The sequence below is a fragment of the Flagellimonas sp. genome (assembly GCF_965222555.1).
Taxonomy (GTDB): Bacteria; Bacteroidota; Bacteroidia; order Flavobacteriales; family Flavobacteriaceae; genus Flagellimonas.
The window spans coordinates 1-115,343 of record NZ_CBDCUG010000001.1; the positions used below are offsets into that span (position 1 = coordinate 1).

A 115,343-nucleotide genomic window follows, 5' to 3' on the forward strand; every position below is an offset into this window, starting at 1 on the left:
CAGTCCGTTATAAAACTTCCGAAGCCTTTGGAATCGCCGCCCTGAACAGAAAGATACTCAACGATGGGAAACCCGTTTATCCTGAAAATTACTAGGTATATTAGGAATACGATTGCTAAACGCATAAAACTCTATTTGGTCAAGCCATCCATTATTTTAGTAGTTAATCGAAAATATTGGATATAATCCAAGGATGAGATAATTCAATTTTAACTTTGTGTATCTATTATCACCATATACTATTCAAAGGTGATAGTGAACATGTGTTGTTAAAATTGTTACGTTGGTTTCACTTTTTGTTTTTATTGTCTGTTTATTTTCATTTGGTAAAGATTTAAACCGACTTCCAGATTCGTTATTGATAAAAGAAGATTTCGTAGATGTCGGAGAATCAATTGCTCTGGAATCGATAAATGAATCTATCTTAATCGATTCCCCATACTTGAACTCTCAGAACAAGGCTGACATTGATCAAGGTGTTGATTTTTGGAAGGAGCAGTTCGACTCTGCTTGGGACAACCCCAGTATTGGAAAAAATGCTTTTGGTATGGCCAAAGCCATGTTCTATGCTGAATCTGGCGGAAACAGCCAAGAATATTACTATCTGGCCTGGCAATTGGATGGGGTCATCCAGATATGGCAGGCCACGGGCGACAACGAATATCTTGAAGATGCACTGACCATCATAGAGACTTGTATTGGAAAAGCCAAGGATGTGCGTGGAGGAAAATATAAGGGATGGGGGGTAACAAACCTTAAAAACAATAGCTATGCAAGAAATGGTGTCCCCCTCTACGAATCTTACCTTTTCAGGTATGTTGCCACACTGTTGAGGGTAATGTACCAATCCCCAAACCTCAGGGCCACCGAAAGATACCAAGAAAGGTACGAGGCCATTCTTGAGTTCACCAAAAAACATATTTGGGAAAAATGGTACACAAAGTCCAGTAACCAAAGTGATATTTACCGTGTAAACGCCCACATGACCTCACATTGGGCTAGGATTGCAATGGAACTCCATATCATCACCGGGGAGAACATATACAAAGAGGTCTTTGACAACATATCCTTTGCCGGCCTGCCCATTTATCCGGGAGCAAGCCTCAGGAACAAGTTGAAGAGCAACCCCAATTTCCCAACAGCATATACCTGGTCTTCCAAATGGGAAGGCTCAAGGGTGCAGGACACCTCACATGGGGCCGACATTGTGAGCTTCTGGACCACCGCCTACGAAAATGGGATGTACTGGAACGCCGAGGACATTGAAGCACTGCTCAATACCCTGAACAAAGTGGTATGGACAGAGGACAGCCCCTTGAAGTTCACTGCCAATGTGGACGGCTCGGGAGGCTCCAACGAATGGGATGCAGGTTTCCACAATTTTATTACCCTTGGAAGGTTCAGTGAGGAGGTACAGAACAGGATAGAGCTCCACTACAGCACAAAAACAGTCCGTTATAAAACTTCCGAAGCCTTTGGAATCGCCGCCCCTGAACAGAAAGATACTCAACGATGGGAAACCCGTTTATCCTGAAAATTACTAGGTGTCAAATCATATTGCAATTGCATTAAGTATTTAGGTCGATCTTGGGCAATAGAACGCTAATTGCTATGGTTTAATCGATTTTACGAATAGTTTCTACTTAATAATAGCAATCTTTGCCACAACTATACCATTAAGGAGTGTCAATTTCAAATTTATTCGCAAAAATAAAAGTATTTTCTAGGACAGACTATCTAAAAAATATAGTAGGCCAAGCCGGGGTTGTATTTATAGCCCAATTGATTCCTTTGATTTTTAGCCCACTGATATCCCGTGTATACAATGAACAAGCGCTTGCTGAGATTACCGGTATGGTTTCACTGTGTAGTCTTTTTTTGGTGTTCAGTAATTTTAAGCTAGGGCAGGCAATTGTTTTGGAAAAGGAAGATTACAAGGCAAGACAATTGGTCATTTTGATTCTATTTGTGAATCTTTTTACCATCTTACTTTCAACACTGATACTTTTTTCGTTTAAAGATTTTTTTGTAGAGAGTTTTAAAATAGACAACGTTGTATTTTACATTCCTATATATATATTGTCCTACTCACTTTTCAGTACGTTGGACGCATGGTTTACCCGACAAAAGAAATTTAAGAACCGGGCTTATGCCAAAATAGTAGAGTCTATATCATACCTTGCTTTTGCGTTCTCCGTATACTTTTTGGCAGGATCTAATGATTTTGGGCTTGCCCTTGGAAAAATCCTTGGTATTGTCTTAGGTGTTCTTTTTTGATTAGGCTGTCAAAATATAAATTTCCAAAGTTCACTTTTACAGATTTACGAAACTTACTTAATAAATATAGGGAGTTTCCATTGCACAGCATGCCCTCAAATTTTATAAATGTCATTAGTCTACAAATTCTAGTGATTTTCCTAGGTCTCTTTTATTCTAAATCTGAAGTAGGTTTTTTTGGTCTCGCAAATATGGTCATTCTCGCTCCAATCTCCTTTGTGGGACAAGCAGTGAGCAGCATATACTTTCAAAAGATAACCGAAGACGTTAACAAAGATAATTTTCGCCTTGCCTACAATACCTTTTTAAAAACATTTTTCCTTTTGCTTTCTATAGCAATTCCCGGATTTGTTGTTCTTTGGTTTTTTAGCGAATCACTTATTCCTTTTATTTTTGGAGAAAACTGGGTGCTAACTGGGAAAATTGCAAAAGAACTTTCTTTGGTTTTTTTGGTGCAAATTGTGGTAAGTCCTATCAGCGGTCCAACATTAATACCTTTAGGGAAAATAAAATTAAATGCGGTATGGCAATATTCCAGATTCCTTTTCATGGCATTGTCACTATGGATGATGGCAGCGGTTTTTAAACTTGATTTTTTGGATTTTATTAGGGGATATAGCTTTTGTGTGGTTATTTCGTATACAATTTACCTAATTGTGATTCATACAATTATAAAATCAAAAAGTGGAGAATAGCATGGAAAATTCGGCTAGCAAGAATTATCAAACCTATATCTTGTTCTTTTTATGGACAATAGGTTTAATATCCATCATTATTAGACTGTTTCATAAGATAGAGCTAACCCCTATTGTCTTAGCTATTGCTCTATTGGATATCGTATTAAACCTTGGAAAGAAAAATGGAGCTTTCAATATTCTCTCCTATAGGGTGATAATGTTGGTTTTTATGTTTTATGCCTGGTTGTTTTTTTCAAACATCTACTCCCCCTCCGCTAGCTATAAATTGGATAAAACCCTTGCTTTTGTCGCCAACTTGGTTTACTTCCTTTATCCATTTTTTATTAAAAGAATAAACTTCAATTTGCTTATACGTCTTTATTGCGTCGTTGTTCTGCCATTGTCCGCATATTTTGTTTATATGAACTCCATAGTATGGAAGGTTAGCTCTGCTAGCACCGAACTTTTTATGAACATAAGAGGGTCCTATTTAGTGTTTGGTATACAACTGGGTATTTTATTTCTTTTGCTATTGTATTTTAAAAAACATATAATCTTTAAAATAACTACCCTTGGCCTATTAGTTGCAAGTAGTGCCCGGGGACCTTTATTATTTACAATCCTTGTTTCAGTTGCCTACTTGTTTTCACAGAAGAAGTTCAGTGATTTCCAACCTAAGAACTTAGTACGCTTTGTATTTGTTCTCATTGCAACATCAGGAGTTTATTTTATGAAACAAGACGCCTTTAATTCATTACTGAACAATACTTTTTCCAGGTTTGGCTCATTGGTGGGAGGAGCAGATGGGTCCGCACTGGAACGGGTACGCAGATTGGATTTTGCCTTTACACAGCCATTCGAGAAACTTTCAACATTTATGTTTGGAAATGGAATTGGGAGCTTTGGAATTCTTTTTGAAAAAATTGATAGAAGATCTTACCCCCACAACATTTTGTTGGAGTGCTTTTTTGAATTGGGAATTATTGGTTTAATATTGTTTCTAATTTTGTTCATCTCAATATTCAGAAAAATATCATTCAAAGAAAATGTTTTGGGAATGTTGTTCATTTTTGCATTTTTAAATGCAATGAAATCTTCAAACATTACTGATTTATGGATTTTATTTGGAATTATGGGGTGCATTGTCTCTCTTAAATCAAAATTGGTCAATAAGATGTTGAATCAAAAAGACGGACAAAAACCAATTGAAGTACTAAACACATGAAATGTCTCCATATATCCAATGACTTTTCTTTGACAAAGGTCCATACCAATTTATACTCCCATCTTGATGAATTGGGTCTAGAACAAATTGTATTCAACCCGGTTAGAGGCAATACCCCTGTTGGAAACAATGCAATAGATTTTAAAACGAGGGAATCCAAAATTGTATACTCCAAACAACTAAAAAAGTATCATCGCATACTATTCAGAAATAAAATCAACTTTTTATTTCGGGGTTTGGAATCAAAATGCGACCTAAACACCGTTGAAGTGACGCATGCAACAACCCTATTTAGTGATGGCGCATTGGCTTACAAGGTTCACCAAAAATATGGGATTCCTTATGTTGTTGCCATTAGAGGTACTGATGTGTCGCTCTTTTTAAAATACAGACCCGATCTGATGTTCTTAATGAGGGATATATTGACAAATGCCGACAAGATCATCTTTTTAAGTGAAGCTCTTAAAAAACAATTTTTTAACAATAAGTACGTTAAATTGCTACAGCTTGACCTGAATGATAAAATCTCGGTAATGTTCAATGGAATTGATGATTTCTGGATATCCAATATCAATAAGGTAAGGTCGTTAACTCCCCATAAGGTCCTATATATTGGTAGGTTTGACAACAACAAAAATGTGGAGAGCCTCATTGAGGGGATTGTAAGCCTTAGAAGTGATTTTAAGAATTTGGAGCTGGATTTAGTTGGAAAAGGCGGTGGAAATGAAAGCAAGGTATTGGAATTATGTGAGGAGCATAAGGACTTTATAAAATACCATGGCCCTATTTATGACAAAAAAGAATTACAGAAAGTGTACCTATCCAATCACATTTTTGCAATGCCTTCCCATAGCGAGACCTTTGGATTGGTATATATAGAAGCTTTATCTCAAGGACTTCCCATAGTTTGCTCCAAAAATCAGGGCATTGATGGTTCTTTCAGTGAAAAAATTGGGGCATATGTAGATTCAAAATCAATTGATTCCATTTCAGATGGTATTAGACAAACCATTAAGGAATATGATTCCTTCGAGGTAGAAAAATTAGATTTCTCTGTCTTCAAATGGACAAGAATTGCAACTGCATATTCGGAGATCTATAAATCAATTGTGCACAAATGAAAGAAATCTACTTCTTACTAAAGTTTATTCTTAGTTATCCAAAGAATAAATTAAAAATGAATTCTATTCATTACAGCACACGTATAAGCCATAACTCTCTTATATCAAAATCTAAAATTGGAAAGGGGAACTATATTGCCTGTAACACGGTTATCATCAACACATCGATAGGAAATTATTGCTCCATTGCTCCAGGTGTTCAAATTGGAGGTATGCAGCACTCTTATTGGTGGTTAAGTACTTCTCCAAGATTGAGCAAGCACTGTATATCCAACAAAGTAACCAAAATTGGAAATGATGTATGGATTGCAGCTGGTTGTATTATTAAACAAGGAGTAACCATTGGTGATGGTGCCGTAATTGGTGCAATGTCCTTTGTGAATAAAGATGTACCAGAAAATTCCATCTATTTTGGAAGCCCTGCAAAATTTCATAAAAAAAGATTGGACGACTCCCTTTTTGCAACCATAAAGAAGTCTAATTATTGGAACCTAAATCCAGCCGAAGCTAAAAAAGCATTAACCAAAATTGAAGATGAAAATACTCTACCTCCATCAATACTTTAAAACGCCCCATACACCTGGTGGAACCAGATCATATTGGAACAGCTTGGAACTTATGAAAAATGGACATGAGATTACCGTGATCAGATATAGTCCATTTATTGATAAAAGCATGGAGCAAGAAGTAGTCGATGGGATAAAAATAATCACGTTAAGAGTTCAATATTCCCAGTCAATGGGGGTTTGGCAAAGGTTAAACTCCTTTGTCAACTTCATGTTCAGATCTACCATTGTGGCTCTAAAACAAAAAGAGGTAGATTTTGTTATTGCTACCTCAACACCTTTGACCATTGGTTTTCCAGCACTTGTTCTTAAAAAATTTCGGAAAATTCCATATTTGTTCGAAGTTAGAGATCTATGGCCAGAAGTACCCATTCAGATGGGAGGGTTAAAAAACAAAATGGTCATCAAAATTGCCTTATGGTTTGAAAAGACCATTTATAAAAATGCATCCCATATAATTGCGCTGTCTCCAGGAATGGAAGAAGGTGTGATAAAGACAGGGATTGATGCATCCAAGGTCGATATGATACCAAATATGTCCAAAATTGATAAATTTTGGCCCAGGGAGCCCAATATGGACCTTGTTCATCAACTAAACTTAAAACCCAATAGTTTCAAGATCATTTATTTTGGGGCTTTGGGGCAGGCCAATGCCATTGAATTTATCTTGGATACTGCATTTTTATTAAAAGAGCATGAAGATGTAGAATTCATATTCATTGGGAATGGATCTAAACAATCTTTGATTGAGGAAAGAATTAAAAGTCAAGAGCTCAGTAACGTCCATTTCTTAGGGATATTCAACATGGAAAAAACTTCTGAACTTGTCAATATCTGCGATGTTTCCTTGGTTACTTTTAGCAATATTCCAATTTTGGCCACCAATTCTCCAAATAAATTATTTGACTCCCTCTCCGCAGGGAAACCGTTAATCGTGAATTCAAATGGTTGGACCAAGGATCTAGTGGAAGACCATAAATGTGGTATCTATGTTGAGCCAGATCAACCTGAAGATTTTAAGGAAAAAGTGTTGGAACTCAAAGAGTCGCCGGAACTTCTCAAAGAAATGGGAGTTAATTCCAGAAAACTTGCCATGGAAAAATATGATAAATCCATATTGTGTAAGCAATTTGCAGATGTCGTGGAATCGTTGGACATAACTCCATAAACTAGCAATTTTAATCAAGTTGATTTATGTACAAATCTATTAAACGCTTCTTTGATTTTTTGGCTGCTTTATTTGGATTATTGCTTATTTCACCGGTTTTCATTCTGGTAACAATTCTTTTGTTCATGGCCAATAATGGCCACCCTTTTTACTTTCAGAAACGACCGGGTAAAAATGGAAAAATATTTACCATTGTGAAGTTTAAGTCCATGAACGATAAAAAAGATGCCAATGGCAATTTGCTTCCTGATGAAAAGCGAATTACAAAGGTGGGTGCATTTGTAAGAAAAACATCATTGGATGAACTGCCGCAACTGTTCAACGTCTTAAAAGGCGACATGAGTCTAATTGGCCCGAGACCTTTAATGGTGGGATATCTGGAATTGTACAACGATTTTCAGAAAAAAAGACACTTGGTCAAACCAGGTGTTACAGGTTGGGCCCAGGTCAATGGCCGAAATGCAATTAGTTGGGATCAAAAATTTGAATACGACGTTTATTATGTGGAAAATCAAAGTTTTGGCCTAGACATCAAAATCCTTCTAATGACCATTAAAAAAGTATTTATATCAGAAGGGATTTCCGCTGATGGTAGTGCAACCATGCCCCTGTTTACAGGAAATGCTAATCCAAATGAAAAAGCATGAAACTTAGTATAGTCATCCCTGCATACAACGCCGAAAAATATATTGAAACTTGTCTGGAAAGTTGTGTAACCCAAGACATGGATGCAACCGATTATCAAATCTTAGTTGTTAACGACGGTTCAACGGACAGTACAGAAAACATTGTTCTGGACATGGGCAAAAGTCATCCAAACATAAGCATTATACATCAAGAAAATAAAGGAAATGGTGCGGCAAGAAACACCGGGGTCGAACATGCCATCGGAAACTATATTCTTTTCTTGGATGCTGATGATTATGTGGCTTACAATACCTTTGGAACACTTATGCAAATGTTGGAGGAACATGATTTGGACCTTCTTGGGTTCTCTTCCAAAAACGTAACGGATTCCAGTGAGACAAAATCCCAGCATAGCGCTGATGAGGTTCAAATGGATGCCGTGGTGAACGGAATTGATTTTATTGGAACATATAATTACAAAGCCGAGGTCTGGTGGTACTTTGCAAAAAGAGAATTTTATAACAGCTCAGGCACTTTTTTCTATGATAGAAAGTTCGTGCAGGATTCCTACCTTACCCCTACCCTGTTCAGTAAAGCCAAAAAATCCGCATTCGTCAACTACGACATTCATAGGTACAGAAAATCTCCAAACTCAATCACGAGGAATAAATCGGTCAATCATCTCAATCAACATTTTCAAGACTTATCCTTTTCCGTTAAAAAACTATTTGAGCTTAGAAAAAAACTTATTGCAGCTGGTATTACAAACATGGACGCACTTGGGCGTTTGCATGTCAAACAGCAACGTTATGTTTTTATAATTATTGTCCGTTTTATAAAATCGAACATTGATGCCGATCAATTAAGACAAATGCTCAAAAGTTTTGAATCATTGGAAGCATACCCAATGGACAAATTCATGTCCATTTCAGATTACCGGAGCCCCGCCTACCAATTGCTAACATTTATTTTCAATCGGAGCTATCTGTTGTATCCCGCCATTAAACTGTTTAGAATCATTAGAAGATAAAAAAGTTATACCATAAAAATCTGTAGATAATGGAGTTATGCAGAATTTTTATGGCAAAGCACTCAATAGTGCGTAAAGAAATTTCCTTGGTTGCCACTTACCGCACAAATTGTTCATTTTAGTGATTTTTAGCAACATATAGATGTTAAGGATTTTTAAAAGCCAAGTATGCAGTTTTCCCGATATCGGGAAAATCTGTAATTGGTAGAGGTTTTTATCCTTAAAATATTCTATGCACTAATTTCACATTCAAATACAGATTCCAAAGTCAAACTAGTACAGTAAAAGTTTGGTTTTAAGTACAACCAAAAAGAATTTACCCCCAACAAATTGTAGATTATGAAACGTATAGAGTCTAATAGTCAGAAAGATTGGGTAAAAAATGCAATTGCTCTCAAATATCCATTGGTAAACAAGATAGTGTTTTACATAATGGTACTCTCCACTACATTGATCGGCTTTTTTAAAGGAGTATTGCCAGAGTCAAGCGGTAAAGATGCCCAATGGTATCCTGCCAAGCTGCTTTCGGAAAACATCGATTTTTATAACTTTTATTTGTTGAATTTTGAGGATTGGTTCATGAGAAGTGTACCAAATTATTATTTTCAGCTCTACTACTTATTGCAACCAGCTGGATCTATGCCCTGGGAAACATTTAAACTGGTTTGGTTTTTTACCAATGTTGCAATGCTACTGTTATTTCTGTTCTTGATCAAGAAGGATTTTGAATTGGGGTATAGGGAAATGAACATTGTTTTTCTCCCATTCTTTATTGGTTTTCCCTTAATAAATTTATTTACCAACGGACAATCAACATTACTGATATTACTTCTAATCTATTTGGTGTGGAAATACAGGGACAATAGAGTGCTACTCCCTATTCTTTTGTCTTTTTTAACCATAAAATACTCTTTTGCAATTCCCATATTGTTTGGCTTCTTGCTCATGGGGTATTATAGATCAGTTATTTGGAGTGGACTTATTACATTGATATTTCCATTAATTTATTCTTTACAGTTTGGTTTGGATTTTATCTCAACGGTATTTCTGCCGTTTAACGTTTCAACCAGTGTCACAGCCAATCCCATTGGGTCAGGACCTGCTGATTTGATGAGTTTGTACGGACAACTCTCGGATGCTCCATTGATTGGTGTTAATATACTTACTATTACTTTGGCCATTTTTGTAGCTTTTTTTGCGTTTGTCTGCATAAAATATCAACTTGATAAGAAAACGGTTTTTCTGGGTTCCATTTTATTTTCCCTATTCGGTTTTTTTCATTTTGGACACGACTACATTATATTTCTTCTATTGATACCATTCGCAATCAAAATGAGGCATTTTAAACTTTTTTATGTATACGCCCTTGTTTTTTGCTTTATGCCCAGAATCATAAGATTATTGGACATGATTCTACAAACCAATATAGGAGTTAAGGAATTTATGAGATCCGAGCTTTATGTGATTTTTAATGTTATCGTTTTGATCAGTTGCTTTGTTCATTTGATCAGAACGGACGTCAAATTCAAAAAAACAAGCATGGCTGCATTAACCAAAACTGGCAAATGCAATCCGCAAAGCGGATAAAAGTGACTATCAACCTCAATGCCCCTTAATTCGGGTAACGAAATCTAAAAAACCAATGAACACCAAATTTAATTTTATCTACTGCCTGGCTGGAAAGGGTAAAAGATTTACCGCCCAACAAATAACCTTGCCAAAATATCTTCTGCAATTGGAGGATGGACAAACCATTCTGGAAAAGAGTATTTTAGAGTTTAACTTTTCCGCCGCAGTTGACCTTCACCTGGTAATCAATGAAGAGCATCAGGGTTTTGTGGGCCAAATTGAGGCCATTCTCTCCAAATTTGAAAACAATTTTAGCATAGTGGTCACCCCTGACACCCAAGGACAGGCAGAAACTGGTTTCATTGGATGCACCCACATCCATAACCAAGATCCAATTTTCTTCTTCAACGGGGATACCATTTTAAGAGGCAGGGATGTTGCAACCATGTCCACAGAAATGACCAGTGGATTTGCCGGTGCCATCGACATTTTTTTAGAGAGCAGAAACCATTTTAGTTTTGTGTTAATGAACGACGAGGGTTTGGTAGAAAAAATTGCAGAAAAAGATCCCATTTCCAATTATGCCACCACAGGTCTTTATGGATTTGGCAATAAAGAAGTGTATGCAAAATATTACCATGACATTAGAACCACCAACGAAATGTACATAAGCGACATCTATAAACTAATGCTTGAAAACAACGAAAAAATAAAAGGGTATGTGTACAAGAATGAAATGGATACCATCATTCTAGGAACACCAGAAGAATATTTTTCAAACAAACATAAAATATGATGCGTTATTTCAGAAAAATATTCACCTTAATATTAGGAATCGTATTTATTGTATTGGTTGTTGATTTTTTGGATATCAAGAGCTTGGATATTCGAGAAGTGACCACGTATTATTTCGATTGGAAAATCATCTTTTGCATTGGTTTTTATTGTATTTCCCATTGCATCCGTTCTTTACGACTATATATAATTTCTGGAGATGTAAACGCTAGTTTAAAAAGTATTTTTTTAGAGCAGTTCAAAACTAACGGGGTAAACCTTATAATGCCCTTTAAGCTTGGCGAAGCATACAGGTTTGTACGGTTTAAGGAAGTTTTTAAATCTGGGTTTACCTCTATCAATACCATCATAATAGAAAGGTTCTTCGATTTTTTCACGCTTGCCTTCTTGTTTTCAATGGGGTTGTTCATCTTCCCAGAGGAAGTACCGGAAATTCAAAACACTTTGGTAACGGTAATGCTTGTTTTGTTGGTATTGTTGGTAACGGTACTTGCTTTGGAGGACACTGTTTTGATCATTCACAAGCGCCTGTTGTACCGCTTCAAAAACTCCTTTAGCTTTACATTGCTAAAATTCTCGCATGAGTTTTTGGTGAACCTAAGGGAGGCCAAAAAGGTCCTAAAATCCAAGTCATTATCCATTCTTTCGTTTACCATTCTGATTTGGAGTTTTGAACTTTTAAGTTTACTGATGTTTTTTGAAGCTTTGGATTTTAGAATAGATCTTTTGGTCCTACTCACGGTTTTCATTGCGTTCTCTTCCTTGCTTCCCAATGGACCTCTTGGTTTTGGTGGTGTACAGTTGTCATTCTACACTATATTTTTATTGTATGGACAATTTGATAATTATCTGGTAGCTTCAACAGCATATACCATTTACATTTTTGGCTCAGGACTATTAATTTCAATTGTTCTTTTTGCTATCAATTTTTTTAAAAAAAGTAAATGAGAGAAAATAAACTTATCATAGATTTAGACAATACGATCACAATTGATGATAAAAGCAGGGATTATCCTGATAAACCAGTAAATAATCTTGTAAAGGACACCATCAGCAAGTCAACAGACAAATTTGATGTAACCATATTTACCGCAAGGAATATGAAGTCCCTAAAAGGTGATCTTAAAAGAATACATGAACATACCCGGCCAATAGCTTTGAAATGGTTGGAAGAAAACAATGTTCATTTTGACGATGTCATTTTTGGTAAACCGTATTGCGGAGAAGAAGGTCATTATGTTGATGATAAGAACATTTCCATTGAGGAATTTGTATTCAAGTTTTCAGGGCCGTTCAAAAATGTCTCTATTGACATCGTTGTTCCATTTTATAATGAAGAGGGAAATATTTTAAAGGTATATGAAGACTTAAAAAAGTTGGAACGAATTTTCCATGTCCGCAAATTCCTTTTTGTCAATAATGGATCAAAGGATGGGTCGGCTGCACTGTTTGAAAAATTGGCCCATGTTGAGAAGAAAATTGAACTGGTCGATGTAAAAGTAAACCAAGGCTATGGTTATGGCATAAAACAAGCTTTCCAAAAAAGTACGGCAGATTTTATTTTATTGAATCATTCCGATAGGCAATTTGATGCTTACTCCTATTTTTTAACCCATATGGAGTCATTGCACAAATTGCAAGAACCGGCCACGATTTTTTCCCTAAGAAAGAACAGACCATTTTCGGACGCCCTGTTTACTTCCCTCTTACAAATGACTTTGAGTGTTTTGTCTCTTAAACGCATTAGGGAGTTTAATGGCCAGCCAAAATTGATAGAGCGAAAATTAATTGGAGATGTTAACAAACTTCCAAATGATTTTACGCTAGACTTTATGATTTACAAAATTGTTAAACCAAAGCATTTTTACCCTGTTATTGAAAAACCAAGGGACAAAGGGGTTTCCAGTTGGGGCAAAAATATATTCGGAAAACTTAAGGTGTTTTTCACCTACATCTCAACCTGTTTAAAATGACCGAGTTATATTATTTTGATAGTCTTATTGAGTCCGATAAAATAAGGGAGTATACCGTTAGCACAAAATACTCCGAAATACGTATTGGAAACAAAACCGTTAAAGAGCGAATACAAAATTTATTTCGTCATCAAGAGCTCAAAATGATAGATAACCCGCCATCTGTTAACCCGGATACGGCTTCCAATATTGTTTTGGTTTTCAGCTCCAGCGTTTTTGCCAAGGATTTGTCATTTTTGTCAAAGTTCTTGAAGTTTTCCAGCTATTCCATGATTAACACCTTTTGGGGCCATAAAAACTGCTTTATATACAAGGGAAGCAAGGAACGCTTTGTCTCGTACTTAATGGACGGTAGGGAAAAGGACATTTATTTTGTGAAGTTTCCTGATTTCATCCTTGATCTTACCTCGCTACCGGAGCTTAAGGCACTGTTGAGCAATAGTCATGACTCTCGCCATTTCAATGATATTAAAAGTGTAGGTGATTTATATCTAAAAAAATCCACGAATTCAGCAAAGCTAAAGACCGAGTACGAATTTCTTAAGCATGTGCCCAGACACTTACAAAAGTATTTTGTAGAAGTATTTGAGTTTAAACAGGAACCCGACTATGCAGAATATTCAATGGTATCCTATGACTATAAGGATGTTGCAAATCAATATTTAACAAATAGTCTTACCCAAGAGTCCTTTCAATTATTATTGACTTTGATACAACATTATTTTGAGGACGCCAAAAGGAAAGTAGATGCTGAATACTCTAAAGATTCTTTCAATAGTCTCCTGCAAAAAAATGCGGAACGTCTGGAACAAATAAAAAAACTGGACTACTACGATGAATTGAACTCATTTATTGAAAATCATAAAGGAATTTCCATAACAGACCATCATACTAGAATAGAGCAAAAACTAAAAAATAAGGAAAAAACCTATAAGAAAGAAGATTATATATTTTCCCACGGAGATTTGTGCTTTTCCAACATTCTGTTTTCACCTCAAAACAAGGAGATCAAATTAATTGATCCCAAGGGCTATGAAAATAAGGGAATGAGATCTCCATATTATGATATGGCCAAGTTGTCCCATTCCATCTATGGCAAGTATGACTTAATCATCAATAATATGGTGGAAATATCTTTTAATAATAAAATGAAGGCCTCCCTGGATTTTTCAAAATTTGATTACCTAAAGGATTTTAACCATCATTTTGATAAACTTGTTTCCAAAATGAAACTGGATATGGAATTGGTCAGGTTAACAGAGTCTTCCCTTTTCTTGAGTATGATTCCATTCCATTTTGAAAACAAAAGAAAAGCATTCAGGTTGTGCATGAGATCGGTGGAGATCTTTGAGGAAATACATCCTAAAGAGGTAACTAAAACACAATAAAACCATGATAAAGACCATAGCTGAACATTTGATCCATTTACTTGTTGTATTGCCCATAATTATTTGGGCACTGAAAAAAAGAAGCGTAAACAACATCAAAGTGCTTATTGCTTTTTCAGTTTTCTTTCTCATCAATGGTATCTTAGTACATTTACCCTTGGAATTTGAAAATCTGAACATTTTTACGAGTCAATGGAACTGGGCAGGTAAAGCATTTGGGATCATCGGCTCTATTATTTTTGTCCTCTTCTACAAAAAGTTTAGTTTAAAAGACTACTATCTAACCACCAAACAGGATAAGGGATTTCTAAAAACCGGTATACTTGTAGTAGTGGTTGTTTTAATTTTTCAGTCTGCTCTTGGCTTCTTTACTGGGAGCTCAAAGCCTTGGGATCTTGAAACCATTCTCTATCAATTGACCATGCCAGGTATTGAAGAAGAAATTGCCTACCGTGGTATTATGCTAGGCCTATTGGTGCAAGTTCTAAAACCTCAACGTTGGTCATTTATCCATCCAGCCATTGTGGTTACAGCACTTCTCTTTGGAATGGCCCACGGTCTGGTATTAAACGAGTCGTTTAGGCTTAGTTTTAGAATGTTCCCATTTTTCAATACCATGTTACTAGGTTTGGTGTGGGGTTGGATTACGATGAAGAGCGGTAGTATTATCTTGGCATTAATTTCCCATAACCTAGGAAATGTTGTGCAAAACCTTATTCGAATGAGGTGAGCAAAACATCTTTCGTGGACATGTGCCCTTAACTATATGGTTACATATTGTTTGAGTCGAACTGACACAAATTTTCCGGGGTTACACTCCAGTATTGCTACCAAGTCTTTGTTTCAGGTGGTCAGATAAGCGGTGCGTCAGAGCAATCAATGTAAGTGTGGGGTTAACTGCCCCAGAGGTTGGGAAACAGCTCGAACCCGCAACAAATAGGTTAGAAATTCCGTGCACTTTACAATTGGAATCTACCACTCCTTTTTGGGGGTTTTCATGCATTCTTGTGGTTCCCATATGATGAAAGCCACCATTCACAATTTCAGGAAAGGAAGTGTCACTATCATCCCTAAGAAACTCATTAAGTCTTACCCTTCCCAATCCTGCAGCGCCCATTTGTTGGCCCACAACCTCAATGGTTTTTCTTATCGAGTATTTATCCAGAGATGTCAACTGCCAATGTAAATGTGGTTTTGGAACACCTAGTTCATCAACTTCATTGCTGAGGGTAACGCGCGAGTTTGGATTTGGAGATTGTTCTAAATTACAGTCCAAACTAAAAGCTGTAGGTTCCCATATTTTGGTCTTTAGCCTAACCAGTTTACTAAAAAATGATCTGTTATCAGCATTTTCCATGGCTTTTCTGGGATCCTCTTCTTGCCATGTCTCCATCAAAGGTTTTAGCTGTTTGCTCAAATTAAGCGGTGCCAAGGAAACCGTGGCATTCAAAACACCATTTTTCCTCTGTGCATCCTCTGTCAGCGCCATTTCAGCCTTGGTCTTACCCCAAGAATATAAATCTGTTTTAAAGGTGTTAAAAAGCCTCAATTCTCCAGCTTTGGTCTCAACATGCTCCATAAAATAACGTCCAAGATTATCATGGTCATTACCCAATCCTTTTTTGGATTGTTTGTTTGATACAAGTAACAGTCTAGTATTTTGTATAGCACCACAAGCCATTACAAAGTACTTGGCCTTAACCTTGTATCTTTTGCCGGTATGATTGGTAATATCTATTTGGTTTACCGTCGAAACCTCTTCATTGGCCTTAATATTTATGACACTTGCATATGTATAAAGATGAATATTCTGAGCATTTACTATTGTGTCCTTGTAGACACCTCCGAAACGGGAAGGGTTAATCTGCCAAATTTTAGTCCTTATTGTATTTTCATCAAGTGGAAAGGCTATTAGATTGGGTCTATCATCTTTCCAATACGAATAATCATAATTAAACGGTCCAAGTTGTAACGTTTTTTGGGCACGTTCATAAAAAGGAACCAAATCTTTCCTTGTAATCGGCCAACCGCTATATGGCACATAATCTCGGGTGTAAAAATCTAGCGTATCCATAGGGGAACACATACCAGTCCAATGGCCCGTTGTACCACCAAAATAACGTAACCGAGTAGATTGAAGGGGAAAGTACTTCTGCCCAGATAACTCCCCTGAGTTTAGTTTTTGCAATTCTGGCTCAAATTCAAAACCTCCACTTTCCAACAGTATGGTTTTATAAGGAGTCCCTTTAAGGTCCAAAGCCATGCTTATACCTGCCGCCCCTGCCCCAATAATGCAGATATCGCCTTCAATGGTTGTATTGTTGTCTAAAGTTCTGGTATCAATATGCATACAGCCCTTTATGAGTTTTTAATCGCGAACAGCGCACTCTGGCGGGCCTCAGTTTCAGAAAGAATCCAGCCATCTACGATTATGGTTTCATTTGTTTTAAAATCGTCACGGACAACATCCCTTAATTTATCAAAACTAGTTTCGCTGTCTATGCCCGATTTGGACAATAATTTTAGCAGCTCTTCTTCATCTGCTTCATTTGTCCGCTCACCAGTATATTCCTTTCCAATAGTTTTGATAGCTGTCGAGTCCATAATAATGGCCAACTCCTGTGGCGTAAAAAGCGTATCTCCTAAAATCCTATGCCCAAACTTTGATAAATATAGGTAACAGGAAGTTGCAACTACAATTCCTGCTCCCGTTATCGTCAAAAATTTTCTTCTATTCATCGATTACTGCTGGTTATTGTCAGGCAGCTACACTTCCAAGACTGACGACTTGACTTCATACTCCATTTATGCCAGCATAACATTTTATTTTGAGCTAAGATAAAGATTTTACCGTCTGAGGGTTCTCATACAATTTTTTTCTTATGGTATAGAACCCCATTAGTATTGTAATTATCCACATCACAATACTAATATTGGAATCAACTATAAACTTTTCCGAATAATAACCTACTTCGTAGGTGTAATCCCAATAATAAATCCGTTTCCCAACCTGGTAAATTGCTAAAACCGCTACAAGACCTAAAAGCATGTTCTTTGCTTTTCTTCCTTTTGGAAAGTATGATTTAAAGTGGGATAAGACCGGGCCTATCAAGAAGATTCCGTAACAGGTAATGTTCAGCGCGAACTCTATATTTAGCAAAAGTGTATTTCCCATATGGAAAAAGCAAAGTATCACTAAATAAATTCTCCATGCCCTTTTGCTTCCTAAAAGAAAAACAAAGCTTATCAACTCAATTGTAGGGGCCAAATGATCGGCAATCTCAAAGACAATATAGGGTGTTTTAAACACGCTTTTCGCTAGTAAAAGACTTCTGTCATATGTAAAAAAGCCTTTGTAAAACCAATCCAGAAACCCAATTTCGTTAGCATTAAAATCAACCCATCTGAGGAATTTTGGCAACCCTGCGGTAAAAAAACCAAAGGCTATGTAAATACTTAAGAGTGCCAAGGCCCATTTTTGAACGTTGGGATTTATCTTTTTGTCTTTAAGAAAAGCTGATTTGGTACCAATATTGGTAAAGACACATGTAATCAATACAATAAGGAATAAATGTATCTCGTGGTCAATTTTACCAAAACTGAACTCAAAACTATAGCCAATATAGTTTATTATAAAAAGTAACAAGAAAGAAACCCTAGTTCTAATACCAAGAGTGACCATGATAAACAGCAGAATGTTCAAGGAGTCTAAAAGCACATAAAAGCTTTTATCCCAAAAACCATCCCATAAATAGGCTGCCGTAAACATATGAGGTTGAAAAAAGCCTTGTGGGGCATCACCAAACCAAATCCATTCTGGTAGATAATGGGCCAACATGAATATGCCGATAAAAATTCTGAAGTAGGCAAGCGACTGAGTGTCAACTGCACTATTTCTTTTTATTCTTTCGAAAATATTCCCTAAGAAATTATCTATATAACTCAAAGTACCGCTCATCTTTAACTGTTTTAGAAATCACTTCTCTTGTTTCTTTATCAATTTTTATTTCCGTAAACTTGACCAAAAATGTGGAATCAACACAGTTTTGCTCTGAAAGTCCTTTCCTTACCCAATTTCTGGTTTGTTCCATATCCTCTTCATCCGCATATGGAGTATAAGGATTTTGGATAGTATCATTATCAGCGTCATATGGCAAAGCACCCAAATAGTCCGGAGTGATAAAATAAATCATATGATGGATGTAGATCTTCTTTAAAAAAGAGCGCTTGTTCAATTTAACGAATTGGTTTGTTTCCTTGCTCTTTCCGTATAAATCCATACTGTTCAAAGAAATTTCCTTCCCAATATGCTTTTTTCCGGCACCACCGGGAAAAATGGCAGCTGGAAAGACTTCATAATCCGCTCCCATTGTTTTGATGACCACAAAGGGCACCAATAGAAAAAAGGCAACAATAAGAAAGGTCCAAATGTTCTTATATTTTGAAATCATTGTAACAAATCTTTTATTTGTATCTTAGGTTTAGTAATGTTGTTTAAATTGAGTAGGTGGAAAGCAAACAATTTCCACTTCTTTGATTGAATCCATATTATCCTTAGTTTCTCCTAAAATATCACCAAATAAGGCTTGTATTTTTTAAACCAAGAATGTTAAAAGTCTTTAACAAACTTATTGCATTTATCATCATTTGTTAAAAGATTATCAGCAAAATCGATGAAGTTATAATATAACCCGTTAAAAAGAGTTATGGCAAAGAGCAATTCGTAAAAAACAAAATTATTGTATCCGTATAACGCTAATATGATTCACTATTTTCTATATTTAGTGCGCAAACACACTGTCAACATATCCATTATCTAAACAAAATGAATATCTTAATAACATCTGCGGGGAGAAGGGTATCCCTTATAAGATCATTCCAAAAAGAACTGGAAAAAATATACCCAGATGCCAAGGTCGTAGCTGCTGATTCCGATCCGGTGCTTTCCGCTGCTTGTCAAATTGCAGACCATCATTTTAAGGTGCCAAGACTTGACCAGCCCGACTATATTGGCACACTAATAGAACTATGTCATAAGTGGAACATTAAATTATTAATCCCAACAATTGACACAGAACTGCTGCTGTTGGCTGAAAACATAAACCTATTTGAAAAAGCTGGAATACAGGTGGTAATCTCTTCATACGATTTTGTGCAAAAATGCAGGAACAAGAGAACCATACATAAATTCTTTGAAAGCCACAATGTTGGCATTGCCAAAGAATATCCAAAGGACAACTTTGAGTTACCCATATATATAAAACCCATAGATGGAAGTAGAGGGGTAGACAATCATATTGTAAAAAATGAGGAAAGTCTAAGGGACTACTACTTTACCAATGAGAAATTAATGTTTCTAGAGTATTTGGACCATACCTTATATGAGGAATTTACATGTGATCTATATTATGATAGGCAACATTCCTTGAAATGCGCTGTACCCAGAAAAAGACTGGAAGTGAGGGATGGAGAGGTGTATAAGGCGCTAACAAGGAACAATGAACTGGTGTCTTACATAAAAGAACGATTTGGATATATTGAAGGCGCCCGAGGGTGTCTTACCGCCCAATTCTTCAAACACAAAAATGAGGACAAAATATATGGAATAGAAATAAACCCAAGATTTGGTGGTGGGTATCCATTGACCTATTTATCCGGGGCCAATTATTCCAAATGGATCTTGGACGAATATCTCCTTGATAAAAAAATTGAAGATAAGTTCAATAGTTGGGAAGATAACTTATTGATGATTCGTTACGATGACGAAATTTTGGTCCATGGATATCAATGTTAATGACAAGACTGTCATCGTCTTTGACTTGGACGACACACTTTACAACGAATTTGATTTTCTAAAATCTGCCTATACCCATATTGCCAAGCAACTTGAGCCCTCAGATTGGAAGTCCCTTTTGGTTTTGATGCTTTCTCTATATAGATCAAAAAAGAATGTTTTTGATGTTTTGGCTGAGCGTTATAACCAGTCAAAAGATTCACTTATTGAGATCTATCGAAATCATACTCCGGACATTAGGCTGTTTCCGGGGGCTTTGGGGATATTAACAGCAATTAAAAATCGTAAGGGCAAAATTGGGATTCTGACGGATGGAAGGGTAAAAACACAGTTGGCAAAAATTAATGCGCTTGGTATATCAGACTTGGTCGATAAAATCGTTATATCTGAAGCTATTGGTTCCGAAAAACCAGATACTCGAAATTTTAAAATTTTTGAGAAGGATTTGCAAGCGGAGACATATTGTTATATAGGTGATAATTTGAAAAAAGACTTTGTGGCCCCCAACCTACTTGGCTGGAACACTATAGGCCTAGTTGATAATGGCCTAAATATTCATTATGGTGCCCATCAGTATTTTGACCAACAATATTTGCCAAAACAGTTTATTTTATCAATTGATGAAATAGTCGTGAGCTAATGGAATTTTTAAAGAGTTGATTTTCAATATAAAAAATGTAAAGCGATTTTTTTAACGTATGATTGAAATTATTAGAGATAAAGAACAATGGGATTCCTTAGTGGGTTCAATTGAACATTCAGATTTTTATCACACTTATAATTATCACGAGTTATCCAGAAAGGATAATGAACGTCCTGTACTTATTAAATATACAGAGCAAGATACAATAATTGCCATTCCACTCTTATCAAGAAGGGTTTTTGAGACTGACTACTATGATTTAACCTCCGTTTATGGCTATCCTGGCCCCATAGGCTCAAACATTTCAAAAACTTTCGACAATACAAAGTTTAAAAAAGAATTAGGTGCCTTTCTTCATTCCAAAAAAGTAGTTTCAGTCTTTTCAAGATTAAACCCATTCATAAATCAGCAAGAGGCAATTCTCAAAAATGTTGGATTTATTGCCGACCATGGAAAAGTGGTTAATATTGACCTTACCCAAAAATTGGAAATTCAACGACAGCAATACAACAAACGTCTAAAAACATACATTAACAAATCCAGACGACTTTGTACACTCTCCAATGCAACAACACAAGAGGAAATCCAGCTGTTCATTGAAATGTATTATGAGAACATGCATAGAGTAAATGCTAAAAGGGACTATTTCTTTGATAAAGCATATTTTGACAATCTTTTGGGGAGCAATGATTTTGAGGCTGAGATATTACTCACTTCTTTCAATGAAAATAAAGAAGTAATAGCGGGTGCCCTATTTGTCAAAAAAAACAACATTGTGCAGTACCATTTGTCCGGAGCTAGGGAAAAATACTTGTTTCTGAATCCTGTTAAATTGATGATAGATGAAATGAGGATCAAAGCTACCAAAGAAGGGTTTACCTATTTTAATTTGGGAGGCGGAGTAAATACCAAAGAGGATTCTCTGTTTCATTTTAAATCTAACTTTTCAAAAGATTTTAAAACCTTCAAGTTATGGAAATACATAATAGATGAAGAAGCATATTGCGATCTTGTTAGAAAAACTGGAAAGGATTGCCGAATAGAAGATAATGCATTAAAAGTGGACTTTTTCCCATATTACAGGCACAATATTTAAAAACGGAGTTAACACCAGGTTTCATGAACAACAACCCGTTTTCCTCAAATACTTTTATTTCCGTATGGTCAAAGCATTTTAGTGCCAATAAACCATTAACAAGTTTTGACTTTATAACGGATCTTTTTTTTGTCAAGCATCCTTTTTTACCAGTTTACACGAATGTTGGCAAGACTCATACAAAAGGCATAGATTACCATCTATCTTCTCAAAACACCAAGGATTACAAAAAAAAAGTTTGCCTCATCTATGATGCGCCAACTTATTTTAACATCGAAATCAAGACGGATTCAACTACACTAAAGGTTCACAGAATCAAGCAATATCCAGGATTTTTAATATCCTTAAACGATTTCAACGGTTTTGATGATTATTTTACCACTACCTTTCGTAAAAGCAGTAGATACAAGCTTAAGAAATATAAAAGGAAACTAGAGCTGTGCTTTGACATTCAGTACAAAATGCTGTTTGGAGACATTTCAAAGGAAGAGTATGATTCTGTTTTTGGGTATTTTAAGGAGCTGCTGGAAAAAAGATTTGCCTACAAAAAGGTGACCAATAACAATCTGGACAACAAAGAATGGAGTTTTTATTTGGATGTTGCCTATCCCATGATTTTGGAAAAGAAAGCATCTCTTTTCGTAATTTATGCAAATAGTGTGCCTATTGGGGTAACACTAAATTACTTTTCGGATTCTATCCTTTTTGATGCCATCACTGTTTTTGATATGGATTATTCAAAATTTCATTTAGGCTCTGTTACCATTATGAAACTTATTGAATGGTGTTTTGAAAATAATATCGAGACTTTTGATTTTTCCAAGGGTTATTTTGATTATAAAAAACGTTGGGCCACTAAAACATACCCGTTCGAATATCATATCTATTACGATTCGGAGTCCATGATATCCAAAACAATAGCTTATGGAATCAAAAGTTTTTATACCTTAAAACAGTCGCTAAGAGATAGAAATATAAACGAAAAATTACACAAACTAACATTTTGGTGTCGAAACCTCATAAACCCGGATGATTCTCGTATTACCTATGAATTCAAGTCGGTTAAGGATGAGGTTTCCATGGAAAGTGCCGATAGGATAAATATTGACTTGCCAGAAAATCAATTTTTAAAACCCATGGTTTTTGACTTTCTTTATGTAGAAAATGAGTCTTTTTCCCAACTTAAATTGTACCGTCTAGAAAATAAAACAAAATCCTACCTGTTAGAAGGAGGTACGGCAAAAGCGGTACTCAATGTTTTAAATAAAGCTACGTAGAAGAATAGATTACTGATATAGACAATCAGACTGTTCATTAAAATGATATTGGGCACAGATTTAAAATTGTCAACGATAAAACATGAAATCGAGTAACTTTATCATACAATTTTTTGAAAAAGACTATGTTCCTCCAGTATACTCTACTGTACAATTCCAAGGAGATAAGCATATATTGTTTTATGAAAACTCCCAAAATATCCCTACCCATACATTGTACTCGACCCGTTTGATTCCTGAATATTTAACACTATTCCAGAATGAAAAATTCGGTTGCAAAAAAATAAAACAAACCAACAAAGGCTATGCACTGTTTTTATCAGATTTTGAGGATGCAGAAGCTTATATGTTGCAAAAATCAAAAAGTAATGCAAAAAGCGTACTTAAACGCTTCAAGCGTCTTTGCCTGTGCTTTGACATTTCATTCAAAACCTATGATGAATCCATAACAAAGGTTGAGTATGATTTTTTGATGGAACATTTCTTAACATTGCTTGTTAGAAGATTTGAACAGCGAAAAGACCAAAACAAAAAAATAGAGAATTGGGATTATCTACATAAAATAGCGTATCCTTTGATACAGCAAAAAAGAGCATCTCTAAGCGTAATTTACAATAAGGATATCCCAATCCAGATACAACTAAGATATCATTATGGAAAAGTACTTTTTTCGGCCGTTCCCGCTTACGATATTGATTATCATAAGTTTGGACTTGGGAACATTGCCGTATACAAGGAGATAGAATGGTGTATTAAAAATGGTTATAAAGTGTTGGATACAGGTTATGGAGATCTTGACTATAAAATACGATGGAGCAACAAAATATACACTTTTGAAAGGCATGTAGTTTACAAAAAAACATTGCCTTCCCTTTGTATTGGACTCGTCTACTATTATATTTTTGGCTTAAAGGAAACATTGAAAAAAACAAAGGAACAAGTGGTTAAACAGAAGTGGTACGCAAAGGAAAAGCCTCCAAAATCTACAGATGAAGATTCCTTTGTTGGTTTGGAAATGATGGAATTGACGGAGCATGGAATTCCCGATTCAAAAGCTTTAATCGATATTAACCAAGAGCCGTACCGTTTTCTAAAAAGACCAGTATATGATTTTCAATACTTAAATGCTGAACCAGCTGAGAATATTAAAGTTTATAAGTTGATGGACAATCCTGTGCATTATCTAATTGTTGGTAGTAAGAAAAAACAAGTATTACAAAAGAAACTTTAATGAGCTTTAATAGTTAATTTATTGATAATCAATAATATAAAAGTGTATTCTTAATATTTTACCCTAACTTTGAAAAATCACCCTTATACATCCAAAACCTTTCTTGATACTTGGCAATCACATTTTAGGCCTCATCAGAAAACTATAGCGTTAGGGTATTTTAAGGGCCCACTATTTCACAAGAAAAAATATCCTCCAATTTTTGTGAATGCAGGAAGCAATTTTACGCTTCAGAATTACTACCAAATAGATTCCCAGCAAAATGGACAACTTCAAAAAAAAGTGGTAACAATTCTAGATGTTCCAGATTATTTCAACATTCCCCAGATAGAACACCAAAAAATGCCCAAGCAACATATAGTTAGGGAATATGTGGGGTTTTTAATTGATTTAAAAGATGTTGGAAGTTTGGAAAGTTATATGACCCAAAGGTTTAGCTCCAAAAGCAGATCAAAATTTAGGTCCTATCTGAGAAAGCTTGAAAAAACCTTTATCATTACCTATGCTATGTACTTTGGACATATTGAAAAAGAAAACTATGATTTCATCATGGATGCCTTCTTTTCAATTTCAAAAAGAAGCTTCAAAATAAAGAACATTACCAACAAAAAGTTGTTGCCTAAAAATTTTGCATTTATTAAAGATGTGACATACAAGCTCATCTTGGAAAAAAAGGCAAATCTGTTCGTTATCTATGATCGTGGCAATCCCATTGGCATATCCCTAAACTATAATTCAGATAATATTCTGTTTGGAGATTCTACTGTCTATGACCCAGACTATTCCAAATACAACATTGGAATAATCATGCTCATAAAGCAACTAGAGTGGTGCATTGCCAACGATATTGAGATTTATGATTTCTCTAAGGCCTATTTTGATTACAAAGCTAAATGGTGCAATCGATCTTATCATTTCAGGCACCATATTTTTTATGACTCCAAACATTTAAAATCAACCTTGGTGGCTGGGTTATTTGCCCTGTTCCTACGAACAAAACAATACCTACGTGAACACCCCTTCAGAACTTATTTAATACGTAAGGGAATCATTGGCAAAAAACCAATTAAGGAAATGGGGTACTCACAATACTCAGGAGAATTGAATGATTTAATAAAAGGTGAAGTCCCATTGGATTTGGACAAGCATCCACACTTGTTCAAGGCCATTAACGATTTTGTACATTCCTCCGCTGAACATGTTACTGCCATTCAGGTTTTCCCCATTATAAATGAGGCTAACTTATTTTGTATCAAAGGAAATAAAACAGAACGGATAGTATCCGTAGATATTCGCTGAATTGATATTTAGTACCTAAATTTTAAAAACAATCCACTATCGTTTTTGGAAGCTGGTTCCGGTAATCAGTTTTACATCCACTAAAAAGAAAATAAAACTAAATCAAGTACGTTCTTAAAATCATACACCGAGAACAGAACTTAATAAAACCCATGGTCAACCAAAAAAAAATAGTTTGCGCTCCACATATGTCATGGATTGAAACTAATTTCAAATTTGACGACTAAGGCAATCAATCTATTGAAAACCAAAAAAAATGTTATTCAACTCCATTGAATTTCTTTTCTTTCTTCCTTTGGTGTTTTTTTTGTACTGGTTAGTAGCTAAGACCGAGAAATCACAAAACATCCTCATTATTATTGCCAGTTATGTGTTTTATGGTTGGTGGGACTGGAGGTTTCTCCTATTGATTTTAGCGAGTACCACAATGGATTTTATAGTTGGACAACAGATCTATAAAAATTTAGAGGTAAGGAACAAAGCTAAATACTGGTTATGGACAAGCGTGGTATTTAATGTTGGTCTTCTCGGTTTTTTCAAGTACTATAATTTCTTCATTGATTCTTTTATAGATATGTTCTCCATGGTAGGCTATGAAATGGGGAGTTCATGGACCTTGAATATCATTCTTCCAGTTGGTATTTCTTTTTACACCTTTCAGACCATGTCATATTCTTTTGACATCTATTACAAAAAAGCGAAACCCACGACCAATTTAATAGCATTTGTTGCCTTCGTATCCTTTTTCCCACAATTGGTAGCAGGTCCAATAGAAAGAGCTTCAAATTTATTATCCCAAATAAAATCCAAAAGAGTCTTTAACTATGACCAGGCAGCAAGTGGACTCAAACTTATTTTATGGGGGTTTTTTAAAAAACTGGTCATAGCGGATTCCATCGCTCCAATAGTGGACGATATTTTCGCCAATTATGGGGATTATCCGGCTTCAACACTGATTCTCGGAGTATCGCTTTTTAGTTTTCAAGTATACGGTGATTTTAGTGGGTACTCGGATATTGCCATTGGTACCGCAAAACTTTTCGGTATAGAGTTAATGTCCAATTTCAAATTTCCCAATTTCTCAAGAAATGTTGCTGAATATTGGCAACGCTGGCACGTATCCCTTTCCACTTGGTTCAGACATTATCTTTATATCCCTATGGGAGGTTCCAAGGTTAGCAAGCTGAAATCCGTTAGAAATATCTGCGTCATATTTTTGGTAAGTGGATTTTGGCATGGGGCAAATTGGACCTTTATATTTTGGGGAGGCCTTCACGCACTTTTTTATATTCCCGTGTTCTTAATGGGAAGAAACCGAATTTATGCTGGGAACGTTGTGGCAGAGAATTCACTTTTTCCAAGTATAAAGGAAATAGCCCAAATTTTGCTCACTTTTGCTTTGGTGACCTTTTCTAGGATATTTTTTAGGTCACCATCCTTATCGGATGCATTTGAATATATGAACCGTATTTGGAACAATTTTGCCTACGAACCTTATCTGCACCCAAGAGGGTACCGTATGTCAGATTTTTACATACTGCTCGCATTGTTTGTAGTTTATGAGTACCTGATACGCAAAGATGAGAGAAATCCGTTCAAATTTAGTTCCAAAGGTGTACGGTTATTGATATATACCACGTTAATATTGGGTATGCTACTTTTTTATGACGACAATGTGAATAGATCATTTATATACTTTCAGTTTTAATCCTGTTATATGAAAAAATTAATCCTGAAAATAGCATTTTATCTCATTGCCATTATAGCCCTGTTGGAACTAATGGTACGAGCTTTTCATCTCCATACTGACGATCCTCCAAGGTATATTGACAAATTTGGTGTTGAAAAAAGAGTTCCTGGACATAATGGTTATTCCGTCACTGGAAATAGAAACCAAACTTTTTCCGCTTTTAAGATCAATAAGGAAGGGTTTAATAGTTTTCGTGAGTTCTCCCCTACTAAAGATGGCTATGAAATAGCAATAATAGGGGATTCATTCATTGAAGGGTTCCATATTGACTATACTAATTCTATTGGAAAAAAAATAGAGGACAACTTAAAATATGGAGAAGTTTATGAATACGGTTATGCCGGTTACGACCTGGCCAACCAAATGCATCTGATATATTCCAATAAGGAACAATTTGATCTTATTGATGAAATCATAATCTATCTAAACTTCCAAAATGATCTTAAAAGAAATGAGTATGTTCCAAATACTTCCAGAATAGCGCTCTTATCTTCACTTCCTTTTAAAATTCGAGATAACATAAAATTACTATCGTATGCTTCAGGCATCGGGGTCTTAGATCCGATAAAAACATTTTTTGTGAAAAAATTGCCAGAACGGAAAGCAATGACCCAAAATTCAGACGATGGCATTCAAATTGCTGAAAAAATATCGGCCCAAGAAGAAAAAGTTCTATTGGAGAATTTTAAAGACCTAATAACCCTTTATGGGTTTGACAAAACCAAAACCAGCATCTTATTGGATAAAAGAGAGACCGGAGATCGCTTTTTGGCCTATTGCAATCAAAATGATATAAATATCATTGACTTTTCAACTGCTTTCTCCCAATCAAAAAAACCAACAACCTTGATTTACGATTGGCACTGGAACGAACATGGCAGAGACTTGATTGCCAAAGAGATTTCAGATTATATCAAAAAAAGAAAGTAGTAATGGGTTGTTTAGAAAAACCTATTGCTAACCTCTCTCCTATTGAACCTATTCATAAAGTCGAATCTTAGAAAAACTTCAAAAGAACCATCATTAAAAGTGGTATTTCCCAATGTGGTGGTCTCTACATCATACGCCAGACCTACCATTAACTTATCATACAGTTTAAGTCCAAATAAGGCGCTGACCGCAGAATCAAACCTATAAGCAGCTCCAAACGAGAATTTTTCGTTAAATACCAACCCTGCAGAAACATCAGTCTGGATAGGTGCCCCCGAAACCATTTTTACGAGCATTCCGGAGTTCAGTTTTAAATTAGGGTTAATATCGAACCTGTATCCCGAAATTACATAAAAGTTCATTCGCTCGGATGCTATAAAAGAACTGCTTTGCCCAGCGCCATCAAAATGTTCCGTTTCCAAAATGTTTGGTAATGAAACCCCTGCATAGAATCTATCTGTGTAATAATGAGCTCCTATTCCAAAGTTTGGAGAAAACTTGTTATCCACATTGACCAAGTTGGGCTCAACCCCATAATTGATCAACTTGGAAAAGTCTAAATTAAGAAAGTGGCCACCGGCTTTTAGTCCCAAAGCCAATCTACCAAGTTCGGATATCTCTATAGTGTATGAGAATGTACCATCAAAATAGGTTTCCTGACTGGTACCATTTCCAATCTCATCGTTGACCACGGAAAGACCAAGACCGACTCTTCTGGAGATCGGCGAACTAAAACTTAATGTTTGAGTATTTGGAGCTCCGTCCAAACCTATCCATTGCGATCTATGTAACACAGAAATGCTAGGAACGCCTCTTGCCCCAGTAAAGGCAGGGTTGACCACCATTGTATTAAGTGCATATTGAGTGTATTGTGAATCTTGTTGTGCTACAATATCCCATTCCGTTTGGATTAGGAATATGTAAATCAATATAAAAAGTACTTTTTTCATTTTATTCTTTTTTACCCTATATGCTATTTATTGATTGAGATATAGATAACCAGACCTTGAATTAAAATTACTCCCGTCAACGTATTTTATTATATAAAAGTATACGCCTGCTGGTAGATGTTCTGAACCTTTGAATGTTGCCCTACCGGTGGAAAAACCATTAAACACATTTGAGTTGTTGTCATATCCAGTTGTTTCAAAAACAATTACTCCCCATCTGTTGTAAATTTCAACGGTGTTTTGAGGAAATGATTCAATATTGACAATACGGAAGTAATCGTTTATTCCATCTCCGTCTGTAGTAATTATTGAATTGCCTATGCTTATTTCTCCACACTGTGTATTTGCCGGAGGTGTCCCGCCCACTGAACTACATGGGTCAAGCGGATCAGTACCATCAGAGATTTCTTGACCATCCATAATAGTGTCACCATCCGTGTCAGCATTTAAAGGGTCGGTATTATAAGTGATTTCATCAGTTCCGTCAAGGCCGTCCATATCACAATCCAAATCTAATGGTGGTGTTCCACCTATTGAATCACAAGGGTCAAGAGGATCTGTATTATCCGAAACTTCTTGGGCATCACTGATTTGATCACCGTCCGTATCATTATTATAGGGATCGGTACCTAGCAATACCTCTTCTCCGTTAAAAAGGTCATCACCATCGCAATCATCTTCCACCCAAAGGGTATTTTGTATGTCAAAACCTGTATACCCTGGTGACTGAGCAGGATCACATGGGTTATTCTCATCAGATCCGTTATTAATTTCGTCTTCATCGCTAATTCCGTCCCCATCTGTATCTCCATTGGCCAGATAAGGATCCGATCCATTGGTTACCTCATCTCCATTATTTATTGCATCTCCATCACAATTAGCTGATGCCCAAATAGCATTCGCCGCATCATATCCAGTATACCCTGGGGCCTGAACCGGATCACAGGGATCGGTCAAATCTGACCCGTTGTTCACCTCATTATCGTCATCAATTCCATCACCATCGGTATCCCCCGAAACAGCATAAGGATCTGTACCATTAATGGCTTCATCGCCGTTAATAACTCCATCCCCATCACAGTCTGCTGCCATCCAGATGGCATTCGCTTCATCATATCCTGTATATCCCGCAGCTTGTGCCGGATCACAGGGGTCGTTCAAATCTGTTCCATTATTGGTTTCATTATCATCATCAATGCCATCACCATCGGTATCCTCGGAAACAGCATAAGGGTCTGTCCCATTAGAAGCTTCATCGCCATTGTTGACTCCATCGCTATCACAGTCCGCTGCCATCCAAATGGCATTGGTGCCATCATATCCGGTATAACCCGCCACTTGTGCCGGGTCACAAGGATCATTCAAATCTGTTCCATCCACTGTTTCCCTATCATCAGGGATTCCATCCCCATCGGTATCAGAGGCGCTGTATGGATCTGTACCATTGGTGACTTCATCGCCATTGATAATACCATCCCCATCACAATCTGCTGCCATCCAGATGGCATTTGCTCCGTCATATCCTGTATATCCCGCTGCCTGTGCCGGGTCACATGGGTCCAGAGGATCATCGCCATCAGTAACCTCCTGACCGTCATCAACACCGTCACCGTCCGTGTCCGGATCCAAGGGGTCCGTGCCCCGTGTATTTTCATCGTCGTTGGTCAAATTGTCCCCATCATCGTCACAGCCTCCACCGGTAACAAGGGCGTCCGTGCTGCTCACGTCCGTCTGCCCCGCTCCCGCTACCGTGGGAATCCCGTTGGCAGGGTTCACCACATCGCCAAGGCTGTCGTCAACGTCCAAATCAGCTATGGTAAATCCACCGTCTCCCTCAAGGGCATCCGCACATCCGTCACCGTCACTGTCGCTGTCCAAGTGGTCGGGATTTCCATCCGTGTCCAAATCACGATAGGAACAGGTCCATGAAAGGTCGTCGAGCATCAATACCGTGCCCGATGTGCTCACCGCCACACCCGGGTTTGTCCATTCTATCAAGATACTGTCCACAGGATAGCTAAAGTTGAACACCACGTCCCCGTCAGTACTGTTGCCCGCATTGGGCACCAGCTGGAGGCCGTCAAAAGTACCTCCGCCCAGGTCGCTCACATAGGCCGGGTTTGCCACCGTGTAATCCACGCCCGCCGTCAATGCGGTCTGGACTCCGCCTATAAATGCACTGACTATGACGCGGTCCGTATATTCGGGATAAAACGTTCCATCACTGAAATCAATATCCACAAGGGTAAAGGAAAGGTCGGTGACCGCTCCATCAAAGCTAATCCGGTAGCGTACGAAATTACCCCCAAGTTCGTCTATCCTCGAATCGAACCTAAGCCCGGTACGCCCACCTATGGTGGAAGTCCCCTCAATGGCCCGGTAGTTCGGTATACTTGCAAAATCGGTGGCCGTGTTGTCCGCCGTGATTAAGGTACCATCTATGGTAGTGGTGGCCGTTGATGAAAAATCGTCGTCCGGGTCTCCGCCCGCCCAAGTGGGATCACCCCAAATAAGGTCGGAACCTCCAGCAGGACAATTGTATTCATCGGTATCCAAAAGACCATCGTTGTCATCGTCCAAATCTATACTATCGGCAACATTGTCACCGTCACTATCCACGTTGAAAGCGTAGGGATCTGTACCAGTAACTACTTCGGAAGCATTTAAAAACCCATCCCCATCACAATCTGCTGCCATCCAGATGGCATTTGCTCCGTCATATCCTGTATATCCCGCTGCCTGTGCCGGGTCACATGGGTCCAGAGGATCATCGCCATCAGTAACCTCCTGACCGTCATCAACACCGTCACCGTCCGTGTCCGGATCCAAGGGGTCCGTGCCCCGTGTATTTTCATCGTCGTTGGTCAAATTGTCCCCATCATCGTCACAGCCTCCACCGGTAACAAGGGCGTCCGTGCTGCTCACGTCCGTCTGCCCCGCTCCCGCTACCGTGGGAATCCCGTTGGCAGGGTTCACCACATCGCCAAGGCTGTCGTCAACGTCCAAATCAGCTATGGTAAATCCACCGTCTCCCTCAAGGGCATCCGCACATCCGTCACCGTCACTGTCGCTGTCCAAGTGGTCGGGATTTCCATCCGTGTCCAAATCACGATAGGAACAGGTCCATGAAAGGTCGTCGAGCATCAATACCGTGCCCGATGTGCTCACCGCCACACCCGGGTTTGTCCATTCTATCAAGATACTGTCCACAGGATAGCTAAAGTTGAACACCACGTCCCCGTCAGTACTGTTGCCCGCATTGGGCACCAGCTGGAGGCCGTCAAAAGTACCTCCGCCCAGGTCGCTCACATAGGCCGGGTTTGCCACCGTGTAATCCACGCCCGCCGTCAATGCGGTCTGGACTCCGCCTATAAATGCACTGACTATGACGCGGTCCGTATATTCGGGATAAAACGTTCCATCACTGAAATCAATATCCACAAGGGTAAAGGAAAGGTCGGTGACCGCTCCATCAAAGCTAATCCGGTAGCGTACGAAATTACCCCCAAGTTCGTCTATCCTCGAATCGAACCTAAGCCCGGTACGCCCACCTATGGTGGAAGTCCCCTCAATGGCCCGGTAGTTCGGTATACTTGCAAAATCGGTGGCCGTGTTGTCCGCCGTGATTAAGGTACCATCTATGGTAGTGGTGGCCGTTGATGAAAAATCGTCGTCCGGGTCTCCGCCCGCCCAAGTGGGATCACCCCAAATAAGGTCGGAACCTCCAGCAGGACAATTGTATTCATCGGTATCCAAAAGACCATCGTTGTCATTATCAAGATCCACGCCGTTAAGGACAGTATCACCGTCGCAGTCGCCTGTTGGTGACTGGTCAGCGCACTGAGCTTGCAGAGCATTAGAGCTCAAAACCAAGATCATCATTAGAATACCGGAAACAAACTGAGTAGAATAATTTTGTTTTGATAACATCGAAATGTTGTTAGTTTAGTTATAGTACTTTTTCAAAAATTGGAATTTTTGACGTCTTGATGAGAACATCCTTCTTATCCCTAGAATTTCAATATTGAGAATTCTGAACGCCTATTTTCCCTGTGTTCTTCCTCCTTGCAGTATACCCCGTTACTGCAATGGTTAATCAATTTGGATTCCCCCATTGCATCCAATTCAACTCTTTCAGCTGATAATCCATTAGAAATTAAATAATCCGCCGTTCTCCTTGCTCTTCTTTCCGATAACCATTGATTGTATTGATCAGGTCCTCTGGAATCCGCATGGGATTCAATCTTAATCTGAAGGCTTGGATAGTTTTCCATAATTATCATTAATTTATCCAAAAGACCTTTATCTGAACTGGATAAATAAGACGAATTAAGTCTAAAATGGATATTCCCCAAATCATTTATTTCTTGTGCTATCTTGTTTCTTCGAGCCTCTTCCGCAGTTTTTTTCGCTTTCTCCGCCGCTGCTAATTCAGCTGCTTCCTTTTCCCTTTTAAGTCGCTCTGCCATAAGTCTGGCTTCTTCCTCTGCTCTTTGCTGGGCCAAGATAGAATCTTGCTTTCGCTGCTGTTCTTTTTTAAGCTCTTCCAAAAGATTTTTCTTCTCCTCCCCTTTTCTGGACAATCCTTTCTCCACTCCAAAACGATATGCCAACCCTAGCGCATGCTGAATATGATTTGTTGAATTCTCGGTATTCATGGTCCATTTTCCAGTTGAACTTAAATCCAATCCCCAGTGATCTGAAAACCACGTCCTGAAACCGACAATAGCATTATATGTTCCTCTTCCTTGATTGTTGGCATCAGTATACCCAACACCTACACCCACATAAGGGTCAAAAAAACCTGTTTCCCCAAGAATTTGATTTAGGTCATAGCTTACACGCAAATCCAAAGCCAAATAATCTATATCTTCCCGATTTTCGGCATTGTCTATTATTTTGCCTGTCTTGTATTTATTGTATGTGGCAATTGTTTCCAATCCAACTCCATTCTCAAAATAACGTCCAATACTCACCCTGGAAGGATATGGAACCATATTCCATCCATCTTTAATATCAAAAAGATTTCCGAATTCATCTCCCGAATCGTCAACAATGTTAATACCTAATGTAAACAACCAAGATTTCTTGACAACACTGTCTTTTTCGGTTAGTTGTACCTCTTGCTGTGCCGCACCTTGCATGAAGAATAAAAGTGCCATTGCCAAAAGAGTTGCTTTTGAGGCTTTCATAGGGTTTAATTTGAGGTTTCCTCACAAAACTAAATCAATTGCCCAAAAGCCTATATTTTGTACCTTAAATTACCTTAATATTCGATGAGAGGCAAAAGAAGTAAGTTTCATCCTACTATCCAATCTTTTAAAACTTTGCAATTGATCAGGTTATTGGTAGCTTTAGAGATGAAAAAGACGCGATGCAGTATCGGATTTATTTTAGGCTTCGGTCTTATCCCATTCCTATAACCGATAGGTCTTCTTTATCTTCAACCAGTATTATCATCAAATTCTGCATATTTAAAGTTCCTACTTGTCTTCGTTATCGGTAGTTTTGTTAAATATATCAGAACCTAGTAATAGGAATACGTTATCCCTATGTTTTGAAGCTCACTTTTTAATGATTTTGTAGTGTTTAAGTGAATCAATGGTTATAACTGTTAAAAAGTATATTCCTTGGGATAACGACGATATATTTATCCTCACAAAACCGTTCTCATCAGTTTCCGAATTTTGCCCCGTAATCTTTGCCCCATTAATATCAAAAAGACTAAGCTGTACTTTTTCGAAACTATAGGATCCCACATAAATACTTAAATCCCTATCATCTATCGGGTTTGGATAAACATACCCATTTGAGATTAAACCGATTACCTTCTCATAAACACCTTGACAAACCAGATCAGTACTTATTTTTATTCTATTCTCAAGCGCGTCCAAAGACAAGGTAAACTCGCTTTCTGCTGTCTTATAAACCTCACCATTGTGTTCAACAGTATAAAGATCGGAGCCCGAAAGCTCTAAAACAATCTGATTCTCCAATGCTCCCGAATTTAGGTTTACCCCCAAAGGTTCGGCTTCTGGAACATCCAAAGTGTAGCATTGGCTATATGCATCATTGCCCCGTATTGTGATGCACAAGTTGTAAACACCAGGGGGCAGGTTCTCCATAAGTAAACTTTCATTGAACTCCAGATTTCTTACCTCAACATTTTCACTATTGGTTAAAACGGCTATATATTCCAAAATTACTTTTGCACTTACTTCCAAACTACCATTTTCACTATCAACGCAAGATTCACCAATCACCTTGACCATAATGTTATCTGTTTCCAAGGAAATCTCACAGCCTCCTGCATCTACTATGACACCTTCTGGGGTATTTTGGCAAATATCTTCTTCATTGGGTATTCCATCATTATCTATATCACCATCACAGACATCGCCCATACCATCACCATCAAAGTCTTCCTGTCCAGGATTGAATATAGTTGGACAGTTATCATCAGGGTCGGCAATGTTATCATTGTCCTGATCGTTTGGTAAATTAGAATCATAGGGGTCTGTGCCACTATCATGCTCATCTCCATTGTTAATACCATCTGCGTCACAGTCCGCATTAGCCCAAATAGTATTTGTTATATCATAACCATTATAACCAGAAGATTGGACTGGATCACATGGGTCATTTGAATTTGTTCCATTGTTGACCTCATTATCATCATCAATACCATCTCCGTCCATATCATTGGAAATCTGATAGGGATCCGTCCCATTGGTGGCCTCTTCTCCATTGCTCACACCGTCATTGTCACAATCCGCGGAGGCCCAGATAGTATTAGTCGAATCATATCCCGTATAGCCAACACTTTGTACAGGGTCGCATGGAATAGCAGGATTAGTTCCGTTGTTGGTCTCGTTATCATCATCTATTCCATCACCATCGGTATCGTTAGACTTCTGATAGGGTTCCGTGCCATTGATGACCTCATCAGCGTTGGTCACTCCATCTCCATCACAGTCCGCTGCCTGCCATATCACATTTGAAGCATCATAACCGGTATACCCTGCCATCTGCAAAGGTAGGCAGGAATCCAGTGCCTCACCCGGAGTAGCTTCAAGATTGTCAGCTATGCCATCGCCATCAGTATCGCCATAAACACTTATTAATGCAGTATCGGAATAACCACCATCATCTGTTGTAACTGTTATTGTTGCAGTTCCAGATGAAACTGCGGTCACCACTCCATTATTTACAGTAGCAACAGATAAATTATCACTCGTCCATTGCACTGATTGATCAGTCGCATTATTAGGAGATATGGTTGCAAACAATGTTACAGCATCTCCAGTTGTTATGCTTTCGGCATTTGAGGACAAACTTACACCCGTAACTGCAATATTTGATGTCAATGCATCTGGAACGGCCCCTCCATTAACCCAATATGATGCTCTGTTGCTCATAAAATCAGAAAGCAGATCAGTTCCAGCTGCGGATGGATGGATGCCATCAAAGCCAGGTCCACCAATATCAAAATAGGTAGTATAGTTTTGATGGGTAAAATTGTATAAATCTACTATGGGATTGCCATCTACGTTTATCTGCGAGGGTGTGTTCGCCAATATTTTTGGAATCAAAATCCCTTGATTGTATGGTAAACTTCCCAACTCCTGATTATTGGCAATGTCCTCCACAATGGCGTAGGTTCTAAAAGTAATCGGCATGATGATAACGTCCTCTTTTCGAGTTTGACCGATTGCTGTTAACAACGCGTCATAATCGTCACTTATATTTTGGAGCTCTACAGGTGTGGCGGTACTATAAGGTCTTGTAGTACTAACATTGTTACCCCCAATGTGGATCATAAACAATGTATTGGACGTATGGGTGCTCATTGCAGTCTGTACTTCACTTATAATACCATTGATATCATAACCGCTAAAACCGTAGCCATACACATCCACATTAACACCATTTGCTTTCCATTCAGTAGTCCTTGCAGCGTTGGGAGTGTTTAAATTTCTACCGTAGGTTTGCTCCATAATTGAAGCACCAATAATCACAACTTTATCATATTGACCGTAGGAAGAAAGTGAAAAAAAACTTAGAAGTAGAAGTAATACTCTACCGAATAACTGCTTTTTCATATAGCGCAAAAAGTGTTGTAAGTGGTTCGCCAATGGCATCAAAAACCAATTTGGACATTAATTTCACCGTAAGTATCTTTTAAATTTTAGTCTGTTTGCCATTCTTTATATCTTAAAAATTATAATAATACCCAATATTGTTTTTACCTCGGATGTAAATCTCTCTGATCAATATACTAATTCAAAAAAAATTCAGTCCAATTTAAAAATCACAAATTCAGATCTTCTATTTTTTAAATGTCGGTTTTCTGGACAAGGTGTATCGTCATCACATTCGTTGGTCAATTGGGTTTCACCAAAAGCATCGTGTTTTATTCTTTCTTGTGATATACCTTTTGATAAAATATAGTCCACGGTTCTTTCCGCTCTTCTTTCGGACAACCACTGATTGTATTTGTTTGTTCCTCTTGAATCCGTATGAGCATTTACTCCAATGACCAAACCTGGAGTATTTTCCATTAGGTTCACCAATTTATCCAAGATAGCTTTGTCATTTGTTGTAAGATAAGATGAATTTAATTTAAAGTAGACATTGGATAATTGATCTATCTCTTTTTTTATTCTGGTTCTCCTTACCTCCTCAGCATCTTTTTTAGCCTTCTCTGCCGCAGCAAGTCTTGTTGCCTCTTTTTCCCTTTCCAGCCTTTCTGCCAACAAACGGGCCTCTTCATCAGCTTTTTGTTTGGCCACTATGGAATCTTGAACACGCATCTGTTCTTCTTCCAACTCCTTGAGCAGAGCTAATTTTTCCTCTCCTTTCCGAGAAAGTTCTTTTTTCGTATTAAATCGATAGGCCACTCCTACGGCATGTTGAATATGATTCGTTGCGTTTTCAGTGCTCATGGCCCATTTGCCTGTGGTGCTGAAGTCCAATCCCCAGTGGTCAGAAAACCAAGTTCTAAAGCCAACCAAAGCATTATAGGTACCTCTTCCTTGATTGTTGGCATCAGTATATCCCACTCCTGCACCCACATATGGATCAAAAAACCCAGTTTCCCCTAAAATCATGTTTAAATCATAGCTTAAACGAAAATCCAATCCATAGTAATCCACATCTTCTGGTATGGCAACCCCATCAACAATTTTTCCCGCCTTGTACTTATTGTAGCTTGCAACGGCTTCCGCTCCCAGTCCATTTTTAAAATAGCGTCCTATACTTGCGCGAGATGGGTAAGGAACCGTATGCCAATGCCAACCTTCCCCAAAATCAAACAGTCGACCAAATGCATCTCCAGAATCATCTACGAAATTTGTTCCTAATGTAACCAACCAATAGCTAGTGACTACACTGTCTTTTTTGGTCAACTGAACATCCTGTCCAGAAGCACCCAAGGAAACTAATAAGATAAGCGTCAGCACAAGAGATTCTATATTCTTCATATAAATAAGATTTGAGGTCCTTATCCTACAAAGCTAAATCCAATCCATGAAGTATCTCGTTTTGTACTTTGAAGTGCTCTTATTTTCGATAAGCGGTTTAAAAAATAGTTTAGCGCCCAGAATTCTGAAAAATCACTGTTTTAGAAGTATTGGGTATTTTGTAGATATAAAAGGGGTAGGATATCATGGAAGTATTCTGAGAGGCTTCATTGATTTTTGACAACCCTATGGTTATCAAAATCTTACCGTTATCCTCTGTTCTTTTTATTGATAATGGCTTTTTCTCTTTTTGTTCCCCCAGGCAAACCAACAACAACATATTTTTGGTAAAATCTATTTCTGGAACAGGAAGCCCAGGTTTTCGTGTTTTGTTGATTTTTGAATAGAACCTTTTTAAAGATTTAGCATCTTTGATTACACTGGTCTCTTGTTCTGTAATGTTGCTATATGCATCATGGGCGACCAAAAACATATTGTCATCACTTTCACCCAAAAGCAATTCATCATTCTTTTGGGCTTTACATGAAGCAAGACAAGCAAACAATATAAAAACAAGATATTTCACAAATTAATGGGTGTTTTTAAAGCGTGATTTATAGGCTTTTTCATAAACTTCTTCATATATGGGCAAAATATGGACTATATCAAATTTAGAAGCCACTTTAAAGGCATTTTCTTTAAACTCTTCCAAAACAGCATCATCCTTTAGGATATGAAGGGCTTTTGAGGCCATTTCCTCCACATCCCCTACATCTGCCAAAAATCCTGAGATTCCATTCTTGTTCACTTCAGGGATTCCACCTGTATTACTTGAAATAACCGGAGTTCTATTGATCATAGCTTCCAGGGCCGCCAAACCAAAGCTTTCCGACTTTGATGGCAATAAAAACAAATCTGAAAAACAAAGAATTCTGTCAATCTCGTTGCTATTTCCAAGAAATACCACCTTTTCCTTAATTCCCAAATCATCACAAAGCTGTTCCGCGTATTCTTTTTCGGGTCCTTCCCCAACCATAATCAGTTTTGCAGGAACTTCTTCCTGGACCCTGAAAAAGGTATAGATGACATCTGGTATGTTCTTTACTTTTCTGAAGTTACTAACGTGTGTAATGATTTTCTCTTCCTCATTGGCCATCAATGATCGTTGGCAGTCCGTATAATCCAATTTGTATTTTGATGTATCTATAAAATTGGGGATTACTTCAATATCCTTTTCAATATCGAACAACTCCAAGGTTCTTTGTCTTAAAGCTTCGGATACCGAGGTAACAATGTCAGATTTATTGATACTGAAATTTACGGCTGGCTTATAAAATGGGTGCTTGCCCACCAATGTAATATCAGTACCGTGAAGCGTTGTAATCATTGGAATGAAAATACCCTCTTCCTGAAGCATTTTCTTGGCCATATAACCTGCATAGGCGTGCGGAATTGCATAGTGTACATGCAACACTTCAATCCCATAAAATTTTACCGTGTCCACCAATTTACTGGACAATGCCAGTTCATAGGGCTGGTAATGAAAAAGTGGGTATTCCGGTACGTGGACTTCGTGAAAATGGATATTATTACCCAAAAGTTCCAACCTAACGGGTTGTTTATACGTGATAAAATGCACTTCATGGCCTCTTTCTGCCAAGGCAATACCCAATTCTGTGGCCACAACACCACTACCTCCAAAAGTGGGGTAACATACTATAGCTATCTTCATAAGCACAAATCTAAGGCAATATTTTATGCCTAATTTATAATGGAATCATAAATAGCTTGCTGAATTCGGGTTCTCAATCCAGATTTCACTAGTAGTGTATTACTGGCAGAGGGGTAGGTTCTATTTGATAAAAAGACGTAAACGAGTTCTTCCTCAGGGTCTGCCCAAGTATATGTGCCGGTAAAACCGCTATGTCCAAAACTCTTTCTGGAAACGCAGCCACAGGTGGGGCCCTTTTCTTTGAGTTGGGGTTTATCAAAACCTACTCCCCTTCTAACATCTTTATGACAGAAGTAACACGTATTGAATTTTTTGATCGTACGTTCGCTCAAAAAGCGTTTACCTCCATATAGACCTCCTTGCAGGTACATCTGCATTATTTTGGCCACATCATTTGCATTGCTGAACAGTCCTGCATGTCCTCCTACTCCACCTTGCATGGCAGCTCCCATATCGTGCACATAACCCTGGACCGTTTGATGTCTATAATATTTATCTTCTTCAGACGGGACAATCTCCTCTTTGGAAAACCGACTCAAAGGATTGAACGAGGTATGCTGCAATCCCATGGGGATGTATAAGAATTCATTGATCAATTCGTCCAGCTGTTTCCCATAAGTATCCTCAATATATTTTTTGAAAACATAATAGGCCACATCACTGTATCGATAACGATTGGATTTTAAGCTCTGCCTTCCAATCCTATTGTAAATTGAGTCCTTGTATGCGTCTGTCAGGTAAAGATTTTCTGCTACTTTATACGAAAATCCCTCCATAGGAGCATTTCTATAAAATTCTGGGGAAGGCTTTCTGTTTTTCGTCAACGTATCAATGTAAAACGCTATCCATGCCGGTAATCGGCCATAATGGGAAAGGGCTTTGAGAACGGTAACATCTTTAATCTCTGTTGAATCATATTGAGGAATCAATTCTTTGAATGTATTGTTCAGGGCTATTTTGCCTTCTTCCTCCATTTTCATTATCAATGGTAATGTGGACAGGATTTTTGTCAACGAGGCCAAATCATAAATATGCCCATCGCTTACTTTTTCTTCGGATGTATACGTGGGTTTACCAAAGGCCTTATTATACACCACTTTTCCTTTTTTCGCAATCAAAACTTGCGCTCCAGGGTACATCAATGAGTCCAGACCAGCCTCCACCAAACTATCCACTGCCGCCAGTTTGTACGAACTGAGCCCTACCCTCTCCGGAATGCTATACCCCAAACGTTGTAGAGGCTTTAGCTTGATTCCTGTATTCACTGGAAATTCACCATGAGCAGAAACAGGCAGTTTCCCGCTTGTACCAATGGCTCCAAAAATCACCTCTGCAGCTTTTTCTTGGGCTATTGCACTATTTTGATAAGCAACCACCACTCCATCAATGCTATTGAAATTTGCCACGTCCAAAAGTGCATAAGGTTTGGCAAAATGTGCAAGTATGGTATTACTGGTTCTCAATCTAGCAATCTCTTGCAACCAAAAAAGCTCGTTTTTGGAAAATTTGTACGATTTCCAAGGACTCTTATTGCTCTTATGAAATCCAACAATGATCAAATTATAATTTGCCAGTTCTTTTTTATATCCTGCCGCATCTTTGGCCTCAATTTGGGTAACCTTTGCATATTTGGAAAGGCTTTCATAAAACATTTCCCCAGAATCATCACCAAATTTTACGTAGGCAATCCTTTTGTTTTCCAATTTCTTAATTGGCATCAAAGAAAAGTTGTTCTTCGCAACGGTAATTGCTTTTTCAATGGCCTCCTCATACACTACATCATTTTCAACCTCATTTAAATCTTCATATAGATTATCTAACTGAACCGGTGTGAAATTGGACAGACCTACCTTATACTTGGCCATTAAAATTTTCTTGACAGAGTGTGAAAGGCGACTTTCGGTAATGATTCCCATGTTATAAGCCTCCAAAAGTTTTTCTTTGGCCTGTAGCACATTTTCCGGCATTAAAAGCATATCGTTGCCAGCTTTAAATGCCTCCAGTTCAACCTCACCCTCGGGTGCAAACTTAGCTACTGCTTTCATATTTAAAGCATCTGTAAATACCAAGCCCTCAAAACCCATTTCCTCTTTTAATACTCCAGAAATAATCTGTTCTGAAAGAGATGACGGCAATCCCTCTCTGATTTCCATACCCGGGACATCCAAATGAGCCACCATAACGGAACTTAGTCCATTATCAATCAACTTTGTGAACGGAAACAGTTCAACGGAATCCAATCGTTGTTTTGTTGAATTGATTATGGGCAATGCGTGATGGGAATCTGTTGCTGTGTCTCCATGCCCTGGAAAATGTTTCCCACATGAAAGTACACCAGCCTTTTCCATGCCCCTCATAAAAGCGGTCCCATGACGTGCAACATTCACAGGATCTTCTCCAAAGGAGCGATTTCCGATAATTGGGTTCTTGGGATTGTTGTTCACATCAATATCTGGTGCAAAATTGATGTGCACTCCCAACCTTTTAGCATGCTTTCCAATTTGAAAGCCAACTTTTTCAACCGTTGAACTGTCCTTTATTGCACCCAATGTCATATTCCAAGGAAAGGCATATGTGGAATCCAAGCGCATGGACAATCCCCATTCGGCATCCAAAGCAATTAAAAGCGGTGTTTTTGACAGGAATTGATATTCATTGGTCAATTTCGCCTGGCGTATAGGGCCACCAACCAAAAATACAACCCCTCCAATGTGGTGTTCTTTAATCAATTCTTTTACCTTATCCGTGGCTGTTTTACTTTGATTTGAGGCAACACTTACCATGAATAATTGCCCAATACGTTCCTCAAGGGACATTGCATCATACTTGGTGTTGACCCAGTTAAGCTGTCCCAAAGAATCCTTGGCCATCAATGGATTATTTTGACCATTGATCCCTAAAAACCACAGAAAGAAAAGGGAAAAGTAAAAGTTTATCCGCATAAATATCTTGTCTAGGACATGAACTTACAACTATCAAAAATATTGCATTTCGTCGAAGAAACCACTGTTATTAGGATAAATTAAAGATATCTCTTACACAAATCTTGCGTGCCAACTCTCACTAGCCGGGACCTCCCAGTGTTCCAAATACTCCAATTTATTGGTGACAAGGTTGTTAAAAACGATGGTGCTTTTTGAAATTGCTTTGTCCTTCGCCATTTTTTTAAAATCCTTTAAAGACTTGTATGCAACGTACTCTCCTTGTTTAAAAGAAACGTTCATCCTGTCCATAAGCTCTACTCCATACTTTTGTTCCAAGCCTTGAATAAAATGAACCGAAGTATCTATGGAGCATCCAGAGGCACTTGCATTGGACTGATCTAACCCAATTACTATGAATCTTTTGTATTTGATCTCAAAACCGGCACTTAGTTCACTTCCATGTGCAGTCCATTGCTCTAGAAATTGAGAAAGGGCATTGTTCACATCTTCAAGTTCTTCACTTGAAAAACTGCGATTGCATTGATATATCCAGATTCTTGCGGTGTCCGGGAGGGACTCAAAATCGACTAGCATTTTAAATAGAATTTGCAATTAGTTCAGCCACATCCAAAACAGCAATACTTTCCTCTTTCTCATGTGCTTTAATTCCGTCTGTCATCATTGTATTGCAATAGGGACATCCGGTGGCAATAATATTGGGATTGGTCTCCAAGGCATCTTTTGTGCGCAGTACATTGACATCCATATCGCCTTTTTCTGGCTCTTTGAACATTTGTGCGCCTCCGGCACCGCAACAAAGCGCAGTTTTCTTGTGGCGTTTCATTTCCACAATGTCAGCGTTGGTTTTTTTCAAAACATCCCTTGGGGCATCAAAAACCGAATTTGCCCTTGCCAGATAACAAGGATCGTGGAATGTAATTCGCTTTTCTTTGTACACTTGGCCTTCAACGGACAAACGCCCATTATCCATTAACTCTTTAATGTATTGTGTATGGTGAACAACGTCATAATTTCCACCTAAACCAGGGTATTCATTTTTTAACGTATTGAAAGAATGTGGGTCGCAGGTTACTATACGCTTAATTTCATAGCCATTCAACACTTCTATGTTCATCATGGCCTGCATCTGAAACAAAAACTCGTTACCTGCACGTTTTGCCACATCTCCTGTACAACTTTCCTCTGCTCCCAAAACCGCAAAGTCAACATTTGCTTTGTTCAATATTTTCACAAAAGCTCTTGAAATCTTTTTTGCTCTATCATCATAGCTACCAGCAGAACCAACCCAAAACAATATTTCTGGCTGCGTACCCTGAGCCATAAACTCTTCCATGGTTTTTACCCTAAGTTCTTCACTCATAGTACTACTATTATTCGTTTACCCAGTTTAAGCGATCCATTTGATTGTATGGCCATGGAGCACCATTGTTCTCAATATTGGACATCATATTGTTCAATTCTGTGGGGGCCGCCGATTGTTCCATCACCAAAAATCTTCTCATTTCCATGATTATGGACAGAGGGTCTATACTTACCGGACAAGCCTGAACACATGCATTGCAGGTAGTGCAAGCCCATAACTCTTCGCGAGAGATATAATCATCTAAAAGTTGTTTGCCATCTGGAACAAACTCCCCTTTATTGACATCCATGTTTTTTCCCACTTCCTCGAGTCGGTCACGAGTGTCCATCATAATTTTTCTTGGAGAAAGCTTTTTTCCGGTCTGATTGGCTGGGCATTCAGAAGTACATCTTCCACATTCAGTACAGGTATAGGCATTCAACAGTTGTACCCAGTTTAAATCCATCACATCCGAAGCTCCAAACTTTTCCGGCTCTGGCGCATCTTCTGCTGGAGCAGCATAAGGGTCCACTGAAGGGTCCATCATCAATTTTACCTCATTGGTGACAGCCTCCACATTGTTAATCTCTCCCATCGGCTTTAACTTTCCGTAATATGTGTTTGGAAAAGCCAATATGATATGTAAATGCTTAGAATAGTAGAGGTAATTCAAAAATGTCAGTATCCCCAAAATATGTAACCACCAAGCTATACGTTCAACGACTATTAAGTTTGGAATGGACATTCCATCGAACAAAGGCACTAAAAATTGACTTACCGGAAATGCTCCGGCTTTTACATAATGTTCGGCATTCAACTGCTGCAATTGAAAATCGGTTGCATTCATCGTTAAAAACAAAAACATCAGCACCAATTCAATGTACAGGATCATATTGCCATCTTTTTTGGGCCAACCTTCCATTTCAGGCTTTATGAACCGTTGTAGTTTGATGATATTTCTTCGGATCCAAAAAACAACGATTGCAACAATCACCAATAACGCCAATATTTCAAAAGAGCCAATTAGAATATTGTAGAGCGTACCCAGCGGAGCAAATAATCTATGGGTGCCCAATAGACCATCTAAAATAATTTCCAGTACCTCAATATTTATGATGATAAAACCAACATAAACGATGATGTGCATTAAACCAGCTATGGGCCGAACCACCATTTTGGTCTGTCCCAAGGCAATTCTTGCCATGTTTTTCCAGCGTTGCTGTTTATTATCGCTTACATCAACATCTTTTCCCAATTTGATGTTTCTGGATAGTTTCTTCACATTTTTCGTAAAGAATCCTATTCCAATAACAAGGGCTATGGCAAAAAGAATGTTCGGCAGGTATTCCATATATCAATTCTTGTTTTGAGCGGCTGGATCGTCTTCAGGAAGCTCATAGTCCTTCTGTTTCTTCCCAAATACGGAAACATTAACATAACGCTTTGGATTCAATCTAAAGTCCTGTAGCAACAAATCCAACTCTCTTGAAGCATCTGTTAAGTTATCATATAACTTGGAGTCGTTGGTCAGTTTGCCAAGAGAACCTTCCCCTTTTTCGATCTTACCCAAAACCTTGTTCAAACGTTCCACCGTAACCTTAAAATCGGCTACAGTAGCCGCCAAGCCAGCTCCGGCCAACGAGTCAGAAAGTTTAGAAAAATTAGTGGTAATGTTATCTACGTTCTTGAGCGAACTGTCCAACTGTTCTTTATTGTTCTCCAATAAAAGATTCAGCTTGTCGGCACTTGCTTTGAATGTCCCTATTAAACTATTAAGACCTGCTATGCTTTGCCGCAATTCCATTTTGGTGGGATCATCCAAGACATCGTTCACATTCATCAACAAAGAATCAGCGTGTGAAACAGCGCCTTCAACTTTCATCTGAAGTGGTGTTAGTTTCTCTTGGACCAAAGCAGTAAGTCCTGGTTTAATACTTGATTTAAGAGTATCTCCCGACTTCACCATGGGAGAATCATCAAACACTGGGTGAATCTGGATTCCCTTACCTCCTATAATTCCAGTATCATAAATCTCTGCTTCACTATTTTTAGAGAATTCAAAATCTTCACTTACGGAGAATGTCACCAATAATTTTCCTGTTGTATCCTTAAAACGGATGCTGACAACGTTCCCTACTGAAAGGCCATTTATAGAAACTTGTGTGCCAGGTTGAAGACCACCTACATGATCATACACGGCATACAACGTTTTATTATTCTCAAAAAAGGAGGAGGATTTTAGATAACTTAACCCGAAAATAAAGGCCAAAATTCCCGCAAGTACTATAATCCCAGTTTTAATTTCCCTGGATAGCTTCAAAAGGTTCAGTTTACTGTTTAAACAAAATTAGGAATATTTTTGACAAGGTAGCCACTGTTATCAAAGTCTATTTTAACGCTTCTTTTAACGTTATTCTCACCCCGTTCTTGTACGCCACTATATACGATGTGGTATAGCCTTTGGCATCTGCCTTAGTTTTAAGGAGTTTGGCTTGGTCATATGATGTTGCATTGCCATACATATAGCGATACAGATTTTTAATGGGCTCTTTGGACAACATATCCAATCCTCTAAAATTTGAACCTTTAAGGGGAATGTTTTTAGCACTTGCCATGAGCTGCACTTTAAAAATCAATTCACTTTTTGACGGCGCTTTTTCTATTTTCTTAGTTTCGGCAACAGTTTTAGTGGTTGAGTTTGCTTCAGGTTTTATCTCCTTCTTGGTCTCCTGCTGTGCTTTTTTGGTAGTTGTATGCACCGCTCCAGAGCTATCTTCAATAACAATTGGAGTATCGCTAGCATCAAACCCGCTTGCCATATCTGCCTTATATGCTAGAACAGCATCGGCAATGGCTTTTCCCATCTCAGTTTGCCCTTTTTTGGAGTTCAAATAGCTCCCTTCATTTTTATTGGTCAAAAAACCGGTCTCTACCAAAACACTTGGCATAAATGTTTGATGTAGGACAATGAAACCTGCCTGTTTTACCTTTCTGTCTTTCCTTCTCAGTTTTTTGGTGAAATTATCCTGTAGTTTTTTTCCCAGCAGAATACTGTGCTCCAAAAACTCTTCCTGCATTATAGTAAGCCCTATTATGGATTCTGGTGAATTTATATCATATTCCGCGTAACGCTTCTCATAATCATCTTCTAGGTAAATCACCGAATTTTCTTTTTTGGCCACCTCAAAATTTTGTCTGTTGGCATGTAACCCCAGAACAAAAGTCCCTGCGCCGTGTGCATCAGAACTGTGGGAATCGCAATGAACCGATACAAAAAGGTCTGCTTTTGCTTGATTGGCAATTTCACCTCTCACAAAAAGATCAATGAAAGAATCATCTTTTCGGGTATATACAACTTTAATGTCCGGATTTTTTTCCAGTTCAGCTCCAGCCATCAACACAATTCCCAGTGCAATATTTTTTTCAAGGTATCCGTTTCCTAAATTCCCTGGGTCATGGCCACCATGGCCTGCATCCAAAACAACTACAAATTTGTCTTTTGGAGGAATTTCGGTATTATTTTTGGTAAACGAAGTCTGGGGTAGGACAACGAAAAGAACGATAAAAAAAACAAACCCACTTTTATTCATAAGAACCGAGCAATTATAGTATTCCGTAATGGTTAAAAATATTGTAAACCCACATCAACAGAACAAAAAATATATGTAAGTTTGAGCCCAAAAACTGAGCCAAACTAGCACAAAAATAGGATTTATCACGTTGCAATCAAACAAACATCTTCTAGTTTTCCTATTTGCTCTCCTTGCCGGCATGGTAAACCTCATGGCTCAGGAAGATCTTATTAAGCCCCTGCCTATCAAAGTTGTAAGTGACAGCATTACGGCTCCATTGCTTCCTCCGAACATTCTAAATGATTCCATTCCCCTTGATTCTACGCAGGTAGATTCTGTTCAAGGAAAACAACCTTTGCTCTTGGACAAAATAAAATATAAGGCCAAGGATTATGTGAAACTGAGTCAAAAAGATAATAAAATCTATTTGTACGATGAGGCCGAAATCTACTATCAGGATACAGAACTAAAGGCCGGGGTGATTGTAATGGACTATATTAAAAATGAAGTCTATGCTGGAAGAATGAAGGATTCTACCGGCGCATATTCGCAATTACCATATTTTAAGCAAGGGAGTAATGAGGTAAGACCCGATTCCATTCGATTCAATTTTGATACACAAAAAGCCCTTATTTGGAATTCCAGAACCGAACAACAGGCAGGTCTGGGACAACTGGGCAGTGATGCAATGAAAGTGTATGCAGAGGTCACCAAAAAAGAAAATGATTCCGTTTATTTTTTGAGCGAGGGAAAGCTAACAACATCGAAAGATACTGTAGACCCGGATTATTACATACGCATCCGTAAAGCAAAGTTTGTCCCAAAAAAGAAAATTATAGCCGGTTTTAGCAACATCTATATCGTTGATGTCCCCACTCCTATCGCTTTGCCTTTCGCCTATTTTCCATTGACAACTGGTCGTGTAGCCGGATTGATATTTCCCACATTTGGAAACGACCCCCAAAGAGGGTACTTTATACAAAATGGAGGGTATTATCTTCCCATAAGTGATTATGTAGATTTAAGTGTCTTGGGAGATTTTTACACTAATGGGAGTTATGGTTTTAGGGCCCAATCTATTTACACTAAACGATATAAGTTCAGGGGTAATGTAAATTTCAGTTACGAAAACATCATCAGGAGCCAAAAAGGGTTTGATGATTTTAGTAGAACCAGCAGCTATAATATTCGTATTCAGCATACACAAGACCCTAAAGCAAGTCCAAATTCCAGGTTTTCGGCGTCAGTGAACTTGGGTAGTAGCCAGTTTTTCACCAACTCTTTAAATCAGGTCAACCGTTCCAATACCCAAACCAATACTTTTGCTTCTTCCATAAGTTATTCCAAAACGTTTCCGGCGTATCCCTCGGTAAACACAAGTTTGACATTGACGCATTCCCAAAACTCCAGAACACAGGCAATTAACATGTCTTTGCCAACATTCCAGGCCAGTATGGAGCGTATTTTCCCATTTGCAAAAAGAGATGGTATAAAAAAGGGAGCTATTCAAAATGTCAACTTCCAGTACGATGTAAACGCCCAAAATAGTATTACCACTACAGAAGAGGATTTTTTTACAAGTAAAATGTTCGATGAGGCAAGAGTTGGAGCTAGGCATAGAATTCCGATTGGCACCAACTTTAAAGTGGCAAAATACTTGAGTGTAAGCTTAAACGGTAGTTACGAAGATGTTTGGACATTGGAAACTGTAAGCAAACGCTTTGATAATGAACAACAAGCCGTGGTAACCGACACCATAGCAGGTTTTGACCGTTTTAATCGATATAACTTTGGTGCTAGCATAGGAACCGTACTGTACGGAACGTTTAATTTTGGTGAGGATAAAAAAATTCAAGCACTAAGGCATGTAATAAGTCCTTCAATAGGCTATAGTTATGCTCCTTCATTTGAGCAATTTTATGAAACCTATCAAGATGGAGATGGCAACGAAGTGCAATTCACCCCTTTTGAAACCAGTATTTATGGGAGACCTTCCTTAAGTAAGGGCAATTCCATGAGTTTTTCAATTAGGAACACTTTAGAGGCCAAAGTTAGGGACAAGGATTCTACCGCAACAGAACCTAGAAAAGTAAGTATTTTAAGTAACCTCACACTTTCTGCCAGTTATAACTTTGAAGCGGATTCGCTTAAATTAAGTCCAATCAACCTTAGTGGTAGCACGGAAATCATTAAAAATGTGCCCATAAATTTTTCCGCCTCTATGGATCCTTATGCCATTGATAATACTGGTAGAAGAATAAATACATTTAATGTAAATAATGGAGGTGGACTTGTAAGATTGACCTCTGCTAGGGTAAATACCGGATTTTCCATCAATAGTGAAATGTTCAAGAAAGGAGGTGCCAAGGACAAAAAGGATACCAAGTCACAAGATCCGGATTATGGAGCCAATCCTTTTAAACTGGATGGAGCCAGAGATGGAAAACCTCATTTTCAGAATGAAAATGAAGAGTCCGGAGAAGTGGATAATCCACTCTATGCCACCAAAATCCCTTGGGATATGAGACTTACCTACGTTGCTACGTATAACAATAGTAGAAGACAGAAGGAAATCACCAATCACTCATTAATGTTTTCTGGTAATATAAAGCTATCCCCAAAATGGGAGGTTGGCTTTAACTCTGGATATGATCTTAAAAACAAAGGGTTTGCAGATACACGATTCAATTTTAAACGGGATTTGAATAGTTTTAGGCTAAGTTTTGATTGGACGCCATTTGGAAGGTTTGAAAGATGGTATTTCTTTATTGGGATCAAGAGTTCCATTCTTAGTGATCTTAAATGGGAAAACAGAAGTCAACCCTTTAGCCGTAGATGATAGCTTTGACTATCTTGTGACAATCTCTTAATTTTTATACAAGACAATGAAAACAATAATCAATACTCCAAAAGCGCCAGCACCTATAGGTCCATATAATCAAGCAGTACTTGTTAAGGATACTTTATACATTTCAGGTCAAATACCAATTGATCCTGAAACAGGTGAGCTGGTAGAAGGCAATATCAAAAGAGAGACACAACAATCCATGGAAAACTTAAAGGCCATTCTCACAGAAGCTGGAATGACCTTTGAAAATGTCATAAAGACTTCCATTTTCATTAAGGACATGCATCAATTCTCTGAAATAAATGAAGTTTACGCTCGCTATTTTAATGCAGATACTGCGCCAGCAAGAGAAACCGTGGAAGTTGCCAATCTTCCAAAGTTTGTAAACGTAGAAATTTCGATGATAGCTGTTAAATAGTTTCTTTGTGAAACTCAACAAGTCCTTCAATGGGTCGTTGTCTGATAACACCCAATATTAAATCATTGCGTTCCAAAACAGTAGCAAGTTCATCACGCAAAAAGTGAGCAATGCTCCCTACAAAGTTGATGGGAACTTTTGTAGCCAGCTCAAACTGCATGATGTAGTTGTTTACAAATTGCTGCAGTCCCTTATCAATGACACCACGACAATACGGATGTTCCTTGTTTTCAATGATGAATCTAGCAAAAGTTGCTAAATAGGTGTTTGGATTGGGCTGTTTGTAGAGGTTTTCTTTTATGACATCTGCCTCTAAATTATACTCTTTGGCAAACTTTATTCCCAAATCTTGGGGCATTTTATGATAGTAATAATCCCTTATCAATTTTCTTCCGAAGAAGTTACCACTTCCGTCATCCATTAAAATATATCCCAAAGAGGTAACTTTCTGGAACAATTGATGGCCATCATAGTAGCTGCAATTTGATCCCGTGCCCAAGATGCAAACTATACCTTGATGTCCAATCTTGGTAGTTGAATAGATTGCCGCATAGGTATCTTCGCGTACTTCGGTTTTAGCTTTGGGGAAGAAATCCTTGAAAATTTCCTTTAAAAAACTCTTCATCCTATCGGTACCACATCCGGCGCCGTAGAAATACAAATGACTTACAATATCCTTGTTTTTGGAAAGCTCAAAATTGTTCGCCAATCTATCTTCGATTACTTCCCTGGTCAGTACCTCTGGGCTTAACCCTAAAGTTTGGGTCAAGAACAATTGTTCACCTTTATCGTTCAGGGCAATCCAATCAGACTTGGTCGCTCCACTATCCACAATCAATATCATAAGTCAAGGTTTTATATGGAATCCAGGAAAGGCATATGCCTTTCCTGGATTTTCTTATAAGATAATAAATTAAAGACTAGCTACGTGCTCAGCTAAATCAATCAATTTATTGGAATAGCCAGCCTCATTGTCATACCATGAAACCACTTTGAAAAAATTGGAATTCAATTCCATTCCAGCACCTGCATCAAAAATACTTGTCCTAGCATCGCCTACAAAATCTTGTGATACCACAGGCTCTTCGGTATAACCCAAAATCCCAGCTAAATCTCCTTCTGATGCATCCTTGAAAGCTTTCTTGATCTCATCATAAGAAGTTTCTTTTCCCAATCTTACGGTTAAATCAACAACAGAAACATCTGAAGTTGGTACTCTAAAAGCCATCCCTGTAAGTTTTCCCAAAAGCTCTGGGATTACTTTGGTTACCGCTTTTGCAGCACCAGTTGATGCTGGAATAATATTCAATAAAGCACCTCTTCCTCCACGATAGTCTTTTCTTGATGGCCCATCAACGGTCATTTGTGTTGCTGTAGTGGCATGTACTGTGGTCATAAGACCTTCTACAATCCCAAATTCATCATTCAATACTTTTGCCAGCGGCGCCAAACAGTTTGTGGTACAAGATGCATTGGATACAATTGTATCCGAAGCTTTTACCTCGTTATGGTTAACACCCATTACAAACATTGGCGCATCCTTTGAAGGTGCTGAGATAACTACCTTTTTGGCTCCTCCATCAATATGGTACTGTGCAGTTTCCAAAGTAGTGAAGATACCCGTACATTCAGCTACGATATCGGCACCTACTTCATCCCATTTTAAATTTTTAGGATCTCTTTCCGCAGTAATTCTGATAGTTTTGCCGTTTACAACAAGGTTTCCATCCTTTACCTCAACAGTTCCATCGAATCTCCCGTGAACCGAATCGTACTCCAATAAATATGCTAGATGCTCAACATCCAACAAGTCATTGATTGCGACCACATCCACATTTGCTCTTTTTACGGTAGCTCTGAACACCAATCTTCCTATTCTACCGAATCCGTTAATTCCAATTTTCAAATTTGACATCTTTTCTGTATTTGTTTTTTATTATGTAGTCATTATATCCGAAACCTTCACAAGTTCCTCATCTATTTCCGTGTGGGCCTTGATGGCCTCGCTAATTGGCGTAAGTATAAGTTGGTTGTCACGAATCCCAACCATATAGTTAGATTTGCCTTCTAACAAGCTTTCTACGGCCTTTACACCCATTCTACTGGCCAACACCCTATCAAAACATGTTGGGTTTCCACCGCGTTGCATATGCCCCAAAACGGACACACGAACATCATATATGGGCAAATGTTCTTCGACATATTCTTTAAGTTCGAAAACATTCTTGCCTATTTTGTCCCCTTCGGCCACAATAACTATACTGGAAGATTTTCCGGATTTTTTACTTCGCTTAAGCGATTCCAGCAAGCGTTCCAATCCCAAATTTTGTTCTGGAATAAGGATTTCCTCAGCACCTGCCCCAACACCAGCATTCAGCGCAATATGGCCAACGTCCCTTCCCATTACCTCAACAAAGAAAAGGCGGTTATGGGAACTGGCCGTGTCTCGTATTTTGTCGATTGCTTCCACCACAGTATTTATGGCAGTATCAAAACCAATGGTATAGGTAGATCCAAGAATATCGTTATCAATGGTTCCTGGCATTCCCATTACCGGAAAGTTATATTCTTCATTGAAAATCAAAGCACCGGCAAAACTGCCATTTCCACCAATTACCACAAAGGCATCAATACCTTCTTTTAGTAGTTGGTCATACGCTTTTTTTCTTCCTTCAGCTGTTCTGAATTCTTCACACCTAGCCGATTTTAGGATAGTACCACCTTTATTAATTATGTTGTTTACACTTCGGGCATCCAAAGGCTTAAAATCTCCTTCGATCATTCCCTGATATCCTCTATAGACACCTACGCAATCTATCTTCAAGTAGGCACAAGTTCTTACTACAGAGCGAATTCCGGCATTCATTCCTGGGGAATCTCCACCTGAGGTAAGTACCGCTATTTTTTTGATTTCTGACCCCATTTAAAATTTTAAGAGACCAAAACTAGGAAACTTTATTTAATTAATGAATGACATAATACCTAATTTGGTTTTGGTTATTTACGCAAACGTTTTCGTAGTTTTTTTTTTGAGAATTTCTAAAAATACCCCCCTTTAATTTGATAACTTCTTGGTGGTGGTATTCTTGGAACGAAAGCGAATTAGGCTATCATTTCCCATAATTTCAGTGGACTGCTCTTGTTTTGGAGGGTCGACCTTCTTTTCTTTCTTATTGAATATCTTTCGCATCAGCTCCTTGAAGCTATTGAAATCCACCTGATATGAAAGTCCCACACCTTGGGTGTACCCCTGTCGCTCCGCAAATTGTTGTATCTGGTTTTCCCTGTTGAAAATCTTTGCGCTCAATGTTCCTTCTTCATTCAGCAATACCTGAACCTCAACATCTCCGGCAACAACGGTCTCAGAGACTCCTCCTACTGGAACCCCAACCCTACCGTTCACCAAAACCCGGTCGGAAATCTGGGTAGAAACTGTTACACCAATCCTATCCTCTGTTAAAATATCGGCATTGGGGTCTACAAAACCTTGCTCATAGGAAACACCTAAATTGAATTTATCATTATCCCCAGCCAGGATTTGGTTCAAAAGTCCAGAAGCGGTTTGAATCAGGTTACCGGTCACGGCCTGCTGGTTAATTCCCGTTTGCTCGCTTGCAAAAGAACCTTGCGCCAATAGGAAAAAAGCATTGCGTTCTTTTACAGTTGGATCTTGAAGTCTATACTCCAATTCCGCTTGCACAACAGAGCTAGTACCAGGAAAATCGATATCAAAACTAATATTAGGGCTTTCCAGTTCACCTTCCAAACGTACCACCACTTCTGTTGGAATTCTTCCAGTATATCCGGAATTATCCAACAGTGGTGCAGGATTTGCATTAAGTTGGTATACTGCTTCCAGATTAAGTTGAGCCGCTAGAGGATCACGTTCCCAAAGGATTGTTCCTCCAGGACGCACTTGGAACTTTCTGTCAATGACTCCTCCATACTTAAAGTTATACTCCCCAGTCACCGCAACAAATTCCCCATACATATTAAACTTACCATTGGTATTAATCTCAATCAACAAAATACCCTCTCCAGTACCTTTTAAAGAGCTTCCAGTATTTTGATCCACCACAATTTCAACTTCCGCTTCAGGGGTCACCTCGAGGTCAAAAGCCATTTCCAAACCTTGATAATCTTGTAATACCCGTTCCTCCTTAAAAGATTCTTGGCTTCCCTTTTCAATAAAATTGATAAAGGAATAGTCGCCTACGCTGGTAACATCACTCAGTGGTATCTTTAAGGAAGTTCCTCGTGCAGTTGTAGCATCCACGGCAATGGTAAGAGCATCTGTAGAACCATAAATGCTCCCTGTTCCATTAATAAAGCCTGTTCCATAGTACAACGCTTCTTCGTCAAACTCCGTATTCAATATTAAAAAGCGATTGTTGTTGGTATCCACGTCTAAATCCAATGACCAATCATCAAAGGCTGTGTGATTGATGGTTCCATCCAATGTTGCTTTTGTTCCTTCAGCTACGTCCGTAAGACCAATATTTTCAAAATAAAAGGTTTGGTCAAAAAGACGTACCCTTGAATAGGGTGCAAAATCGTAGTCCACATTTAAATAGGGAATACCAATCCCCGCCTCATTAAGACTAAGGGTGCCATTAATCGACGGATTGGAGACATCCCCCGTAATCTTTGCAAACCCATTCACTTTACCCCTAATATTGGATATGACCCCATCTCCCAACGGGCTAAAAGGTTCCAAATCCATGTCAGTCAGGTTTGCTGCCAAATCCAGCTGCCGTTTTTTGTTCTGACTTGTCACCTTTCCATTGATGCTCAGCTTTTCTTTACCATCATCACTCAACCAGGTACTGACTCCAAATTGGGTAAGATCATTATTCCCAAAAATGCCTATCTCCAAATCTCCCATGCGCCGGCTGTTCACATTGAAGTCCTTTATATTTAAACTGGATGTCGGCAAGTATTTTCCGTCTTTTTGCAAAATATTCAGAAAGCCATCCACAGAACCATCCAGTTTTAAACTATCAATAGCTGGGGTAATTTTATTAAGAGATACTATCTTAAATTGAAGATCCAAATCTTTATAAGTTGAATCGGCCAGTTCTCCCCTTAGCCTAATCTGTTCCCTGTCATTATTATCCATTACAACATCTTCTATTTTTATACTATCCAATGTTTTATTGATAATGACCTTGTTTTTACTGTTTCCTTGCTTGTTAAGTACCCACTTGTTCCCTTTAAAATTGATGTCGGATTTTTTTAACCCTATCACCGATTTATTTTCTTCATTAAATGTATGGTAGAAGTTTAGATTGTAGCTATCATCAAATCCTCTTCCACCTTTAAACTCCGTTCTAAAGAACAAGGTGTCCTTAAGCGTAGTATTTATAAGGTTGAAGTCCTTAACGTCATAATAGACGGTAGACATATCTTCTACAGAAACAAAGGTGTTAAAAAGCGGATTCTTGTTATCTATCTTTAGTTCAATATTGTCAAAGCTGTTTCCATAGGCTTCAATACTTGGTGATTTGAATGTTAATTTAAAATCTCCTTCATCTGAAATAATATCTCCTCTTATAAAGGTATTGGGGTCAAAGGTGACCTCGGGGAAGAAGACATCCACAATTTTATTGTAAATCTTAAAATTAAAGCTTAGCTGCTGCCCCTCAGAGATTTCAAAGGGTTTATAGTTCGTATATATGCTTCCTACAGAGTTCTGGACCAATCTTCCGATCTCCCCTACCTTGAACTTTCCCTTCACATAACCTGTAATAATATCGGGTGAGTTTATTTCCACTGTACGCAAAGTATCCTGATCAAAAGATGAAGAAACCGCAAAATCCTCAAAATAGTAGGTCTCGTTTTTATTCTGATAAGTAGTATTGGAAAAGCGTACCTGCCCTACAATATTATCTAGGGTACTACCTTCAATATCCATATTTAAATCACCCTTAAAAATGGACACACTATCATTGATAAAGTTTAACCTTCTTAAATCGGCATGTGCAACCGAAGCAATAAAATTAAAGTTGTTGGCATCATCCCCAAAGTCGGCGAGCCCCTTAAAATCAAACTTGAAATTCTCATCACTGCTCACTACTGAACCATCGAACAGTTTTTCCTTGAAGACACCGGATACCTTTAGATTATTGTATTCATAATCATTAAATTCCAATTTATATATTTCTCCAATGGCTTCGGTGTTTAGATATTCCGCTATGAAACCTTTTCCCTCAACGTTGACATCCAATGTGGCCAACCCCAGTTGGTCATCTTCAACAAAATTCCCTAGGTTGAAGTCCATAAGGGATATAAACCCAATATAAGAGGCATCATCATTGGTCTGAATGTTTGTCATTTGCAAATCGGCATAACTACTCCCAATGGCAGTATTCAGATTGACCTGTACATCCAGTGATGTTTCTGTCACTTCCGCATCTCCCCGTACGGTAAATTGACCTAATTTTTGTAGAGAAGAAGGAATGTTTTTTCCTAAAATACTGGGAAGCAACGATCTTAATTGATAGTAACTCGAGGTTATATTCTCAATATCGGCACGCATGATGAACGGTGCTTCTTGACTGAACATGTTATCAAACTCGAAATCTCCCCTGATTCCAGTATTCTCTGATTGTACAAATAGGTCCTGTACCTTCAATTGGTTCAACACCCCGCTTACATCTCCTGTAAATGAGACCATTTTATCGGTGCCAAACTCATCATAAAGTGCATTAATGTCATTGAGTGACACTTTGGATTCGTCAAAATAGGCCTTGATCTGAACCTTATCCAAAAATTCGGCGAAATCCTTTCGATTGTAATTAAATACCAGATTCCCTTTGATATTGGATTCTTTAGTCTGGATACCCAAGGAATCAAATTGCATTTGCTGTTTGGTATATTTAAATTTTGTGGAAAGTTTTTCAAGTGCAATGCCCTTTTTACTCAGCAACGAAAGATCTTCAATATTTAGGGAAACATCAGGTCCTAAAATTTGAAACTCTTTGGCCAAGACTTCCATGTCCGTAAAATTCAGGGTTTCTTCGGTTTCCAAATTTTCATCGGAAAGTCTGAACCTGCCTTTCAATATCTGGATTTCATCTGACGACATAAAAAAGGGAGGTGTACCTGGTGCCCTTGGCTTTCCATCATCCAACTTGGCAACAAAGACATCCAAATTTGTATCCCGTTCTCCTTCATACGTCTTTAAGTTCATAAACAGGCCGTCCACATCAATGTCACCAAATTCCATTTTGCCATTCATCATATTCCGAATGTTTAAAATGGAGGTCGAAAGTTTTTGAATATAGAACAAAGTATCCTTCTTATAATCCTCAACATAAATACCTTTAATCCCAGTGTTCAAGTTGAAAAGGGACAATCCCAAGCGATCGATATTGATGTTGGTGCCAAACTCTTCGTTGAGGGACTTTGTAGCATATTTGGCCATCTTGGTCTGTACTACAGGTAGGGAAAGTATAAGGGAGCCCAAGACCATGATCAGCAGAATTGCCAATAGTATGCGAAGCAGTATTTTCCTGAGTTTTCTGATAGGGCTTTATGTTTTACCTTTGCTCGACCAATTTTTGTTCCAAAACCAGTGGCATCCAAAAAAAATTACATTCTTGCAATAGAATCTTCTTGTGACGATACCTCTGCAGCCGTTTTATGCAATACAAAAGTATTGAGTAATGTGGTGGCAACACAAGAAATACACAAGCAATATGGAGGTGTTGTCCCAGAATTGGCTTCTAGGGCACATCAACAAAATATTGTTCCGGTAGTACATCAAGCCTTGGCCAAGGCAAATATCGATAAAAAACAACTATCCGCCATAGCCTTTACCAGAGGTCCTGGGCTAATGGGCTCGTTACTTGTGGGTACTTCTTTTGCCAAGTCTTTGGCACTTGGACTTACTATTCCCCTAATTGAGGTAAACCATATGGAAGCCCATATTTTGGCTCATTTTATTGAGGAAGAAGACATGAGGGCGCCTGAATTCCCATTTTTGGCCATGACCATTAGTGGAGGACACACGCAAATTGTTAGGGTGAACAATTATTTTGATATGGAGGTTCTTGGTGAAACCTTGGATGATGCGGTAGGCGAAGCCTTTGATAAAAGTGCCAAACTTATGGGATTGCCCTATCCAGGGGGTCCATTGGTCGACAAATATGCCAAAGAAGGAAACCCAAAAGCCTTTCCTTTTCCAAAACCTAAGGTCGATGGTCTCAACTTCAGTTTTAGCGGACTAAAAACAAGCATTCTATATTTTCTTCAGCGTGAAACCAAAAAGAATTCTGATTTTGTTTCCGAAAATATTAAGGACATCTGTGCTTCGGTGCAGCATACCATATTGGAAATTTTGATGGACAAGCTAAAGCTTGCCGTCAACCAGACCGGGATAAAGCAGATTGCTATTGGCGGTGGGGTTGCAGCCAATTCCGGAATTAGGTCTCGACTAAAAGAAGCTGAGAAAACCATGGGCTGGACAACCTATATCCCCAAATTTTCATACTGCACCGATAACGCCGGTATGATTGGTATTGTTGGCTATCTAAAGTTCTTGGAAGGAAAATTCACCGACCAAAAAGTCGCAGCCAAGGCACGTTACACCATTGGAAGTTGATTTTAAATTTATACCTTTTCAATCTTAATATTTCATTTGGACTAAAATGGCATATAACGAAGAATTGGTGAAAAGAATTCGCAATGCGATAACAATTTTTCCTGAGGATTTTACCGAAAAGAAAATGTTTGGAGGGGTTGCCTTTTTATATCAAGGAAAAATGACCGTTGGGCCAGTTAAAAATGATTTAATGGTTCGGGTGATTGGTTCAAAAATGGATACCTTTCTTCAACAGGAGTTCGTAAGACCAATGGATTTCACCGGAAAACCTATGAAAGAATTCATTTTTGTATCTCCTGAAGGTTTTAAAACCGAAGAGCAATTACAACACTGGATTGAATTAGGTCTTGAACATGCAAAAAGTAAATTGAAATAAATGCAACTCTTCTATAACCCGTCACTCGATAACAGTTTCAAGCAATTCTTCTTTTCTTCAGAGGAAAGCAAACACATAGTCAAGGTCCTGAGAAAAAAAGAAGGAGACGTTCTGCATATTACCAATGGCAAAGGATATCTTTTTGAAGCCGAAATTCTGATAGCCGACCCCAAAAAGTGCAAAGCTCAGATTATCTCTGAAGATAAGACCGTTCCCAAACGCTATAAATTACACTTGGTTGTGGCCCCTACCAAAATGAACGACCGATATGAGTGGTTTTTGGAAAAAGCCACTGAAATTGGTGTTGACGAGATTACACCCATTATTTGTGAACGCTCTGAACGGAAGATTATAAAATTGGAACGTATGGAAAGGGTGATCTTATCAGCCATGAAACAATCCCTACAGACTATGCTGCCTAAATTGAACCCTCCTATCTCCTATAATGACTATTTACAGCAAGAAATAAAAGGGTTGAAATTTATTGCCCACTGCGAAGAAGGTGAAAAAATGGAATTGAAAAGACGTGTTGCAGCCGATAAGGATGTCACCATTTTAATAGGTCCTGAAGGGGATTTCAGCACCTCAGAGATTGCTCTTGCCAAGGAGAATGGATTTGTTTCCGTATCGTTGGGCAATACTCGTTTAAGAACAGAAACCGCCGCCATAGTAGCCTGTTCCACAGTTTCCATTATCAACAATTAAAGCATCACAGAGGCTTTTGTGGCAGCGGTAATATCAAGATTGTCTGCTTCAACCAGTAACATCAAGGTCAGCGCTTCATTTTTTGAAACTATCGTAGGAACAGAGATTGTAGCTTTGCCTTCAGAAGATTGCAATAGTGCGTAATTTTCGGCAATAACAATATTGCTGTTCTTTAATGTACGGTTTCTATTTTCCCCCCGCTTCACCGAAGTCGTTCGTTCATCCAAAACCAAAACTGCCCTGAGCTGTTTTCCCTCTAGACTTCCTTCCGCCTTAAAATCATATGAAATATTGGAACCGGATAGTGAAATGTTTTTAAGCACAATGCTGTTCTCTGCCTTTTTGAGTTTGTAATTTGAGATTCTTGATGCCAGTTTTGAACCATTTGATCCCACAAAATGTTCTTTTCCGTTAACCACCAATTGCGGGGTGTAGTTACTTCTATATTGAAATTTTCGATTGTAATCCCTTTGTTTTTTCGTGAACGTTGATTTGCTGAAAGGGTCTTCCCAACCGATATAATTCCAATAATCCACATGATATGATAAGGCAAATACCTCATTTGGATACTGTTTTTTTGCTTTTTCCAGAAGTACATCCGCAGGAGGGCAACTTGAACACCCTTGTGAAGTAAAAAGCTCCAATACCACCACTGGCTTATATATACCCTCCTCAACTTTCTTTTCCTCAGTTGCCCTATCCTCCTCTCTGGCTGCATAGAGTGCAACCAATGACATTGCAAAAAACGCAAATGAAGGAATTAAGATTTTTTTAAACATGAATACTGTACTTTTGATTTCTTAGTTATTCGCACCTACATGAAACAACTTACCTTTTTAGGCTGTTTTTTAACTTTTTTTGTGATTGGGCACTGTTATGCGCAACAGATTGCTGTTTTAAAATATGGAGGTGGTGGTGATTGGTATTCCAACCCTACCGCACTACCCAATCTAATAGCATTTTGCAATAATAATATCGACACTAAAATCAACGAAAAACCGGAAACGGTGGAAGTGGGCAGTGTATCTATTTTTCAATATCCCTACCTTCATATGACAGGTCATGGAAATGTATATTTTTCCGATGATGAAGCCGAAAATCTAAGAACCTATCTCCTTTCAGGAGGCTTTTTGCATATTGATGACAACTATGGCATGGAACCTTACTTACGAAGGGAGTTGAAAAAAGTCTTTCCAGAAAAACAACTGGAAGAATTGGGTGCGGACCATCCAATTTTCAGTCAGCGATTTTCGTTTCCCGAAGGCCTCCCCAAAATACACGAACATGATGGGAAAAGACCACAGGCACTTGGAATTTTTGATAATGGAAGATTGCTGTTATTGTTTACTTTTGAAAGCGACCTCGGTGATGGGTGGGAAGACCCGTCTGTCCACAACGACCCTGAGGAAGTACGATTAAAAGCATTACAAATGGGCGCTAACATACTGGAGTACGCCTTTAAAAGTTAACCAATGAATTCAAAAATTATAGCCAACGGAATCCTGAGAGCTGTAGCGATAGTTGCCGGAATTGTTCTTTTGGGATATTTTCTATTCAAGATACAATCTGTATTGGCCTACTTGGCCATAGCAGCCGTAATAGCATTATTGGGCAGGCCTATTGTGCTTTTCCTTCGCAGAAAATTGAAGTTTCCCAATACCTTGGCCGTGATTGTGACCATGGCTTTAATGGTTGGTATTTTTTTGGGAATCCTGTCTTTGTTTATTCCCTTGATTTCAGAACAGAGCAAAAACCTCTCGTTATTGGATATTGAAGCCTTAAAAGCAGATGTGAACACATTATACCTGCAAATTTTGGAATACTTTGGAGCTACGACGGATAAGGTTTCTGATTTAATACAGGATTCACACTTGGAAAAAAATGTTTTGGAAGGTCTTGATTTGGGATTCATCCCAAACTTTCTCAACTCATTCGTGAATACGCTCAGTAGTTTTAGCATTGGCCTTTTTTCGGTGCTTTTTATTTCTTTTTTCTTTTTAAAGGACAGCAAGTTATTTCAAAACGGAATGTTGGTCTTTGTTCCAGATAATAAGGAAAGTAATTTGGTTAAATCTGTGGACAAAATCAATGGATTACTTTCCAGATATTTTGCTGGAATCCTGCTCCAACTTTTCATTTTGTTTGTCATTTACACCATTGCATTGTTAATCGTTGGAGTAGAAAATGCCATAGTAATTGCATTCCTCTGCGCCTTGTTCAACATCATTCCATACATTGGTCCCATCATCGGTGGAGCTATCATGATCACCCTTACCATGACCAGCTTTTTGGGAGCCGATTTCAGCACGGTTATTTTACCAAAAGCACTGTATGTTTTGATTGGTTTGACCATTGGTCAACTCATAGACAATTTCTTTTCGCAACCCTTTATTTTTTCAACAAGTGTTAAATCGCACCCGCTGGAAATTTTCTTGGTCATCATTATTGCCGGACTTGTTTTTGGGGTGGTAGGAATGGTGGTTGCCGTACCCGGGTATACGGCTATAAAGGTGATTTTAAAGGAGTTTTTGGCTGAAAATGCCTTCGTGAAAAAGTTAACAAAAAACTTATAGTATCAGTTTGAATAAATTGATATTAAATACTGGTGTACAGAATTTTATACAAAAAAATTGGAGTACTGACATCATGTCAGTTTTATTGAAAAAACCAATTTTTGAGGGTATCTCCCAAAAAGAACTCGCCGAACAACTGGAAGCCAAGAAAAAGTGTAAGGGTAAACTACCTACATGGTTCAATACCGAAGGTATTTATTATCCAAACAAACTCAATATTGAGCAAACCAGTTCGGAACAAACGGCAGCCTACAAATCCAAATTAGTGTCTGGAAAATTGCTTTTGGATGCAACCGGTGGTCTCGGTGTGGACACCTACTATTTTTTCAAAAAAATGGACCAGGTTTTACATTGTGAAATTGACCCAGAACTTAGCCAAATTGCCCAACACAATTTTGAAATTTTAAATCAAAGTAATATTACCTGCATTGGAAGGAATGGAATTGAAACCTTAAAAACCTCCAACCAAAATTATGATTGGGTCTATATTGATCCCTCTCGAAGGAATGATGTAAAAGAAAAAGTTTTTTTACTGAAGGATTGCATTCCAAATCTTCCCGAACATTTACCTTCAATTTTTGAAAAAACAACAAACGTCCTTGTAAAAACCTCTCCTCTTCTGGATATTTCACAAGGAATAAAAGAATTGGATTTTGTCAAAGAAATCCATGTCGTTGCCCTTGAAAATGATGTTAAGGAATTGCTCTTTATATTGGAACATGAATTTGAAGGCGACATAACCATCAAAACAGTGAACTTGGTTCGAGGCAAAGAAGAGGTTTTCAGCTTTTCCCTCAAAAATGAACAATTTACTTCCCCTGGCTTTAGTAGTCCGGAAAAGTATCTTTATGAGCCAAATTCCGCAATTCTGAAATCAGGAGGGTTCAAATCCGTGGCTAATGAATTTGGGTTGAAAAAATTGCATCAGCACTCACATCTGTATACCTCAACCGATCTGGTGGATTTTCCAGGTAGAAGGTTTGAAATTATCAAAACACAGCCCTATTCAAAAAAGGTACTTAAAGATTCTGGTATTGCTAAAGCAAACATTACTATTAGGAATTTCCCGATGACCGTTGCTGAACTTCGTAAAAAACACAAAATAAAGGATGGTGGGGATTGCTATCTCTTTTTCACAAAAAGTTTAAACGACGAGCTCATTGTTATAGAAACAAAAAAGGTGTGAGTGATTTTATAAAAACCATCCACACCTTTTATCTTCATCAAGTTTCTTTTACATGGTCAACCTCATAAAAAGTTCATGCGAACTGTTGTCAACGTTATTGATTGAGTTTTCTAAGGCAGCTTCGTAGGCATAGCCTATATGGAAACCTGAACTTATATCGAACATAAACATTCCACTCAACGCTTCGTCAAGGCGGTACGAAGCACCAAACTTGAACCGTTGTCCAAAATCAAAGATTGATGTAACATCCAAAGATATGGGAGATGCATTCACATAGCGCAACATGCTACTGGCTTGAAGGTTCAAATTCTTGCCCAATTTGAAATCATAGCCTCCCATCAAATATATATGCCTCCTATCTTTGCTCAGGAAGGCACTCCCGTCGCTTTCCTCCAAACGGTCAGGGGTCAGCAATTTTGGAGCTGATAAGGAAACAAAATAATCGTTGTGCCTCAAGTAAGCACCCACACCCACATTAGGGGTAAACCTATTCTCAAAATCCATTAAGGTACCATCCTGACCCATACCATAGGTTATAAGTCCGGTGGTATTGGCACTATACGAATTTCCACTAGCTTTTAAACCTAGATAGAGTGTATAATCCTCGTTTACTTTCAGTCTATACGAAAAGTCAATGCCTACCCAAGTCTGGTTCTCAATAAAAGTTTGATCGTTGAGTATGGATACGCCCAAACCAACATTTGAACCAACAGGCATGGAAAAAAGTGCACTCTGACTTTCTGGAGCTCCTTCTACCCCAGCCCATTGACTGCGTAACCCCAAGGTAAGCTCTGCTCCTTCGCTAGATCCAGCATAAGCGGGGTTTATTAAGTTCATATTGTACCTGTAAAAGGTATAGTGTGGGTCTTGCTGTGCGGAGATGGTCTGCATCCATGAACCCACAACTATTGCTAAAACCAATATTAAATTCTTCATTATGTTATGTTTTTTGTCTAATAGTTAATATAAATCCAACCTTGGATTAATTTTGATCCATCACCGAGGTCAATGACATACATATAGGAACCAGGTGGAAGTTTTTCATTATTGTCTTTGTAAAATCCTTCCCAATTGTTTCTATAGCTTTTTGTGGCAAAGACAACATGTCCCCAACGGTTGAACACTTTTACGGTATTATCGGGATAGTTATCTATTCCAGGAATTACCCAGGCCTCATTCATTCCATCACCATTAGGTGTAAATGCTTGGGCTGGTACAACAAGTGGCTCAGAATTGTTAGGAAAATCATCTTCCGCATCCACTACTCCGTCATTATCATCATCGGTATCCGCATTGTCACCAATTCCATCATTGTCATTATCTGCATTTTCCGTTGGATCTTTTGGAAAAGCGTCATCACTATCCGGCACTCCGTCATCATCGTCATCGGTATCCGCATTGTCTCCTATACCATCCCAATCCGTATCTGTGTCTTCATTGGGATCTAATGGAAAGACATCGTCTATGTCATCGGTACCATCATTGTCATCATCATCGTCCTGTGAATCAGGGATTCCATCATTATCCGTATCCGTATTATCCAATGGATCGTTATCCTCCGTATCAGGTACTCCATCATTATCATCATCCATATCGGTATTGTTGCCTATACCATCCCCATCCGTATCTGTGTCTTCATCGGCATCCTTTGGAAAGGCATCATCTCCGTCATCTGTACCATCATTATCATCATCGGTATCGGCGTTGTCTCCGGTTCCATCATTGTCGGTATCGGTATCCTCAGTAGGATCCAAGGGGAAGGCATCATCACCGTCATCGGCACCGTCATTGTCATCATCGGTATCGGCATTGTCTCCGGTACCATCACCATCGGTATCTGTATCTTCATTGGCATCCTTGGGAAAGGCATCATTACTGTCATCGGCACCGTCGTTGTCATCATCGGTATCGGCATTGTCGCCCGTACCATCACTATCGGTATCGGTATCCTCTGTAGGATCTAAGGGGAAGGCATCGTCACCGTCATCGGTACCATCGTTGTCATCATCGGTATCGGCATTGTCCCCGGTACCGTCATTGTCAGTATCGGTATCCTCCGTAGGATCTAAGGGGAAGGCATCATCACCGTCATCGGTACCGTCGTTGTCATCATCGGTATCGGCATTGTCCCCGGTGCCGTCATTATCGGTGTCGGTATCCTCCGTAGGATCTAAGGGGAAGGCATCATCACCATCATCCGTACCATCATTGTCATCATCGGTATCGGCATTGTCCCCGGTGCCGTCATTGTCAGTATCGGTATCTTCGTTAGAATCTTTCGGAAAGGCATCATCACCATCATCGGTACCATCGTTGTCATCATCCGTGTCCGCATTGTCCCCGGTGCCGTCATTGTCCGTATCGGTATCTTCGTTAGGATCTAAGGGGAAGGCATCGTCACGATCATCGGTCCCATCGTTGTCATCATCGGTATCGGCATTGTCCCCGGTACCATCGTTATCGGTATCGGTGTCCTCCGTAGGATCTAAGGGGAAGGCATCGTCGCCATCGTCGGTCCCATCATTGTCATCATCGGTATCGGCATTGTCCCCGGTCCCATCATTGTCGGTATCGGTATCCTCCGTAGGATCTAAGGGGAAGGCATCATCACCGTCATCGGTACCGTCGTTGTCATCATCGGTATCGGCATTGTCCCCGGTGCCGTCATTATCGGTGTCGGTATCCTCCGTAGGATCTAAGGGGAAGGCATCATCACCATCATCCGTACCATCATTGTCATCATCGGTATCGGCATTGTCTCCGGTGCCATCATTGTCGGTGTCGGTATCCTCCGTAGGATCTAAGGGGAAGGCATCATCACCGTCATCGGTCCCGTCGTTATCGTCATCGGTATCGGCATTGTTGCCCGTTCCGTCACCGTCCGTGTCGGTATCCTCGGTAGGATCCAAGGGAAGGTCATCATCTACGTCCAATGTTCCATCTCCATCATCGTCGTCGTCACATGCATTTCCTTCGCCATCATTATTGGTATCCAATTGATCGGCATTGGCTGTATTCAAACAATTATCAGTATCGTCTTTTACTCCATCATCATCAACATCGGTCTCCTTTGTTTTGGAATCGGTTACTGCAGTTCCCTCATTGTTGTTGGTATCGGTAAGGGTGACGGACAGTGTAATCGTTCCATCTCCCAAACCGCTCAAGTCTATATTTGAAATTTGATCTGTGGCTGAAACAATCGTACCGGTACCTGTAACATTGGTTCCGCCTCCATCACTGCTAAACGTATAATTATAGGTAGCGCCTATTTCAGCACCTGCAAAAGTGAAACTTATTGCATTTTCATTTGAGGTATTAATATCGCTCTGATTTATGGACACTGAATACCCAGAAGGAGGTGTATCATCTACATCCGTTACTTTTACCGTAATAGTTTGATCTGTAGTTCCGCCACTGTCAGTTGCCCTTAGGGTAATTTCATATTCATTATCTCCATTTGCGTCATCTGGGTCTTCAAAATCTGGTGGAGCTTGAAAAGTGAGTTCACCTGTTGAACCATCTATACTAAACAAGTCATTATCTCCTCCAATGGCCAAAGCGTATATGATTCCAACATCATCTGCACCACCATCTCCATCATTGGCGACCGCATCAGTAACCACACCTGTTCCATTCTCGGCAAATTCTATCACTGGTAACATGTGATATTCGTGTACTCTTTCGGTGGCCCCAGTAACAAAGAACTTTGAGCCATCAGTACTAAAGGCCAAGGCATAAGGATTACCTTCTTCAGAATCAGTATCAAAGACCAAACCTGAATAGCTTATGGTGGAAAAGTCATAAGGCGTAGACAAGTTATAAGCCAACAACTCTCCACCTATGGTGATAACGAACAACTGACTGCCATCCGCATTAAAATCAATTTCCATAGGATTGGGGTCTTCAGTAATTCTATAAGAATTATTGGTGTAGATCGCTGTTCCTACATCAAAAGGAGCACTTAAGTTATATTCATATATGTAATCCGTGTTATAGGCGAGTAGATACATTTTACTTCCACTATTGTTAAAAGTAACATCGGAATAAGATGATGCCTCAGATGCACCATAAGCTTGGGAAAAGGTTGCTGTAGATATATCATAAGGGGTAGACAGTGTATATTCGGTAATGTTGTTACCGGAATTAGCACTTGCATAATAGATTTTGGTCCCATCGCTGTTGAAGTTTATCCCTGTGGTCCTACCCGACATTCCGGTCAATGAATCTACATAAGTTGCCGTAGATACATCATAAGGGGTGGACAGTATGTATTCTCCAATCTCACTTGAAAAAATACCGCTCACAAACATTTTTGTTCCATCATCACTAAAGGTTACGCCATAGGTATGATCAAATTCTGAGGATACATCAACCGAATTACCTGAATACACTGCAGATGATACATTGAACGCAGCAGTTGGAGCGGTAAAAATTGGCAAATCGTCTTCCGCAATAATGGATAAGGTAATATTTGCGGTTACTTTTGTACCTGCATCATCCAACTCGTAGGTAACAGTATCACTGCCATTTTCATTTGCATTGGGGGTATATATTACCTCATTGCTTCCGTTTACGGTCGCCGTTCCTTTGGATCCTTGGACCGTAATGGTGATAGTTGGGGTATTATTGGTATCATACACATCATTAAAAAGAACTACAATAGGGTCAGACACGGTATCCTCATCCAATACGGCCAGATCATCACTTGCACTTACCACCAAGGTAATGTCGTAGGGACCAAAAGTCTGGGGTCCAACATTTCCGGCATTGTCCTTTGCTTCGGCATGGATGTACCACCCATTGCCTCCTGAGGAGAAATTCACGGTTTTGGATTGACTATTGCTCCATGAAGTCCAACTGGCATCATCAGTAGCGGGTGGAGTGGCATTCTGGACCATTGCATAACGTTGCACATCAAACCCACTGCCTGAAGCTTCATCCTGAAAGGTAATTACAATATCCGTATCCGTATCTATAGTTCCACTTGCAGGAGTCGCAGCAATAGTGGGCAGAGTATCATCATCAACTATGGTCAAGGTTCTATAAAATGGTTCTGACCATACACCAGTATCAGTTTGAACCCGTTGACTAATAATATAATCTGCGGAAAGCGTATTGTATGCCGAAAAATCGGTCATTGGTGTTGTACTGTTATAAATCTCCGTATCGGTTGGGTTACCGTCCCCATCATAGGTCCGTTGGGTCACAATCCATTCTTCAACCGACAATGTTCTTCCATAAGGATCAACAGAGTTGTCCTCAACGGTAATGGTCATATTACCCGTATAGGTATTTAACTGATCAGGCTGAATGTTGAATTGTGCAATGGGAAGATCACTACTACCTCCTGAGCCAGAAGATTTTTCCACATAAATGGATGATGGTGTACTCCAGGTTCCTTGATGATCCTGAACGGTTAACATAATCAAATACTGACCATCGGCCACGGCATTTTTGTCAAATGCACCCGTAGTCCAATCGTTGGTAGAAACAGCATCCACCGATTTCCATTTCCATTCAGATTGGGCAATACCATTATTGGCCCCTCCATCTTGATCATACGAAGTGTTATTGATGAATCCTGTGTCTGAACTATAAGTAAAGCTGGCCACGGGTCTTCTATGGAAATACAAAGTTGTAGGTGCAGTAGGGAGTTCTTCAAAAGTGAAAGTATATTCCCCTGGTTTTTCATAATATTCCGGCACATCTTCCAGAAACAGATTGTTCCAAGAAACTTGTCCCGTGTTGTTTTCAAAATGTGTGTGGTCGTGCGTAATTTTCCATCTACCACTAGGGTAACTGGCATTTGCAGTATTGGTCTTTAATTGTGATGGATCTACATCAATCTCCACCGACGTTCCTGCAATGAAGTACTCACCTGCGGTTACCGTACCAAATTGGTATTGATCATAAATATATTGCGCCATGGCATCTATCCATGTAGACCAACTACCTGAGTCTCTATTTATAAAAGTCCCCTTACTATTATTTTGGGTAATGAACCTTTCAAATTGAGTTTGATTGGCATTGGTTCCCCATCCAATATAATGGATGTCCTCGTTAATGGTACGCATTAAAATTTCCGATAAATCGGTATCTACATCAAAATCAGCCACCTCAATATCATCAAGATTCACATTGAATCGTAAGGCGCTATTTCGCCATTGGGGTTCTCTGAGCACATCTTTGAATGCTCTTAGTTCTAATTTTTCAATAGTAATGTCCTCAAAATAAGCACCAGATTGTTCATGAACATAGAATCCATAACTGCCTTGAGAGTGACTTGTGTCATCAAAATTAAAAGCCTCAATCCAATCAGTTCCAGCGCTTCCACCGCCACCTTTTCGGGATACTTTGATATTATCTCCGCTCATCTCAATTTTAAAGTCGATGGACTGCCCATTATAGTAGGCGGCAAACATATCTGATCTATTCCCATCCCAACCATAGGTTGCAGAACCGGAATTGCCGCTGTTTGTGTTAAGTGCCAATACGGATACAGATCCGTTATCTACCTTAATTATGGCTTCCGCAGGATAACCATCTCCAGGAGCGTAACCTGATATGTTACCGCAGTAGGTATGGTTATCGATTATGTATGCGTAAAAATTCTGGCTGTCTTCCATACGAAAGATAAACCCAACCTCGGCATGTACATAAGGGTTTTCAGAAAGTCCGAAAGTTGCCGAAATGGAACCATCAGAAATATCTCCTGCAGGGTCATACATGGCAAAACCCCAACCGTAGGAGGTGTTCCTGCCTACAAAATCGGCTATAATTCGATTGGTGCCCGAGTCAAAACTAAAATAGTCCCCAACATAGGATGGATGGTTGGGAGGCTCTGTGCCGTTAAAGTTCATTTTTCCCCAACTATTAAAGATATCACTTGCATCAGCCTGATCGGATGAAATGGAACTACGTTGAAAAGCTTCAACACGTAGTTTGCCCAAAGGAATGCCTTTGGTGTTCATGGATTGCTCCAAATCGGTTTCAAAAGTGGATAGGTCAACATTGGCAGAGCCCACTGTGACCATCACGTCGACATTCGGACCCTGTTTTACAGTCATGTCAACAGTTTGGGCCTGCATGGTTCCAAATAGGAACAATAGCGCAAAAAACGAAAATACGCTTGTAAAGGTTAGTCTCATGGTTGATTATTCTATTTAAGTATCGGTTTGTTGATGGGTTGATTTATGGTGGTGTGGTCAAATTCCAAGTCCATGCTAAATATGGAGCTACAGTTAGTTGGAACACCAACATTGAAATAAGATCGGTCGCCTATTTTCTTTATAAGTTCCAATCCTTCAGGATTAGACCCTAGATTGCAATCATATATTAAAAGTTGGATGTTGGTTCCTTGGTAAAGACCTTCCAGCATAGAGAGTTCGGATTCCTGGTCTATCTTGGTCGAGTCATATAATATCCCTCCAAATTCGAATGCATTGTGATTTGTATTCACGAACAAGTGAATGGCCTGTGCTGAGGGGTTTTGTTCTAGATATTCCCTAACTGTTTTCCAAGGATTATCGATGCTATTGGTCTCAACAACAGAAATACCTTGGGGTAAATTGTCAAGGACTTGTTGTTTTTGGGAATACTCGGAATCCATGACCAGGATGTCATTGGATTGCGCAAAAACCCCAGTAATTAAAAAAGGAAAAAGGAAAAAAAAGACTGGTAAGGTCTTCCTGTAAAATGGATTTCTCATTTGATTTGTTTATTTAGGTTATATTTCAAATTTTGATTTTAATGATGTTAAGTTTAGGCATAGAAGGGTCACATCACCTATGTGTGATTATTCACAGAGTTGCCCCAGATTCCTAGTGGAGTTTAAGGGACGCTAGTAAAAGCATGAAAAAATTTGTGGATAAGGTCTAGTAGCTTTCTTTCATAAAATTGGATTTGTTTTTCGATTAATAGGAATTAGTTTTTTCTTACAATTCAAATTATTAATTTGTAACCTTTTTCCTACTTTTAATCAGAAAAACGGAAGAGCCTCAGTGTTATTTCATGAAATCGTCAAGTAAATTGACAAATGTCAATTTTATATCATTTTTTTAAGAAATAATAGGGAGGTGTGATGTAAAAAATCAAGGGTGTTTGATATGTAAGTATAAAAAGTAAGGTGGTTTAATTAAACTCCTTCTTTCATTAACCTTGAAAGGGTTTCTGGCCTCATCGCCAAAAAAGAGGCCAAATGTTTTCTGGGTATTCTATCCACAAGCTGTGGTTTGTTGTTTTCTATGAAATAGTTCAATCGTCTCTTGGCATTTGGTATTCTGGCTAGATAGACCCGGTGCTCCGCCAAAATGTAATATTCTTCCAGAAGCATTCTGTTTATTTGACGAATCTCTGGAAAGTTGTTGAGGCAGTACTTATAATCTTCGTACTCCAGATAATCACAGTGGGTATCCTCCAAGCTTTGTATGTACTCCTTACTCTTCTCATTTCTGAAAAAGCCGGTTATGGAAGTGAAAACCTCATTCTCGGAATCCATCCATGTTGTAATTTCGGTCGAATCACTTACAAAGTAGCCCCTTACCAAGCCCTTTTTAATAATATAAAGCCGGTTGCAAACCTCTCCTTCCCTGCTTATTATTTCATTTTTACTAAAAAAACAACTCTTTACATTCTTTACCAAATAGGATTTTAAACTTGGACTAAGTGGGTAAATGGAATTTAGATAGAGAATTATGAACAAGTTCTTCTCTATATTCTGGCTTGGAGTCATTAAAAGAATGGTTGTTAGAGGTATTGAACAATTTGCCAAAAATAATACATTGAAGTGATTTTGAACTTTTATTGAGTTCGAAGATTTCACTTATACTTTTGAGAACTTAATATTGTCAAAGTTGTATTGAAAATGGTGTAGAAAATTAAGTCGAATGTTTAACATTGGCCAAAGGATATTTTTTGTACCTCTAGATAATTAAATCAGTTACACTCCCATCTAAAATTGGCCACCTTATCGTTGGAAGCCGCGGATAGGTTATAATGCCACCATTCCGTTCTTATGGACCAAAAACCATATGCTTCCATGGTTTCTTTAAGTAATTTTCTATTTCTAACTATCGTCTCCGGAAGGTCAAAATTATCGTGGTATGCCCTTTTTCCGAAAAAATCAAAATCTGTACCCATGTCCAGTTCGTTCCCTTCCAAATCTACTAGGGTGATATCTACAGCACCTCCTTTATTATGTATGGAACCTTTGACCGGATTTGCTACATATTGAGGGTTGGGCACTATCTCCCACATTTTATATTGCACCGAATTAGGTCTGTAACAATCAAAAAACTTGATTTTAACTCCTTTTTCCATAAAAGTCTTATTAGCTTCAATTAGAGCTTTAGCGGTTTTTACCCTAGTGTAGCACTCCGCACAATCGTATACTTTGGCTTTCAGAAAATTGTTCTCCGTTGCGTACCGCATATCGTAAACAAAGTCATCACTAAAATCTGCCAATCGAACAAAAGTAGTATCGGCTAGTCCATCAAATGATTTAAGCACCACCTCAATGGGTTCACTGATGAGTGAATCCTTAACCTCGATCTTAGAACTGGTTTCAGGTTGAACAATCTCTGCGGATCTATGTTCCTTTTGTTTGCATGAACCAAAGGTGATCAGTAAAACACATATCAAAAGTTTCTTCATCAATCTCGTTTTTGTTGGTTGAACCAAGTGTAAAGAGAATCATTGGTGTATGCCCTACTCCAAGAATTGTGACCAACTCCCTTATACCTTGTATACTTTACGTTATAGTTCATCTGCTTTAATTTTCCCACCATTTTATCAGATTCTTCCACAGAAATCACCTCATCTTTATCCCCATGAAATACCCAAATGGGCATATTCTTATCTATCCAGTGTGCATAGGGTAATGGAGCCATACCACATACCACTGCCATAGCTGCAAATTTAGCTGGATATTGGGTAGAGAGTTCCCAGGCCGCACTTCCTCCCCGACTCAAACCAGTAAGGTATATTCTTTTTTTATCCACCCGATTTGTTTCGACCACAGAATCCAGTAGTTGTATAACCGCTTCGGTGTTCCACCACTTTTTCTTATGTGGATTTTGGGGAGCAAGTACCAAAAATGGAAATTGCTTACCCTCAACCAAGAGTTTAGGAGGACCATTTTCCTTGATTTCCTCTAAATTGCCGCCGGATTCACCTCCTCCGTGCAAAAACAACAATAATCCAAACTCTTTGTCAACCTCGGAATCATACTCCTCAGGGTAGTACAAATAATATTTAAGGTTTTCGGTGCTTACCGTTTCAATCTCATTTTCAATAAGCCTTGATTGGGCGGCACAGGCTTGCAATAAAAAAAGCATTACCAACACAATTGAACTTTGTAAGATTTTAGGTATTTGCATGCCCTAAATTACAAAAGTTTATCTGCGATCTCATTCCAAGAGTTGGCACGTTCAAATCCATTGGTGTTTACATTATGGGGAGAAGTAAACAAAATCGAACGCCCATCAAAACTTTCTAAATTATAAGATCTGTCATCTATTAGGATATCTCCCTTCAAAACAAACTTGTGTCCACAGAGTATACGTTGTTGCCATGGGATAAACGGGAAAAACTCATCCAACCAATCTGATTTTTCCTTTAAAGAATTTGGAAATTGCATGGCAGCTGAGGCGATATATACCTCATGCTTTTTATTGAGTTCTGCCATGACTTCCTGGCTTCCCTCTATAAGTTTTAAATTCCTGAAAAAACCAACCTGCCAGGCATGACCCATAACTTGTTCACGGTGTTCTTTAGGTACACTTTCCCAAGCTTCCTTGCCATGACAATCCGCAAGATTCAGTTCCACACCATATTTCTCTTTGTACAATTCCAGATGTGCTCCATAGGTGTCGGCCAGCACCTCATCCATATCAACAAATAATGTCATTCAAAAAAGATTAAGTCCCGAAGGAATAAAAAAAAGAAAGAAACTCAAACTTTGGAGAAAGATATCATTGAAAATTAACTTTTAAAACCACATTTTAAAGAAGGACTATTCAATTCTTTTTGTAGAATCTCTTTCAATTAGGCTAGTTTTTACCAATTTGGTGGTAAATGGCATTTCTCCTTCGTGTTCAATGCGGTCAATAAGAATGTTAGCGGCAAGTTCTCCAATATATTTTCCATGCTGACTTACCATGGTCAATGCTGGTGACACATATTTGGAAAGCCTTCCGTTGGTGAAGCCCACAATGGCTATTTCATCCGGGACAGCAATTCCTTTTAACTTTAAAATATTCAGGGTATCCACAGCTGTTATCTCATCCAGGGCTATTATGGCATCTATGTCCCTATTGTCCAACAAAAGTGATATCAAAAGCTGCAAATCATCATTCCTGCCTACTTCCACTACATTTTTTTCATCATAATTGCAACCACTCTCTTGCAATGCTTTTTTGTATCCCTTTACCCGAAGTTTCCCAACACTCGAATTGTATATGGAAGAAACAACAGCAATTTTAGTGCACCCTGTTTTTAGCAGGTATTTTGTAGTGTTGTAACCAGCTTCAAAGTCGTCTACCACAATTTTATCACAACTTATTTTCTCGGTGACCCTGTCGAAGAGTACCATGGGAATATGATTTTCAATAAGGTTCTGCAGATGCTCGGTTTCATCCTTAGCCTGCGTTTCCTCCGAAAGCGACAGTATCAGTCCATCAACGATACCTGACCCCAATAATTCAACCGTTTGAAGTTCCTTTTTATAAGATTCATCCGAAATACAACTTATAATCGTATATCCCCTCGCATTGGCTGATTGTTCAATCCCATAAAATACCTGGGTGAAAAAATAGTTTAAAATATTTGGAACCACTACCCCAATGGCCCTGGTAGTTTTGTTCAATAAATTTAGAGCAACCCGATTTGGTCTGTAGCGATGCTCTCTGGCATATTCCTGAATCTTTGATTTTACTTCTGCACTAATTTCCGAACTATCCTTAAGTGATTTTGAAACCGTTGAGATGGACACCCCAAAATGGGAAGCAATGTCTTTTAAGGTGAGTTTTTTCATAATCCATTGATTTTGTCCTTCGGAAACATCTTTTATCCAGTAAAATAGGATAAAATAAATACAACAACCGTAACAAGCAACAGCGAAAGTACAATGTCGATAGTAGAGATGCTCTCTCTGTTCAGCTGTCTATCTTCTGCCGATAAGGTACCAAAAGTAAGTCCCTTGATCAAGCTATAGTCAGGTGGATTAGTGGCCAAACTGACCCCAATACAAACTATCGCCGAAAATATAAACATGAAAATTGCCATGTGTGCAAAGTTGATTGTTGCAAAAGACAAAAGAACCCCAGACAAATCAGCTTGATATATTTCGGCTAGAATACGAAGTGCTGCAATTACCAAACCAGAGAAAAGTGTAACTATAGCAGCCTTGGAGTTAACCCTCTTCCATATGATCCCTAATAAAAAGACGGCTGTAATGGGTGGTGCAATATAAGATTGTACACTTTGTAGATACTGATAAAGAACACCGCCCCCTATCTTCTCCATGATTGGAATCCAAATAATTCCAAGGAGAACAACAATGGAAGTTGCAACCTTTCCAATTCGTAGGAGCTTACTTTCTGCGGTACGTGGTTTTAACTTTTTATAGATATCAATTGTAAAAATTGTGGAACACGAATTAAAAACAGAAGCCAAAGAGCTCATCAAAGCAGCCATTAGTCCTCCAGCAACAAGTCCTTTAAGTCCAACTGGCAACAAAGTCTTCACTAGAACGGGAAAAACCTCATCACTTTTTTCATAAGTCAATACTCCTTGCTTGGCAAGCGCAAAAGCAATAATCCCGGGAATTAGAAAAATAAAGATGGGCAGCAGTTTGAGATAGGCTCCGAAAATGGCTCCCCTCCTGCCTATTTTGATGTTGTTAGCCGCTAACGTACGCTGGACAATGTACTGATCTGTACACCAATACCAAACACCTACAATAGTTCCACCAATCAACATTCCTGTCCATGGAAAATCTGGATCAGAGATTGGTCGCCACATATTAAAATGTTCGCTTCCCGCCACGGAACGTAGCTCTTCCCATCCCCCTACTTCTTGCAATCCCAAATACGTAATGATCAATGAGCCAGCTATGAGAATTACAGTCTGAAGTGTTTCGGTATAGATAACTGCCTTCATTCCTCCAATTATCGTGTATGCTCCAGTGAAAACAACAATGCCAATTGCTCCGTACCAAAATGGAATCCCCAAGAGTTCAGAAACCACAATTCCACCGGCATAAATGGTTACAGACACTTTGGTGATTACGTAACCCACCAAAGAAAAAACAGAAAGAAACCATCGGGAACGACTATCAAATCGTTTTTCCAAAAATTCAGGCATGGTAAAAGCTTTACTTCTGAAGTAAAAAGGCAAGAAAAGCCATCCCAAAAGCAAAACAATCCACGCATGAAGTTCATAATGAGCCATGGGCATTCCAGATTCGGCACCCGTTCCTGCCAATCCCACTACATGTTCCGAACCAATGTTGGAAGCAAAAATGGAAGCCCCAATTACAAACCAGCCCACATTTCGGCCAGCCAAAAAGTAATCCTCGGTGTTTTTGTTCTTTTGAAGAACTACCCATATGGCAACTCCGATAAGTGCCAAAAGATAAGCGGCCAAGACCCACCAATCGGCTGTTTCCAATATTGACTCCATAAAGTTTTCTTAGGTGTACTGATTCAAAATGTTTTCAAACAATTCTTGTTTGCCACTTATTTGCTCTGGTTCCCCTTGTCCACTGGCATACTTATATAAGTCCGTAAGTGACAATTTCCCTGCTTCAAAATCAGCACCTTTTCCAGAATCGAAAGAGGCGTACCTTTTACTCAAAAGGGATTCGTAAGGTGATTGTTGAATTACGGCATCTGCAACCAGCAAAGCCCTAGCAAAAGTGTCAGCTCCTCCAATATGAGCCAAAAAGATATCTTCCAAATCGGTAGAGTTTCTTCTGGTCTTGGCGTCAAAGTTCACCCCTCCACCTTGAAGTCCTCCTGATTTCAAGAAAACCAACATGGCTTCTGCAACTTCTAAAGTATTGTTTGGAAACTGGTCCGTATCCCATCCATTTTGATAGTCTCCCCTATTCGCATCAATACTCCCTAACATGCCGGCATTTGCCGCCACTTGCAGTTCGTGTTGAAAGGTATGTTGAGCTAAAGTGGCATGATTTACTTCTATGTTCAATTTGAAATCATTTTCCAATCCATATTCTCGGATAGAATTAATGGATGTGGCCGCATCAAAATCATATTGGTGCTTTGTGGGCTCCATAGGTTTGGGCTCCACAAAGAAAGTACCTTTAAATCCTTGACTCCGGGCATAGTCCTTAGCCATATTCAAAAAACGACCAATATTGTCTTGCTCGCGTTTCATATCAGTATTCAACAAAGACATATAGCCTTCACGTCCCCCCCAGAAAACATAGTTTTCCCCTTCAAGGGCAATTGTGGCATCCAGAGCAATCTTTACTTGTGCTCCTACCCTTGCCACGACATTGAAATCAGGATTGGAAGCCGCACCGTTCATATATCGGGGGTGGGAGAAACAATTGGATGTGCCCCATAGCAACTTAACCCCAGAGGCATTTTGTTTCTGTTGAAGATATGCTACAATCTCTTGGATTCTTTTTTCAGATTTTGATAAGGTCTCAGCTTCATCTACAAGATCATAATCATGAAAACAGTAATAGCCAAAACCCATTTTAGTGATGAATTCAAAAGCGGCATCTGCCTTATCCTTGGCTGCCCTTATAGGGTCGTCTGCAGTTGCCCAAGGAAAATTCTTGGTTCCTGGTCCAAATGGGTCACCTCCTGTTCCGCATAGGGTATGCCAATAGGCCATGGCAAACTTAAAATGATCGCGCATGGTCTTACCAGCAACAATCTGATCTGGATTGTAATATTTGAATGCCAATGGATTATCTGAATCCTTTCCTTCATATGTAATATCTCCTATCCCCTTAAAAAATTCCTTATCTCCTAAAAGTGCCATATTTGAATACTATTTGTTTATGATTAGTTCAAGTTCCGTTTTCCAGTTGTTATACGCCTTTTCAAAAGGTGATTTATCCTTTTTGGGCTCAAAGGTCATTACATGGTCATTTTTCATAAAAGATGAAAACACGTCATATCCTTCAGAAGCAATGGCACATGCCCTGGCTGCACCAATTGCTCCAGTGGTGTCATATATTTCAATTTCTTGTTGAATCAATGTTGCAATAGTATTTGCAAAAATCTCCGAACGAAAAAGATTATCATTCCCAGCGCGTATGACCGAAGGATCAATACCGTCCGATTTCATAATTTCGATACCGTAAACAAATGCAAATGCAATACCCTCAAGGGTGGCGCGGCAGATATGTGCCTTGGAATGCCGGTTTAAGTCGAGGTTCAAGATTCTTGTTCCCACATCCCCGTTTAAAAGCATACGTTCGGCACCATTCCCGAAGGGAATAACGCATAAACCATCAGAACCAATTTCTACCCTATTGGCCAATTGATTCATTTCTTCATAGGAAGAAACGGCCAGATTGTTTAGCAACCATCTATATTGAATTCCAGCTCCATTAATACAGAGTAATTTCCCAATGCTTTTTACCTTTCCCTTAATATAATTTACATGGGCAAAATTGTTCACTCTGGAACTTTCCTTTACAGAAAGGTTATCGGTAACAGCATAAACCACTCCTGAAGTTCCACCCGTTGCGGCTACCTCTCCTGGATTGAACACATTCAAGGAAAGTGCATTGTTAGGCTGATCCCCGGCTCGGTATAAAATCGGTGTTCCTTCTAAAAGCCCGCTTTCAATTGCTCCCATTTGGGAAAGCTCTCCTTGGTTTCCTAAAGTATCTACGATATCAGGTACCAAATCCTGTGAAAAACCATGATAGCTTAAAATATCGTTTGAAACCACGTCTTGCTCAAAATTCCAAAAAATTCCCTCCGATAGCCCGGATATCGTTGTATTGGCCAAACCAGTAAACCTATACGCAATATAATCGCCCGGAAGCATGAATTTGTGAACTTTCTTGAAAATTTCAGGTTCACTGTCCCTGACCCACCTTAACTTGGAAGCTGTAAAGTTCGCTGGAGAGTTCAACAAACTTTGGTCACAGAGCTCAGGGCCAATATCCCTATAAGCCTTTTCCCCAATTTCAACCGCCCTGCTATCGCACCAGATAATGGATTTTCTAAGCGATTTACCATTTTCATCCAGTACTACCAGTCCATGCATCTGATATGCTATTCCTATTCCCTTGATTTCTTGCTCTGAAATATTATGTTTTTCCTTGATTTTTTTTATTCCATTGCAAACATGTTTCCACCATTCTTCGGGATTTTGCTCCGCCCATCCTTTTTGAGGAGCATCTATGGACATTTCCACCTCTGGCTGTTGAACAACTCCTATACTTTTACCAGCGTTACACTCAACCAGTGCCACCTTAATGGATGAACTTCCTACATCTATTCCCAGGTAATACATTGACTTCTACATTGATGGAATTAATCAAATGTAAAAAATGTTGGCTCTAAAAAAGAGTTCCCTATTAGATATTTTGGAATGGAAGGTATGGCGAAGTGAATAACAAAAACACTTTGAAAAATATCTTATCCCATTGTTTATCAAACATCTACAACACACGGAGCAGTTACGAAAAATTTTCGAAAAGGTTTTCGTTATTTTTTCGTTTGAGCGGACAGGTTCAATAGCTAAACTGTATTGCATGCCATCTTTTAAACTTCAATTTCCGTAAGAAAAAAATTACACTTAACATGCTTATTTACAGCACGTTGAATTCAAAACTAATTGTTAAATTGTGCCAATCTATTTTGATGGCTAATTCATGGGGTTGAGGCATTTGTTACTGGGCATTCTTATTTTTCAAATTGCCCAAGTTTTTGGTCAAACTAATTTTAAAAGAACACCGGTATTTGACGGCACCAATGAGATTAGTTTTGGAGATATAGATACAGGCAATCTTCTTGGACCGGGGATTTCTTTTGTCGATTATAACGGGGATGGTTGGGACGATATTTCTATCCCTGCTTCAAATGTTTCCGATTTTCAATTCTTAAAAAATATCGGAGGATTTTTTGAAGTGGACAATCTTCCGATTACCAGTGGTGGAATCCATGCTCGCCAAATTACATGGGTAGACTTTGACAATGATGGCGACAATGACTTTTTTGCCGCAAGTGACCTTGGACAATGCTGGTTTTACAGAAATGATGGCGGTAATAATTTCACAGACATTTTAATTTCTTCACAAATAGCAACTGAACCACTTGAATATTGGGGTGCGGCGTGGGGTGATTATAATAATGATGGATATTTAGATCTCTTTCTAATGGTCAGGTCTCCTGCTGCGGGAAATCACAGTTTACTTTATCGCAACAATGGAAATGGAGCGTTTACCGATGTTACTCAATCTACAGGCTTATCTTTAGAAGGAAAGATGACGCAAAGCGCTTCTTTTATGGATTATGACAACGATGGTTTTCAAGATATTTTACTCGCCAACGATAGAGGTTTTATCCCTAATACCTTATACAGAAATAATGGAGATGGAACATTTGAAGACCGAAGTGTACTTTCCAATTTCGACTTTCGAATGGATGGCATGTCCACCACCATAGAAGATTATAACAATGACGGCTATCTAGATATATATATCACCAATATATACCCGCCTACTGTTGAAACCGATGTCGTTGGTAATGTTTTTTTACGCAACAATGGAGACGGTACTTTTACAAACATAGCTCAAAGCAATGGGACAAGGTTTGACAGCTTTGCTTGGGGTGCAATTTTTCTTGATACTGAAAATGATGGAGATTTAGACCTATTCGTAAATGGCCATCTTGATGGTTCTGATGGCAGAATGTCCTCGGCTTATTACCAAAATGATGGTACAGGAAGTTACTCCATACCAAACCAAAATGGCTTCGAAAATGATAGGTCCAGTAGCTATGGAAATGCCATAGGAGATATTCAAAATGATGGTTTTCCAGATATGGTAGTCGTGAATACCAATTATGAACCTATTAACCTCTGGGAAAATACATCTACATCACAAAATAATTGGCTAAAAATCAAATTAGAAGGTACTGTCAGTAATCGCATGGGGATAGGATCATATATCAAAATTGGCGTGGGTGATGAAACCTATTACAGGTATACTTTATGCGGTGAAGGTTATATTGGACAAAATAGCACCTATGAATTTGTGGGTCTTGGCCCTGAAACTTCTGTGGATTATATTGAAGTTACTTGGCTGAGTGGCATAGTGGACCGGGTTGAAAATGTTGTGGCCAACCAAGCGCTAACGATAATTGAAGGGTCCAATGCAATAGAACAAGATGAAAATCATGATTATGGTTACGGCCCCAATGTTGGGGATGAATCAGTAGCCAGGTTATGGAACAAGGTATTATTGGATGCGATAAGATGGGATTATGCACGCCCCACTGTACACGCAAGAAACCTGTTTCATACCTCCATGGCCATGTATGATTCCTGGGCAATCTTCAACGATACAGCAGAAACAGTTTTTTTGGGTAAAACCTTTGGCGGATATAGTTGTACGTTCAATGGGGTTTCATATCCCAGAGAAGTTCAAAAAGCTGTTGAAGAAGTTATGAGTTATGCGCTATATCGAATCATCAACTACCGATTTGCCGACTCTCCAGGTGCTCTGCCAACATCCCAAATCACAAACCAACTTTTCAGTTCTTTGGGTTATGACCCCAATATTACAGACACAGACTACAGTGGGGGATCTTATGCTGCCCTGGGAAATTATTTGGCTGACCAGATAATCAATTTTGGCCTGCAAGATGGAGCCAATGAATCAGTTGGTTACACTAATCTATTCTATAATCCAACCAATGAACCTTTGGATTTATCCTTTTATCCGGATAATGTGGAACTCAACAATCCCAACAGGTGGCAACCGCTAAAATTTGAGAATTTTATTGATCAAAGTGGAAACTTAATCATTGGTGGTACTCCTGAGTTTCTTAGTCCAGAGTGGGGAGCGGTCATTCCTTTTGCCCTTAAGGAAAAGGATTTAAAAATGTTAAACAATGGATTTGACAGCTATGTCTACAATGACCCAGGTGAACCACCAGCAATCATTAGCTCCAGTAACGATGGTATTGAGGATCCATACAAATGGCACTTTGCCCTGGTAGCTTCATGGTCTTCCCATCTGGACCCAAATGACCCAACTCTTATGGATATATCACCCGCAGCCATAGGTAATGTGGATATAATGGATTTTCCATCCACATTTGAGGAATACAGGTCTTTTTATGATTTCTTAGAAGGAGGAGATATTGGTTCAGGTCATTCATTGAATCCAATAACACAACAACCCTATCAACCGCAAATTGTGAAACGTGCAGATTATGCTAGGGTGTTGGCAGAGTTTTGGGCAGACGGTCCTGATTCTGAAACACCTCCAGGACATTGGTTCACCATACTTAATTATGTTTCAGATCATCCTGAAAGCAACAAACAACTAGGTGGCGAAGGGCCCGAGCTAAGCAATTTGGAATGGGATGTCAAGTCTTACTTAGCGTTGGGAGGTGCCATGCATGATGCGGCCGTTAGCACCTGGGGTATAAAAGGACATTATGATTACATAAGGCCTATTTCAGCCATAAGATATATGGCCTCTAAAGGACAAAGTACCGATGCTTCCCTTCCCAATTATCATCCACATGGACTTCCTCTGGTACCCGGGAGAATTGAATTGATTCAAAATGGAGATCCATTGGCAGGTGCATCCAATGAAAACCTGAATAAAATAAAGATTTTGGCCTGGAGAGGACCTGATTATATTATAGATCCCACTATAGATGTTTCAGGAGTGGATTGGATTTTGGGAACGCAGTGGTGGCCTTATCAAAGACCAACTTTTGTAACGCCTCCGTTTGCTGGATATGTATCTGGGCACTCTACTTTTTCCAGAGCTGCAGCCGAGGTATTGACCCTGATTACTGGAGACCCATTTTTCCCTGGCGGCATGGGAGTTTTTGATATAGAGCAGAACAATTTTTTGGTTTTTGAAAGCGGCCCCAGTGAAAATTTAACACTTCAATGGGCCACTTATAGGGACGCTTCCGATCAAACAAGTCTTTCCAGAATCTGGGGTGGAATACACCCTCCAATAGATGATATTCCAGGCCGTATCATTGGCGATAAAATAGGCAAAGAGGCATTTGAATTGGCACAATCGTATTTTCAGGGTTTTGGGCAGTTAAGTACGGATAACTTTTTAATCCAAATCAATGGAGAAACCTGTGTAGATCAAAACAATGGTAGTATTGCTATTACTGCAAAGGATTTTTATGATTATACGGTCAACCTAAATGATCAACCATATTCTTTTAATAAGGATTTGATTATTTCAGATTTGGAGCCAGGAGTTTATTCCCTTTGTATTGTCGTTGAGGGAAACAACAGTGCAGAGCAATGCTATCAAGTTGTAGTTTCTGAGGCAAAACCTAATGAGGTTTTTACATCACGCACTGACCTAGGGGAGAAAGAAAAAATCACCATTGAAATAGAAGGAGGTACTCCTCCATTCACACTGGAAGTCAACGATGTTGTTCAAGGAAAGTTTGAAAATGCACACTTTGAAGCAATAGTCAATAAAGGAGATATCATCGAGATATCCTCAAAATTCCCCTGTGAAGGCACTTATTCTGAAATCATAGGAAATGGACGACGAAACCTTGTATACACTAACCCCAATTCTTTTGAAGCGGTTGTTCATACCCAAGGAATCTCCGGTCAAGTACCTATTTCCATATATGGGATGCATGGCCAACTGATTCGTTCCTTAACGGATAAGGTCAAAAATGACCAATTAAAAATTCCTATTGAGGGCCTTCCAAATGGGGTATATATTGTGGTTCTCAATGATGAACATCCAATTTCGTTCAAACTGATCAAAGAATAAAAGACATTTTTAATACTTATCGGAATACACTGCCCTATCTGTATATTCAAAATTTAATGCGGTCTCAACCTCATGATCGTACCGCCATCTACACCTATATAAATAAAACCGTCAGGTCCCTGTCTAACTACGCGTATTCTTCTTTCAAAATCCTCCAATAGCCGTTCTTCATGAACTACTTCTCCATTTTTAAAAACCAGTCTATTCAGGTGTGTCAAGGCCATCGCGCCAATAAATAGGTTATCCTTCCATGGTTTAAATTTATCTCCTGAATAAAACTCCATACCACTGGGAGCAATTGATGGGGTGTAATAATGTACAGGCTGCTCCATACCCTCTTTATGTGTAATCCCATCGCCAATTGGAGTATCATCATAATCAATACCATGACATATTATGGGCCATCCATAGTTAAGACCTGGTTTTACTAGATTTAGTTCATCACCTCCTTTTGGTCCATGCTCGTGCAACCATAGTTCCTTGGTTTTCGGATGAAGAGTCAATCCTTGCGGATTTCTATGCCCGTAACTCCAAATTTCAGGTTTGGCATTCTCAACATCAACAAATGGATTATCCTGGGGTATTCTGCCATCATCGAAAATTCGCATCACCTTCCCTAAATGATTGTTTAGGGTTTGGGCAGAATCCTTTAGATCATAGCGGTCGCCCATGGTAAAAAATAAATATCCATCTTTCAGCACCATCCGTGAGCCATAATGACTGGGAGATTTGTAAAAAGGAAAAGCCGTAAAAATGCGTTGGATGTTAATTAAAGAATCACCTTTAAGTTTGGCCCTATCTATCGCCATTGAGCTGCTAATTGAATCACCAATGGAATGCGAGAAATACAGCCAACCATTCTTCCCATAGTTAGGATAAGTAAGTATGTCCAACGCCCCACCATCTCCGCGGGAATATGATTTTGGAACCCCTCTGAGCCTCTTTTTCTCCCCAGAGTCAATATCTACTTGAATTATTTCTCCTGAAAATCGGTCAGTGACCAGCATATTTCCATTTGGGAGAAACAACATTCCAAAAGGAACACGGATACTGTCCGTTACTTTTTCCAACTTAAATTCCAGCGCTTCACTTTTATAGGTTTGCGCATCTTCCCTATGCCTACATCCAATTACAATCAGTCCAAAACAAATCATTAGCGAAGTGAGAAATCCTTTATTTATCATAGTCCAGAAAATTAGTTTTCTGACAATTTCCTGCTCACATAAAGAATTGACTATCTCATTTAGATAAAACTGTGATGGATTTATAAATTCATCATATTCACGTGTAGTTGAAAAATTCTTTTGGAACTTTTAATACTCAAAACAACAATTGACATTTAGTAGAATCTAATTTTAGAATGTCAAAGCTATTCCACCTTTACAACCTCAGAAAGGAAAATGGGCTTCCCATCCGTTGTATAACCATGGACACTGATTTCAAAATTGCCCACATTATCACCTGTATAAAAACTTAATTTGGTCTGTTCGGTATTCATTTTAAGTGATGGCTCCCAAAACAGCTGATATCTAAAATCAGGGAATTTTCTTTGTGCTTCATTAACGGTAGCCGAATATCCTTGAAAAAAATATTTCTTTTTAGCTAGAGGTGCCAAAAAGGTTGCTTTATGCGCAGTGCCATCGTCTTTAAAGGAATCAAAATTTCTATCACTTGTAGTTATGGACATAATGCCATAAAATATTTGAGGGCCCATATAGTGTTTATCCCTTGAAATGGATACGCTCACTATCTTCTTAATATCATATTCCAACAACTTGCTGATGTCTTCAACAAAAATTCCATCAATGAACACCATGGGGACTTCGTCCGAGTCCACAAAAAAGGACTCTCTTCCCCTAATATGAATTTGATCGGTTCCTTTTTCTTTTTTAATCCAAACATTGTCCAAAATCTCAACAATGGTTTCCTTGAGCGTCGAAAATTGTTGGTATTCTTTTAAAATATATGTCTCTGATAAATTATGGAGTAACTTGTTCGAAACATCTCCAATAAGGACACTATCATTTCTTTTATGAAAATAGGCGCTTTCAATTTGATTGTGTACACTTCGCTCCAAAATGGTTTTGCCCATTTCCCGTGAAATACCAAGTTCTTTAAACGCAAGGTCATCGTAACTGACAGGATTTGGTTTATCCACAACAATTAGTTTATTGCCAGTATTGTCTCCCAAAACTCGTAACTCAATTTCATTGTTCCGCTCTGCTTCATTTAAATTCACATAAAACTTTCCGTTGGAATCCGTTTTTGCCGTTTTGATAATCGGATAGGTCTTGGAAAGAGAAATAGCTATTTCCTGGTTGGGCTGCGGAATTCCTTCTCTGGACACGACAGTTCCCATAAGTAGTTCTCCGCGTAATTCTGGCAGATAAACATAGTCCCCAAGCTTTGTTTTGTTCAACCCGATTTTTCTATCGGGCTTTAATTCTTGCGGATTTGGGGGTGAAAACCTTGGAAGGGAATCCAGTTTCCTAACTGAGATTGAAAAATTTGCTTGAATTAAGGGTTGGTTATCGTTTATAATCTCAAAATTTACCAATTCGCGCTTACGGTACATCTTTTTAGAAAGAACAAGCTTAAAATCATCAGTTACAGACCGGCTTGAAGATTCAACACTGGATGATTCTTTTAAAACTGTATCCGAGGGCTTTCTTTCTACATTTGTCAATATGGAGTCGGGTACTTCATTGAGCAAAACTTCAACCAATTCTTCTTTGCTGTATTTTTGTTTGGGTATGCTAATCTGATAATATTCAGGTTCTTTCCTCAAGGTACTATCAGATTCTATTTTTTGCGTTAAAGTGTTGGAATTAACCAATCCGTCCAGCTCAAAAAGCTGTATAGACTCATCTAGCCCTTGATAAGGGTTAACTATGGCAATATCAGCGTTAAAGAAGGTTTCCTGTCCCATATTTCGCATCCATTGGGTATATCCAATCAATTTATAGCTTCCAGAGGGAACTGTAGTGGGAATAAAAAAATCGCCCTGACCCAGTCCAGAAGAAAGCTTAATCTTATGTTTAAATACTACTTTGCCATCACTTCCCACCAATTCAACATAGGCAATCTTGCTAATACTGCTTGGTGTACTCCTTTCAGCTTCCAAGCAATATACTTTGTAATACAGGTATTCCCCCGTAAGCAAAAACGTATCGTTGATATGAATATGGATATGTTCCTGTGGTATAGATCGGTAACCCTCCAGTTCATTGGAGTTTTTTAATAGATATTGACTGTACAAGGACTGGTAAATGCCCGTACACATCAATAAAACTAAAATTACCGTTCTTTTCATATCATATGGTTTACTCCTCCCAAAAATCAGGTGCTATGTTAGTGCCCAAAGCAGTACAGTCACCACAGGCCCTAGGTTGAACAATATATGTAACTCCCCCATTACCATTATCAAGAAAACCTGCAAGGCTAACTCGTTGATCCCTCACAAGTCTGGCCAACTCTTGCCGATCGGGAACAGCCGTTTCCGGGCATTCTTCAACAAATTCGGGTAGCGCTTGATTTGGGAAAAAATCTGCATAATTGAAAAAAGTCCGTTGTTCCGATACCGATGAAACTTCAAAAATACCCACGACCCTTTCATTGGAACCATCTTCAGGAAAGATATTACCTATGATAAATCCCGGTTGACTTTGAGAAAATAAACTCCCAGAAGTTGAAAACTCGCTTACCTTTTCATAAAATTCATAGGCTTCCCTGTTCAACACAGATTGCTTAACCAAAATGCTATATCGATGGGAAATGATGAAATTATCTTTTGCCAAGAACCTCACTGCAAATCCCGTTACCCTATCTTCAGAGGCGCTAGTTGTGTTGGTCAGGATTATACTATTGGACTTCGCTGTGGCATAACACACTCTCTTCTCTTCTGAATGCGGTAAATCCGTTACATTCAATGGGTTTTCACTCACTATCACCAATTCATTTGGTCTCCACTTCGGTGCTATTACCTTGTAAGTTTCTTCAAATTCATATTTATAATACACTGAATTTCCAGTAGGGTCAAAACTATCCACATTGATGTCAACTCCTTCTAGTCCGCTATCTGTTTGCGTAAACGCGGCATAAACATTGTCAATTTGTGTGACCTGTGGCAACCGAGATGGTTGTGAACTGTAGTTCTTCCCATCGGAAGTGGTTATGTGTAGTTCATAATCAATATTGGCTTGTGCGGCAAAAATTATATCGGACCTATATCTCCCTGGCTCCACTTCTGTAAAAGAGTATTCCTGTTGATTGTTGATTAGAATTCTCAGTTGAGCAGACTGCTCGGGAATGGGTTGTTCAGTATCCGATTGAGAGGAACGACTCAATAAAATTTCATGGGTTTTAAGTTCGTTGGTAATGGTGGCATCGACCACCAACACACTGTTCGATCCCATGACATCTATTGACAATGGTTCTGTACACGCATATAAAAGGACTATCGCAAAAAGCAATGCTCTTAATGTAAATTTTCCTTTATTTAAGTTTGCACAGAACATAGATCAGAACTTAAAATTATATGTGATTGTCGGCACAGGAATGGAAAATATGGAGCTTTGGTATGCCTGCAATTTTCCATCCTCGGTAACAAAAAATACAGAATATGGGTTATTTCTTCCCAGTACATTATAAATTGAAATATTCCAAAAGCTGTGGGCGAACTTTTTAATCTTATGGTTTCCTTCAACATTAAAACTCAAATCCAATCTATAGTAGTCTGGAATCCTAAACTTATTTCTATCACTGAATAAAGGAAATTCAGCTCCATCCAAAAAATATGTTCCAATGGGAAAGGTAACTGGTCTTCCGGTCTGATATACAAAGTTGGCAGAAAGGCTAAACCTTCTTGTGAACTTATAATTGGCCACCAAACTCAAATCGTGTGGTTTATCAAAATTGGAAGGAAAATAATCGCCATTGTTCACTCGTTCCTCAATAAATGGACTATCCAATTTTGTAAATGACCTTGAATAGGTGTATCCAAGCCATCCATTAAGTCGACCCTCATTCTTTTTTATCAAAAATTCTATGCCATATGCTTTTCCTTCCCCTTGGAGCACCTCAGTTTCTATAGATTCATTTAATAGCAACTGGGCGCCCACCTTATAATCCAAAAGGTTTTTGGATTTTTTGTAATATCCTTCCAAGCTCAGTTCGTAATTACTATCATCCAAATTTTTAAAAAGTCCCAGTGAAAATTGTTCTGCTCTTTGGGGTTCAACATTTAAATCGGACAACTTCCATGTATCGGTAGGTGATACCGTAGTATTGTTAGATAGCGTATGTATATATTGATAGGTGTTATTGTAGCTGGCCTTTACAGAAAAATCAGGGAATAAAAAATACCTCCCCGAAAGTCTTCCCTCCAGGCCGCTGTATGTTTCTATAATTTCATTAGAGCCAAATTCACGGACTTCTAGCAATGTACCCTCACTTTTTGGTGCATTGTCATCGTAAATTGGTTGAGAAGATTCGCCAAGTGCAGCAAACAAGGAATATCTTAATCCAATATCAAAAGATAGCTTTTCATTGACTTTAAAGTTGTCAGAAACAAAAACAGCCGATTCAAGTCCCTTTTCCTTTTGTATTTCCAAAGGGTCGATTATTGAGTTGGAGCCTAGAGGGTCTATGTAACCAGGATCCACATTGTACAGTTTTCCAGAAAAACCATAATTGAGATTATGCGAATCATTGAAAAGGTTCAACATTTTTAATTTCAGTTCTGTTTCATTGATTCTATATCCCAAATCGAAATTCTTGTCTGCGTCACCATCAAATTCAATATTAAAATCATACTGGCTATTGGAAAGTGATACGCCCAAAGTGTTCTTTTCGTTTATCTGATGGTTCCATTTTAATGAGAAAAGTCTGTTTTTATAGCTATATATTGAATCCGATGTAATGCTAAAAGCATCTCGACTGAGATAAGCCGTTGCTTCAAGACTATTATTTTCATTTAGCTTGTCGTTGTATTTGGCAATAAGGTCAAAAAAAGAGGCTTCGCTGTTTTTAAGTTCTTCATCGTCCAGGGCGCGCAAAATCCAATTGGAATAGGTGGTTCGTCCGCCAATTAAAATTCCTGATTTGTTTTTTACAATCGGAGTTTCAATGGTTAGATTACTTGTGACAGGACCTATAGCGGCCTCGCCTGACAGCTTTTCCGTGTTTGCTTCCTTTGTTCCAATATCAAAAACCGAGGACAGCCTGCCTCCATATTCCGAAGGAATGTTTCCTTTGTAGATGGTCACGTTACCGGTAACAAAAGGATTCAATGCCGAAAAAATACCAAAGAAATGACTGGGATTGTAGATTACAGCCTTGTCCAGTAAAAATAGATTTTGGTCCGTACGCCCCCCACGAACATTGTACCCCGAAGATCCTTCTCCAGCGTTGGTTATACCTGGCAATGTAATTGCCGTCTTTAGAATGTCCCTTTCACCAAGCACCAAAGGAATTGTTTTTATTTCTTCAACATCCAGTTCCACTACACCTGTAATCACATTTTCCACGTTTTTGATCCTGTTGCTTTCCACAACAACCTCATCAAGTTGTTCAGCACTGTCCATTAAATCAAAATCCAAACGACCATCATTGTACATAATCACTTTTTTCCTGGAAGTCTCAATCCCAATCGCTTGGGTTTCTATAACATTTATGCCCGTTGGAAGCTCAATTTCGTAATACCCCTCATTATTGGTTACCGTACCCAATGATAGTTCTTCAACCACAATGGCCAAATTAGGAATCGGTTCCCCTGTATTGGAGTTCTTTACAAATCCGGTAAGCTTATATTTTTCCTTTTTCACCCCTCTTCGCTGTCTACCAATACGAACAATCTCAAGTTCAGTATTCTGTTGTTCCTTTTCTTCTAAATAAAGTGATGGTTCTTCGATGGCCTGTGGAGAAATTGGTATGGAATCAGAAGTTCTTTCCATTTTATCTTCCAGGAAAAGAAAGCTTTGGGGCAATTGGTCCTGAATCACCACATTGGAAGTCAATATTACGGTGCCCGAATTCAATAGATAAAAATTGACTGTAGTATTTTTAAGTACCTCTCTCAAGATTTCAGCAATGGGAGCATTATTGAAATCACCTGATATCAACTCAGTCCCCAACCATTCTTCATCATAATAAAAATCATAATCAGACTTTTCCTCAATCTGCAAAAGAACCTCTTTTATTGTCTTATTTTCAAAGGCTATCGAAATATTTTGGTCAGTTGACTGAGCCCACGACCATTGACCTAATATTAAGGTCATTATCAATGTTCTCCATATACACCCGCCTCTATTCATCATGACTTGTACGGCTTAGTTGTTCTTCAAGAAAGTTCACTAACACATCAATAGAGGCATCATCAATCAATTTTGAACCTCGTAATGACTTGCCGAAAGCTGATTTCAGTCCGTCTTTATACTGTGGAAAAATAGACTCAATGTCCTTTATCTTTGTAATGTAAAAGAGTTCACCTCCATACTCTAAGGCAAAAGTAGGGGCCAAATCTTCAAATTCATGATAAGCGGAGGTGGTTCCCAAATTTTTGAGCAATCTCTTCCTATGTTTTTTAAAAACACTAAAATGAGGGGTTGTTCGGTAGATTTCATAAAACCCAGAAGTATTTTCGTCCCCAGTAAACCATTTTGGAATATTCTTGAATCTAACGCCCTCAAATTCAAAGCTATCTATCTTGCTCTTGCGTAAAAGCAATGGAGCTCCACCCAATTGGTTTTTAACCTGAAGGATTAGGTCATCCCCAAATACATCATATTTTAGTTTAAGGTTATAGTAAGCTTGATTGTTGAAATAAACAGCTCCTTCTTTAAACTCTGGAGAAATAAAAAACTTGGTTTTAGCACTTTTCATGCGATGCTTTTCCACATAAACTTCCCCATAATGCAGCTCAGAACTTTCTACGCCTGTAATTTGGTCAAACCAGTCATAAACGAAAATTCTTTTGTCAGAATTTTGAGCATTCGTTATTTGTATTTGACCAATAAAAACAATTAAAAAGAAAAGTAACTCAAGAGTTTTCTTATTGGTCACGACACCAATAAAAAACAGGAATGTGGTATAACAATACTTCATATACAATTAACAAAAATTCTATTTGTAACGAAATATTGAGTAAGAAAAGTAAAATGCTCTTAAATGTAGGTTTTATACCCTATACAAACAAATTTAAATAGTTATAAAACCGAATTCATTTATTCAACTCAACTTTTGGCAAAATGTTCTAAAACTTGGTGCTGAATATACAAATCGGTTAAATTTTACGTTGTAGGTAAAAACCTACATCAAAACAGTATAATTATGACAAATATGTAAGCATCAATTTCTGCCGACACATTGGACTACGAGACACTTATGAAAACAGGTAAATCAGTACCAATAAATACGTATTCCATGCAAAATGCAGTTTCTTCAGAAGAAAGACTTAACAAATCCGTTGGTTTGATCGTAATTTCATCCCTGACGGCCTTCATACTTTTATCCATTTTAATCTTATGGATTGGTCGAAATGAATTTACCACATTCACTTGGCTAGTAACAGGTATTCTTATAGCTTCTATCCTAGCCACTGGAATATATGCTTATGGGAATATTAAAAAAATGCTTTATGCAGGTAAACTTCTCTTGCAAAATGATGCCAAAAACAAAGCAATCCTTAAAAATGCCGCTGACGGTATTGTAACCTTAAGCCAAGATTGGACCATCTTATCCTATAATAGGACCGCCGAAAGTTTATTTCAATATAAGTTCGAAGAAATAAAAGGTAAAAAAATTGATGCGCTATTGACTCATCAATCGGATGTGCCTCATGAAGGGGTTGGGGATATTCAACTTACCAATAAGAGTCAAAAAATTACGGGTCAAAGAAAAGACGGAACCCTATTTCCCGTCCATTTATCACTAACTGAAGTCAATATAAATGGTACCACAATACTGACAGGGGTATTCCGGGACCTTACAGATGAAATTCGACAACAGGAGGAAATTGATAAAAGGACAGCTGAAATTGAAAAACAGAACTGGATAAAAACTGCCATTTCCCAAGTTTATGAAACCACCAAAGGGGTTCAGGATATTACCGTTTTAACTACCATTGTATGCGGAGTAATCAGCAAACTTTTAAAAGCTTCCGTAGGAACTTTTTATTTAAACGAACATTTGTTCAATCCTGAATCCAACCAACTAAAATTATATGGCAGTTATGCTTTTAAAAACACCACTGGGTTACCGGATAGCTTTAAGTTTGGTGAAGGTCTTGTCGGTCAATGTGCTCATGAAGGAAAATCGATTACAATCACCAATATTCCTGAAGATTATTTGGAAATAAATTCAAGTGCAGGAAAAACCATACCAAGGGAAATCTCCATAATCCCCATTAAACATAACAGAGAAATAATTGGGGTGATGGAGTTCGGTACCCTTACCAGCTTTAATGATGCGCAACAAGAGTTTATTAGCGAAATCAGTTCCTCTATTGGAATTATAATTAAAGGTGTGGTTGAACGAGCCAAAACCGAAGAGCTCTCCATTGAGGTCAACAACCAAATTTCGGCCATCAACCGGTCCAATGCGGCTATAGAATTTGATCTTGACGGGAACATTCTCACGGCCAATGATCTTTTCTTGGATCTAATGGGGTATTCCTTGGATGAAATTAAAGGAGTTCACCACAAAATATTTGTTGAACCCAGATATGCCAAATCAAAAGAATATAAGGGATTTTGGAAGGAATTAAAGGAAGCTGAATTTAAACAAGGGGAGTTTGAACGTAGAGGAAAAGATGGCAAAACTATATGGATACAAGGGTCTTATAATCCAATACTTGATGTGGAAGGTCGCCCCTATAAAGTCCTTAAAGTTGCCGTTGATATTACAAAACAAAAAGAACAACAGATAAAGACCGAAGAACTCTCTGTTGAAGTCAACAACCAGATTTCCGCTATTAATCGTTCCAATGCCGCAATTGAGTTTGATCTTAACGGAAACGTGCTCACAGCGAATGAGCTTTTCTTGGATTTAATGGGATACTCCTTAGATGAGATAAAGGGCAAGCATCATAAACTATTCGTTGGAAATGCCCATTCCAAATCAAAAGAATATCAAGAATTCTGGCAAGAACTCAAAAAAGGTACGTTTAAACAAGGAGAGTTTGAGCGGAGAACAAAGGACAGAAAACCTGTATGGATCCAGGGGTCATATAACCCCTTACTTGATGCCGAGGGGCAACCCTATAAAATTCTCAAAATAGCTGTTGACATTACGGAGCAAAAGAAAATCCAGTTTGAGGTGCAAAAACAGAAAGAAATTGTTGAAGCACAGGAAGAAGAACTAAGGGTATCCAATGAAGAATTGACCAAACAGGCCAACCAGTTACAAGCTTCCGAAGAAGAATTAAGGCAACAGCAGGAAGAATTGGAAAAAGCCAACGTAATGCTGGAAGAGAAAGCCCAACAACTTGAAGAACAGCATCGGTACACAGTTGAGAAAAATGCAGCTTTGGAACAGGCCCAAACCGCTTTGGTCATTAAAACGGAGGAGCTTGAAAAAAGCGGAAAATACAAATCGGAGTTTTTGGCCAATATGTCACACGAGCTTAGAACACCGCTCAATAGTGTAATCATCCTTTCCAAACTGCTTCAAGACAATAAAACGGATAATCTAACCGAGAAACAAATCGAGTTTGCACAAATCATCAACAAATCTGGAGAAGATTTGTTAAGCTTGATCAATGAGGTACTGGACCTGGCCAAAGTGGAATCTGGAAAAATAGAATTGGAAATTGAGCCCCATGATTTACGTTCTTATGCTAAAGAAAGCCAGAAAACTTTTATAGCCATTGCAGAAGATAAAAATGTCAATTTTGTATTGGATGTTGACGACTCCCTTCCAGAAACTTTCTGCACCGATAAGCAACGGTTAAATCAAGTCGTTAAGAACCTACTCAGCAATGCCTTTAAATTTACCGATCAAAAAGGTACCGTTACATTAGCATTCAAAAACAGTAAAACACTCTCAAAATTTACAAGCCCAACTCTTTTAAAAAGTGAGCAGGTGTTACAAATTGCGGTAACGGATACGGGAATAGGTATCGCTCCTGAAAAACTTGAATCGGTATTTGAAGCTTTTGTTCAAGAAGATGGAACCACACAAAGAAAATACGGAGGAACGGGGCTTGGACTCAGTATTTCCAAAGAATTGGTAAAACTACTTGGTGGGGAAATCTTTGTGGAAAGCGAAATAGGAAAAGGGTCTACCTTCACGCTCTTTTTACCTTTTGTTGGAGAAGAGGTCAGTGAATCAAAGCCCTCTACAAAAAATACTGATGAGGAAAACCCAACTTCCACTGTTGAGCCTGAGTCCACTCTTAAAGACGATGTTGTTGAAGAATTGGTAGAAACAAAAGCTGGAAAGAAAGTTTCCAATAAAAAGCTTGAGGCCGTAATTGCAGACGATAGAGATTTACTTGTGGAAGGTGATAAAACACTCCTCGTTGTCGAAGATGACCTTCAGTTTGCCAAGGTACTTTTAGATCAAGCTAGGGAAAATGGCTTCAAAGTACTTGTGGCCAATCAAGGGGACAAGGCCTTGGAACATGTAGAAGAATATCTTCCCAATGCCATAATATTGGATATGCAACTCCCCGTAATGGATGGGTGGACAGTGCTTAAAAAACTTAAAGCAAATGAAAAATATGCTCATATTCCTGTTCATGTGATATCTGGTATAGACAAAACAAAACTTGGTCTGGAGTTGGGCGCGGTTGAATACTTAGTCAAGCCAATAGCCCTTGATACACTAGAGCGGACCTTTTCCAATATATCAAAAACCATTTCTGGTACCGATATGAAAAAAGTGCTAATCATCGAAGATGATGAATCCAATAACAAAGCACTGCAAGAAATGGTGAAAAGCAAACAATTGGAAGCCGTAGCTGCCAAAAATGCCAAAGATGCACGTAAGCTGTTTAAAACTGAGCACCCAGACCTGGTCGTTTTAGATCTGGGACTACCCGATATAGATGGCATTGAGTTATTGGAAGAACTTAAAATGCAGAAAAAAGAGGTCCCTGTAATTGTGTTTACCGGTAGGGAATTGACAAAAAAAGAACTGAAGCAGATAGAACGTCATAAGGACACTTCCGTAGTCCTAAAAACTACAAGGTCCTATGATCGACTTTCGGAGGAGACAGAGCTTTTTATGAACATGCTCAATTCAACACAAACGGACTATAAAGTATTGCCTCCCAAAGAATTTGCTTCGGAAGATATCATTAAAGGCAAGCGAATACTTATCGTGGATGACGATATGAGAAACATCTATGCACTGGAAACAGTGTTGGAGGAAGAACAGGTTGAAGTAACTATTGCCACCAATGGCGAAGAAGCTGTGGACGAAGTAAAAAATGGTGAGTTTGACGCTGTGTTAATGGACATTATGATGCCTGTAATGGATGGATACGAAGCCACAAAAAAAATTAGGGAACTGGGACACAAAAAACTTCCAATCATCGCTTTGACGGCAAAAGCCATGAAAGGAGATCGTGAAAAGTGTTTGGAGGCCGGGGTAAGTGATTATATGTCCAAGCCCCTGGACGTAGAAAAGTTATTGTCATTATTGAGAGTTTGGCTATATAAATAATGGAAGTACTACTAGAAATCTCGCAGGATGAATTGGCGGACTTTATAGATATGTCCAACAATCTTTATGGTCTGGATTTTTCGGGATACGCCCAGGAATCTTTGAGAAGAAGGCTATTGCGACTTATGAAATTGAAAGAGTGTGACACATTTGGTGCATTCAAATACTTTATGGTCAATCAAAAACTAACAGATGATGAGCTTTTGAACGAAATAACGGTCAATACTACCGAAATGTTCAGGGATTTTGAGGTTTTCAAATTTTTGAGGGAAGAATTGTTCGGTTTTTTGGAGACCTACCCCAGAATCAATATTTGGCATGCCGGGTGCTCCACTGGAGAAGAACCTTTAAGCCTTGCTATCCTGTTAAAGGAACATGGATTGCTAAAACGTTCGGTTCAATATTGTACAGATATCAATTCTGAAGTACTGAACCATGCAAAAAAAGGGATTTATGGACTTAAAGAGATGAAAGAATACTCCATCAACTATATCAAATCGGGTGGTGCATTTTCATTGTCAGATTACTATGTAGCCAACTATGGCAGGGTAAAAATGAACAAAGAATTAGGTCAGAACATGATTTTTACCAAACATAGCTTGGTAAATGGTTCCTCATTCAACCAAATGCATATGATCATGTGCCGCAATGTCTTTATCTATCTGACCACAGAACAACAAAATAAAGTGCTACGCTTATTCATGGACAGCCTAGCCCCTCGTGGCTATCTTATTTTGGGAGCAAAGGAAAGTGCAGTTTTTTCAACTGTTTTTAATGAACTGGAAACAATCAATGGCAAGCTCAAAATATATAGAAAAAAAAGGTAGCCCAGAACCCATTAAAGTGGTTCTGTTTTGTGGTTCTTCCGGTGCAATAGATGTATTGGAGAGTTTTTTATTGCAAATAAAACAGGACCTAAAAGCAGCAATTGTGGTGCTATTGCACAGAAAAACCGGATCGCAAGATTACCTAGCAAAATATTTAGGTAAAAAACTATCTATAAAAGTGCAAACTGTTGAACATGGAACATCCTTGAAAAAAGGTATAGTTTATCTAGCTCCGGCCGGATACCACTGCATTATGGAAAAAAATATGACCCTTAGTCTAGATCTTAGTGAAAAAGTCATGTTTTCAAGGCCTTCTGCTGATGTTTCGTTGGAATCTTTTTCTTTCAATTTGAAAGAACAATTGATAGTCATAATAGTCAGTGGAGCAAATGCCGATGGTGCAAACGGAGCTAAATGGGTAGCTAAAAGAAATGGAAAATTAATAGTTCAAGCGCCTGAAGAGGCCTTTGCAAAAACAATGCCCAGTGCGGTGCTTGAGGCCGTGGACAGGGTTGACCACATAGTATCAACAAACGAACTTTATAACACTGCCGCTAAATATTTTTGAAATGGACAAAGCAAAAATTCTAATTGTTGATGATCTGGTAGAGAATTTATATTCTCTGGAACAGATTATTGAAAAAGAGGACCGGGAAATAATTTCGGCCACCAGCGGAAACGAAGCTTTAAAATTAGCTAGGAAACACGAATTTGCCTTGGTCATCACCGATGTTCAAATGCCTGAAATGAACGGCTTTGAGTTCGTAGAAATCTTTAGGAGCAGAAAGACTACCCAAAATGTTCCCGTAATATTTGCCACGGCAATAAATAAAGAGAAAGAGTATGTCATAAAAGGATATTCCGAAGGTGCCGTGGATTATCTGTACAAACCTTTGGATCCAGATATTGTATCCGCAAAAGTGGACATTTTTGTTACGCTCTACAACCAAAAAAGAGCTTTGGAGCAGCAGTATCAGGAGTTGTGCGCCTTGAATCAACTTAAAAACAAATTCCTTGGAATAGCTGCTCACGACATAAGAAACCCACTGGCAATTATAGAATTTTACTCCAAATCATTGCTCAAAGAACTAGGTCCTATTTTGAACGACCCTACCAAAATACAAGAATTGGAGAACATTTTTATTTCTACAAAGTTTGCCCAAAATCTGGTGAACGACTTTTTGGACATTAGCAAAATGGAATCGGGAAATATTGAACTTGAGGAGGAAATGGTAAATGTCCATCATTTCCTGGAGAGCAATATTCTATTCAACCAAGTCTTTGCAAGTAAAAAGAATATCAACCTCATTGGAGAAATCGAAGTTGATGGCCTTGAGGCTGCTTTTGACAAAAATAAGATGAACCAAGTTCTCAACAACTTGATTACCAATGCTATAAAATTTTCCCATCAAGACACTACAATACACCTAAAAGCGCAAAAGAAAGGAGATTATTTGTTGCTGTCCATTGAGGATGAAGGACAGGGCATTCCCGAAAAAGAAATAACCCATTTGTTCGATCCTTTTGCAAAAACATCCGTGAAATCCACCGCAGGTGAAAAAAGTACAGGACTTGGACTCATGATCGTAAAGAAAATAGTGGATGCCCATATGGCAGAAATAACGGTAACCAGTAAAGTTGGAACTGGGTCTTGCTTTAACATAAAGCTTCCCATAAAAACATTGGAGCCTACAGAGGCTGCATCAACCAAAACAAATGGTCAAGAGATCCACGCTACTGATGAAAAATTAAATATTGTTGTTGTAGATGATGATATCCTTATGCGTACACTATCTGAAGTGGTTTTCAGCAAAATTGGTGGAAATATCACTATGCTCGAGGATGGTGAAGCTCTACTTGACCAGGTGGACAGTATAGGTCCCGACCTGATTTTCACAGATATCAATATGCCGGGCATAAGCGGTTATGACCTAGCCAAACAAATTAGGGACAAAGGTATTGACATTCCCATTTTTGGATTGACCGGTCTGGTCAATGATGAAGTCCAGGCACTTTCAAAAAAATCAGGAATTGACGGGGTATATGAAAAACCTCCCGTAGAAAATTTGTTGAAACATTTAATTTCCCAGATTTATGAAGAACGCTTAGCATAGGTAGGCCTTTTAGGAGAATCCATACTAAGTACCATTTATCCTTGATATTATCCTCTTTTTTGGGGTTCTAAGATTGATTCCATAAATCCGTTTATTTCAAATGCATTTTCATGCCTTCATGTGAGGCTATAAAACCAAGCTTTTTATAAAAGTTTAAAGCTTCTGGTCTTTTTTTATCGGTTGTTAGCTGTAAAACATGGGCTTTTCTTTCTTTGGCTCTTTCAATGGCCCACAGCATCATTTTTTGACCAAGCCCCTCCCCTCTTTGATCTTTGCGTATTCTTACCGCTTCAATTTGGGCCCTCACGCCCCCTCGGTACGTTAAATATGGGATAAAAGTCAATTGAAATGTCCCTAGAATAAGATTATCATTGCCTTCAACAACAATCAACTCCTGATTATCGTCGCTATTTATACTTTCAAAAGCAGTATAATATTCTTTAGGGAGTGGGTCTTGAAAGTTTTCGCGCTGTTTTCCCAACTTATCATCGGCAATCATTTGCACAATTGATGGTACATCATTTTTTGTCGCTTGTCTGAATTTCACATCCATATCTTCATAATTTTGGTACTGACCTCAGCCTATTGATCAACGTAATGAATAACAATAGTATAAAAGCTATGCCAAACCTAAACTGCATGACATAACTATGGTGTTTTTTAAACTTAATTCTTCAATTCTTAAAACTTAAATAAGATTTGAAATTTTGACCAAACCAGAAACAATATTATTGTTTACATCTACACCATTGAAATTCCCTTCCACCTCTTTGTTTTTGTCAATGAAATCCATTGCATTGATATAAATGGATGTTTTTTGCAAATAAAACATTCCTGAAATGGAAAAATCAAGGTTCAATATCTGCCCTTTGTTCAATACAAGAACCTTATCGTCCTCAATAATTATGGAATCATTTAAACTAACAATGTTGTAGTGGTATTTCTCTATTCTTAGTTTTAATTCATGATTGCTTCCTCCAGTAATGAACTCAAAAACATAATCACCTGCCGACTTAGTCAAGATCTGTGCGTAGGGACTTTTCTTCGAAAACCTCAGCGGATTTTTTCTTATGTTGCTTTCCACGACCAACCTAATCTTATTTAATTCTTGACAAATAATGGGGTCAAATGATTTGCTATTTACCTCTTCCTCAATTTCTGCTTTGGAGCTGAATTTCTTAAGAATCATTTTTCCTGCAATGGCCCTATCATACTTATCAAATCCAGAATAGGTCCCTATAAGATAATGTCGTTCATTTGGGGACGATTTTCCGATGAAAAAAATGAATTTTGCACCTTCACTTTTCTTGTTTCCCACAAAGTATTTGGTGTCAAAATGTGCAAAGTCTTCACTCTGACTGATCGTTCCGTAGAATGTATATACACCCCGCGCGCCATTTTCATCCACGTATACATATATCATTTCTACGGTTTTCCAATCATTATAGATGACCACCTGGCCCTTGTTCATCTTATTGTCCTCCCCAAAATAATAACACACGTAATAATGATCTATTAAACTTCCCCTTCTGCTAAGTAGTTCAAATTGTTTATCGCGTTGTTTGGGGGTAAACAAACCACTTTCAATAAATTCGATGACATCCCTGTACCCCAAATAATTAAAAAAGAGTGATCTATATTCCCTACTGATTTTGATAATTGGTTTGCCAGAAGACACCTCCCGATGCTTGTTATATAGGTACTTTCCATTCACATACCCTCGAAGAACGAGTTCCAAATCATTTTTTAGATTGGCTTTTTCCAAATCATAATTTCCAAAGCCATATAGTTGGGAATCTTTGTAGTTGCCATCAATTTTATGTGACTCTTTAAAATGGGCTATCACCTTATCCAACAGTACATTGAAGACCTGTTTAGTTAACAATAACGTTTCACTTTCATTTCTTTTCAATAGATTTTCCATTATTTTCCAGAATATATAATTGGAATTACTAAAATATAATATAAAATTCGGAAAAAAAATTTAGGAAAATAACCCTATCTATATTTAACCAACTAATTTATAATCAGATAACCAATGCTACGACCAGTTTTATTACTAATACTATTTATACCTTTCTTCGGTTTCTCTCAAAACATTGAGGTTAGCGGTAAGGTTCAATCTGCCGATGGTCCACTTTTGGGTGTATCCGTAGTTGAAAAAGGAACTACAAATGGCACTACAACAGATTTTAAGGGCAATTATGCTATAAGGGCCCACTCCGGTGCTACCCTGGTCTTCTCCTATCTGGGGTTTAAAACCTTGGAAATCACAATTGATGGCAATACCTTAAATGTAACCATGGAAGAAGATGCCTCCAAACTTGAAGAGGTTGTTGTTAAGGGGTTCGATAATGTAGTGGGTAGAGCTAGACGACGAGCCGAATCCGTGCAATCCATTCCTGAGTCAGTGGTCACCTTCACGGCACGGGCCATAGAAACCAAAGGGATAAATAATGTTCAAACCTTCGCAGACCAAATTCCAAATGTAAATTTTACCACTTCACAGAACATTGGCAACAATTTTATCACTGTCAGGGGAATTTCGCATATCAGAAATGGAGAATCGCCCATTGCCTTTGTGATTGACGGAGTGACACTACCAGATGCCAATTTGATTAACCAAGAATTGTTTGATTTGGCGTTGATAGAAATTGTAAAAGGTCCTCAGGGAGCTCTTTATGGTAGGAATGCCATAGCTGGTGCAATCAACATTGTTACCAATGAGCCTACCAATACATCTAGAAACAAGATTCAATTTGGTTATGCCAACGGAAATCTCTTGCAAGCACAATTATCATCCACAGGACCATTGGTAAAAGACAAACTTTTCTATCGAATTTCAGGTTCCTATAAAAAAGGAGATGGTTTATTGAACAACGTTACTTTAAACACCGCTCCGGATTTCGTGGAAGATTTGTCCATAAGAGGTCAGTTAAAAGCCGTTTTATCATCTAATACCACCGCCACGCTAACCGGACAGTACATCGATGCCGAAGCAGGAGCAGTGTATTATGCCTCTCCAACAACAGGGAATGCAAATATTGATCCTGATGATTTTGACAACCTTGCCATTCAAGGAGATCAATTTGGGCGCTCCACTTTGGATGCGATCTATGGTAATCTCAAGTTTGACTTTAACCTAGGCGATGTTCGATTTACCTCCTCCTCTTCCTATAATAAAGGAGAACGTAATCATATTGGTGACCTGGATTTCACACCTGCGGATGTTTTACGGCAAATTCAAGATAGCAACACGGAAACCATCAACCAAGAATTTCGACTGAGTTCTACAGCCACCGATAGTAAATTTAATTGGGACCTTGGTGCTTTCTATCAAAAATTGGACAAGCAGTTAATCACAGATGCAACCGCAGATTTTGGCTTTTTTGCACCACCTTTTGAACCTACCGGAACCCAATCCAGATTGGCTATTGGAAACTTTACAAATACCTATAACACTATTGCTGCATTTGGATTTATGGACTTTCAGGTTTCGGACAAGTTGACCCTTTCAGCCGGACTTCGGTTTGATCGGGATAACATTCAACAAGACAACGTAACCGAAAACACCAATCCGGAAAAAACAGATACCCAACTACAACCTAAACTTTCCTTGGCCTTAAAAGCAACTGACGATATGTTGCTCTATGCCAACTACGGTCGAGGATACAGAACCGGAGGTTTTAACCAAGGAAATACGGTGCGATACAATTCAGATTTTGAAGCGGAAACCACCGATAATTATGAGATCGGAATGAAAAATAGTTTATGGGATGGCCGTTTTATACTGAATCTTTCAGGGTACTATATTGACTTCAGCAATCAACAATTGTATGCCCTTGTGCTAGATGGTGGAAATGGAAACATTCTCATTGGCAATTTCAATGTTCCAGAAAGTGAATCCGTTGGATTTGAAGCGGATTTAAAATTAAGAGCAACTAATTGGCTGGACATTCTAGGTAGTTATGGGGTAAGCAAGGCCAGAATAACAGAAGGTACATCCACGGTGAGTACCGGGGCAAACGAAACCATAAATGTGTCTGGCAACAACACCCCGCTTGTACCACAGGACAGTTATAGTTTTGGATTAGAATCGAGTTTTGATATAGCGAAGAATGTTTCATTTAATGGAAATATCAATGTGGAAGGAACAGGGCAAATATATTGGCATGAAGATAACGAAGCTGTGTCTTCAGGATATAGTCTTTTGAATGCAAGACTCGGGCTTACCTTCGATAATTTTTCAATAAACCTTTGGGGGACCAACCTCACCGATACAGAGTATATAACAGAGTTTTTTGCACAAACGTTTTCCAATGGTGGTTCTGATCTTGCTTGGCTAGGTCAACCAGCAACCTATGGGGCCAGTATAGGGTACAAGTTCTAATTCTTGTCCACAACAATACTATTTGAGTTAGTTTAAGTGACCCAATGCAATTGCAAAGCCACTAAAACCCATTAGTGGCTTTCTTTAAAATTTATTAATAAAATTATGAGAGTCGCAACAGATATAGGCGGGACTTTTACGGACCTGGTATGCTTGGAATTTGACAGAAAAACGGGTAAACCAACTGGAGTAAAAGTCGCAAAATCAGATACCACACCTTCCAATTTTGAACAGGGCATCTTGGATACCATAGAGAAAGGGAATGTGGATTTAAAGGAAATTGAGTTCTTTGCCCATGGTACCACAGTGGTCATTAACGCACTCACCGAACGTAAAGGCGCAAAAACGGCCCTGATAACCACAAAAGGATTTCGGGATGTTTTGGAGATTGCCCGCTGTAACAGACCCGACCTGTTCAACTTCAATTTTGTGAAACAACCTCCCTTCGTCCCCAGATATTTAAGATTTGAGGTAGAAGAACGAATGAATTATAAGGGTGAGGTTATCAAAGAGTTGAATATGGCAACCCTAAAGGCTATTCTAAAAACCTGTAAGGAAGAACAGGTTGAAGCCATTGCTATATGCCTTTTACATGCTTATAAAAATCCGCGACATGAAATCGAGCTTGTTCAAAAATTGTCAAAGCTCGATAATACCGTTGAAATCATTGCATCTCATCAAGTCACCCGAGAGTGGCGTGAATATGAACGAACCAGTTCAACCGTCCTTTCAGGCTATGTCCTTCCTATTGCGAAAAAATACTTGAACCAGCTTAAAGAAAAATTAAAGAACCAAGGACTAAGAGACACCCCTTACATTATGCAATCCAATGGGGGGATCACCACTTTGAACGATGTAAAGAGTAATCCAATTACCATGGTGGAATCCGGCCCTGCCAGTGGTGTTTTTGGCGCTATTGCCCTGGGAAAGGTCATTGGTAAAAAGAACTTAATCGTTTTGGACATTGGTGGAACCACGGCAAAGTGTGCTTTGGTGGAAAATGGTCAGGTAAAAATAACAACCAACTATAAAATAGAACATTCAAGAACAGAAGCGGGTTATCCCATTCAAACCCCGGTAATTGATATTGTTGAGATTGGCAACGGAGGAGGAAGTATTGCATGGATAGATGAAGGGAATAAAATGCATGTTGGCCCAAAGAGCGCCGGAGCTATGCCAGGTCCTGCCGCTTATGGTCGTGGTGGAAAAAACCTGACCACAACGGATGCCAATATTATCACTGGACGCATACATCCCGATTATTTTTTGGGAGGTGACCTCCAACCCGATTATCCAAGTATTGAAAAAGCTTCCAAAGCTTTATGTGAAAAACTGGATGCATCAAAAGAGGACATCGCCAAGGGTATTCTTCGAATAGCCAATTCCAATATGGTCAATGCCTTAAAGCTTATTTCAGTGAACAAGGGTCACGATCCTAGGGATTTCACCATGGTTGTCATTGGCGGTGGAGGTTCAATGCATGGAGCAGACCTTGCAAGGGAGCTTCAAGTATCAGAACTGATTGTTCCACCACATGCCGGCGTGTTTTCCGCATTCGGAATGCTAATGTCGGATATACGACGAGATTTTATCAGGACCAATGTGATAACTCTGGAGCCAGAAAAGAGAGCCATCATCCAATCCACCTTTACAGAAATGGAAAATGAGGCAATTAAGAACTTCAAATTGGATGGTTATGCTCGCGATGATATCAAGTTCACCTATTATACAGATCTACGCTATGCTGGTCAAGAGCATTATGTAAAAGTGTTGTTGTCCGGCTTTGACGACAATACTCCGTTGGATACCATAATCCAGTATTTCCACAAAGAGCATAAAAAACACTACTCCTTTGAGTTAGAAGCCCCAGTTGAACTGGTAAACTTTCATTTGGTTGCCGAGGTGGTTGTGGACAAACCTGACTTTCCAAAGTTGGAGAACACGGACAGAAAAGTTGAAGAAGCACTCTTTGACACCAGGGAGGTCGATTTTGATGATTTAGGAATTCATCAAACCGCATTTTACCACAGACACCTCTTAGAACCAAAAATGAGAATCAAGGGACCTGCTGTGATTGCCGAAAAAGCCACAACCACCCTGGTTACCCCTTTGCATGTTGTGCACGTTGACGAGTATGGAAACCTAATCCTAACCTTACAAAAAGTCTAGCTATGGAAAAGTTTACCTTAGAAATCATACAGGATGCACTGGTTGCTGCAGGTGATGAAATGTTTCAAACCTTACAGCGTACCAGCATGAGTCCCATCATATACGAATCACTGGACTATGCCGTAGGCATAACCGATGCCAAAGGGGAACTTTTGGCCCAGGGTAACGGGGTAACCGCATTTTTGGCGGCCTTGGATTCAGTAGTACGAGCTACACTGGAAAAATTCAATGGAAAAAACGCTTTGAAGGAGGGAGATGTGGTCATTGCCAATACACCCTATGCAGGGGGAGGCACTCACCTTTCCGATGTTTCCGTAATATTTCCTGTTTTTTATAAAGATGAACTAGTTGCGTTCACGGTCAACAAAGCGCACTGGACCGAATTGGGAGGAACCTTTCCAGGTTCGGTCTCTACTGTGGCCACAGAAATTTTTCAGGAAGGACTACACTTCCCTTTCATAAAAGTTAGGGAAAAAGGCAAAATCAATGAGGCCATTATTGACCTCATAAAATCCAATGTACGACTACCGGATAGCACCCTTGGCGATCTATATGCTGGAATTGCAGCAGCAGAAGTAGGTGCAAGAAGGGTGATTTCAATTATTGAAAAATATGGCCTGAAAACATTCATAAAGGCCAAGGAAGACTTCCTCGATTATGGGGAGCGAATGTGCATTGAAGCTTTAAAGAAGATTCCAAATGGAGTATATGAAGGAATAACCGAAATTGAAGACAATGGTTTTGGTGAAGGCCCGTTTCCCATCAAAGCCAAAATTAGCGTAACTGACAACGAGTTTATAGCTGATTTTAATGGTTCGCACCCTCAGGTTAAAGGAGCAACCAATCTAGCCTTTAGTGGATTGGTCACGGGTTGTCGAAGTCTTTTTAAAGCCATAACCACACCACAAATGGATGCCAACGGAGGAGCCTTCAGGCCCATGAAAGTCATCTGCGAACCAGGAACCATAGTTAGTGCCGAAGCACCTTCGGCTGTATCAGTTTATTACGAGGTTTTGATTACTTCCATAGATTTAATCTGGAAGATTTTGGCGCCCATGATTCCAGATAAATTACCTGCCGGGCATTTACGCTCGGTCTGTGCCACTTTCATTTCAGGGATGCATCCAGACACTGGGCAGTTTTACATTCAAGCTGAACCGTTGGCTGGTGGATGGGGAGCTTCAGCTTCACATGATGGAAACCGTGGGCAGCTCTCTTGCGGGAGTGGGGAATCCTACAACATTCCTATCGAAATCCGTGAAATGCGCTATGGTATTCAGGTAGAACAGTATGCCTTTCATAATGAAGGTGGTGGGTATGGTGAATTTCAAGGCGGCAATGGACAATATGTTGATTATAAAATTGTATCCAACGGTGCTCATGTCACCGCTGCCTTTTTGGGTGAAAAAACAAAAACTTGGGGTATGAATGGAGGACATGATGGATCGTACAATTATTTCATGATCATCCGAAATGACGGCACACGGGAAAGACATAACCTAGGGACCAACATCGCCTTGGAAAAAGGCGATGTTGTACGATGCGTTACCGCAACCGGTGGTGGTTATGGAAATCCAGAAGACAGAGCAAAAGAGAAAGTCCTTTTGGATGTAAAAAACGGCTATATCTCGAAAAAAGAAGCAAAGGAATTCTATAATATCTAACATGGAAGACGCTCTAAAAATAATGTACCTAAACCCAGTTGGCTTCGATGCATATGACGCTTTTTTTGCTGAGATGATCAAGGAAAACAAGTATTCAAGTACTGAAGTACATGTCACCTCTTTACAACCAACTGTGGGTCAAATGGATAACCTAGAATACAGGACCTATAATGCACTCATAGCATCTGATCTAATCAAGGCCACGAGACAAGCCTCCATTGAAGGTTTTGATGCTATGATTATCGGTTGTTTTTATGACCCCCATTTGTTGGATGCCAGAGAAATTTCGGGAGATATGGTGGTTGTTGCTCCTTGCCAATCCTCCATCGAGATTGCACTAAGGTTATCAAACAGATTTTCAGTGATTATCGGTCAAAAAAAATGGGAACATGAAATGCATTCGACCATTAAAGAATATGGTTACGGGGAGCATTTGGCATCTTTCAGGGATGTTGGCATGAATGTATGTGAGTTTCAAAAAGACCATGACATCACGGCTAATAATTTGTTTACTGCCGCGGAAAAAGCTGTTAAAGAAGATTTCGCAGAATCCATTATATTAGGATGTACCTGTGAATTTGGGTTCTACAAAGAAATTCAGGAAAAACTTAAAGTCCCCATTATAGACCCTTCTTTGGCTTCTTTGAAGCAGGCAGAACAGGCAGCTATTCTGAAAAAACAATACGGATGGAAACCATCAAGAAAATGGAGTTGCGAGCCACCTTCTGAACAAGATATTGAACAATTTGGACTGTTTTCTGAACCCTATCAATTTGGTAACCGAATCATCGTGAGTTAATGGAGGTAAAAAAAATCACATATCCAAAACCAAATGAGCATTATAACAAATCGCTTTTTCATGTTCAAAAAGAACAAACGGAATTTCAAATGGGAACGGTATACCTAAAAAAAGGGTCAAGAATCCCAGAAGAAGGGTTTACCAGGCATCCAAGCCATGAGATTTCCATTATTCAACGGGGAAATATTGAAATGCTCAATGAAAATGGTTCGATCAGAGGCTACCTGAAATCAGGAGATGTAGTATATCTGGAAGCTTTTGAGCCTCAGGCCGGCAATGTTTTAGAGGATACCGAACTCATTTATATCTTAATTAAGGCATAAGATTATGGAAAACAATCAAACTAACACAAAATGGTATAGTCTGGCGGGGATTTGGTTCGGAGGAATTGTAAGCGTTCCTGCATTGCTCATAGGAAGTTCCTTGATCAGTGCCCTACCTTTCAGCACTTCAATTTGGGCCGGTCTTATAGGTTTTAGTTTTGTGGTGCTCTTTATGTCTTTGTTGAGCATGGCTGCAGTGGAAAGAAGAAAAGCTACGGTAGCACTGGCTTCCAGTAGTTTTGGTGAAAATGGTGCCAAGGTAATCGTTGCCTTGGTCATTGGCCTATCTACCTTGGGGTGGTTTGGAATCCAAAGCAATATAGCCGGGGCCTCTTTTTCAAAAATCCTTCTTGAAATGGGAGGTCCTGATATTCCTATTTGGGCAACCTCCATTTTTTGGGGCATCATCATGGTTCTTACCGCAGTTTTTGGGTTCAAATACCTGAAATGGCTCAATTATGTAGCGGTTCCAGCCATTGTTTTGTTGTTGATATATGGACTTGTCATCACCTTTAAAACCCATAGTTTTCAAGAAGTATTGGATTTCAAACCAGAGAGTAAAATGCCTTTTTTACAGGCTATAGGGCTCACCATAGGGTTTATCTCGGTAGGGGGAGTAATTTCACCAGATTACAATCGTTTTGCGGCAACCAAAAAGGATGCCGTTTTGGGTTCCATTTTTGGCATCATTCCGTCAGCATTATGTCTTTTGGCCATTGGGGCAATTCTAGCCATCACACAGGGTACTTATGATATTGTTGAGATATTTTCAAGCTTAGGGTTTCCATTTTTTGCCATGTCGATTCTTATTCTTGCCACATGGACATCCAACGTAATGAACATTTACTCCTCCGGATTGGCCTTTAATGACCTTTTCAAACTAAGTGATACTTTCCGTTCCAAAACTACGTTGCTGGTCGGAATTGTTGGCATATTGCTTGCCGCGATTGGCATTTTATCACATTTCATGAGTTTTATCACCTTGCTCACCATCACAATCACACCAATAGCCGGGGTCATGATCTCTGATTATTATATCTCCAAAACATACCAACACGAAGCTGCCAAAATCAATTGGAAGGGCATATTTTCATGGATCGCCGGAGTAACAATCATGTTGATTATGGACTCTTCAATCAAGAACATTTTGGGAATTGTGATTGCGGGCGTAATCTATAATATCCTTAAAAAAATCATGAAGTAAGTATGCGAAGAATAGGAACAAAAGACATCGAATATATAGCAATGGGATCCACTGTTTTGGGAACCGGAGGTGGAGGAGATCCCTACATTGGAAAACTTTTGACAAAACAGGCCATGAACACTTATGGTGAAGTAGCTCTGGTAAACGCTGAAGAATTGGATGATAGCGCATTGGTGGTTCCCATAGCTGCTTTTGGAGCGCCCATGATTCTTGTAGAAAAGCTTTTTTCAGGAAATGAATTTACGAAGGCCTTTGAAATGATGGAAGAATATTTGGGCAAAAAAATAGATGCCGTTATGCCAGCAGAAGCTGGTGGACTCAATGGCGTAATCCCATTTGCATTGGCCGCACAAAAAAATATCCCCATAGTGGATGCCGATGGTATGGGAAGGGCATTTCCACGTTTGGAAATGGTTACGTTCACATTACATCATATTCCAGTTTCGCCAATAGCACAGGCCGATGAAAAAGGGAATAGGAACATATACCACACCATAGATAATGTATGGGGAGAAACTTTGGTTGGGGCCACAACAATCCAAATGGGGGGCAGTTGTGCTATTGGATGCTATCCCATGAGTGGTGCACAAGTCAAGAAAGCTGCGGTGCATGGCATTGTCAGCTACGCCCAAAAGCTTGGAGAAGCCATCCTAGATGCAAAAGACAAGAACCTGAATCCTTTGGATTCCCTAATCAAGGAAGCCTCAGCCATTAAACTTTTTACAGGGAAAATCAGCAAGGTGACCATTAAAACAGAGGGTCGATGGAATAAGGGTATTTGCGAAATTATGGGATTGGATGAAAACCAAGGTTCCCATATGGAACTGGATTTTCAAAATGAGTTTTTAATGGCAAAAAAGGACGGTTTGCCTGTAGCCATCACACCAGACTTGATAGTGCTCATAGATGCGGAAAATGCACAACCCATTACCGCAGAATCTGTCCAATATGGCACGCGAGTAGTGGTTTTGGGCATGAAGGCCGATGCGCAATGGAGAACACCCAAGGGTATTGCCCTTGGAGGTCCCCAAAAGTTTGGGTATGAAGAAAAATTTGTTCCCATTGAGGAATTGAACAAAAATTAAGCTTATGTATTACAAAATAGGTGTTGATGTTGGAGGCACCAATACAGATGCGGTTTTAGTATCGCACACCAATAAAATATTGGCCAAAACCAAACAGACAACCACTTTGGATGTGAGCAGCGGCATCAGAAATGCTATTAGTGAGGTTATTACAAAAGTGGATGTCCCCAAAGAAGACATTAAATACATCATGTTGGGCACTACACATTGCACCAATGCCCTTGTGGAACGGAAAGAGTTGAACAGCATAGGAGCCATTAGAATTGGTCTTCCAGCAAGTAGCTCCATACCAACCATGGCAGATTTTCCCGAAGATTTAACAGCATTTTTGGGAGCGCACAATTATATGGTTCATGGGGGTTATGAATTTGATGGCCGATTGATAAGCCCATTAAATGAGGAGGAAGTGAAAAAGTGCCTCCTCGCAATGAAGGGACAAGTGGAATCCTTGGCCATAACGGGTATTTTTTCTAAAACATTACCTGATCAGGAACTGCAGGTAGCTACTTGGGCCAGGGAAATTTTGGGGAATGAAATAAGAACAAGCTGCTCCCACCAACTTGGCGGGCTCGGTTTACTGGAAAGAGAAAATGCAGCCATTTTAAATGCTGCTTTGCAAAAGGTAGCTTCCAAAATGGTAAATGCCTTTAAAAATACTGTATTTGAGTTGGGGCTATCTTCCCAAATGTTCATAGGCCAAAATGATGGAACTCTAATGTCATTGGAGCAAGTACAAGACTTTCCCGTACTTACCATTTCATCGGGCCCTACAAACAGTATCCGAGGAGCAGGTGCACTTTCAAAAGTGGAAAATGGAATTGTTATAGATATCGGGGGTACTACCTCGGATGGAGGAGTTTTAGTGAACTTTTTCCCAAGGGAAAGTACACAAGCAGCTCAAATAGGCGGTGTGCTCACCAACTTTAGAATGCCTGATGTGGTAGCTGTTGGAATCGGAGGGGGAACCATTGTTCGTTTTACAGAGAACCAATGTACTTTGGGACCAGATTCGGTTGGATATCGACTTAAGGAAGAGGCTATAGCCTTTGGAGGTAATACCCTAACACTCTCTGACTTCTTTTTAGCAAGTGATGAATTGGAAATAGAAGGGGCTGTAGAAGCACTGAACCTACAAAAGGCATTAGAAAAAATTACCGAGAAAACATTTCTGGAAGCGCTGTCGGCTGTAAAAAACCAAATTCGATTGACCATTGAGAAGTTGGTTGACAAACTAAAAACAGACGCAAAGGAAATTCCTGTTGTAGCCTGTGGTGGAGGGGCATTCTTATTGCCAAAAGAAATCAAAGGTGCTTCTCGCGTAGTTTTTCCAGCACATTTGGAAGTGGCCAATGCATTTGGCGCTTGCATTGCCCAGATAGGTAGCGAAGAGGAAATGGTAATCAATACGATGCAAAGTGATGAAAATGAAGCCATGGAACAACTTCTTGATAAGGTGAAACAGGAATTGTTAAAAAACGGGGCACTGGAAGACAGTATCAACATTCTGACAAAAGCATCAATACCCCTTGCCTATCTACCCGGAGCAGTTAAACTCAAAGTGAAACTTTGCGGGGATTTAATCAAATAAACCTCCATAATCAGAACTTTTGAGTTTCACCATGAAACTTAGTTTTACTCCTTTATGTTTAACAGCGTAAGTGATTTCTGTTTCAACATGAATTTTCACCAAATAGCACGAGCAGATACAAGATTATGAGGAGATTGTGGGCTTGGGCTGTTATGTCCTTCAACCATACCTAATGCAGCGGAAGGACTATGAGCCAAAATATGGCTTAGATTATGGGAAAACCCAATATAACCAGGAAACATGTTGGGAGCTGGTGGAGCTACACCCGGGCCCGTGGTGTTCAAATCTCCGGCAACAATCACAATGTCATTGACTCCTAAACCAGCCATAATACCGGTATAAAATGTACTATGCTGGAAAAACTGAAATGCTT

At 39.0% G+C, this 115,343-nt stretch carries 85 protein-coding genes (1 of these 85 running past the window's edge); 44 read left to right on the top strand and 41 right to left on the bottom strand.

Going from position 1 to position 115,343, the window contains the following annotated elements:
* Window positions 1-283 precede the first annotated feature (283 nt).
* The 15 genes from ACOQO1_RS00005 (at window position 284) to ACOQO1_RS00075 (ending at window position 15,146) form a co-directional block, all read left to right on the top strand.
* A complete protein-coding gene (locus ACOQO1_RS00005) occupies window positions 284-1,534 on the top strand; it encodes a hypothetical protein (protein WP_420600839.1) in 1,251 nt (416 codons plus the stop codon).
* 149 nt (window positions 1,535-1,683) lie between these two features.
* Window positions 1,684-2,277: a lipopolysaccharide biosynthesis protein gene (locus ACOQO1_RS00010; RefSeq protein ID WP_420600840.1), complete on the top strand. Its 594-nt coding sequence runs from the start codon at window positions 1,684-1,686 to the stop codon at window positions 2,275-2,277.
* Window positions 2,274-2,972: an oligosaccharide flippase family protein gene (locus ACOQO1_RS00015; RefSeq protein ID WP_420600841.1), complete on the top strand. Its 699-nt coding sequence runs from the start codon at window positions 2,274-2,276 to the stop codon at window positions 2,970-2,972. Before ACOQO1_RS00010 ends, ACOQO1_RS00015 begins: the two co-directional genes overlap by 4 nt.
* A 451-nt stretch (window positions 2,973-3,423) precedes the next feature.
* Window positions 3,424-4,179: an O-antigen ligase family protein gene (locus ACOQO1_RS00020; RefSeq protein ID WP_420601270.1), complete on the top strand. Its 756-nt coding sequence runs from the start codon at window positions 3,424-3,426 to the stop codon at window positions 4,177-4,179.
* Complete coding sequence (locus tag ACOQO1_RS00025) at window positions 4,176-5,300, top strand: glycosyltransferase (RefSeq protein WP_420600842.1); 1,125 nt, start codon at window positions 4,176-4,178, stop codon at window positions 5,298-5,300. Before ACOQO1_RS00020 ends, ACOQO1_RS00025 begins: the two co-directional genes overlap by 4 nt.
* Before the next feature lie 56 nt (window positions 5,301-5,356).
* Window positions 5,357-5,866, top strand: a complete 510-nt coding sequence (locus ACOQO1_RS00030) for an acyltransferase (RefSeq protein ID WP_420600843.1) — start codon at window positions 5,357-5,359, stop codon at window positions 5,864-5,866.
* Entirely contained in the window at window positions 5,835-7,034 is a 1,200-nt protein-coding gene (locus tag ACOQO1_RS00035) for a glycosyltransferase family 4 protein (protein ID WP_420600844.1), read from the top strand. Before ACOQO1_RS00030 ends, ACOQO1_RS00035 begins: the two co-directional genes overlap by 32 nt.
* A 26-nt stretch (window positions 7,035-7,060) precedes the next feature.
* A complete protein-coding gene (locus tag ACOQO1_RS00040) occupies window positions 7,061-7,681 on the top strand; it encodes a sugar transferase (RefSeq protein WP_420600845.1) in 621 nt (206 codons plus the stop codon).
* Window positions 7,678-8,691 (top strand): glycosyltransferase family 2 protein, encoded by a 1,014-nt coding sequence (locus ACOQO1_RS00045; protein ID WP_420600846.1) that lies wholly within the window; start codon window positions 7,678-7,680, stop codon window positions 8,689-8,691. Before ACOQO1_RS00040 ends, ACOQO1_RS00045 begins: the two co-directional genes overlap by 4 nt.
* A gap of 339 nt (window positions 8,692-9,030) precedes the next feature.
* Window positions 9,031-10,278 (top strand): hypothetical protein, encoded by a 1,248-nt coding sequence (locus ACOQO1_RS00050; protein WP_420600847.1) that lies wholly within the window; start codon window positions 9,031-9,033, stop codon window positions 10,276-10,278.
* Window positions 10,279-10,333: 55 nt separating this feature from the next.
* Window positions 10,334-11,056, top strand: a complete 723-nt coding sequence (locus ACOQO1_RS00055) for a sugar phosphate nucleotidyltransferase (RefSeq protein WP_420600848.1) — start codon at window positions 10,334-10,336, stop codon at window positions 11,054-11,056.
* The gene (locus tag ACOQO1_RS00060) at window positions 11,053-12,003 is read left to right on the top strand and encodes a lysylphosphatidylglycerol synthase transmembrane domain-containing protein (protein ID WP_420600849.1); all 951 of its coding nucleotides are present in this window, start codon (window positions 11,053-11,055) and stop codon (window positions 12,001-12,003) included. The genes ACOQO1_RS00055 and ACOQO1_RS00060 overlap by 4 nt, the downstream gene beginning before the upstream one ends.
* Window positions 12,000-13,028: a glycosyltransferase family 2 protein gene (locus ACOQO1_RS00065; RefSeq protein WP_420600850.1), complete on the top strand. Its 1,029-nt coding sequence runs from the start codon at window positions 12,000-12,002 to the stop codon at window positions 13,026-13,028. The genes ACOQO1_RS00060 and ACOQO1_RS00065 overlap by 4 nt, the downstream gene beginning before the upstream one ends.
* Window positions 13,025-14,416 carry a hypothetical protein gene (locus ACOQO1_RS00070; RefSeq protein ID WP_420600851.1) on the top strand — a complete coding sequence of 464 codons (1,392 nt, stop codon included), beginning with the start codon at window positions 13,025-13,027 and terminating at the stop codon, window positions 14,414-14,416. Before ACOQO1_RS00065 ends, ACOQO1_RS00070 begins: the two co-directional genes overlap by 4 nt.
* Before the next feature lie 4 nt (window positions 14,417-14,420).
* A complete protein-coding gene (locus ACOQO1_RS00075; RefSeq protein WP_420600852.1) occupies window positions 14,421-15,146 on the top strand; it encodes a CPBP family intramembrane glutamic endopeptidase in 726 nt (241 codons plus the stop codon).
* An 81-nt stretch (window positions 15,147-15,227) separates the two neighbouring features.
* Here ACOQO1_RS00075 and ACOQO1_RS00080 read toward each other — a convergent pair whose 3' ends face one another.
* From ACOQO1_RS00080 to ACOQO1_RS00095, 4 genes are all read right to left on the bottom strand, one after another.
* Window positions 15,228-16,766 (bottom strand): FAD-dependent oxidoreductase, encoded by a 1,539-nt coding sequence (locus tag ACOQO1_RS00080; protein WP_420600853.1) that lies wholly within the window; start codon window positions 16,764-16,766, stop codon window positions 15,228-15,230.
* An 8-nt stretch (window positions 16,767-16,774) separates the two neighbouring features.
* Window positions 16,775-17,155: a hypothetical protein gene (locus ACOQO1_RS00085; RefSeq protein ID WP_420600854.1), complete on the bottom strand. Its 381-nt coding sequence runs from the start codon at window positions 17,153-17,155 to the stop codon at window positions 16,775-16,777.
* Between the two features lie 94 nt (window positions 17,156-17,249).
* On the bottom strand, window positions 17,250-18,374 hold the full coding sequence (locus ACOQO1_RS00090) for a hypothetical protein (protein WP_420600855.1): 1,125 nt from the start codon (window positions 18,372-18,374) through the stop codon (window positions 17,250-17,252).
* Window positions 18,346-18,867 (bottom strand): hypothetical protein, encoded by a 522-nt coding sequence (locus tag ACOQO1_RS00095; RefSeq protein ID WP_420600856.1) that lies wholly within the window; start codon window positions 18,865-18,867, stop codon window positions 18,346-18,348. The genes ACOQO1_RS00090 and ACOQO1_RS00095 overlap by 29 nt, the downstream gene beginning before the upstream one ends.
* A gap of 374 nt (window positions 18,868-19,241) precedes the next feature.
* Between ACOQO1_RS00095 and ACOQO1_RS00100 the strand changes: the two genes are divergently transcribed.
* From ACOQO1_RS00100 to ACOQO1_RS00135, 8 genes are all read left to right on the top strand, one after another.
* Entirely contained in the window at window positions 19,242-20,210 is a 969-nt protein-coding gene (locus ACOQO1_RS00100) for an ATP-grasp domain-containing protein (RefSeq protein ID WP_420600857.1), read from the top strand.
* Complete coding sequence (locus tag ACOQO1_RS00105; RefSeq protein WP_420600858.1) at window positions 20,194-20,850, top strand: HAD family hydrolase; 657 nt, start codon at window positions 20,194-20,196, stop codon at window positions 20,848-20,850. The genes ACOQO1_RS00100 and ACOQO1_RS00105 overlap by 17 nt, the downstream gene beginning before the upstream one ends.
* 58 nt (window positions 20,851-20,908) lie before the next feature.
* Complete coding sequence (locus tag ACOQO1_RS00110) at window positions 20,909-21,949, top strand: GNAT family N-acetyltransferase (RefSeq protein ID WP_420600859.1); 1,041 nt, start codon at window positions 20,909-20,911, stop codon at window positions 21,947-21,949.
* 23 nt (window positions 21,950-21,972) lie between these two features.
* Window positions 21,973-23,226, top strand: a complete 1,254-nt coding sequence (locus ACOQO1_RS00115) for a GNAT family N-acetyltransferase (protein ID WP_420600860.1) — start codon at window positions 21,973-21,975, stop codon at window positions 23,224-23,226.
* 82 nt (window positions 23,227-23,308) lie between these two features.
* Window positions 23,309-24,457: a GNAT family N-acetyltransferase gene (locus ACOQO1_RS00120; protein WP_420600861.1), complete on the top strand. Its 1,149-nt coding sequence runs from the start codon at window positions 23,309-23,311 to the stop codon at window positions 24,455-24,457.
* 69 nt (window positions 24,458-24,526) lie between these two features.
* Window positions 24,527-25,756, top strand: a complete 1,230-nt coding sequence (locus ACOQO1_RS00125; RefSeq protein ID WP_420600862.1) for a GNAT family N-acetyltransferase — start codon at window positions 24,527-24,529, stop codon at window positions 25,754-25,756.
* 256 nt (window positions 25,757-26,012) lie between these two features.
* Window positions 26,013-27,464, top strand: a complete 1,452-nt coding sequence (locus tag ACOQO1_RS00130; RefSeq protein WP_420600863.1) for an MBOAT family O-acyltransferase — start codon at window positions 26,013-26,015, stop codon at window positions 27,462-27,464.
* A 9-nt stretch (window positions 27,465-27,473) separates the two neighbouring features.
* A complete protein-coding gene (locus tag ACOQO1_RS00135; RefSeq protein ID WP_420600864.1) occupies window positions 27,474-28,436 on the top strand; it encodes a hypothetical protein in 963 nt (320 codons plus the stop codon).
* Window positions 28,437-28,447: 11 nt separating this feature from the next.
* Here the strand turns inward: ACOQO1_RS00135 and ACOQO1_RS00140 are convergent, their stop codons facing one another.
* The 13 genes from ACOQO1_RS00140 to ACOQO1_RS00200 form a co-directional block, all read right to left on the bottom strand.
* Window positions 28,448-29,386 carry a type IX secretion system membrane protein PorP/SprF gene (locus ACOQO1_RS00140; RefSeq protein ID WP_420600865.1) on the bottom strand — a complete coding sequence of 313 codons (939 nt, stop codon included), beginning with the start codon at window positions 29,384-29,386 and terminating at the stop codon, window positions 28,448-28,450.
* Between the two features lie 27 nt (window positions 29,387-29,413).
* Window positions 29,414-33,316, bottom strand: a complete 3,903-nt coding sequence (locus ACOQO1_RS00145) for a gliding motility-associated C-terminal domain-containing protein (RefSeq protein WP_420600866.1) — start codon at window positions 33,314-33,316, stop codon at window positions 29,414-29,416.
* Between the two features lie 80 nt (window positions 33,317-33,396).
* Window positions 33,397-34,578, bottom strand: a complete 1,182-nt coding sequence (locus tag ACOQO1_RS00150) for an OmpA family protein (protein ID WP_420600867.1) — start codon at window positions 34,576-34,578, stop codon at window positions 33,397-33,399.
* Window positions 34,579-34,950: 372 nt separating this feature from the next.
* Window positions 34,951-37,488 carry an Ig-like domain-containing protein gene (locus tag ACOQO1_RS00155; RefSeq protein WP_420600868.1) on the bottom strand — a complete coding sequence of 846 codons (2,538 nt, stop codon included), beginning with the start codon at window positions 37,486-37,488 and terminating at the stop codon, window positions 34,951-34,953.
* A gap of 192 nt (window positions 37,489-37,680) precedes the next feature.
* Window positions 37,681-38,868, bottom strand: a complete 1,188-nt coding sequence (locus tag ACOQO1_RS00160) for an OmpA family protein (RefSeq protein WP_420600869.1) — start codon at window positions 38,866-38,868, stop codon at window positions 37,681-37,683.
* A 109-nt stretch (window positions 38,869-38,977) separates the two neighbouring features.
* The gene (locus ACOQO1_RS00165; RefSeq protein WP_420600870.1) at window positions 38,978-39,433 is read right to left on the bottom strand and encodes a hypothetical protein; all 456 of its coding nucleotides are present in this window, start codon (window positions 39,431-39,433) and stop codon (window positions 38,978-38,980) included.
* Between the two features lie 3 nt (window positions 39,434-39,436).
* A complete protein-coding gene (gene bshA, locus ACOQO1_RS00170; RefSeq protein ID WP_420600871.1) occupies window positions 39,437-40,579 on the bottom strand; it encodes an N-acetyl-alpha-D-glucosaminyl L-malate synthase BshA in 1,143 nt (380 codons plus the stop codon).
* Between the two features lie 29 nt (window positions 40,580-40,608).
* Window positions 40,609-43,521 (bottom strand): glycoside hydrolase family 3 N-terminal domain-containing protein, encoded by a 2,913-nt coding sequence (locus ACOQO1_RS00175; protein WP_420600872.1) that lies wholly within the window; start codon window positions 43,519-43,521, stop codon window positions 40,609-40,611.
* Between the two features lie 93 nt (window positions 43,522-43,614).
* Window positions 43,615-44,097, bottom strand: a complete 483-nt coding sequence (locus ACOQO1_RS00180; protein ID WP_420600873.1) for an ABC transporter ATPase — start codon at window positions 44,095-44,097, stop codon at window positions 43,615-43,617.
* A 1-nt stretch (window position 44,098) separates the two neighbouring features.
* The gene (locus ACOQO1_RS00185) at window positions 44,099-44,884 is read right to left on the bottom strand and encodes a (Fe-S)-binding protein (protein ID WP_420600874.1); all 786 of its coding nucleotides are present in this window, start codon (window positions 44,882-44,884) and stop codon (window positions 44,099-44,101) included.
* 10 nt (window positions 44,885-44,894) lie between these two features.
* Entirely contained in the window at window positions 44,895-46,217 is a 1,323-nt protein-coding gene (locus ACOQO1_RS00190) for a 4Fe-4S dicluster domain-containing protein (RefSeq protein ID WP_420600875.1), read from the bottom strand.
* A gap of 3 nt (window positions 46,218-46,220) precedes the next feature.
* Window positions 46,221-47,186: an MlaD family protein gene (locus ACOQO1_RS00195; protein WP_420600876.1), complete on the bottom strand. Its 966-nt coding sequence runs from the start codon at window positions 47,184-47,186 to the stop codon at window positions 46,221-46,223.
* A gap of 67 nt (window positions 47,187-47,253) precedes the next feature.
* A complete protein-coding gene (locus ACOQO1_RS00200; RefSeq protein WP_420600877.1) occupies window positions 47,254-48,456 on the bottom strand; it encodes an N-acetylmuramoyl-L-alanine amidase family protein in 1,203 nt (400 codons plus the stop codon).
* Between the two features lie 193 nt (window positions 48,457-48,649).
* On the opposite strand from ACOQO1_RS00200, the gene ACOQO1_RS00205 reads away from it, so the two are divergent.
* Entirely contained in the window at window positions 48,650-51,277 is a 2,628-nt protein-coding gene (locus tag ACOQO1_RS00205) for a putative LPS assembly protein LptD (protein WP_420600878.1), read from the top strand.
* 46 nt (window positions 51,278-51,323) lie between these two features.
* Window positions 51,324-51,704 (top strand): RidA family protein, encoded by a 381-nt coding sequence (locus tag ACOQO1_RS00210; RefSeq protein ID WP_420600879.1) that lies wholly within the window; start codon window positions 51,324-51,326, stop codon window positions 51,702-51,704.
* Here the strand turns inward: ACOQO1_RS00210 and ACOQO1_RS00215 are convergent.
* From ACOQO1_RS00215 to ACOQO1_RS00230, 4 genes are all read right to left on the bottom strand, one after another.
* The gene (locus ACOQO1_RS00215) at window positions 51,697-52,548 is read right to left on the bottom strand and encodes an N-acetylglucosamine kinase (RefSeq protein WP_420600880.1); all 852 of its coding nucleotides are present in this window, start codon (window positions 52,546-52,548) and stop codon (window positions 51,697-51,699) included. The two genes, ACOQO1_RS00210 and ACOQO1_RS00215, sit on opposite strands and share 8 nt — an antisense overlap.
* Window positions 52,549-52,617: 69 nt before the next feature.
* Window positions 52,618-53,619, bottom strand: a complete 1,002-nt coding sequence (gene gap / locus ACOQO1_RS00220; RefSeq protein ID WP_420600881.1) for a type I glyceraldehyde-3-phosphate dehydrogenase — start codon at window positions 53,617-53,619, stop codon at window positions 52,618-52,620.
* Between the two features lie 21 nt (window positions 53,620-53,640).
* Window positions 53,641-54,627 (bottom strand): 6-phosphofructokinase, encoded by a 987-nt coding sequence (gene pfkA / locus ACOQO1_RS00225; protein WP_420600882.1) that lies wholly within the window; start codon window positions 54,625-54,627, stop codon window positions 53,641-53,643.
* 132 nt (window positions 54,628-54,759) lie between these two features.
* Window positions 54,760-59,178: a translocation/assembly module TamB domain-containing protein gene (locus ACOQO1_RS00230; protein WP_420600883.1), complete on the bottom strand. Its 4,419-nt coding sequence runs from the start codon at window positions 59,176-59,178 to the stop codon at window positions 54,760-54,762.
* Between the two features lie 102 nt (window positions 59,179-59,280).
* On the opposite strand from ACOQO1_RS00230, the gene tsaD reads away from it, so the two are divergent.
* Genes tsaD through ACOQO1_RS00245 form a run of 3 tightly spaced genes read left to right on the top strand, consistent with a single transcriptional unit; the run spans window position 59,281 to window position 61,390 of the window.
* Window positions 59,281-60,309 carry a tRNA (adenosine(37)-N6)-threonylcarbamoyltransferase complex transferase subunit TsaD gene (gene tsaD, locus ACOQO1_RS00235; protein WP_420600884.1) on the top strand — a complete coding sequence of 343 codons (1,029 nt, stop codon included), beginning with the start codon at window positions 59,281-59,283 and terminating at the stop codon, window positions 60,307-60,309.
* Between the two features lie 46 nt (window positions 60,310-60,355).
* Window positions 60,356-60,685, top strand: coding sequence for a TfoX/Sxy family protein (locus ACOQO1_RS00240; protein ID WP_420600885.1), 330 nt, complete (start codon window positions 60,356-60,358; stop codon window positions 60,683-60,685).
* Complete coding sequence (locus ACOQO1_RS00245) at window positions 60,686-61,390, top strand: 16S rRNA (uracil(1498)-N(3))-methyltransferase (RefSeq protein ID WP_420600886.1); 705 nt, start codon at window positions 60,686-60,688, stop codon at window positions 61,388-61,390. It begins immediately after the preceding gene.
* Here the strand turns inward: ACOQO1_RS00245 and ACOQO1_RS00250 are convergent.
* Window positions 61,387-62,169, bottom strand: a complete 783-nt coding sequence (locus ACOQO1_RS00250) for a DUF1223 domain-containing protein (RefSeq protein ID WP_420600887.1) — start codon at window positions 62,167-62,169, stop codon at window positions 61,387-61,389. The two genes, ACOQO1_RS00245 and ACOQO1_RS00250, sit on opposite strands and share 4 nt — an antisense overlap.
* 39 nt (window positions 62,170-62,208) lie before the next feature.
* On the opposite strand from ACOQO1_RS00250, the gene ACOQO1_RS00255 reads away from it, so the two are divergent.
* From ACOQO1_RS00255 to ACOQO1_RS00265, 3 genes are all read left to right on the top strand, one after another.
* A complete protein-coding gene (locus ACOQO1_RS00255) occupies window positions 62,209-62,859 on the top strand; it encodes a DUF4159 domain-containing protein (protein ID WP_420600888.1) in 651 nt (216 codons plus the stop codon).
* Between the two features lie 3 nt (window positions 62,860-62,862).
* The gene (locus ACOQO1_RS00260; protein ID WP_420600889.1) at window positions 62,863-63,963 is read left to right on the top strand and encodes an AI-2E family transporter; all 1,101 of its coding nucleotides are present in this window, start codon (window positions 62,863-62,865) and stop codon (window positions 63,961-63,963) included.
* Window positions 63,964-64,036: 73 nt separating this feature from the next.
* Window positions 64,037-65,149: a THUMP-like domain-containing protein gene (locus tag ACOQO1_RS00265; RefSeq protein ID WP_420600890.1), complete on the top strand. Its 1,113-nt coding sequence runs from the start codon at window positions 64,037-64,039 to the stop codon at window positions 65,147-65,149.
* Window positions 65,150-65,197: 48 nt separating this feature from the next.
* Here ACOQO1_RS00265 and ACOQO1_RS00270 read toward each other — a convergent pair whose 3' ends face one another.
* The 11 genes from ACOQO1_RS00270 to ACOQO1_RS00320 all read right to left on the bottom strand — a co-directional run bounded on the left by ACOQO1_RS00270 (window position 65,198) and on the right by ACOQO1_RS00320 (window position 81,655).
* Entirely contained in the window at window positions 65,198-66,085 is an 888-nt protein-coding gene (locus ACOQO1_RS00270; protein WP_420600891.1) for a type IX secretion system membrane protein PorP/SprF, read from the bottom strand.
* A 17-nt stretch (window positions 66,086-66,102) separates the two neighbouring features.
* The gene (locus ACOQO1_RS00275; RefSeq protein ID WP_420600892.1) at window positions 66,103-72,297 is read right to left on the bottom strand and encodes a gliding motility-associated C-terminal domain-containing protein; all 6,195 of its coding nucleotides are present in this window, start codon (window positions 72,295-72,297) and stop codon (window positions 66,103-66,105) included.
* Window positions 72,298-72,308: 11 nt separating this feature from the next.
* Window positions 72,309-72,857 (bottom strand): DUF4347 domain-containing protein, encoded by a 549-nt coding sequence (locus ACOQO1_RS00280; RefSeq protein WP_420600893.1) that lies wholly within the window; start codon window positions 72,855-72,857, stop codon window positions 72,309-72,311.
* A gap of 426 nt (window positions 72,858-73,283) precedes the next feature.
* Entirely contained in the window at window positions 73,284-73,880 is a 597-nt protein-coding gene (locus ACOQO1_RS00285; protein WP_420600894.1) for a Crp/Fnr family transcriptional regulator, read from the bottom strand.
* 203 nt (window positions 73,881-74,083) lie between these two features.
* Window positions 74,084-74,800 carry a M15 family metallopeptidase gene (locus ACOQO1_RS00290; RefSeq protein ID WP_420600895.1) on the bottom strand — a complete coding sequence of 239 codons (717 nt, stop codon included), beginning with the start codon at window positions 74,798-74,800 and terminating at the stop codon, window positions 74,084-74,086.
* The gene (locus ACOQO1_RS00295) at window positions 74,800-75,483 is read right to left on the bottom strand and encodes a prolyl oligopeptidase family serine peptidase (protein WP_420600896.1); all 684 of its coding nucleotides are present in this window, start codon (window positions 75,481-75,483) and stop codon (window positions 74,800-74,802) included. Before ACOQO1_RS00295 ends, ACOQO1_RS00290 begins: the two co-directional genes overlap by 1 nt.
* 50 nt (window positions 75,484-75,533) lie before the next feature.
* Complete coding sequence (locus ACOQO1_RS00300; protein WP_420600897.1) at window positions 75,534-76,055, bottom strand: 5' nucleotidase, NT5C type; 522 nt, start codon at window positions 76,053-76,055, stop codon at window positions 75,534-75,536.
* 105 nt (window positions 76,056-76,160) lie between these two features.
* Complete coding sequence (locus tag ACOQO1_RS00305) at window positions 76,161-77,180, bottom strand: LacI family DNA-binding transcriptional regulator (RefSeq protein ID WP_420600898.1); 1,020 nt, start codon at window positions 77,178-77,180, stop codon at window positions 76,161-76,163.
* A gap of 32 nt (window positions 77,181-77,212) precedes the next feature.
* Complete coding sequence (locus tag ACOQO1_RS00310; RefSeq protein WP_420600899.1) at window positions 77,213-78,829, bottom strand: sodium:solute symporter; 1,617 nt, start codon at window positions 78,827-78,829, stop codon at window positions 77,213-77,215.
* Window positions 78,830-78,838: 9 nt separating this feature from the next.
* Entirely contained in the window at window positions 78,839-80,164 is a 1,326-nt protein-coding gene (xylA, locus tag ACOQO1_RS00315; protein WP_420600900.1) for a xylose isomerase, read from the bottom strand.
* Between the two features lie 9 nt (window positions 80,165-80,173).
* The gene (locus ACOQO1_RS00320; protein WP_420600901.1) at window positions 80,174-81,655 is read right to left on the bottom strand and encodes a xylulokinase; all 1,482 of its coding nucleotides are present in this window, start codon (window positions 81,653-81,655) and stop codon (window positions 80,174-80,176) included.
* Window positions 81,656-82,022: 367 nt separating this feature from the next.
* Here ACOQO1_RS00320 and ACOQO1_RS00325 point away from each other — a divergent pair, with 367 nt between their 5' ends.
* The gene (locus tag ACOQO1_RS00325; RefSeq protein WP_420600902.1) at window positions 82,023-86,141 is read left to right on the top strand and encodes an FG-GAP-like repeat-containing protein; all 4,119 of its coding nucleotides are present in this window, start codon (window positions 82,023-82,025) and stop codon (window positions 86,139-86,141) included.
* Between the two features lie 53 nt (window positions 86,142-86,194).
* Here ACOQO1_RS00325 and ACOQO1_RS00330 read toward each other — a convergent pair whose 3' ends face one another.
* The 5 genes from ACOQO1_RS00330 to ACOQO1_RS00350 form a co-directional block, all read right to left on the bottom strand.
* Complete coding sequence (locus ACOQO1_RS00330) at window positions 86,195-87,325, bottom strand: PQQ-dependent sugar dehydrogenase (protein ID WP_420600903.1); 1,131 nt, start codon at window positions 87,323-87,325, stop codon at window positions 86,195-86,197.
* A 185-nt stretch (window positions 87,326-87,510) separates the two neighbouring features.
* The gene (locus tag ACOQO1_RS00335; RefSeq protein WP_420600904.1) at window positions 87,511-89,454 is read right to left on the bottom strand and encodes a hypothetical protein; all 1,944 of its coding nucleotides are present in this window, start codon (window positions 89,452-89,454) and stop codon (window positions 87,511-87,513) included.
* A 10-nt stretch (window positions 89,455-89,464) separates the two neighbouring features.
* The gene (locus ACOQO1_RS00340; protein ID WP_420600905.1) at window positions 89,465-90,658 is read right to left on the bottom strand and encodes a DUF4249 domain-containing protein; all 1,194 of its coding nucleotides are present in this window, start codon (window positions 90,656-90,658) and stop codon (window positions 89,465-89,467) included.
* A gap of 3 nt (window positions 90,659-90,661) precedes the next feature.
* Window positions 90,662-93,418 (bottom strand): carboxypeptidase-like regulatory domain-containing protein, encoded by a 2,757-nt coding sequence (locus ACOQO1_RS00345; protein ID WP_420600906.1) that lies wholly within the window; start codon window positions 93,416-93,418, stop codon window positions 90,662-90,664.
* Between the two features lie 28 nt (window positions 93,419-93,446).
* Window positions 93,447-94,244 carry a hypothetical protein gene (locus ACOQO1_RS00350; RefSeq protein WP_420600907.1) on the bottom strand — a complete coding sequence of 266 codons (798 nt, stop codon included), beginning with the start codon at window positions 94,242-94,244 and terminating at the stop codon, window positions 93,447-93,449.
* 318 nt (window positions 94,245-94,562) lie between these two features.
* Here ACOQO1_RS00350 and ACOQO1_RS00355 point away from each other — a divergent pair, with 318 nt between their 5' ends.
* Genes ACOQO1_RS00355 through ACOQO1_RS00370 form a run of 4 tightly spaced genes read left to right on the top strand, consistent with a single transcriptional unit; the run spans window position 94,563 to window position 101,748 of the window.
* Window positions 94,563-98,807 carry a response regulator gene (locus tag ACOQO1_RS00355; RefSeq protein WP_420600908.1) on the top strand — a complete coding sequence of 1,415 codons (4,245 nt, stop codon included), beginning with the start codon at window positions 94,563-94,565 and terminating at the stop codon, window positions 98,805-98,807.
* A complete protein-coding gene (locus tag ACOQO1_RS00360) occupies window positions 98,807-99,634 on the top strand; it encodes a CheR family methyltransferase (RefSeq protein WP_420600909.1) in 828 nt (275 codons plus the stop codon). The genes ACOQO1_RS00355 and ACOQO1_RS00360 overlap by 1 nt, the downstream gene beginning before the upstream one ends.
* Window positions 99,600-100,202: a chemotaxis protein CheB gene (locus ACOQO1_RS00365; RefSeq protein ID WP_420600910.1), complete on the top strand. Its 603-nt coding sequence runs from the start codon at window positions 99,600-99,602 to the stop codon at window positions 100,200-100,202. The genes ACOQO1_RS00360 and ACOQO1_RS00365 overlap by 35 nt, the downstream gene beginning before the upstream one ends.
* Before the next feature lies 1 nt (window position 100,203).
* Entirely contained in the window at window positions 100,204-101,748 is a 1,545-nt protein-coding gene (locus tag ACOQO1_RS00370; protein ID WP_420600911.1) for a response regulator, read from the top strand.
* A gap of 91 nt (window positions 101,749-101,839) precedes the next feature.
* Here the strand turns inward: ACOQO1_RS00370 and ACOQO1_RS00375 are convergent, their stop codons facing one another.
* Both ACOQO1_RS00375 and ACOQO1_RS00380 read right to left on the bottom strand, forming a co-directional pair.
* Window positions 101,840-102,301: a GNAT family N-acetyltransferase gene (locus ACOQO1_RS00375; protein WP_420600912.1), complete on the bottom strand. Its 462-nt coding sequence runs from the start codon at window positions 102,299-102,301 to the stop codon at window positions 101,840-101,842.
* A gap of 135 nt (window positions 102,302-102,436) precedes the next feature.
* Window positions 102,437-103,672 (bottom strand): hypothetical protein, encoded by a 1,236-nt coding sequence (locus ACOQO1_RS00380; protein WP_420600913.1) that lies wholly within the window; start codon window positions 103,670-103,672, stop codon window positions 102,437-102,439.
* A 114-nt stretch (window positions 103,673-103,786) separates the two neighbouring features.
* Here ACOQO1_RS00380 and ACOQO1_RS00385 point away from each other — a divergent pair, with 114 nt between their 5' ends.
* The 8 genes from ACOQO1_RS00385 (at window position 103,787) to ACOQO1_RS00420 (ending at window position 114,970) form a co-directional block, all read left to right on the top strand.
* Window positions 103,787-106,138, top strand: coding sequence for a TonB-dependent receptor (locus tag ACOQO1_RS00385; RefSeq protein ID WP_420600914.1), 2,352 nt, complete (start codon window positions 103,787-103,789; stop codon window positions 106,136-106,138).
* A 105-nt stretch (window positions 106,139-106,243) separates the two neighbouring features.
* Window positions 106,244-108,307 carry a hydantoinase/oxoprolinase family protein gene (locus tag ACOQO1_RS00390; RefSeq protein WP_420600915.1) on the top strand — a complete coding sequence of 688 codons (2,064 nt, stop codon included), beginning with the start codon at window positions 106,244-106,246 and terminating at the stop codon, window positions 108,305-108,307.
* Window positions 108,308-108,309: 2 nt separating this feature from the next.
* Complete coding sequence (locus ACOQO1_RS00395) at window positions 108,310-109,971, top strand: hydantoinase B/oxoprolinase family protein (protein WP_420600916.1); 1,662 nt, start codon at window positions 108,310-108,312, stop codon at window positions 109,969-109,971.
* Window position 109,972: 1 nt separating this feature from the next.
* Window positions 109,973-110,770, top strand: coding sequence for an aspartate/glutamate racemase family protein (locus tag ACOQO1_RS00400; protein WP_420600917.1), 798 nt, complete (start codon window positions 109,973-109,975; stop codon window positions 110,768-110,770).
* Complete coding sequence (locus ACOQO1_RS00405; protein ID WP_420600918.1) at window positions 110,770-111,093, top strand: hypothetical protein; 324 nt, start codon at window positions 110,770-110,772, stop codon at window positions 111,091-111,093. The genes ACOQO1_RS00400 and ACOQO1_RS00405 overlap by 1 nt, the downstream gene beginning before the upstream one ends.
* Window positions 111,094-111,097: 4 nt before the next feature.
* The gene (locus ACOQO1_RS00410; protein WP_420600919.1) at window positions 111,098-112,297 is read left to right on the top strand and encodes a cytosine permease; all 1,200 of its coding nucleotides are present in this window, start codon (window positions 111,098-111,100) and stop codon (window positions 112,295-112,297) included.
* 2 nt (window positions 112,298-112,299) lie between these two features.
* A complete protein-coding gene (locus ACOQO1_RS00415; RefSeq protein ID WP_420600920.1) occupies window positions 112,300-113,382 on the top strand; it encodes a DUF917 domain-containing protein in 1,083 nt (360 codons plus the stop codon).
* A gap of 4 nt (window positions 113,383-113,386) precedes the next feature.
* Entirely contained in the window at window positions 113,387-114,970 is a 1,584-nt protein-coding gene (locus tag ACOQO1_RS00420; protein ID WP_420600921.1) for a hydantoinase/oxoprolinase N-terminal domain-containing protein, read from the top strand.
* 95 nt (window positions 114,971-115,065) lie between these two features.
* Here the strand turns inward: ACOQO1_RS00420 and ACOQO1_RS00425 are convergent, their stop codons facing one another.
* On the bottom strand, window positions 115,066-115,343 hold the final stretch of the coding sequence (locus ACOQO1_RS00425; protein ID WP_420600922.1) for a hypothetical protein. 595 nt of this gene lie beyond the right edge of the window; the window shows 278 of its 873 coding nt (coding positions 596-873); its start codon lies off the right edge, out of view; the stop codon is at window positions 115,066-115,068.

Bases quoted from the DNA above. Each gene is read 5' to 3' on its own strand.
- ACOQO1_RS00300 (WP_420600897.1), bottom strand. From the start codon at position 76,055: ATGACATTATTTGTTGATATGGATGAGGTGCTGGCCGACACCTATGGA.
- ACOQO1_RS00290 (WP_420600895.1), bottom strand. From the start codon at position 74,800: ATGAAGAAACTTTTGATATGTGTTTTACTGATCACCTTTGGTTCATGC.
- ACOQO1_RS00360 (WP_420600909.1), top strand. From the start codon at position 98,807: ATGGAAGTACTACTAGAAATCTCGCAGGATGAATTGGCGGACTTTATA.
- ACOQO1_RS00110 (WP_420600859.1), top strand. From the start codon at position 20,909: ATGATTGAAATTATTAGAGATAAAGAACAATGGGATTCCTTAGTGGGT.
- ACOQO1_RS00280 (WP_420600893.1), bottom strand. From the start codon at position 72,857: ATGAGAAATCCATTTTACAGGAAGACCTTACCAGTCTTTTTTTTCCTT.
- ACOQO1_RS00045 (WP_420600846.1), top strand. From the start codon at position 7,678: ATGAAACTTAGTATAGTCATCCCTGCATACAACGCCGAAAAATATATT.
- ACOQO1_RS00055 (WP_420600848.1), top strand. From the start codon at position 10,334: ATGAACACCAAATTTAATTTTATCTACTGCCTGGCTGGAAAGGGTAAA.
- ACOQO1_RS00120 (WP_420600861.1), top strand. From the start codon at position 23,309: ATGAAATCGAGTAACTTTATCATACAATTTTTTGAAAAAGACTATGTT.
- ACOQO1_RS00375 (WP_420600912.1), bottom strand. From the start codon at position 102,301: ATGGATGTGAAATTCAGACAAGCGACAAAAAATGATGTACCATCAATT.
- ACOQO1_RS00215 (WP_420600880.1), bottom strand. From the start codon at position 52,548: ATGATATTGATTGTGGATAGTGGAGCGACCAAGTCTGATTGGATTGCC.
- ACOQO1_RS00265 (WP_420600890.1), top strand. From the start codon at position 64,037: ATGTCAGTTTTATTGAAAAAACCAATTTTTGAGGGTATCTCCCAAAAA.
- ACOQO1_RS00150 (WP_420600867.1), bottom strand. From the start codon at position 34,578: ATGAAAGCCTCAAAAGCAACTCTTTTGGCAATGGCACTTTTATTCTTC.
- ACOQO1_RS00240 (WP_420600885.1), top strand. From the start codon at position 60,356: ATGGCATATAACGAAGAATTGGTGAAAAGAATTCGCAATGCGATAACA.
- ACOQO1_RS00245 (WP_420600886.1), top strand. From the start codon at position 60,686: ATGCAACTCTTCTATAACCCGTCACTCGATAACAGTTTCAAGCAATTC.
- gap (WP_420600881.1), bottom strand. From the start codon at position 53,619: ATGTCAAATTTGAAAATTGGAATTAACGGATTCGGTAGAATAGGAAGA.
- ACOQO1_RS00405 (WP_420600918.1), top strand. From the start codon at position 110,770: ATGGAGGTAAAAAAAATCACATATCCAAAACCAAATGAGCATTATAAC.
- ACOQO1_RS00340 (WP_420600905.1), bottom strand. From the start codon at position 90,658: ATGTTCTGTGCAAACTTAAATAAAGGAAAATTTACATTAAGAGCATTG.
- ACOQO1_RS00400 (WP_420600917.1), top strand. From the start codon at position 109,973: ATGGAAGACGCTCTAAAAATAATGTACCTAAACCCAGTTGGCTTCGAT.
- ACOQO1_RS00255 (WP_420600888.1), top strand. From the start codon at position 62,209: ATGAAACAACTTACCTTTTTAGGCTGTTTTTTAACTTTTTTTGTGATT.
- ACOQO1_RS00285 (WP_420600894.1), bottom strand. From the start codon at position 73,880: ATGACTCCAAGCCAGAATATAGAGAAGAACTTGTTCATAATTCTCTAT.
- ACOQO1_RS00355 (WP_420600908.1), top strand. From the start codon at position 94,563: ATGCAAAATGCAGTTTCTTCAGAAGAAAGACTTAACAAATCCGTTGGT.
- ACOQO1_RS00035 (WP_420600844.1), top strand. From the start codon at position 5,835: ATGAAAATACTCTACCTCCATCAATACTTTAAAACGCCCCATACACCT.
- ACOQO1_RS00100 (WP_420600857.1), top strand. From the start codon at position 19,242: ATGAATATCTTAATAACATCTGCGGGGAGAAGGGTATCCCTTATAAGA.
- ACOQO1_RS00270 (WP_420600891.1), bottom strand. From the start codon at position 66,085: ATGAAGAATTTAATATTGGTTTTAGCAATAGTTGTGGGTTCATGGATG.
- pfkA (WP_420600882.1), bottom strand. From the start codon at position 54,627: ATGGGGTCAGAAATCAAAAAAATAGCGGTACTTACCTCAGGTGGAGAT.
- ACOQO1_RS00350 (WP_420600907.1), bottom strand. From the start codon at position 94,244: ATGAAGTATTGTTATACCACATTCCTGTTTTTTATTGGTGTCGTGACC.
- ACOQO1_RS00230 (WP_420600883.1), bottom strand. From the start codon at position 59,178: ATGGTCTTGGGCTCCCTTATACTTTCCCTACCTGTAGTACAGACCAAG.
- ACOQO1_RS00410 (WP_420600919.1), top strand. From the start codon at position 111,098: ATGGAAAACAATCAAACTAACACAAAATGGTATAGTCTGGCGGGGATT.
- ACOQO1_RS00295 (WP_420600896.1), bottom strand. From the start codon at position 75,483: ATGCTTTTTTTATTGCAAGCCTGTGCCGCCCAATCAAGGCTTATTGAA.
- ACOQO1_RS00145 (WP_420600866.1), bottom strand. From the start codon at position 33,316: ATGTTATCAAAACAAAATTATTCTACTCAGTTTGTTTCCGGTATTCTA.
- ACOQO1_RS00385 (WP_420600914.1), top strand. From the start codon at position 103,787: ATGCTACGACCAGTTTTATTACTAATACTATTTATACCTTTCTTCGGT.
- ACOQO1_RS00370 (WP_420600911.1), top strand. From the start codon at position 100,204: ATGGACAAAGCAAAAATTCTAATTGTTGATGATCTGGTAGAGAATTTA.
- ACOQO1_RS00320 (WP_420600901.1), bottom strand. From the start codon at position 81,655: ATGTATTACCTGGGAATAGATGTAGGAAGTTCATCCATTAAGGTGGCA.
- ACOQO1_RS00115 (WP_420600860.1), top strand. From the start codon at position 21,973: ATGAACAACAACCCGTTTTCCTCAAATACTTTTATTTCCGTATGGTCA.
- ACOQO1_RS00065 (WP_420600850.1), top strand. From the start codon at position 12,000: ATGAGAGAAAATAAACTTATCATAGATTTAGACAATACGATCACAATT.
- ACOQO1_RS00205 (WP_420600878.1), top strand. From the start codon at position 48,650: ATGGCTCAGGAAGATCTTATTAAGCCCCTGCCTATCAAAGTTGTAAGT.
- ACOQO1_RS00365 (WP_420600910.1), top strand. From the start codon at position 99,600: ATGGCAAGCTCAAAATATATAGAAAAAAAAGGTAGCCCAGAACCCATT.
- ACOQO1_RS00050 (WP_420600847.1), top strand. From the start codon at position 9,031: ATGAAACGTATAGAGTCTAATAGTCAGAAAGATTGGGTAAAAAATGCA.
- ACOQO1_RS00175 (WP_420600872.1), bottom strand. From the start codon at position 43,521: ATGCGGATAAACTTTTACTTTTCCCTTTTCTTTCTGTGGTTTTTAGGG.
- ACOQO1_RS00095 (WP_420600856.1), bottom strand. From the start codon at position 18,867: ATGATTTCAAAATATAAGAACATTTGGACCTTTCTTATTGTTGCCTTT.
- ACOQO1_RS00080 (WP_420600853.1), bottom strand. From the start codon at position 16,766: ATGCATATTGATACCAGAACTTTAGACAACAATACAACCATTGAAGGC.
- ACOQO1_RS00070 (WP_420600851.1), top strand. From the start codon at position 13,025: ATGACCGAGTTATATTATTTTGATAGTCTTATTGAGTCCGATAAAATA.
- ACOQO1_RS00160 (WP_420600869.1), bottom strand. From the start codon at position 38,868: ATGAAGAATATAGAATCTCTTGTGCTGACGCTTATCTTATTAGTTTCC.
- ACOQO1_RS00135 (WP_420600864.1), top strand. From the start codon at position 27,474: ATGAAAAAATTAATCCTGAAAATAGCATTTTATCTCATTGCCATTATA.
- ACOQO1_RS00420 (WP_420600921.1), top strand. From the start codon at position 113,387: ATGTATTACAAAATAGGTGTTGATGTTGGAGGCACCAATACAGATGCG.
- ACOQO1_RS00210 (WP_420600879.1), top strand. From the start codon at position 51,324: ATGAAAACAATAATCAATACTCCAAAAGCGCCAGCACCTATAGGTCCA.
- bshA (WP_420600871.1), bottom strand. From the start codon at position 40,579: ATGAAGATAGCTATAGTATGTTACCCCACTTTTGGAGGTAGTGGTGTT.
- ACOQO1_RS00390 (WP_420600915.1), top strand. From the start codon at position 106,244: ATGAGAGTCGCAACAGATATAGGCGGGACTTTTACGGACCTGGTATGC.
- ACOQO1_RS00130 (WP_420600863.1), top strand. From the start codon at position 26,013: ATGTTATTCAACTCCATTGAATTTCTTTTCTTTCTTCCTTTGGTGTTT.
- ACOQO1_RS00345 (WP_420600906.1), bottom strand. From the start codon at position 93,418: ATGACCTTAATATTAGGTCAATGGTCGTGGGCTCAGTCAACTGACCAA.
- ACOQO1_RS00305 (WP_420600898.1), bottom strand. From the start codon at position 77,180: ATGAAAAAACTCACCTTAAAAGACATTGCTTCCCATTTTGGGGTGTCC.
- ACOQO1_RS00105 (WP_420600858.1), top strand. From the start codon at position 20,194: ATGGATATCAATGTTAATGACAAGACTGTCATCGTCTTTGACTTGGAC.
- ACOQO1_RS00085 (WP_420600854.1), bottom strand. From the start codon at position 17,155: ATGAATAGAAGAAAATTTTTGACGATAACGGGAGCAGGAATTGTAGTT.
- ACOQO1_RS00060 (WP_420600849.1), top strand. From the start codon at position 11,053: ATGATGCGTTATTTCAGAAAAATATTCACCTTAATATTAGGAATCGTA.
- ACOQO1_RS00090 (WP_420600855.1), bottom strand. From the start codon at position 18,374: ATGAGCGGTACTTTGAGTTATATAGATAATTTCTTAGGGAATATTTTC.
- ACOQO1_RS00020 (WP_420601270.1), top strand. From the start codon at position 3,424: ATGAACATAAGAGGGTCCTATTTAGTGTTTGGTATACAACTGGGTATT.
- ACOQO1_RS00040 (WP_420600845.1), top strand. From the start codon at position 7,061: ATGTACAAATCTATTAAACGCTTCTTTGATTTTTTGGCTGCTTTATTT.
- ACOQO1_RS00330 (WP_420600903.1), bottom strand. From the start codon at position 87,325: ATGATAAATAAAGGATTTCTCACTTCGCTAATGATTTGTTTTGGACTG.
- ACOQO1_RS00250 (WP_420600887.1), bottom strand. From the start codon at position 62,169: ATGTTTAAAAAAATCTTAATTCCTTCATTTGCGTTTTTTGCAATGTCA.
- ACOQO1_RS00200 (WP_420600877.1), bottom strand. From the start codon at position 48,456: ATGAATAAAAGTGGGTTTGTTTTTTTTATCGTTCTTTTCGTTGTCCTA.
- ACOQO1_RS00415 (WP_420600920.1), top strand. From the start codon at position 112,300: ATGCGAAGAATAGGAACAAAAGACATCGAATATATAGCAATGGGATCC.
- ACOQO1_RS00395 (WP_420600916.1), top strand. From the start codon at position 108,310: ATGGAAAAGTTTACCTTAGAAATCATACAGGATGCACTGGTTGCTGCA.
- ACOQO1_RS00310 (WP_420600899.1), bottom strand. From the start codon at position 78,829: ATGGAGTCAATATTGGAAACAGCCGATTGGTGGGTCTTGGCCGCTTAT.
- ACOQO1_RS00140 (WP_420600865.1), bottom strand. From the start codon at position 29,386: ATGAAAAAAGTACTTTTTATATTGATTTACATATTCCTAATCCAAACG.
- ACOQO1_RS00030 (WP_420600843.1), top strand. From the start codon at position 5,357: ATGAATTCTATTCATTACAGCACACGTATAAGCCATAACTCTCTTATA.
- ACOQO1_RS00185 (WP_420600874.1), bottom strand. From the start codon at position 44,884: ATGAGTGAAGAACTTAGGGTAAAAACCATGGAAGAGTTTATGGCTCAG.
- xylA (WP_420600900.1), bottom strand. From the start codon at position 80,164: ATGGCACTTTTAGGAGATAAGGAATTTTTTAAGGGGATAGGAGATATT.
- ACOQO1_RS00275 (WP_420600892.1), bottom strand. From the start codon at position 72,297: ATGAGACTAACCTTTACAAGCGTATTTTCGTTTTTTGCGCTATTGTTC.
- ACOQO1_RS00335 (WP_420600904.1), bottom strand. From the start codon at position 89,454: ATGAAAAGAACGGTAATTTTAGTTTTATTGATGTGTACGGGCATTTAC.
- ACOQO1_RS00075 (WP_420600852.1), top strand. From the start codon at position 14,421: ATGATAAAGACCATAGCTGAACATTTGATCCATTTACTTGTTGTATTG.
- ACOQO1_RS00025 (WP_420600842.1), top strand. From the start codon at position 4,176: ATGAAATGTCTCCATATATCCAATGACTTTTCTTTGACAAAGGTCCAT.
- ACOQO1_RS00180 (WP_420600873.1), bottom strand. From the start codon at position 44,097: ATGCTAGTCGATTTTGAGTCCCTCCCGGACACCGCAAGAATCTGGATA.
- ACOQO1_RS00260 (WP_420600889.1), top strand. From the start codon at position 62,863: ATGAATTCAAAAATTATAGCCAACGGAATCCTGAGAGCTGTAGCGATA.
- ACOQO1_RS00155 (WP_420600868.1), bottom strand. From the start codon at position 37,488: ATGAAAAAGCAGTTATTCGGTAGAGTATTACTTCTACTTCTAAGTTTT.
- ACOQO1_RS00380 (WP_420600913.1), bottom strand. From the start codon at position 103,672: ATGGAAAATCTATTGAAAAGAAATGAAAGTGAAACGTTATTGTTAACT.
- ACOQO1_RS00190 (WP_420600875.1), bottom strand. From the start codon at position 46,217: ATGGAATACCTGCCGAACATTCTTTTTGCCATAGCCCTTGTTATTGGA.